Source organism: Bradyrhizobium sp. F1.13.3, from assembly GCF_040548265.1.
In the GTDB taxonomy this organism is placed as follows: Bacteria; Pseudomonadota; Alphaproteobacteria; order Rhizobiales; family Xanthobacteraceae; genus Bradyrhizobium.
Window position 1 is genome coordinate 1 of sequence record NZ_JBEPRI010000001.1, and the last position, 112,562, is coordinate 112,562.

General features: G+C 59.9%; 106 protein-coding genes and 8 pseudogenes (1 of these 114 running past the window's edge). 54 read left to right on the plus strand and 60 right to left on the minus strand.

Annotated features, from left to right (window positions below):
- Window positions 1-392 precede the first annotated feature (392 nt).
- Window positions 393-473 carry a hypothetical protein gene (locus tag ABIB66_RS00010; RefSeq protein ID WP_354214047.1) on the plus strand — a complete coding sequence of 27 codons (81 nt, stop codon included), beginning with the start codon at window positions 393-395 and terminating at the stop codon, window positions 471-473.
- A gap of 322 nt (window positions 474-795) precedes the next feature.
- Here ABIB66_RS00010 and ABIB66_RS00015 read toward each other — a convergent pair whose 3' ends face one another.
- A complete protein-coding gene (locus ABIB66_RS00015; protein WP_354210910.1) occupies window positions 796-4,203 on the minus strand; it encodes a S53 family peptidase in 3,408 nt (1,135 codons plus the stop codon).
- A 445-nt stretch (window positions 4,204-4,648) separates the two neighbouring features.
- Between ABIB66_RS00015 and ABIB66_RS00020 the strand changes: the two genes are divergently transcribed.
- Window positions 4,649-4,996 carry a diguanylate cyclase gene (locus ABIB66_RS00020; protein ID WP_354253964.1) on the plus strand — a complete coding sequence of 116 codons (348 nt, stop codon included), beginning with the start codon at window positions 4,649-4,651 and terminating at the stop codon, window positions 4,994-4,996.
- Here the strand turns inward: ABIB66_RS00020 and ABIB66_RS00025 are convergent.
- A pseudogene (locus ABIB66_RS00025) lies at window positions 4,926-5,762 on the minus strand (IS5 family transposase). The gene ABIB66_RS00020 and the pseudogene ABIB66_RS00025 sit on opposite strands and share 71 nt — an antisense overlap.
- Before the next feature lie 148 nt (window positions 5,763-5,910).
- On the opposite strand from ABIB66_RS00025, the gene ABIB66_RS00030 reads away from it, so the two are divergent.
- Window positions 5,911-6,714, plus strand: coding sequence for a class I SAM-dependent methyltransferase (locus ABIB66_RS00030; protein WP_354210909.1), 804 nt, complete (start codon window positions 5,911-5,913; stop codon window positions 6,712-6,714).
- Window positions 6,715-6,889: 175 nt separating this feature from the next.
- The gene (locus ABIB66_RS00035) at window positions 6,890-7,315 is read left to right on the plus strand and encodes a cupin domain-containing protein (RefSeq protein ID WP_354210908.1); all 426 of its coding nucleotides are present in this window, start codon (window positions 6,890-6,892) and stop codon (window positions 7,313-7,315) included.
- Between the two features lie 505 nt (window positions 7,316-7,820).
- Here ABIB66_RS00035 and ABIB66_RS00040 read toward each other — a convergent pair.
- Window positions 7,821-8,403 (minus strand): annotated as a pseudogene (locus tag ABIB66_RS00040) (tyrosine-type recombinase/integrase).
- Window positions 8,404-9,232: 829 nt separating this feature from the next.
- Here ABIB66_RS00040 and ABIB66_RS00045 point away from each other — a divergent pair.
- Together ABIB66_RS00045 and ABIB66_RS00050 are read left to right on the plus strand one after the other, a co-directional pair.
- The gene (locus ABIB66_RS00045; protein ID WP_354253966.1) at window positions 9,233-10,231 is read left to right on the plus strand and encodes an ABC transporter substrate-binding protein; all 999 of its coding nucleotides are present in this window, start codon (window positions 9,233-9,235) and stop codon (window positions 10,229-10,231) included.
- Window positions 10,232-11,601: 1,370 nt separating this feature from the next.
- The gene (locus ABIB66_RS00050) at window positions 11,602-12,003 is read left to right on the plus strand and encodes a hypothetical protein (protein ID WP_354210906.1); all 402 of its coding nucleotides are present in this window, start codon (window positions 11,602-11,604) and stop codon (window positions 12,001-12,003) included.
- Window positions 12,004-12,904: 901 nt separating this feature from the next.
- Here the strand turns inward: ABIB66_RS00050 and ABIB66_RS00055 are convergent.
- The gene (locus ABIB66_RS00055; RefSeq protein WP_354210905.1) at window positions 12,905-13,069 is read right to left on the minus strand and encodes a hypothetical protein; all 165 of its coding nucleotides are present in this window, start codon (window positions 13,067-13,069) and stop codon (window positions 12,905-12,907) included.
- Between the two features lie 585 nt (window positions 13,070-13,654).
- Window positions 13,655-14,937 (minus strand): annotated as a pseudogene (nhaD, locus tag ABIB66_RS00060) (sodium:proton antiporter NhaD).
- A 110-nt stretch (window positions 14,938-15,047) separates the two neighbouring features.
- Here nhaD (ABIB66_RS00060) and ABIB66_RS00065 point away from each other — a divergent pair.
- The gene (locus ABIB66_RS00065; RefSeq protein WP_354210903.1) at window positions 15,048-15,179 is read left to right on the plus strand and encodes a hypothetical protein; all 132 of its coding nucleotides are present in this window, start codon (window positions 15,048-15,050) and stop codon (window positions 15,177-15,179) included.
- 1,088 nt (window positions 15,180-16,267) lie between these two features.
- On the opposite strand, the gene ABIB66_RS00070 is transcribed toward ABIB66_RS00065, so the two are convergent.
- Window positions 16,268-18,001 carry a vanadium-dependent haloperoxidase gene (locus tag ABIB66_RS00070; RefSeq protein WP_354253968.1) on the minus strand — a complete coding sequence of 578 codons (1,734 nt, stop codon included), beginning with the start codon at window positions 17,999-18,001 and terminating at the stop codon, window positions 16,268-16,270.
- A 404-nt stretch (window positions 18,002-18,405) separates the two neighbouring features.
- Here ABIB66_RS00070 and ABIB66_RS00075 point away from each other — a divergent pair, with 404 nt between their 5' ends.
- A complete protein-coding gene (locus ABIB66_RS00075) occupies window positions 18,406-18,609 on the plus strand; it encodes a hypothetical protein (RefSeq protein ID WP_354210901.1) in 204 nt (67 codons plus the stop codon).
- 136 nt (window positions 18,610-18,745) lie between these two features.
- Window positions 18,746-19,986, plus strand: a pseudogene (locus tag ABIB66_RS00080) (3'-5' exonuclease).
- A gap of 58 nt (window positions 19,987-20,044) precedes the next feature.
- Here ABIB66_RS00080 and ABIB66_RS00085 read toward each other — a convergent pair.
- The 3 genes and pseudogenes from ABIB66_RS00085 to ABIB66_RS00095 all read right to left on the minus strand — a co-directional run.
- A complete protein-coding gene (locus ABIB66_RS00085; protein ID WP_354210900.1) occupies window positions 20,045-21,085 on the minus strand; it encodes a Gfo/Idh/MocA family protein in 1,041 nt (346 codons plus the stop codon).
- A 575-nt stretch (window positions 21,086-21,660) separates the two neighbouring features.
- A complete protein-coding gene (locus ABIB66_RS00090; RefSeq protein ID WP_354210899.1) occupies window positions 21,661-21,876 on the minus strand; it encodes a hypothetical protein in 216 nt (71 codons plus the stop codon).
- Window positions 21,877-22,312: 436 nt separating this feature from the next.
- A pseudogene (locus tag ABIB66_RS00095) lies at window positions 22,313-22,566 on the minus strand (transposase domain-containing protein); the annotation flags it as partial.
- A gap of 1,291 nt (window positions 22,567-23,857) precedes the next feature.
- On the opposite strand from ABIB66_RS00095, the gene ABIB66_RS00100 reads away from it, so the two are divergent.
- On the plus strand, window positions 23,858-24,070 hold the full coding sequence (locus tag ABIB66_RS00100) for a hypothetical protein (protein WP_354210898.1): 213 nt from the start codon (window positions 23,858-23,860) through the stop codon (window positions 24,068-24,070).
- A gap of 6 nt (window positions 24,071-24,076) precedes the next feature.
- Here ABIB66_RS00100 and ABIB66_RS43530 read toward each other — a convergent pair whose 3' ends face one another.
- The 3 genes and pseudogenes from ABIB66_RS43530 to ABIB66_RS00110 form a co-directional block, all read right to left on the minus strand.
- Entirely contained in the window at window positions 24,077-24,511 is a 435-nt protein-coding gene (locus ABIB66_RS43530; RefSeq protein ID WP_502917415.1) for a PAS domain-containing protein, read from the minus strand.
- A 30-nt stretch (window positions 24,512-24,541) separates the two neighbouring features.
- Window positions 24,542-24,826: pseudogene (locus ABIB66_RS43535) on the minus strand (PAS domain S-box protein); the annotation flags it as partial.
- Window positions 24,827-25,064: 238 nt separating this feature from the next.
- Window positions 25,065-26,027, minus strand: coding sequence for an AraC family transcriptional regulator (locus ABIB66_RS00110; protein ID WP_354210897.1), 963 nt, complete (start codon window positions 26,025-26,027; stop codon window positions 25,065-25,067).
- 421 nt (window positions 26,028-26,448) lie between these two features.
- Here ABIB66_RS00110 and ABIB66_RS00115 point away from each other — a divergent pair, with 421 nt between their 5' ends.
- The 4 genes from ABIB66_RS00115 to ABIB66_RS00130 all read left to right on the plus strand — a co-directional run bounded on the left by ABIB66_RS00115 (window position 26,449) and on the right by ABIB66_RS00130 (window position 28,980).
- Entirely contained in the window at window positions 26,449-27,111 is a 663-nt protein-coding gene (locus ABIB66_RS00115; RefSeq protein WP_354253970.1) for a hypothetical protein, read from the plus strand.
- Window positions 27,112-27,150: 39 nt separating this feature from the next.
- A complete protein-coding gene (locus ABIB66_RS00120; protein ID WP_354210895.1) occupies window positions 27,151-27,723 on the plus strand; it encodes an OsmC family protein in 573 nt (190 codons plus the stop codon).
- A 110-nt stretch (window positions 27,724-27,833) separates the two neighbouring features.
- Complete coding sequence (locus tag ABIB66_RS00125) at window positions 27,834-28,388, plus strand: hypothetical protein (RefSeq protein ID WP_354237407.1); 555 nt, start codon at window positions 27,834-27,836, stop codon at window positions 28,386-28,388.
- A 205-nt stretch (window positions 28,389-28,593) separates the two neighbouring features.
- Window positions 28,594-28,980, plus strand: a complete 387-nt coding sequence (locus ABIB66_RS00130) for a hypothetical protein (RefSeq protein WP_354253972.1) — start codon at window positions 28,594-28,596, stop codon at window positions 28,978-28,980.
- A gap of 163 nt (window positions 28,981-29,143) precedes the next feature.
- On the opposite strand, the pseudogene ABIB66_RS00135 reads toward ABIB66_RS00130, so the two are convergent.
- From ABIB66_RS00135 to ABIB66_RS00145, 3 genes and pseudogenes are all read right to left on the minus strand, one after another.
- Window positions 29,144-29,749: pseudogene (locus tag ABIB66_RS00135) on the minus strand (tyrosine-type recombinase/integrase).
- A 207-nt stretch (window positions 29,750-29,956) separates the two neighbouring features.
- Window positions 29,957-31,363, minus strand: a complete 1,407-nt coding sequence (locus tag ABIB66_RS00140) for an FAD-dependent oxidoreductase (RefSeq protein ID WP_354210892.1) — start codon at window positions 31,361-31,363, stop codon at window positions 29,957-29,959.
- Window positions 31,364-31,465: 102 nt separating this feature from the next.
- The gene (locus tag ABIB66_RS00145; RefSeq protein ID WP_354210891.1) at window positions 31,466-32,665 is read right to left on the minus strand and encodes an ABC transporter substrate-binding protein; all 1,200 of its coding nucleotides are present in this window, start codon (window positions 32,663-32,665) and stop codon (window positions 31,466-31,468) included.
- A 16-nt stretch (window positions 32,666-32,681) separates the two neighbouring features.
- Here ABIB66_RS00145 and ABIB66_RS00150 point away from each other — a divergent pair, with 16 nt between their 5' ends.
- Window positions 32,682-34,424 (plus strand): winged helix-turn-helix domain-containing protein, encoded by a 1,743-nt coding sequence (locus tag ABIB66_RS00150; RefSeq protein ID WP_354253974.1) that lies wholly within the window; start codon window positions 32,682-32,684, stop codon window positions 34,422-34,424.
- Window positions 34,425-35,499: 1,075 nt separating this feature from the next.
- Here ABIB66_RS00150 and ABIB66_RS00155 read toward each other — a convergent pair.
- A complete protein-coding gene (locus tag ABIB66_RS00155) occupies window positions 35,500-36,456 on the minus strand; it encodes an MBL fold metallo-hydrolase (RefSeq protein WP_354210889.1) in 957 nt (318 codons plus the stop codon).
- Window positions 36,457-36,545: 89 nt separating this feature from the next.
- Between ABIB66_RS00155 and ABIB66_RS00160 the strand changes: the two genes are divergently transcribed.
- Complete coding sequence (locus ABIB66_RS00160) at window positions 36,546-36,959, plus strand: lipocalin-like domain-containing protein (RefSeq protein ID WP_354210888.1); 414 nt, start codon at window positions 36,546-36,548, stop codon at window positions 36,957-36,959.
- Between the two features lie 148 nt (window positions 36,960-37,107).
- Here the strand turns inward: ABIB66_RS00160 and ABIB66_RS00165 are convergent, their stop codons facing one another.
- From ABIB66_RS00165 to ABIB66_RS00175, 3 genes are all read right to left on the minus strand, one after another.
- Entirely contained in the window at window positions 37,108-37,566 is a 459-nt protein-coding gene (locus ABIB66_RS00165; RefSeq protein ID WP_354210887.1) for a cupin domain-containing protein, read from the minus strand.
- Between the two features lie 306 nt (window positions 37,567-37,872).
- On the minus strand, window positions 37,873-38,487 hold the full coding sequence (locus ABIB66_RS00170) for a glutathione S-transferase family protein (RefSeq protein WP_354210886.1): 615 nt from the start codon (window positions 38,485-38,487) through the stop codon (window positions 37,873-37,875).
- A gap of 51 nt (window positions 38,488-38,538) precedes the next feature.
- Window positions 38,539-39,147, minus strand: a complete 609-nt coding sequence (locus ABIB66_RS00175) for a hypothetical protein (RefSeq protein WP_354253975.1) — start codon at window positions 39,145-39,147, stop codon at window positions 38,539-38,541.
- Window positions 39,148-39,441: 294 nt separating this feature from the next.
- Between ABIB66_RS00175 and ABIB66_RS00180 the strand changes: the two are divergent.
- Window positions 39,442-39,997 (plus strand): annotated as a pseudogene (locus ABIB66_RS00180) (transposase); the annotation flags it as partial.
- Between the two features lie 707 nt (window positions 39,998-40,704).
- Here the strand turns inward: ABIB66_RS00180 and ABIB66_RS00185 are convergent.
- Genes ABIB66_RS00185 through ABIB66_RS00195 form a run of 3 tightly spaced genes read right to left on the minus strand, consistent with a single transcriptional unit; the run spans window position 40,705 to window position 43,626 of the window.
- The gene (locus tag ABIB66_RS00185; RefSeq protein WP_354210884.1) at window positions 40,705-41,703 is read right to left on the minus strand and encodes an SIS domain-containing protein; all 999 of its coding nucleotides are present in this window, start codon (window positions 41,701-41,703) and stop codon (window positions 40,705-40,707) included.
- A gap of 11 nt (window positions 41,704-41,714) precedes the next feature.
- Window positions 41,715-42,668: an N-acetylmuramic acid 6-phosphate etherase gene (locus ABIB66_RS00190; RefSeq protein ID WP_354210883.1), complete on the minus strand. Its 954-nt coding sequence runs from the start codon at window positions 42,666-42,668 to the stop codon at window positions 41,715-41,717.
- Window positions 42,669-42,687: 19 nt separating this feature from the next.
- On the minus strand, window positions 42,688-43,626 hold the full coding sequence (locus tag ABIB66_RS00195; protein WP_354253977.1) for a glucosamine kinase nucleotide-binding domain-containing protein: 939 nt from the start codon (window positions 43,624-43,626) through the stop codon (window positions 42,688-42,690).
- 116 nt (window positions 43,627-43,742) lie between these two features.
- Between ABIB66_RS00195 and nagA the strand changes: the two genes are divergently transcribed.
- The 4 genes from nagA to ABIB66_RS00215 all read left to right on the plus strand — a co-directional run bounded on the left by nagA (window position 43,743) and on the right by ABIB66_RS00215 (window position 46,486).
- Entirely contained in the window at window positions 43,743-44,918 is a 1,176-nt protein-coding gene (nagA, locus tag ABIB66_RS00200; RefSeq protein ID WP_354210881.1) for an N-acetylglucosamine-6-phosphate deacetylase, read from the plus strand.
- 208 nt (window positions 44,919-45,126) lie between these two features.
- Window positions 45,127-45,390 carry a hypothetical protein gene (locus ABIB66_RS00205; RefSeq protein WP_354210880.1) on the plus strand — a complete coding sequence of 88 codons (264 nt, stop codon included), beginning with the start codon at window positions 45,127-45,129 and terminating at the stop codon, window positions 45,388-45,390.
- 584 nt (window positions 45,391-45,974) lie between these two features.
- Complete coding sequence (locus ABIB66_RS00210; protein WP_354210879.1) at window positions 45,975-46,304, plus strand: HAD hydrolase-like protein; 330 nt, start codon at window positions 45,975-45,977, stop codon at window positions 46,302-46,304.
- Complete coding sequence (locus ABIB66_RS00215) at window positions 46,298-46,486, plus strand: class I tRNA ligase family protein (protein ID WP_354254216.1); 189 nt, start codon at window positions 46,298-46,300, stop codon at window positions 46,484-46,486. Before ABIB66_RS00210 ends, ABIB66_RS00215 begins: the two co-directional genes overlap by 7 nt.
- A 710-nt stretch (window positions 46,487-47,196) precedes the next feature.
- On the opposite strand, the gene ABIB66_RS00220 is transcribed toward ABIB66_RS00215, so the two are convergent.
- The 5 genes from ABIB66_RS00220 to ABIB66_RS00240 form a co-directional block, all read right to left on the minus strand.
- Entirely contained in the window at window positions 47,197-47,457 is a 261-nt protein-coding gene (locus ABIB66_RS00220) for a hypothetical protein (RefSeq protein WP_354210877.1), read from the minus strand.
- A 182-nt stretch (window positions 47,458-47,639) separates the two neighbouring features.
- Entirely contained in the window at window positions 47,640-47,888 is a 249-nt protein-coding gene (locus tag ABIB66_RS00225; protein ID WP_354210876.1) for an SGNH/GDSL hydrolase family protein, read from the minus strand.
- Between the two features lie 318 nt (window positions 47,889-48,206).
- The gene (locus tag ABIB66_RS00230) at window positions 48,207-49,235 is read right to left on the minus strand and encodes a plasmid recombination protein (protein WP_354210875.1); all 1,029 of its coding nucleotides are present in this window, start codon (window positions 49,233-49,235) and stop codon (window positions 48,207-48,209) included.
- Between the two features lie 259 nt (window positions 49,236-49,494).
- A complete protein-coding gene (locus ABIB66_RS00235; RefSeq protein ID WP_354210874.1) occupies window positions 49,495-49,836 on the minus strand; it encodes a hypothetical protein in 342 nt (113 codons plus the stop codon).
- A complete protein-coding gene (locus ABIB66_RS00240; RefSeq protein ID WP_354210873.1) occupies window positions 49,836-50,456 on the minus strand; it encodes a nucleotide-binding protein in 621 nt (206 codons plus the stop codon). Before ABIB66_RS00240 ends, ABIB66_RS00235 begins: the two co-directional genes overlap by 1 nt.
- 605 nt (window positions 50,457-51,061) lie before the next feature.
- Here ABIB66_RS00240 and ABIB66_RS00245 point away from each other — a divergent pair.
- Window positions 51,062-51,253, plus strand: a complete 192-nt coding sequence (locus ABIB66_RS00245; protein ID WP_354210872.1) for a hypothetical protein — start codon at window positions 51,062-51,064, stop codon at window positions 51,251-51,253.
- A gap of 206 nt (window positions 51,254-51,459) precedes the next feature.
- Here ABIB66_RS00245 and ABIB66_RS00250 read toward each other — a convergent pair whose 3' ends face one another.
- The 6 genes from ABIB66_RS00250 to ABIB66_RS00275 form a co-directional block, all read right to left on the minus strand.
- Window positions 51,460-52,734 carry a DUF2130 domain-containing protein gene (locus ABIB66_RS00250; RefSeq protein WP_354210871.1) on the minus strand — a complete coding sequence of 425 codons (1,275 nt, stop codon included), beginning with the start codon at window positions 52,732-52,734 and terminating at the stop codon, window positions 51,460-51,462.
- 161 nt (window positions 52,735-52,895) lie between these two features.
- Entirely contained in the window at window positions 52,896-54,461 is a 1,566-nt protein-coding gene (locus tag ABIB66_RS00255) for an AAA family ATPase (protein WP_354253979.1), read from the minus strand.
- A complete protein-coding gene (locus tag ABIB66_RS00260; RefSeq protein WP_354210869.1) occupies window positions 54,458-55,246 on the minus strand; it encodes a metallophosphoesterase in 789 nt (262 codons plus the stop codon). The genes ABIB66_RS00255 and ABIB66_RS00260 overlap by 4 nt, the downstream gene beginning before the upstream one ends.
- Window positions 55,243-55,812: a hypothetical protein gene (locus tag ABIB66_RS00265; RefSeq protein ID WP_354210868.1), complete on the minus strand. Its 570-nt coding sequence runs from the start codon at window positions 55,810-55,812 to the stop codon at window positions 55,243-55,245. Before ABIB66_RS00265 ends, ABIB66_RS00260 begins: the two co-directional genes overlap by 4 nt.
- 162 nt (window positions 55,813-55,974) lie before the next feature.
- Window positions 55,975-56,547 (minus strand): hypothetical protein, encoded by a 573-nt coding sequence (locus tag ABIB66_RS00270; RefSeq protein WP_354210867.1) that lies wholly within the window; start codon window positions 56,545-56,547, stop codon window positions 55,975-55,977.
- Window positions 56,547-56,966: a hypothetical protein gene (locus ABIB66_RS00275; protein WP_354210866.1), complete on the minus strand. Its 420-nt coding sequence runs from the start codon at window positions 56,964-56,966 to the stop codon at window positions 56,547-56,549. The genes ABIB66_RS00270 and ABIB66_RS00275 overlap by 1 nt, the downstream gene beginning before the upstream one ends.
- Between ABIB66_RS00275 and ABIB66_RS00280 the strand changes: the two genes are divergently transcribed.
- Window positions 56,965-57,243 carry a hypothetical protein gene (locus ABIB66_RS00280; protein ID WP_354210865.1) on the plus strand — a complete coding sequence of 93 codons (279 nt, stop codon included), beginning with the start codon at window positions 56,965-56,967 and terminating at the stop codon, window positions 57,241-57,243. The genes ABIB66_RS00275 and ABIB66_RS00280 overlap by 2 nt on opposite strands.
- 78 nt (window positions 57,244-57,321) lie before the next feature.
- On the opposite strand, the gene ABIB66_RS00285 is transcribed toward ABIB66_RS00280, so the two are convergent.
- Window positions 57,322-59,670 (minus strand): membrane-bound PQQ-dependent dehydrogenase, glucose/quinate/shikimate family, encoded by a 2,349-nt coding sequence (locus ABIB66_RS00285; RefSeq protein WP_354210864.1) that lies wholly within the window; start codon window positions 59,668-59,670, stop codon window positions 57,322-57,324.
- Window positions 59,671-59,998: 328 nt separating this feature from the next.
- Between ABIB66_RS00285 and ABIB66_RS00290 the strand changes: the two genes are divergently transcribed.
- Window positions 59,999-60,085 carry a hypothetical protein gene (locus ABIB66_RS00290; RefSeq protein ID WP_354210927.1) on the plus strand — a complete coding sequence of 29 codons (87 nt, stop codon included), beginning with the start codon at window positions 59,999-60,001 and terminating at the stop codon, window positions 60,083-60,085.
- Here the strand turns inward: ABIB66_RS00290 and ABIB66_RS00295 are convergent.
- From ABIB66_RS00295 to ABIB66_RS00305, 3 genes are all read right to left on the minus strand, one after another.
- A complete protein-coding gene (locus tag ABIB66_RS00295) occupies window positions 60,048-61,430 on the minus strand; it encodes a DUF2254 domain-containing protein (RefSeq protein ID WP_354210863.1) in 1,383 nt (460 codons plus the stop codon). The two genes, ABIB66_RS00290 and ABIB66_RS00295, sit on opposite strands and share 38 nt — an antisense overlap.
- 84 nt (window positions 61,431-61,514) lie before the next feature.
- Window positions 61,515-62,267, minus strand: a complete 753-nt coding sequence (locus ABIB66_RS00300) for a PRC-barrel domain-containing protein (RefSeq protein ID WP_354210862.1) — start codon at window positions 62,265-62,267, stop codon at window positions 61,515-61,517.
- A gap of 75 nt (window positions 62,268-62,342) precedes the next feature.
- Window positions 62,343-62,726: a BA14K family protein gene (locus ABIB66_RS00305; protein WP_354253981.1), complete on the minus strand. Its 384-nt coding sequence runs from the start codon at window positions 62,724-62,726 to the stop codon at window positions 62,343-62,345.
- A 265-nt stretch (window positions 62,727-62,991) separates the two neighbouring features.
- On the opposite strand from ABIB66_RS00305, the gene ABIB66_RS00310 reads away from it, so the two are divergent.
- Complete coding sequence (locus tag ABIB66_RS00310) at window positions 62,992-63,387, plus strand: response regulator (RefSeq protein ID WP_354210860.1); 396 nt, start codon at window positions 62,992-62,994, stop codon at window positions 63,385-63,387.
- A gap of 17 nt (window positions 63,388-63,404) precedes the next feature.
- Here ABIB66_RS00310 and ABIB66_RS00315 read toward each other — a convergent pair whose 3' ends face one another.
- Window positions 63,405-63,746 (minus strand): hypothetical protein, encoded by a 342-nt coding sequence (locus tag ABIB66_RS00315; RefSeq protein WP_354210859.1) that lies wholly within the window; start codon window positions 63,744-63,746, stop codon window positions 63,405-63,407.
- A gap of 296 nt (window positions 63,747-64,042) precedes the next feature.
- Between ABIB66_RS00315 and ABIB66_RS00320 the strand changes: the two genes are divergently transcribed.
- On the plus strand, window positions 64,043-64,216 hold the full coding sequence (locus ABIB66_RS00320; RefSeq protein WP_354210858.1) for a DUF1328 domain-containing protein: 174 nt from the start codon (window positions 64,043-64,045) through the stop codon (window positions 64,214-64,216).
- 172 nt (window positions 64,217-64,388) lie between these two features.
- Here the strand turns inward: ABIB66_RS00320 and cax are convergent, their stop codons facing one another.
- Together cax and ABIB66_RS00330 are read right to left on the minus strand one after the other, a co-directional pair.
- Window positions 64,389-65,504 (minus strand): calcium/proton exchanger, encoded by a 1,116-nt coding sequence (cax, locus tag ABIB66_RS00325; protein ID WP_354210857.1) that lies wholly within the window; start codon window positions 65,502-65,504, stop codon window positions 64,389-64,391.
- A 245-nt stretch (window positions 65,505-65,749) separates the two neighbouring features.
- A complete protein-coding gene (locus tag ABIB66_RS00330; RefSeq protein WP_354210856.1) occupies window positions 65,750-66,562 on the minus strand; it encodes a Crp/Fnr family transcriptional regulator in 813 nt (270 codons plus the stop codon).
- A 365-nt stretch (window positions 66,563-66,927) separates the two neighbouring features.
- Here ABIB66_RS00330 and ABIB66_RS00335 point away from each other — a divergent pair, with 365 nt between their 5' ends.
- The gene (locus tag ABIB66_RS00335) at window positions 66,928-67,641 is read left to right on the plus strand and encodes a PRC-barrel domain-containing protein (RefSeq protein WP_354210855.1); all 714 of its coding nucleotides are present in this window, start codon (window positions 66,928-66,930) and stop codon (window positions 67,639-67,641) included.
- A 194-nt stretch (window positions 67,642-67,835) separates the two neighbouring features.
- Here the strand turns inward: ABIB66_RS00335 and ABIB66_RS00340 are convergent, their stop codons facing one another.
- A complete protein-coding gene (locus ABIB66_RS00340; protein WP_354214043.1) occupies window positions 67,836-68,447 on the minus strand; it encodes a cytochrome C oxidase subunit IV family protein in 612 nt (203 codons plus the stop codon).
- Between ABIB66_RS00340 and ABIB66_RS00345 the strand changes: the two genes are divergently transcribed.
- From ABIB66_RS00345 to ABIB66_RS00355, 3 genes are all read left to right on the plus strand, one after another.
- Window positions 68,350-69,126, plus strand: a complete 777-nt coding sequence (locus tag ABIB66_RS00345) for a Crp/Fnr family transcriptional regulator (protein WP_354210854.1) — start codon at window positions 68,350-68,352, stop codon at window positions 69,124-69,126. The genes ABIB66_RS00340 and ABIB66_RS00345 overlap by 98 nt on opposite strands.
- 125 nt (window positions 69,127-69,251) lie before the next feature.
- Window positions 69,252-69,974 (plus strand): DUF4396 domain-containing protein, encoded by a 723-nt coding sequence (locus tag ABIB66_RS00350; RefSeq protein WP_354253983.1) that lies wholly within the window; start codon window positions 69,252-69,254, stop codon window positions 69,972-69,974.
- Between the two features lie 103 nt (window positions 69,975-70,077).
- Window positions 70,078-70,230, plus strand: coding sequence for a zinc ribbon-containing protein (locus ABIB66_RS00355; RefSeq protein WP_083843319.1), 153 nt, complete (start codon window positions 70,078-70,080; stop codon window positions 70,228-70,230).
- A gap of 199 nt (window positions 70,231-70,429) precedes the next feature.
- Here the strand turns inward: ABIB66_RS00355 and ABIB66_RS00360 are convergent, their stop codons facing one another.
- Both ABIB66_RS00360 and ABIB66_RS00365 read right to left on the minus strand, forming a co-directional pair.
- Window positions 70,430-70,939, minus strand: coding sequence for a hypothetical protein (locus ABIB66_RS00360; protein ID WP_354214045.1), 510 nt, complete (start codon window positions 70,937-70,939; stop codon window positions 70,430-70,432).
- A gap of 169 nt (window positions 70,940-71,108) precedes the next feature.
- On the minus strand, window positions 71,109-72,149 hold the full coding sequence (locus tag ABIB66_RS00365; protein WP_354210852.1) for an AI-2E family transporter: 1,041 nt from the start codon (window positions 72,147-72,149) through the stop codon (window positions 71,109-71,111).
- A 230-nt stretch (window positions 72,150-72,379) separates the two neighbouring features.
- On the opposite strand from ABIB66_RS00365, the gene ABIB66_RS00370 reads away from it, so the two are divergent.
- Entirely contained in the window at window positions 72,380-73,606 is a 1,227-nt protein-coding gene (locus ABIB66_RS00370; protein ID WP_354210851.1) for an FAD-binding domain, read from the plus strand.
- 136 nt (window positions 73,607-73,742) lie between these two features.
- On the plus strand, window positions 73,743-75,524 hold the full coding sequence (locus ABIB66_RS00375; RefSeq protein WP_354253985.1) for a chloride channel protein: 1,782 nt from the start codon (window positions 73,743-73,745) through the stop codon (window positions 75,522-75,524).
- A 57-nt stretch (window positions 75,525-75,581) separates the two neighbouring features.
- On the opposite strand, the gene ABIB66_RS00380 is transcribed toward ABIB66_RS00375, so the two are convergent.
- Window positions 75,582-76,832, minus strand: a complete 1,251-nt coding sequence (locus tag ABIB66_RS00380; RefSeq protein ID WP_354211230.1) for a cation:proton antiporter — start codon at window positions 76,830-76,832, stop codon at window positions 75,582-75,584.
- Between the two features lie 325 nt (window positions 76,833-77,157).
- On the opposite strand from ABIB66_RS00380, the gene ABIB66_RS00385 reads away from it, so the two are divergent.
- Window positions 77,158-77,388, plus strand: coding sequence for a hypothetical protein (locus ABIB66_RS00385; protein ID WP_354211228.1), 231 nt, complete (start codon window positions 77,158-77,160; stop codon window positions 77,386-77,388).
- 692 nt (window positions 77,389-78,080) lie between these two features.
- On the opposite strand, the gene ABIB66_RS00390 is transcribed toward ABIB66_RS00385, so the two are convergent.
- Both ABIB66_RS00390 and ABIB66_RS00395 read right to left on the minus strand, forming a co-directional pair.
- Window positions 78,081-78,755, minus strand: a complete 675-nt coding sequence (locus tag ABIB66_RS00390) for a response regulator (RefSeq protein WP_354098735.1) — start codon at window positions 78,753-78,755, stop codon at window positions 78,081-78,083.
- On the minus strand, window positions 78,727-80,739 hold the full coding sequence (locus ABIB66_RS00395) for a sensor histidine kinase (protein ID WP_354211225.1): 2,013 nt from the start codon (window positions 80,737-80,739) through the stop codon (window positions 78,727-78,729). The genes ABIB66_RS00390 and ABIB66_RS00395 overlap by 29 nt, the downstream gene beginning before the upstream one ends.
- A gap of 218 nt (window positions 80,740-80,957) precedes the next feature.
- Between ABIB66_RS00395 and ABIB66_RS00400 the strand changes: the two genes are divergently transcribed.
- The 8 genes from ABIB66_RS00400 to ABIB66_RS00435 all read left to right on the plus strand — a co-directional run bounded on the left by ABIB66_RS00400 (window position 80,958) and on the right by ABIB66_RS00435 (window position 86,996).
- Window positions 80,958-81,755: a Crp/Fnr family transcriptional regulator gene (locus ABIB66_RS00400; protein ID WP_354211224.1), complete on the plus strand. Its 798-nt coding sequence runs from the start codon at window positions 80,958-80,960 to the stop codon at window positions 81,753-81,755.
- Window positions 81,756-82,145: 390 nt separating this feature from the next.
- On the plus strand, window positions 82,146-82,655 hold the full coding sequence (locus ABIB66_RS00405; RefSeq protein WP_354211223.1) for a PRC-barrel domain-containing protein: 510 nt from the start codon (window positions 82,146-82,148) through the stop codon (window positions 82,653-82,655).
- A gap of 169 nt (window positions 82,656-82,824) precedes the next feature.
- Window positions 82,825-83,196: an SMC-Scp complex subunit ScpB gene (locus tag ABIB66_RS00410; RefSeq protein ID WP_354211221.1), complete on the plus strand. Its 372-nt coding sequence runs from the start codon at window positions 82,825-82,827 to the stop codon at window positions 83,194-83,196.
- A 2-nt stretch (window positions 83,197-83,198) separates the two neighbouring features.
- A complete protein-coding gene (locus ABIB66_RS00415) occupies window positions 83,199-83,456 on the plus strand; it encodes a DUF5985 family protein (RefSeq protein ID WP_085361826.1) in 258 nt (85 codons plus the stop codon).
- Window positions 83,456-83,731, plus strand: a complete 276-nt coding sequence (locus ABIB66_RS00420; RefSeq protein ID WP_007607495.1) for a DUF5985 family protein — start codon at window positions 83,456-83,458, stop codon at window positions 83,729-83,731. Before ABIB66_RS00415 ends, ABIB66_RS00420 begins: the two co-directional genes overlap by 1 nt.
- Before the next feature lie 360 nt (window positions 83,732-84,091).
- Entirely contained in the window at window positions 84,092-84,286 is a 195-nt protein-coding gene (locus ABIB66_RS00425) for a hypothetical protein (protein ID WP_007607496.1), read from the plus strand.
- A 105-nt stretch (window positions 84,287-84,391) separates the two neighbouring features.
- Window positions 84,392-86,656, plus strand: a complete 2,265-nt coding sequence (locus ABIB66_RS00430) for an alpha,alpha-trehalose-phosphate synthase (UDP-forming) (protein ID WP_354211219.1) — start codon at window positions 84,392-84,394, stop codon at window positions 86,654-86,656.
- Between the two features lie 148 nt (window positions 86,657-86,804).
- On the plus strand, window positions 86,805-86,996 hold the full coding sequence (locus tag ABIB66_RS00435; protein ID WP_007607498.1) for a hypothetical protein: 192 nt from the start codon (window positions 86,805-86,807) through the stop codon (window positions 86,994-86,996).
- Between the two features lie 145 nt (window positions 86,997-87,141).
- On the opposite strand, the gene ABIB66_RS00440 is transcribed toward ABIB66_RS00435, so the two are convergent.
- Together ABIB66_RS00440 and ABIB66_RS00445 are read right to left on the minus strand one after the other, a co-directional pair.
- Window positions 87,142-87,636, minus strand: coding sequence for a MarR family winged helix-turn-helix transcriptional regulator (locus ABIB66_RS00440; RefSeq protein ID WP_354211216.1), 495 nt, complete (start codon window positions 87,634-87,636; stop codon window positions 87,142-87,144).
- A gap of 113 nt (window positions 87,637-87,749) precedes the next feature.
- Entirely contained in the window at window positions 87,750-88,160 is a 411-nt protein-coding gene (locus ABIB66_RS00445; protein ID WP_354211215.1) for a hypothetical protein, read from the minus strand.
- 457 nt (window positions 88,161-88,617) lie between these two features.
- Here ABIB66_RS00445 and ABIB66_RS00450 point away from each other — a divergent pair, with 457 nt between their 5' ends.
- The 8 genes from ABIB66_RS00450 (at window position 88,618) to ABIB66_RS00490 (ending at window position 97,180) form a co-directional block, all read left to right on the plus strand.
- Window positions 88,618-89,952 (plus strand): substrate-binding protein, encoded by a 1,335-nt coding sequence (locus ABIB66_RS00450; protein WP_354211214.1) that lies wholly within the window; start codon window positions 88,618-88,620, stop codon window positions 89,950-89,952.
- A 99-nt stretch (window positions 89,953-90,051) separates the two neighbouring features.
- Window positions 90,052-90,927 (plus strand): branched-chain amino acid ABC transporter permease, encoded by an 876-nt coding sequence (locus ABIB66_RS00455; protein WP_007607509.1) that lies wholly within the window; start codon window positions 90,052-90,054, stop codon window positions 90,925-90,927.
- 11 nt (window positions 90,928-90,938) lie between these two features.
- Window positions 90,939-92,786 (plus strand): branched-chain amino acid ABC transporter ATP-binding protein/permease, encoded by a 1,848-nt coding sequence (locus ABIB66_RS00460; protein ID WP_354253988.1) that lies wholly within the window; start codon window positions 90,939-90,941, stop codon window positions 92,784-92,786.
- The gene (locus ABIB66_RS00465; protein ID WP_354211210.1) at window positions 92,783-93,481 is read left to right on the plus strand and encodes an ABC transporter ATP-binding protein; all 699 of its coding nucleotides are present in this window, start codon (window positions 92,783-92,785) and stop codon (window positions 93,479-93,481) included. The genes ABIB66_RS00460 and ABIB66_RS00465 overlap by 4 nt, the downstream gene beginning before the upstream one ends.
- 78 nt (window positions 93,482-93,559) lie before the next feature.
- Window positions 93,560-94,765, plus strand: a complete 1,206-nt coding sequence (locus ABIB66_RS00470) for an ABC transporter substrate-binding protein (protein WP_502918312.1) — start codon at window positions 93,560-93,562, stop codon at window positions 94,763-94,765.
- 511 nt (window positions 94,766-95,276) lie between these two features.
- A complete protein-coding gene (nhaA, locus tag ABIB66_RS00480; RefSeq protein WP_354253992.1) occupies window positions 95,277-96,650 on the plus strand; it encodes a Na+/H+ antiporter NhaA in 1,374 nt (457 codons plus the stop codon).
- Window positions 96,651-96,733: 83 nt separating this feature from the next.
- Window positions 96,734-96,895: a hypothetical protein gene (locus tag ABIB66_RS00485; protein ID WP_245313423.1), complete on the plus strand. Its 162-nt coding sequence runs from the start codon at window positions 96,734-96,736 to the stop codon at window positions 96,893-96,895.
- Between the two features lie 120 nt (window positions 96,896-97,015).
- Window positions 97,016-97,180 (plus strand): hypothetical protein, encoded by a 165-nt coding sequence (locus ABIB66_RS00490; protein ID WP_007607515.1) that lies wholly within the window; start codon window positions 97,016-97,018, stop codon window positions 97,178-97,180.
- 54 nt (window positions 97,181-97,234) lie between these two features.
- On the opposite strand, the gene ABIB66_RS00495 is transcribed toward ABIB66_RS00490, so the two are convergent.
- The 4 genes from ABIB66_RS00495 to ABIB66_RS00510 form a co-directional block, all read right to left on the minus strand.
- Window positions 97,235-98,032 (minus strand): cytochrome P450, encoded by a 798-nt coding sequence (locus tag ABIB66_RS00495; RefSeq protein ID WP_354253995.1) that lies wholly within the window; start codon window positions 98,030-98,032, stop codon window positions 97,235-97,237.
- Between the two features lie 190 nt (window positions 98,033-98,222).
- A complete protein-coding gene (locus ABIB66_RS00500) occupies window positions 98,223-98,453 on the minus strand; it encodes a hypothetical protein (RefSeq protein WP_354253997.1) in 231 nt (76 codons plus the stop codon).
- Between the two features lie 138 nt (window positions 98,454-98,591).
- A complete protein-coding gene (gene nhaD / locus ABIB66_RS00505) occupies window positions 98,592-99,872 on the minus strand; it encodes a sodium:proton antiporter NhaD (RefSeq protein WP_354253999.1) in 1,281 nt (426 codons plus the stop codon).
- Between the two features lie 404 nt (window positions 99,873-100,276).
- Entirely contained in the window at window positions 100,277-100,411 is a 135-nt protein-coding gene (locus ABIB66_RS00510) for a hypothetical protein (protein WP_354254001.1), read from the minus strand.
- Between the two features lie 569 nt (window positions 100,412-100,980).
- Here ABIB66_RS00510 and ABIB66_RS00515 point away from each other — a divergent pair.
- Window positions 100,981-101,151 carry a hypothetical protein gene (locus ABIB66_RS00515; protein WP_247409967.1) on the plus strand — a complete coding sequence of 57 codons (171 nt, stop codon included), beginning with the start codon at window positions 100,981-100,983 and terminating at the stop codon, window positions 101,149-101,151.
- Window positions 101,152-102,080: 929 nt separating this feature from the next.
- Here ABIB66_RS00515 and ABIB66_RS00520 read toward each other — a convergent pair.
- The 3 genes from ABIB66_RS00520 to ABIB66_RS00530 all read right to left on the minus strand — a co-directional run bounded on the left by ABIB66_RS00520 (window position 102,081) and on the right by ABIB66_RS00530 (window position 103,819).
- Complete coding sequence (locus ABIB66_RS00520; RefSeq protein WP_354254003.1) at window positions 102,081-102,269, minus strand: hypothetical protein; 189 nt, start codon at window positions 102,267-102,269, stop codon at window positions 102,081-102,083.
- 330 nt (window positions 102,270-102,599) lie between these two features.
- Window positions 102,600-102,953 carry a putative quinol monooxygenase gene (locus ABIB66_RS00525; protein ID WP_354211201.1) on the minus strand — a complete coding sequence of 118 codons (354 nt, stop codon included), beginning with the start codon at window positions 102,951-102,953 and terminating at the stop codon, window positions 102,600-102,602.
- 56 nt (window positions 102,954-103,009) lie between these two features.
- Complete coding sequence (locus tag ABIB66_RS00530) at window positions 103,010-103,819, minus strand: glutathione S-transferase family protein (RefSeq protein ID WP_354211200.1); 810 nt, start codon at window positions 103,817-103,819, stop codon at window positions 103,010-103,012.
- A 9-nt stretch (window positions 103,820-103,828) separates the two neighbouring features.
- On the opposite strand from ABIB66_RS00530, the gene ABIB66_RS00535 reads away from it, so the two are divergent.
- Complete coding sequence (locus ABIB66_RS00535; RefSeq protein WP_354254005.1) at window positions 103,829-104,629, plus strand: helix-turn-helix domain-containing protein; 801 nt, start codon at window positions 103,829-103,831, stop codon at window positions 104,627-104,629.
- 100 nt (window positions 104,630-104,729) lie between these two features.
- On the opposite strand, the gene ABIB66_RS00540 is transcribed toward ABIB66_RS00535, so the two are convergent.
- A complete protein-coding gene (locus tag ABIB66_RS00540; protein WP_354056779.1) occupies window positions 104,730-105,617 on the minus strand; it encodes a VOC family protein in 888 nt (295 codons plus the stop codon).
- A gap of 166 nt (window positions 105,618-105,783) precedes the next feature.
- Between ABIB66_RS00540 and ABIB66_RS00545 the strand changes: the two genes are divergently transcribed.
- Window positions 105,784-106,971 (plus strand): CaiB/BaiF CoA transferase family protein, encoded by a 1,188-nt coding sequence (locus ABIB66_RS00545; RefSeq protein WP_354211198.1) that lies wholly within the window; start codon window positions 105,784-105,786, stop codon window positions 106,969-106,971.
- A 59-nt stretch (window positions 106,972-107,030) separates the two neighbouring features.
- Here ABIB66_RS00545 and ABIB66_RS00550 read toward each other — a convergent pair whose 3' ends face one another.
- Window positions 107,031-107,753 carry a DUF72 domain-containing protein gene (locus ABIB66_RS00550; RefSeq protein WP_354211197.1) on the minus strand — a complete coding sequence of 241 codons (723 nt, stop codon included), beginning with the start codon at window positions 107,751-107,753 and terminating at the stop codon, window positions 107,031-107,033.
- Between ABIB66_RS00550 and ABIB66_RS00555 the strand changes: the two genes are divergently transcribed.
- Together ABIB66_RS00555 and ABIB66_RS00560 are read left to right on the plus strand one after the other, a co-directional pair.
- Window positions 107,752-108,063, plus strand: a complete 312-nt coding sequence (locus tag ABIB66_RS00555; protein ID WP_354056773.1) for a hypothetical protein — start codon at window positions 107,752-107,754, stop codon at window positions 108,061-108,063. The two genes, ABIB66_RS00550 and ABIB66_RS00555, sit on opposite strands and share 2 nt — an antisense overlap.
- A 320-nt stretch (window positions 108,064-108,383) precedes the next feature.
- Entirely contained in the window at window positions 108,384-108,968 is a 585-nt protein-coding gene (locus tag ABIB66_RS00560) for a DUF1349 domain-containing protein (RefSeq protein WP_354211235.1), read from the plus strand.
- A 183-nt stretch (window positions 108,969-109,151) separates the two neighbouring features.
- Here the strand turns inward: ABIB66_RS00560 and ABIB66_RS00565 are convergent, their stop codons facing one another.
- The 3 genes from ABIB66_RS00565 to ABIB66_RS00575 all read right to left on the minus strand — a co-directional run.
- The gene (locus tag ABIB66_RS00565) at window positions 109,152-110,300 is read right to left on the minus strand and encodes an amidohydrolase (RefSeq protein ID WP_354211195.1); all 1,149 of its coding nucleotides are present in this window, start codon (window positions 110,298-110,300) and stop codon (window positions 109,152-109,154) included.
- Window positions 110,301-110,403: 103 nt separating this feature from the next.
- The gene (locus ABIB66_RS00570; RefSeq protein ID WP_354211194.1) at window positions 110,404-111,492 is read right to left on the minus strand and encodes a mandelate racemase/muconate lactonizing enzyme family protein; all 1,089 of its coding nucleotides are present in this window, start codon (window positions 111,490-111,492) and stop codon (window positions 110,404-110,406) included.
- A 129-nt stretch (window positions 111,493-111,621) separates the two neighbouring features.
- Window positions 111,622-112,562 carry the 3' portion of a Bug family tripartite tricarboxylate transporter substrate binding protein gene (locus ABIB66_RS00575; protein ID WP_354211193.1) on the minus strand. Its footprint extends 34 nt past the window's final position, so 941 of the gene's 975 nt are visible here — the last part of the coding sequence; the start codon falls outside the window, past its right edge; the stop codon is at window positions 111,622-111,624.

A 112,562-nucleotide genomic window follows, 5' to 3' on the forward strand; every position in this document is an offset into this window, starting at 1 on the left:
AGCTCCGACGAGACGAGCGCTACCAGCAAACCCCGCCGCCCGAAGGGGTCAAAATTGGACGCCGATGAGGGGTCAAATTTGCAAGCCGATTGACAACCTGACCCAACTCCTCATGCCGGCAACGACACCCCGGCCGCCTTCGTCGGAACAGGTGGCCGCCTTCGATCGGAATGCATCGTCGCGTTCAATCGGAATCTCTGGCCGCAATCCCCGGAATCCGCAGCAGCCGAAGGACCGCGGGATTCGGGTGAATATCATCACGCCCGGACCAACCGATACGCCGCTGATCGATGCCCAGGTCAGTTCGCCGGAAGAAGCAGCCGCCGTGCGAGCCACATGCGGCGAACATTCGCTTGGGGCGCATGGCTCGTCCCGACGAGATTGCCGCTGCGATGCTTTTTTTCTCGTCAGACGACAGCAGCTTCGTAGCGGGATCCGAATTGCTAGTCGACGGCGGAATGTGCTCCGTCTGAGGTCATATGTGGTTTGTTGCAGCGAAGGGCCGTTACCTGACGCGGGTGAGGCTATCGGCCGTCGTTCGCGTTGACAGGAGCCTTGCCGCGCTAGGCCAACCCGACTGCGTTGCCCGCAATGGCGTCGAAGATTACGTCGAGCTCGGCTGCAAGCGTCTGGAGGCCGAGCGAGCACCCCCGCGCTGTTCGTCCGTCCTGCCGCAACTGCCCGCCGGAGTTAATCGTCTGGCGCACGATACGTGCGGGACCGAGTGATACCTGCTGGCTCGGACGATGCCCAGCCGCCCCCACATAGGCGAGCCCGATGTGCTCGCCTATTAACCTATTGGAGCGTGATCGTCTTGCAGTCCTGAGTATTCGGCCACGACGTTCGAGAAGCATCGGACTTTGTGAGTGTCACTGTTGGGTCCGTTGGTGTGCCCTTGTATTTGAGGAAGTATGCTGTCTGATTGGCCTCGGTAGAGCCGTCCGCATTCGTTGTCGAAACGACAAGAGCTCCCTGGGCCACAGGGCTGAATGGCATGCTCGTTCCCTTTGCAACGCTCGTCGGAACGGCGGCAAATGGCCCAAAGATCTCAGAATAGATCGAGAGACCTGGGTCGATGAATTCTTGGATTGACTGTTGGACGTAAAGTTTGCTCGGATCAAATGCGAACGATGCGCTTCCGCCAGTGTTGTCGAGCTTTTCCAGGCCGAACATGACGAAAGCAGCATTGGGACCGGCGCTCACAATTCCGCCGCCGCTTTTGGCGAAGCCATTACACGCTCCAGTCTGATGGTAGGTAATGTTGACCGGAGAGGAGGGTAACGCACTCGTGGAACCTGTCGCCAGTTCGTTCAGCAGAGCGCATTTCGGCGTGCCCAAACCTGTCGCTAGATCATAGCCTGTCACGGCGGAGAAGCTGCCGGCGCTCTGCGTCCAAGTGTTTTGCACTATTGGCGGCAATCCTGGGATGGGGTTTGGCACACTGCCCACGCAGACGCCGGAGGATACCCGAGTCGAGCCAGGGCAGGATCCATTGTTGTTGCCTGTCGAGATGTCGTTGAAGCTCAGGCCGTACGCAGCTGTGTTCTTAGAGATGGAATAGAGGAAGGCGTTCGCATTGCCGACGCGCCCCGCGCCAGTCGGGGTCGAGGCGGATATTTGATTAGCAATGGCAATGAGGCCTGCCCATATAGGGGCGGCAGCACTGGTACCTAGGGCACGTCGATTCGCTTGAGTCCCGGTCGTTGGATTGGTGAAAACAATCCCGAGATTGGCCGCGACTGCTGCCACGTCAGGCAAATTGCGCTTCGTAGTTGATCCCCCGTTCTGGGTCATATTAATCCCTGTCTGGTAGGCGGGAATGTTCGTATTCGCGGCGATGCCGCCACCGCTCGCACCTTGCCCATTAGTATTCCAGGTCGTTTCGGACCCGTATGATGTTGGCAGACCTGCCGGGGTGTTCAGGGTGAGAGCGGTTCCCCCGACGACTGTCACAGCATCCAGCGATCGGATGTCACTAGGATCTGTAGACCAGGATACGGCCCCTTGATCTCCAGAGGATTGGAGAAACGTTTGGCCTTGCAGAGCAAGTTCATACAAGGCCTGTTGCGTGTTCGCGTCCGTTCGAAAATTCCACGAACTGCTAATTTGATTGATCAGCGGCAACGTGGTCGCCATCGAGGCGAGTATGTCGTTATGAAATGCAACATTGCCCGTATTGGGTGCCTCGAACACTTGAACTGACGCGAGACCCGGAGCGACCGCAATCGCCATCTGAATATCGAGCGTCACCTCGGTGCTGCCGATGACCGTAGCTGGCGCTCCAGTCGCTCCGTCAAGCAAAGTCGTCACGACATTCGGCACCGCCGAAGTCGGAAGGCCTGCGCCATTGCAAGTGGCGCCTCCGAACCGGCATTCGTAGGCAGGGATATCGGCTGCCGTAAATCCATCAAGCTCGAACAACCCGACGCTCTGTCCCGTGCCCGTAGAACTTGTGCAGGCAGCGTAGGCCGCGCGCAAATCGCTCGAGTTGAAACTGCCGCCGGGTCCTGTGCCCTGTCCGGGAGTGGCGATGACACGATTGTCGAGCCCGCTGATCCATAGGAGCTTTGAGGCTAGATCGAGCGATGGATCACGATCGGTCGCATAGAATGACGTGCCATCAGGCCTGCGACGAAGGTTCAGACCGATATAGAGCGCCTCTTCGACCTGCGCCGCTGTACCACTCACGCTAACGAGCAAGCGGTTAGGGTATGTTTTCGTAACAGTGAGGCCATGAGCATTCGCCCAATTCACCACCGCCTGATAGTCGGGCTGAGTAGCACCATAGGTGGTCGCGAATTGGCTGGGCGTCAGGTGCTTGCGAAATGAGGCGTTTGCGGGATCGGAGACGTCGTGCGCCCCTTGGCGCAAGGCCGTAGTGTCGCGCGACGGCAGGCCAACCGCGAGAGAGATTATTTGCGTTCGTGGCACCGGTCCTACCAGCTCGGCGTCGCGAATTGCCGGAATGAAGTAACCCGTCAACTGCTGCGTACCGTGTTGAGGATCACTATAACGGAAGCCGTCCTCGAACGTCACCTGGACATGTTCGCCCGCAGCTACGTCGAAGGCGGCAAATGCGCCTCTAGCCTTCACGCGATCAGCGAAGTTCAAGGAGCCGTGGGGAGCAACAATCAGTGCCCGCACGGAGCTCGCGTCGCCGAAGGAAGCGGCGGGCGTTCCTCCTTCGTCTTCACCCGCGACGTTGATTTCCATATGCCGGGCGGAGAGGTCAAAATCGGATCGGATCTCGGCGCGGCGTCCCACCCTCAGCGAGCCGCGGATATCAAGGCGAACGGCGCCCACGATTGCTAGGAGGCGTGCGCCTTCCCCCATTCGGACCGCGCTGACACGATAGTGGCCCGGGTTGAGTACAAGCACTCCGTCTACGCTGAGCACCCCGTATTCGCCTGGCGCTAGAGCTAAGGCCTCGTTCTGCTTGACCTCGATGTCAGGCTTCGAGCCACCCCCATTCGCGAGAGGCAACGGTGGCATCCCCGCCGCCGGGAATGCCGCCGGAGGGGCAAGGACTATTCCGTTTTCTTGAAAGTGCACGGCGGCAACGAGACCGAAGGTCACACCCTCACCAAGCGTCACCGAATGTGCGGAAAGTATTCGATGCGGATCAATCCAGGCCTTTCTTCCGATCCTGAGCTGAGCTTCCGCGGTTTCGGCATGTGATCTCACACCAAGGTCGCCGCCTTCAACACGGCTACATTCCCCGAGCTTGAGGCTTCGATCAGCATAGAGCGCGAAGTCTTCGAGTTTCAGCTTTCCGTCGGACGGCAGCGCCCCGGCCTTGCTGTCGCCACCCGGCTGTTCATCGCGACAGTCCTTCTTGCCAGGTTTGCAGCCGTACCCCTTATCGCATTCACGGCAGGTTTGAGGCGCACATTCAATTTCGCAGCGGTTAGGCCGGCAATGACTTCCACACTCGCACCCCACGCGTACGGTTTCGCACTTGTCCGCTTGTGGGTCGTGGCCCGCGCAACCTTGCTCGCGTTGTGGCGGGATTTCTTGTGGCTTTGGGACATCGATTGGATACGTAGTCGGTCCTGGCTTCGGCGTGGTCGGCCGGTCGTTTTGCTCCACGGCAGCAAGCGCAAGATCGGGTAGCTGCACAACCCCAAAAAGTCCGACAAACATACCGACAACGAGCAACGCGGCCACATGCAACATGGGTAGATCCTCCCAAGTCGAGCTCATTCAGTGCGTGCGCTGTCGCTAGGGAGGATACAGGCAGAGCAGCGGAAATGCAATCGAAGCTTGAGGTTGGGCGGGTTCAACTTGCAGCAGCTCCTTCTTGTCATAAGTCAAAGCGCCGTGGCTCTTCGTCGAAAACGCTGGGCCACCTTCGGGGTTTGATGCGTACAACCCTTTGTTCTTTTCGTTTCTACGTGGCAAATGGGTTGAAGCAAGTGGAGGCAACTCTGCAGGCCAGGGACCCTGGCTTGGCGTTAACGCAGCTCCGGCAGGAGCTAACGTCCGCGACAGACAGGGCGCGCTCGCTTGAAGGGACACTTGCGGAAACGTCGACCGGCTGGAAAGGGACCTTGAGAAGCAGAGCTCAAATCCAAAACCGATGCCTTGACGGGTCTTGCAAACCGCCGCGCTCTAGAAACCTTGCTTCCTGCAGGGCAAAATACGAGTTATGGAAGTAGGAGAGCCCCTCAGCGTTTTTCTGATCGATGTAGACCACTTCAAGAAATTCAACGACAAATATGGTCATCAATTCGGAGACCAAGTGCTTCGGCTTGTCGCGCAATGCGTTCAGGAAAGCGGGCGTCATGTGCGTGCTCTTCAGCGCTCCCATTTCCATCTGCGTGGAGGTGGCCGAGAGAGTTCGAAGGCGCATTGCAGACGCAAAGCTGACAAAGCTGGACAGTGGAGAGCACGTGGGGCAAACCACCGTTTCGATAGCCCGCCCTCTAACGGCTGCCGCTGGGCACACGAACATCGAAGACTCCTTCGGCGGCTTTCTCGGCCGTGGACTCATTAACGCGAAGCCATGGTCTGGTTGAGGCGAGCTGAGCGAACGCAAGGTAACTCGCTGCCAGCTCGTCGCAGCGAGTTGGCACCCGACGGCATTGCTTGATTCTGTTGAAGAGCCGCTCGACCTGGTTGCGGGCGCGATAGAGGTACGTGCTGAAGCAGATCGAATCGCTGCGGTTGCTCTTCGGCGGAATGTTCGCCCAGGCATCCTACTTCATTGCAAGCTCTCTGATGCAGTCGGCGTCATAACCACGGTCGCGAGCAACATTGACCCAGATTTCAGACGAGACAGCAGTTTTCCGGCAAGTCGCACGTCATGGGCTTCACCGGGGCTCAGAGCCAGCCGTACCGGCAGACCATTGCTATCGACCAACGCATGGATTTTGCTCGTCAAGCCGCGCGGGACCTTCCCATCGATTGGCGCTGGTTTTTCGTGACGCAGAATCCATGCTGATGGACTCGGACAATCGAGGTGTCGATCATCTGGACAGCGGCATCGTGGGCAGCCGCAAGCGCGTCTATGATGCGGCTCCAGACACCAGCCCGCCGCCAGAAGCGGTCACAGCAAGTCGTATACGGGCCGAACGCATCCGGCAGATCGCGCAAGGCGCGTCCGATCTCAGGACCCAGAAAATACCGTTGATGACACGACGGTCGTTTACCCTAGGGACGCCGCGCGGCTTGTTGGCCAGCATTGGCTTGATGGCAGTCCATTCATGGTCCGCAAGTTCGTAGCGCACGATTCCGCCCTGACGACGCGGGGCTTGAATCATGTTCGCGCCCTGGCTCAAGTGGTCGCTACGCACCCGAAAGCGGATCTACTTTGCTCAGAGTGAGTTTTGTCCGTCATGACCAAAGGCAGACATTGCGCGATTTTTGGCATATCTTCTATGGTCATGTCACAAGGTCGAGGGCGCGGCCATGCCGGAGCAACGGAGGGACGTATGGGCCGGTGGCGATGCCTATGAGCCCTATGTCGCGCGATGGAGCCGCTTGGTAGCGGGGGATTTTCTCGATTGGCTAGATGTCGGGGCCGGAAAACGCTGGCTCGACGTTGGGTGTGGCACCGGCGCTTTGAGCGCCACTATTCTGGAGCGCACCAACCCACAGGCCGTGCTGGGTGTCGATCCCTCGGATGGCTTTATCGCCTACGCTCAACGCGCTATCACCGACTGCAGAGCGACGTTTCGAGTTGGCGACGCCCAACAACTTCCGGTGAGTGATGCCACATTCGACGTCGCTGTCGCTGGTCTTGTCATAAACTTTGTGCCTAACATGGCAAAGGCCGTTTCCGAGACGCGGCGGGCGCTGTGCCCAGGAAGAATCGCCGCGGCCTATGTCTGGGACTATGCAGGCGAGATGCAGATGATGCGACGTCTCTGGGACGCGGCCGTTGCGCTAAATCCGGCAGCGCTTGAGAAAGACGAAGGCCGTCGCTTTCCGGTCTGCAGTCCCGAACCCCTTGCGACGCTGTTCAAGCAGGCCGGGCTTACCAAGATCGATGTGCAGGCAATCGATGCACCAACGGTGTTCCGGGATTTCGACGATTATTGGAAGCCATTCCTCGGAGGTCAGGCACCGGCGCCCGGTTACTGCATGTCACTATCAGATGATCGCCGCGCTGCGCTGCGCGAACACATTCGCTTGGCGTTGCCGTTCCAGAAGGATGGCAGCATCCATCTAATTGCGCGGGCATGGGCGGTGCGCGGCTCTGTCGCTAGTTAGACCGCTTGTGGCCCTTAGCCGAACCACGCCGTCTCTGCTTTGATGTCGGCCATCGTGGACATGATTTCCCTCAATAGACATCGCCAAGGCCCGGTCATAAGCTCAGCCGATAGTTCGGTTCGGATGAGTTGCAGCCGTCCGGCGATGTTATCTCCAGCCGACGGAAGGCGCGACGATGGCTGAACTCATCAATGTAGGCGCGATGCAATTGCGGTTTTCGCGCACCAAGTATGACACCAGCGGGGCACTTGATATGTTTGAGGTGATGATCCCGCCAAACTCTCGTATGCCGGTCCCGCACCATCACCGTGACTGGGAAGAAACAATCTACGGTCTCGAGGGCGTCATCACTTGGACGGTCTCTGGCGAACGGATCGAGATCAAACCAGGCGACGATCTCTTCATCCCGCGAGGTGTTGTCCACGGATTCGTCAACGAGACACAGGCGATCGCGAAAATGCTTTGCGTTCTAACACCGGGGGTTCTCGGGCCCGAATTCTTCCGCGATTGGCGGCAGCGATCGGCGTCCCTTGGGCCTCCTGATCCTGTTCGGATGGGCGAGATCATGAAACGTCACGGCTTGATACCTGCGTCACTTTAAGGGGGTGTATTCGCCCTCTGCTTGCGGCCGCTTTATTTCTGAATGTCGGCCTGTTGGCCCAAGCAGACGCGCGCCGATTCCGTCAATCAGCCGCCGCCAAACTTGGATGGATCATCGTAGCGGGAGGATTGTCGTGATCGGTCCGCAGACCTCCCGGAACGGAATCGTCGCGATAGACGCGCCCGCCGCCCGGAGTGATATAGCCCGGGGTGACAGCCTGGCCAGGACGCGTGATGGCTGGTCGCGAGTTGTGATGCCACGTTGGGGCTGCGCTCGCAGAAGCACACGACGCGATCACAAGGAGTAATTCCAAAACAAACGCCATTGCATTTTCTCCAAGCAGCAAGCCCCGTTGTGTGTGGTGCCCGCGCCGCACCTTGCTTTCACGTTCGAACGACGCTTTTGGCCCAAGCCGGCTGCAAGAAAGGGCAAAGCATGTCCGCTCTGCCCAGTTAGTTCAGACGTCGACTTGCTCTGCTATTGCAAGCGCATCGTCGACTTCAATTCAAAGGTAGCGGACGGTGCTCTCGATTTTTGTGCGCCTCAAAGCCACTGCACGGCTCGCAGGTTGCCCGTGCGCCGACAGATAAGCGTCGCTTTTGTTCGACTGAGCGAATGCGTTCCGAACAGGTGACGATCCAATCTACATCGGACAGCCAGTCCGATAATAGACGCGCATGTTCCTGAGTGGTCAGGCCGCACTCGGGGCCTCTACGGCGGGTGAACAGACGATCGCCAGGCTTCTTGCCGGGTTGCCCTCAGGTAGTCATCGATCGCTGGGGTAGACTCTATAAGCTCGAACTTGACCGGCCGTCGAGTTTTCTTCTGGCGGACGCTTGCGCGATCGGCCGCATACCCGCTTGGAGCCACGTCATCGACTTTCAAGCCCACCACGTCGCAGCCACGAAGCTTACTCTCGACCGCGATGTTGAACAACGCCAGATCACGGATTCGTCCCTCAACCGGAGCTTGGTCCGGATAGACCAAACATGCTTCGGCCGAAGTGGCGGATTAGCGCCAACGATTTTACTCTTGTTCCACGGGACGCGCTTTTGGACGTCCTCTGCGGCGTTTGAGATACCGGTCATAATGACCTCCTCAGTTGATGAGGCCGGTCACTTCGAACGTGTCACCTTCTGAACCTAAGTCGGCCTTCGGGCGATTGGAGGCGTACTTAGGTCCAATTCGATGGATTAGAGTCGCAATCGCGAGCGGACACTCAGTCCTCTGGCAGCCCTGACCTGAAGCAGACATTTCTCGTTAGGCGTTGAACCAAGGACGCAGCCTAAGATGGTGGCAGACTGTGAAGCATTTTACATTCCGTCTTCTTGGCCTAGGCTAAGATTGGCTCACAGCTTCTTGCTTTGAAGGAGGCATCCGATGCTCGCGGCAATCAAATGGAACTCACGATATAGCACTCGCGAATGGATGATGACGGCTGGAGCTCTCGTCGTCCAACTCAACGCACTGAATGCGTTACGGCACAGGGCTGAAAGCACACCAAAGCAGCCACTCTGGAAACACTTCGACGACACCCATCATTGGGACTCGAGCGCGGAGGATTGGGTTCCCAACGATCATTGACGGCGCAATGTTTCCCGCAGCCAGATTCCGGAAATTTCAAAGCCCTCTCGTTGACGGGTCGCTCGAGCGCTGCGGTTGCGTGCACGTAGCTGGATCGGGATGTGAGTTCGTGTCGGCCGCTTGATATAGGTCGATCGATAGCCCTTGCGCCGTTTGCCGACTGCTTCGGTAGACCAGCTGGATGGCGGGTTCCTGGCCATCGCGAAGTTGGAGGAGTGCTGCACATGTCCGGAGCCGGGGGTAGACCGGAAATCCTGAACTCAGGTGCAGACTGGCGCGTTTGACACCCAACAGACATCGCGCTTGGCAGCGTCCCTGGCGGAGGCATCAGACATGAAGCGGCGCGAGTTCATAATAACGGCACTCGGCGGCGCGGTGTGGCCGCTGGCGGCTCAGGCGCAGCAATCTAAAAAGACTTACCGAATTGGATATCTGACGGCTAATTTGAGCAGCTATCCTTGGGTAAAGGGCTTCGTTCGAGAATTAAGTAATCGCGGCTATTCGGAGGGCGATAATCTCACAATCCAATGGCGGGAGGCAAAAGGACATCCGGAAGTTTTGCCCGAGATGGCTGCCGATCTCGTCCGACAGAATGTGGACCTGATCGTGGCTGTGGGAAATTACCCCGGACTTTTGGTACAGAAGATTACTGCGACGATTCCTATTGTCGTGCTCTCGAGCCGCGGCGGCGTTGAAACCAAATTATACTCGTCTCTCTCACATCCTGGCGGGAACGTTACGGGTATCGACAATCTCTCGCCTGATCGCGATGTCAAACGTCTCGAGTTTTTGAAAGACATTGTTCCAAAACTTTCGCGGTTGGCAGTTCTTTACAATCCGCTTCCCTCCTACGCCAGCAATCATCTCAACAGTATTTCTTCGGCATTTGAAAAATTGGGGATTGAAGCGCAGCCGTTTGAGGTTCGTTCACCGCCGGAATTTGAGGTCGCGTTTGCTTCAATCCTGCGCAAAAGGCAAGATACGATGATTGATGCGATGACTACCGTCACCGATCCGATGTTCGTCTTTGATCGCAAGAGGATTGTCGACTTCGGAATAGAAAACAAAATTCCGAACGCCCATGAATATCGAGAATGGGTGCAGAGCGGCGGACTGCTTGCCTTTGGTCCGACAGTTGATGGAATATGGCGTCGGGGCGCATATTTCGTCGAGAAGATCCTCAACGGGGCAAAGCCAAGTGATTTGCCCGTCGAAGGGCCGAGCGAATTCCATCTTGCGATCAACCTCAAAGCTGCCAAAGATATGGGCCTATCTGTTCCTCAGCATTTGGTCGCGAGGGCTGACGAGTTGATTAAAGCGGACGCGCGCTAAGCACTCAGCGATGTCCCCAAATGACCGCCCATCGCAGACCTCGAAAACCAGTCGAATTTTCCGCCGATTTCCGGGGGCAAAAAAAGTGAGGGGTCTCGAGGAATGGGCCCGGGCCAAGCGCGATGGAGAGCCGCTTTCCTTGCTGATATGAATCGTTTGGCGAGCGAGTTCGAGGCGGCGGTCGGCGAGATAGTCGAAACCGTGTCCTCGGCAATCGACGGCAAGCATCATTCAGTTCTGTCAAGACCCGGCGCCACTGGGCCGCAAGATCGCCGATCTCAGGTGCTCGACATTGCTATCGCCGGCCATGACTGAGAACCGGTTGATCCAGTTATGGCCGTTGCGGGTGAACGCCTTACGGTCGTCGGCGCACCATCAAAGTCACGCCGAGCTCCTGTTCGAGGTCTCCACGGATGGGGAAGAGCACGGCTGGGCGAAGGAACCCGCCCGATTGGAATGCGCGGGAGCGCGGTTGATATCTGGGCAGTGCGAAGTGCTTACTAGGCGCTCATGGGGCGGGGCCGCCGCTTGCGACGGCGGCGACCCCTTGCCGCAAACGCACCGTTTACGCGATACATCGGCACCTCCGCGACTAAAGGTAGCTTCAACCTACGGATAGCATTCTGCAACCTGGTCTACTCGTTAGCCTTACCGGGCGGCGCGCAGTGGCCGTCTCCTGTGATGCTCTCTACATCGCTCATGGTTCGGGCGAACGCTTCGCTTAACTGCTCCGCGTGAGCAGGGCTCCCCGGCTCAACGAGATAGGCAATCTTGATCAGCAGTCGGTTCAGGAGGTACGTGACCCGGAGATTATCAGAGTGACGGCTTCGCAGAGAGACGATCTGTCGACGCATCTCGACGAGATCGAGTGGTTCATGGTGCGGCTGCTTTGCCAATCTAGAGCTCGCATCGTTGGCGGAAAGTCAAATCTTCATGTAGATGAAGCGGAGTCAGCGGGTCTTTGAGTGCTGAGCCGCGACACTCTGCGCGCGGCGCTCTTTCGCATCGGCGCCAAGGCGTACGATCGTTGTGACGATCGCCGCCAGCAAGGCGATCCAAAAACAGACGCCGAACATGACCAAAAGCACTCTGCGCATGAGGCGGCCTCGCGTCGATAAAACGAGAGCCGCCGCGTCGAATATGATGGCGCGACGGCTCCGCCTGGGTGTTCCCGGACGGGGCAATGTCCGGTGTACAAAAGCTATCCCGCCTACGCGTCGCCGCAACCAAAGCTTCAAGTTAAGCTTGATATCCGCGCTGGAAGTTAATTCGGGAACGAGAAGGGACACCGGAATGTTTTAACCGGTGAATGCCGAGGACCGTCTAGGCCCGCGTCCAAATTCCTGCCTGAACACCAGCTGCGAAGTTCGATGCGCTGCTACATCTTCACGGTCGACGACGACGGCCGGACACTGAACGCGCAAGAGATCGACTGCAACAACGCCGATGAGGCTCTACAGCTAGGCTCCGCCGCCGTGGCGGACGACCATGTCGAGGTTTGGTGTGGCTCACGCCGTCTCGCTCGCTTCGAACCTGAGCGGAGGCAGGAGCGGCCGCTTTGGCGGCTGGCCCAGCGTTTGACCCTAGCTGAGCGCCGTCTCCGGGAAGGCGAGCAACATATCAGGCAGCAGGAGAGGGTCATCGCCCAGCGCAAGCGTCAGGGACGCGATCTAACTCTTGCGTTCTCCATTCTCATCCTGATTGAGAACCAAAAGGCTTATCTACAGGAGAGGAATTTGTTCGTGGCCGAATGGGCAAAGCGATCTGGCTAGGGAGGCTCGAGCAGTCACAGCTCGCGATGGGGCGCCAAATGCTTCCGTTTTTGACCGGCACCGCTGTGACGCGTTTTGGCGTTCGAGACGTTCGTCGTTCTCACCAGTTCGCGGGCTATCGGGGGCGGCTAAGTTCTGTCAGGCCGGCTTCGGTCATACGATATTCGACACCTTCGCCCGTTGAGCGTTGCTCCGTCCATCCGTTTCGCAAAAGAGCGAACGTTGTTCCTGGTTGATCGGGAAGCTTCGAAACAAACACCCAATCGCGTCACGAAGGGGATCGAGCATTGCGGGTGATACTGATCAAACATCGCCCTGCGCTTTTCCTGCTGACCGATGTCTTGACTTGCCGTTTCAAGCGGGCGTTCGGCTTCCATGGCCGTTGTTGCCACCGCATCATCCGGGTGGTTCGTTCCCGCGCTTAGGCGAAGCTATGCTCGCTTAGCGGCGTGGATGGTGCGCGATAATCGATTGCCGGAGCCCAGCCGCTTGCCGGCACCTACGCGGCTCGAACGGCCAAGCCGAATTCCTGACCAGCCGCGGCAGGCAGCGCCGCCGCGCCTTTGAGCGTTGCAGGCTCGCGAATGACGAACAATCGTTCGGTGACGCGCTCATGGTTGCCCGCCGAAGAAGCGGAGTTACTCTCGCTGTTCGAAGCAGGGGCGACAGCTGATTTGGCTGCCCAGCGGCTGGGCCGAACTCGGCAAGCGGTTTACGCACGCTTGCAGCGGTTTCGAAGGCAGCAGGGTCGAGCGAGTAGAAGGAGTGGGCAGATCTTCGCTCAATTGTTGAAGTAAAGCAGCTCATTCTGCCGATCCGACTGCGCAGCCTCTGGCCAGCATTCCGGTGCATCGCGCGATAGAGCCAGAGCGAAATGTAAGTCGTTGACGCAGCGTGTCCGTCAATACGTCCGCATCTTGGCTTTTAACGCCTCTGCGCCCTTGGAGGTGATCTGGTACTTCCGTAGACCCTTGCCGGCCTTCGTCTCGACCCAACCTTTGCGTATCAGCTTCAGAATGGTCACCGGACTAGCCTGATAGTTTGGATCGCCGCGGATCGCGTCCATGGCGGCTCGTTCACAATTACTGGGAACGTTGGTGGGCGGTGGTGGCATTCTAGAAAAGGGTGAGATGTTCGCCGAGACTTCTACAGTGGCCCTGCCGGCCTAAAGCCTAGTAAACTTTGGACGTCCTGACCGGTCGGGAGTGACGGAGTTTGATTGCTCTTCGCAGTCGCCCGCTCCCTTCTGTAGCGAACGCGCGTGCGCGGTCAGCAGGCGTATATAGTCCCACTATGATGCAGCTCTAGCCAGCCTTCTAGATTGCGGATTTGAGGCCCGCGACGAACTCGCTGCGTTTGCGCCTAAGGTGAACAGAATTGGCGCATTGATCATCTAGATGCAAATGCGGTCCTGAACCGACTCGATGCTGGCGGCGAGCTGGCGGTCCATCGCTAAGACCCGGTGATGACGACGAAGCACTGCTAGTGATCATGATTGTCATTCTTTTCGCCGAGGACGTCAGCGAAATGCTTCTTCACCCACTTGTTGCAAGATGTCGAACCGTCGCTCGTCGGGCATGTCTGTTTCCGCGCTTCTGCCTGTTGCGGGTGAATTGAGCGGTGCTCCTTCGGCGCGTGCGCATCGCTGCGTTCAGTGAAAGTACCGGAACTGCAGAATGTAGACGGCCGCTCCGACGAAATATCCGAGGAGCGCGAGTACGCTGATGTTTCGCATGTACCAGATGAACTGAATCTTCTCGATCCCCATCGCGGCAACTCCCGCAGCGGAGCCGATGATCAGTATCGATCCGCCCGTGCCGGCGCAGTAGGCGATGAATTCCCAAAGAAAACTGTCCGGTGGATACTGGCTCATTCCATACATCCCCATTGACGCTGCGACCAAAGGAACGTTGTCGACGATGGCGCTGAGCAGCCCCAACGCAAGTACGATTGCGTCGGTGCGGCCGATGCTTTGATCCAGCCAGGCGGCAAGGGCAGCGAGGACATGGGTATGCTCCAGCGTGGCAACGGCCAGCAGAATGCCCAGGAAGAAGACGATTGAGCTGAGGTCAATCTGCGTGAGGGCGTGCGCCACGGTCAGCCGCCTTCTCTCCTGCGGTTGCTTCCGGCGATGAATGACCTCTCCGACAAGCCACAATGTGCCTAGACCGAAGAGGATGCCCATGAAGGGCGGCAGATGGGTGACTGTTTTGAACGCTGGCACCAACACCAGGATGGCCACACCGAGAGTGAACATGACGTTTCGTTCGAAGGCGGGCGTGAAGGAATCATCGCTGCCATCGACCTTGGGAGCCGCGAAAGTTCTGCCGCGCAGCTGATAATTCACGATGAGCAGTGGGATCAGCATGTTCGTCAGGGACGCGAGGAATAGCGTCTTGACTATGGCGAGAGCGGTGATCTGGCCGCCGATCCACAGCATGGTCGTGGTGACGTCGCCAATGGGGGACCACGCGCCGCCTGCGTTCGCGGCGATCACGATCATCGCGACGAACAACAGCCGATCACTTTGCTTGTCCAGCAGCTTTCTGATCAGCGAAACCATGACGATCGTGGTGGTGAGATTCTCCAACACTGCGCTCAGAAAGAACGTGACGACGCAGATGAGCCACAGCAGGGTCGTCAACTTCTTTGTGTTGATCTGCGAGGTGATGATCTCGAATCCGTCGTGAGCGTCGATGACCTCGACAATGGTCATCGCGCCCATCAGGAAAAAAATATGATTCCTGCCGTCGAACCGATCGTCTCACGGAGCTGATCGACGATAACGTCGTGGTCAGTCGCCCCCACTGCATAGATCGTCCAGAGCAGGCCGGCGCCAAAAAGGGCGGAAGCGGACTTCTCTATCTGGATCGGATGCTCAAGCGCTATAGCGGCATAAACCACGACGAAAACGACGACGAGTGCAACCAGCAAAACGAGCCTCCGATCCGAATCTCCCCGCGATCATGCCCGAACCGGACTGCGCTAAGAAGCCTCATGTGCTGAAAGGCCGCGCTCTGGTACTCTCCGTTGAAGGAGAGAGAATGACACCCCCAAAGGAAGAAAAGGGGCCGACATTGTGGGGCTCCCGCGCAAACGGGCCTGTGGGGTGGATCGTCAGCGTCGTCTCGATACTCATGCTGGTCGCGGCGCTGTACTTGTACGCGGTCAGCTAGGCCCACCAAGCCATGCCACGCAAGGCGCTATTTGCCGAATAATCCTGAGATGACGGCCGCAGCGCCGAGCGCCACAAACGTTAGGATCAAGGGCGGATATAGAACGAGCGCCGCTCCAAATCGCAGAAACCGTGGGGGCTCGCCCGCTCTATTCGGACGACCTATGACGATCAGGATCGCACCGATCGCGAGCATCGCAGCTCCAGTCCAAACGTTCATGTCCGCTTCCTCGGTGTGCCGCGAGCAGACAGCTTCGTTTCTCGAAACGCAAGCGAGCCGTTCGTCGTACGGCTAAGCAGGAAGCCGGCGACGGGGGCGGGCGGTGAAAAACAGCCATCAGCCGGGCCGCTGCGGAAATCCGCAATGGTCACCACCGGACAGCGTTGCCAAGTGCGAAATCGCTTCACCGAAGGAGGTTTCGAAGTCGTTTGATGATCTCGGCCAAATCTTTCGCGTACTCCTCGACAATCCGGCGCGCTTCCTCCGAGCGCGGCGCTGGCCTGCTTTCAACCTTGTCGTCGCTATCGGAAGGTGGTCCATCTTGCGTCTTCATGAGCGGACTTTCAGGGGCCGGCCGAGGGAGCCCTTGATACAGATCAATTTCCTCGCAGTTCGGAAGGGGCGGTCCTCGATACATGAACTTATGACCCCGAAGGCGGCGCGGTAACCGCGATGGAGTTCGCCCGGGTTGCGGACTGGCTAAGCGGCAACTCCTGATCCGATGGCAACGGCTTGGCAGGCGCTAACGCGCATCTGTCCGAGCTCTGGCAGCAGCGGCTGAGTCGCCTAGGCCTAGGACGTGAATTCATAAAGGTCAGCTTGCCGAGGCAAAGCGGCAGCTTCACCTTTCGGTGTGATCGGCGGCTTGTGACCCGATGTATGGACCGGCTGCTTTTCGCAACAGAGATTGTGCGTGGGTTTCGACCAATCGTTTGATCGTATCGACCCAGACGTGCTTGGGACGGACTGACGGCTTCGCTCCGCTACCGAAAACGGATGGGAGGAGACAGACATCCCGCTGCGGCAGTAACTAGCGATTGATGGTTACTGCCGCAGCAAAAGAATGCAAATCAGTTGCCTCCAAACGACTACACGATGACCGAAAGCTTTGCCGCCTCAAGAGCAGGATCAAGATCGTCGTCTCCGTCGAGGACGGTGGCGCCGTCGTAAGTGACACTGTCCTGCTCAACTTCAACCACCTTTCTACCAAAGCTCAGGTAGCTGAGCTTCCATGGACGCTCGTGGTGGTCCCGCCGGAGGTGATACAGAACGCTCGTGGCGATCCGCTGCCCGAGAAGGACGGACGCGCTATAGTCTGTGTGCCAGTGAACGCCCGCCATATTGCGTCCGATCGCGATATTCGACGCGACCTTATCCAGTTCGCCTCCGATCGTTAGCTGGTCAGCATCGGGAACTCCGACGGTTGTCAGCTGTGTTCCGTTTGGTGTTGGGATAACGGGCGTGATCCCGACATCTTTGAGCTTTTGCGTTCCTGCGAAGTACGCCTTGAGCACAGTGACGCACGCGCCGGCAACTGTGGCATGGCCCGCGCCATATGAGCCGTGCGCTGGCGAACCATCCGCAAAGCACATGGGCAGCAGGTAGGTGTCGGCGCCGTGAGCGGCATTCGCTTGTCTGATCTTCGCCACCGCGCCCCCCGAGGCATTAGACGCCTGCAACACCGCAACCCCGTTTGAAAGTGCCAATTTTGCCTCGGCTGCCTTCAGGCCGGTGGGGTGCAGCGCACGATGGACCAAACCGCCGTAGGCTTCCGGCCGCAGGCGCAGGTTTCCGATAAATTTCTGGTACCACACCGCCTTCAACGCACATGTTGCCACTTCGCAGACTAGGGAGAGAATAAACGGCGAGCCAAAGGTACCGAAGCCTTCTTCATGCGGGAAGACTGGCGCATCCCGGTTGTAGGGATTTCCCGCATCCAGCTTAACGCCAGGGCTACTGAGCAAGATCAGGGCAGCGTTCAGGTAGGCTTCGTAAAGTGCGTCAAGATGGACATATCGCGCGATGTCGCCCGCGTTCTGAATGTACCGCGGAGTGACTGGGAGTTCGATCGACGACGGAAAGGCTTTTCCTCTCTGTACGTCGAGCCAATCGGCCCATGAGATCATGTGGGGGACGCCTCCTGACTGATAGTCCGTGTTTACAACCCGTCCTTCAGTTTGCTTGATCCGCAGAGATCCGTACGGCACGTCGAGCCAGAGAAATTGTGAGACGAGCGGCCCAAGGTGCTCGTGGTTCGTCTGTGCCGCCGGCGTCCAATCGCCGCCGCGAAAAAGCGTAGCCGGCGTGATGGGCCGGGAAGCATAGCTAGGGTGGATACTCGAATCAGGGTGGGGATAGAGCTTTAGGCCGCTCAGTTCGCTGGCTGCGGCCTGTGCCAAAGCACTGCCCGGATAATCCAAAAAATTGACGTCGCGTAGCAATGCCATCCAATAGAGCTCGATCATCTCTGCGGCTGTGGTCTCGTGCTTTCCGTCCTGCTCGGGTGCTTTCGGTATGCGGAAGTGCCAGCCGGTCGCGGTGAGCCGATCGGCGGCCAGACCTGCTTGTGGATTCACGAGTGGACGGAGGCCAGCCGATTCGATGTTCTGAAAGTCCTGCGGGCGATGCTTGTCGAGAGCTTGCAAGAAGGATTTGAAAGAACTCGGCACCACGCGCCCGTCATCGTCATGCTTGAGTGACTTGTGAAAGTGCAACTCCGATTCTTGAACGAGATCATTGGGGGGGGTGTGAACCAACTTATTTACAGCAGTACCGGCTGGAGCAGGTGATGGTGGATGGGGCTTGGGATAAGAAATTGCCATTGCACGCCTCCGAACAGCTTTCCCGCCACAATTTGCGAGGCTGGGCATCATTGCCCAGCGGAGTCGTATCGCGGCTGGAACGCAACCTATGTGCGATGCTTCACAAAAAAGGTGATTCCGATCGGGTCACAATGTCGCGCCTTTGGGGATCGCCACGGCGGCCCAACGTCTACGGAAGTCCACCCGCCGGAGAAGGCGAGGCCGACGGCCGGGCGAGTCCTGAAATCTGCGCATTGACTTGGTTGCGAGGGAGGCAGGATCGGGGTGACCTGTTGGTTGGTTGAAACCGTCCGGTTGAAATATTCGCCTTCGGCTCGATTTTCGTCCGAGGTCAGTCCGGCGGCGAGGGAGAGGTCATTCGGGATGCCGCGTTTACCTGCTTTCCGCAATTCCGGATCTTCTCCGTGCGCGACGGGCAGTTCATCGAGTTCGACCGCGAGACCCAGGACTGGGGTTTGGTCTCGTACGATACGATCCTGAACGCGACAGCCCGCCCCTCCCAGCAATTGGCGAAAGGCTCTGCGCTTCCGACGCCGGCTATCGAGCCGCTAGAGCCCAGCCGGGATTATCGGCACGTCCGGATCGTGCGGGCCGGGGACGTGGCCTGACGGCACGACTCCGGATGCGCTGAGGACGTGTTTATCTGGTCATTAAAGAAAATGTGCGTGCCCAGCGCCTCCAGTATCGGTCCGTCTGCTTTACAATACGGGGGATCGCACCGGAGCCGAAGACCTGCTGCAGCGGATGATCGATGATCCCGCCAGCGACGGGGAGCACGTTTTCGCAACTGACTTTTACGCTCGCAAGTTCGGAGGGAGGCGCACAGGCGTTTACACCGCACTGCTGCGGTCCGGGCGAACGATCACCGTCGACGATACCCATCGCGGCAATCCAGAAGCAGGCGTCGCCGGCGTTCTGCGGCGCGAGGGCACCAAGGTTTTCTTCACCGAGAATGTGCTGTGGCACACCCTGTTCGGCCTTCTCTTCTGGGACGAGCTCTTCGAGAGCACCCGAAGGCCCAGCGGGTTCGACTGGCTACCCCATTGCCTGAAGGACCGCAGCTTCCGGCGGCTCTTCGCCGTGACGATCGACGAGAAGCTGGCCGCCGTGGCGTCCGGAGCTTCTCTTCCGTTGATCCTCCGCACCGTCGCAGCAAAATGGGGCCGCCCGAATGGGATCTTCAGCTGGGATCACCTGCAAGTGGAGGCGCTCCGTGCGCTCCTCGAAGGATGCGATCCAACGGCCATAGCCAGCGTCATCCGCAGCATGTGCGACGATTTTCGCGCCATGCGGGACGGTTTCCCCGATCTGATGCTGGTGCAGGACGGCAAATCCTCCTTCATGGAGGTCAAAGCCGAGGGGGACGTGATCCGCCGCAACCAGCTGACCCGCCTCCGCCACCTAGGCGCCGCTGGCATCATCGCCGAGATCGGCCGCGTGGATTATCGTTTCGACCCCGAGCAGGACTACGTGGTGGTCGATATCGAGACGACCGGCTCCTGGTCGAATGGCGATCGCATCACCGAGATCGGCGCGGTGAAGGTTCGCAATCACTGCGTCGTCGACGAGTGGCAATCTCTCATCAATCCTCAGCGTTTCATTCCCGCAAAGATCGTTCAGCTGACTGGCATCACGAACGAAATGGTTCGGGACGCACCTGTGTTCGCGGAGGTAGCGGACCGGTTCATGGACTTCATGGGGACGGAATTTTCGTGGCCCATAATGTCAGCTTCGACTACGGTTTCATGGTCTACGAATTCAATAGGATCGCGCGGCGCTTCAGATTTCCGAAGCTCTGTACGTGCGCCGGAATGCGGCGGCGCTATCCGGGACACAAGTCCTACGGACTTGGGAAGCTTTGCGAGATATATGGCATCTCGCTCGACAATCATCATCGAGCCTTATGCGATGCGCGGGCCTCGGCGCAGTTGTTGAACCTCATCAACATGAAGCGGAACGAAGAGGGGGGCCGCGAAGCAGCGTAGCCATTCATCATCCAGCAGGTGCCTGGAAGGGCCGAGCTACGCGGCCGCATCTGAGAATTCAGTCGATCCTGACAAGGCTTCGTTTATCCGCTGACTTGTAGATCGCTTCCATGAGCTTCATGTCGCGCAGACCTTCCTCGCCGGGCGTCCTTGGCGACCTGTCGGTGAGAACGCATTCCGCCATGTGATCCAATTCCAGAGCGAACTGATCTTTTGCAGGGATGTCGATCAACGTCTCGGTCTCGCGGCTCTCTGTTGCGCGACGCACTGTCAGCCGCTGCCCTTTATACGGATAGGCATTGTCCAACAGGAGATTACCGCCGTCCGAGTGGACCGCCAGGCGCGATGCCCTATGGATGCCGTAGCTGGTCGAAAGGTTGGCCATAGCGCCCGAAGGGAAACGCATGATCCAGGCGACGCTCTCTTCCACTTCCCGAAAGCGCGGATCGCCTTTGGTCGAGTGGATGCGAGCCTCGATCTCGACGGGCTCCTCGCCGGTGACGGCCCGCGCGGCGTTAAGACAATAGATGCCGACGTCCGGCAGGGATCCGCCGCCGGCCAATGCCTTGCGGAGCCGCCATTGCTCGGGATCTCCTTGATTCTGACCGTTGACCGATTCGATCAGCTTGATCGGCCCGAACTCTCCGCTTTGCGCACGACGAATGACCTCCAAATGATGAGGCTGGTAGCGGCAGCGATAGGCGATCATCAGCTTGACGCGGCCCGATGAGCACGCCTCGATCATCGATCGAGCATCCTCTGAACTCGTCGCCATTGGCTTCTCGCAGAGCACGTGCTTACCGATCGCCGCCGATCGAAGAACGTATTCCTTGTGCATCGAGTTCGGCAGAACGATGTACACGACCTTGACGTCTTCCATTTCGCGGAGCCGCTCGAGTTCCTCATAACCGAGCAGAGCTTCCTGTCGAACCCCATACTGGCGTCCAAGCATGGTCAGCTTGTCCGGCGATCCCGAAACCAGCGCGCTCAGGCGGCTTTTCTTCGCTTGCCCGAAGGCAGGCAGTATTTGCTCGACGGAGAGACGACCCAAAGCGACGATGGCGAAGCCTTCGGTCTCGTGGAACCTTTTGGATGCCACCGCTTTCCAGTCTTAGTGAGCACACCGACAGCATTTAGTTCAGCAGCCGCGTCACGCGCCGACAAAGCCGCAAGCTCATAAGGGTCGCAAGCCTTCGGCTTCGAGCCGTCGCCGCTTGACGCGTTGCAATGCCACCGGCGTTCAGGTCACGGCGCTTAAACCCTGCATTTTCTTGGCAGCTAAAGGCGCCCTGATGCGATCCGGAAGGAGCCGACGCAAGAGCCTGGGGCAGGTCGGGATGGGGGCGTTGCCGGCTTATCGAGAAACTCGAGTGCTGTGTTGATCTGCTCCAGCTGCTGTTCGATTTGCGACTGACCATCTGGATTCGCGGGAGTGTTGAGCTGCAGCAACAGTTTTTTTCTGCGCGATCGCAAGTTCTTTACTGCAGTCGACATTGCCATCCCGCTCTCCCTCAGACGTCTGGATTTGTGAGTTTTGGAGTTCGCCGGTTTGGTCGACTTTGATCTATATCAACAGAGCCCTCGTGGAGCACAAAAAGCTTGAAGTGCTGTCATTCTGGCCACTTACGACGGTGGTGAACGGCGACCAGGCGGCCCTGACGGTGCTAATCAAGATCATTGATCGATCAACGAAGCGACCTGCAAGTTTCCTTGAACCTCGGACAGCGCCTCTAACACCTCCGAACGCCCGCGACGCCTTCCAAGGTATGGAAACACATCGGTCGGGCCATGGCTAAGAAAATCAATTCTTTCGTCCAAAACCGATGAGAGCCGCTCCAGCCGCGCGTTCAGCATGTCGTCGTAAATTTCGCGAACTCGATCTGCGTCCATCTAAGCAATACCTCGGTGGCCGGACCTAACTAGCATGATACCGCTTGAAAAAGCATCCCGTTGTTCTCAGAGACAATGGCCTCAAGGTCAATTAGAAAATGCCGATGTAAGTGGTGGCGGATGGTGAACAGCAGGGGGGCAGCAGGCCGCTATGATTGCAGAACCGCACTACCTCCGTTCTAACATCCAGTGCGATCTAAATTCAGGGATCGCCCGAAGGAGTGTCGGAAGCTGGCTGCCATGACCGACGGCCGAGCCGGAGCGGCTTCCTGAGGTCGCCCGCACCTATGATGCTATCGCCGTAGAAGACGAACGGGCAAAGAGGACGGAGCACAATCGAAACCGGAAGGTCAGCTATCATTTTGCAAGTGGGAGCGCGATTTTGACCGCGACAGCGCGATCAGGGCCGCCCGTTCGTAGGCTTCCTTGTCTTGATTCATCCTGTTCTTCCAAGGTGTCGGCCAAAGCGCCAGTGTTCTTGAGTAGCGAGATAGGCCCAGGGTAGCAGGTCGTCGATCTGGCTATTCGGGTGATCGTTGACGATGCGGGTGATGACGTCGGCGAGATAGGCGTGGGGTTCGTCGCCCATGAGCTTGCACGTTTCGATCAGTGAGGCGATGTAACCCAGTGTTCGCCGCCGCCGTCCGACCCTGCGAACAGGGCGTTCTTGCGGTTGAGCGCGACTGGGCGTGTGAAAAAGCACCGAAGTGGGACCCCGCTACGTGAGAGCCAACCTGTTGATCTAGTTCGTGATCTGACATGAACGGGGTCCCGATCGGCGCCGATCCGGACCCCACCCCGAGCGAATTTCCTTGTGCTACATCAAAGCATTACGGTCGTTTCAGTGGGGGTCCCACTTCGGTGCTTAGTCACAGCCCACCGCCTTATTTTGGATCCCACGTCAGGTGCCCGTTGCGACATTCCGCAATTGTGAACCTCCGACCCGTCCTCGGATCGGCAATCTCTGTGATCCTAACGATCTCACCGTCGCATGAGTGCACTTACCATGCTTCGTTGCATGATCCAGATCCGGTGTCATTGTGGCTCCGCCAGATTAACGAACAATCCGTACCGGAGAGCTGCGCAAACAGATTAAGGCGATACACGTCGGCCGCGAGCCGCCAAGCCCACTCTTCGAGATGTAGATGTTCCACCGTCAGCGTCCCAGAGGTTCGCGGCGGAAGGGAAAGCTGAAGGCCGCGCCAATCAGCTAACCCATACAGGTCAGTGAAAAAACCAACCCACACTAGAAGGGCGCACCGCTCACAAAGCCCGGTGGAAACCGGCTAAGAATGTCCAGGGAGGTGCCGGCGACTCGGTGCAGTTGGGGCCTGGCGCTTTGGCCCGGTCGAGCCACACGGGGTTGCGCGCTTTGCTCGGAATGGACGGCTTCATGCGCCGCCTTCGGTCAGCGGTCAGCTCCGCGCGGTGGACTGGCGTGAAGTCCCGCCGAATAAGTTCTCTTATTCCGGTCGAACGATTGAGTGAGAACAAGTCGTTACAAGCAGCAACGTTCGGCTGCATTGCCAATCTTTTCCCAAAGCCGGCTCAGTCACTTTGAGAGGAGTGCCGATCGCCATAGTGGCACCAGCCGCCACTAGAACAACGGCTGTCAGTGCGAACATTCGAGAGGTCGTCCAGCTAGGATTCATGGTGCTTCCCTCCACCTGAAGCGCGCACACTATGGTTGGCGATATCTGCCGCTTGTGAACTACTTCACACAATGCGCATCACACCCGCGTGCAGGAGGTCCAGCAGCGTGAACAGGCGGGCCGCTTTCCCCTTAGACTATTCGTGTTTCTGTCATCTAAGTCGGACAGAATAGAGCGCCGGGATTTAAAGACCCGACCAGGGAAATATCAGTGCCGCCGGGGCGAGGATACTCCGCTCTAGCGGCGCTGTGGAATGCTGCCTCGGGGCCGTTCCATCCCCGTGAAGCAATAAACGGAATAAATTTTGTGCCCGTCAAAGGATGATGATGATGCTTGATGAGCAGTTGGCTCGCGTGCGAACGCATCGAAACAACATTCAACGCTATCGCCACTTATTGCAAACCAGCCTGACAGACTTTGAGCGCCAATTCGTCGACAAGCGCTTGAGCGAAGAGAAATCGAAGCTCGAGAGATTGACCAGCTCGTTTTCAAACGAAGCAAACCGCGACCGATCACCAGGCCCGGACAGCCGCTTGACTTAGCTCGATTCAAGCGGTTGAACTGTTGGCCCGCCAGACGCGGGCCGTCGAGCCGACGTTTGGTGTTAACTCTCGCATTTTCGTCGCCTCGGCAAAACCGCCCCGGTGGGCACCTCTAGCAACGAGCGAGCCTATCACCTCGTACTCAAAGACCACGCCGTTGTGACGACTTGTACTCACTCGAACGTTCGGCCCACTGGGGGACGTCCCCTCGAGAAAGGAGTGGAAGGCCGCCCGCATCTCGGATCGCCTTCCCTCAGGGATAAAAACATCGATCCAATTTTTGCCAAGGAGGTCCTCGGGCCCGGAATAACCGAGGACGCTGCAGCCCATTCGGTTGATTAGCGATATGGTTTCGTCGACTGAAAACACCATGAGCATGACGCCAGCCACATCGAGATATCGCTGCGCAATGTTCCGCTCACGCTGGGCATGCTGAGCCACAGCTGCATGCCTTTCGATCTCCTCTTTGGCGCGGCGAATCTCAGTGACATCGACAAAGGAGGTGGCGAGCGCCGCGTTGCCGCCGATGTCCATAATTGTGCCGCGCACCTCCAGCTCGATGGTGGAACCATCCTTACGGACTGCGTGCACGTAATATTCCGAAGTGAACGTCTCTCCGCGCAGCCGTTGCTCCATGCGCTCGCGAACCGCATCGCGCTGCCCTTCGATGACCAACTCCAATGGGCTGAGCCGCAGGAACTCAGACCGGGGGTAACCAAACAGTTCGCAGCATTTCCGGTTGGCGTAGACGATCCCCCGTCGACGGCTACTGTCACACCAACGAGGGTGTGTTCTGCCAGCTCCTCAAATATCGCAGGAGAGTGAGCGCGGTTGGCCGCCGTCGCTCGTCCAGCACCTGATAGCTTCTGCAACCCTTCGCGTGTGGCCAGGGCGACGAACAGCGCTAAGCAGGCAGTGTGTCGGTCATGGCGCATCGGAACCTATCTTAGCAATGCCAGCGGACGAAAGGTCGAACATATGGATCCGACGTGATCTATTTGGTTGACCGTCGCCACGTAGCCGGCGCAGTCCCAAACGCCTTCTTGAAGGCGCGGGAAAAAGCGGCGTCGGAACTGTAGCCGACCATATCAGCAACTTGTGCAAGAGATGCGTTGGTATTGCGCAGCTTCTGGGTCGCAACCTGCATGCGCCAACTGGCGACGTAGTGCATTGGCGGCATGCCGATCAAGCCAATGAAGCGGTCGGCCAGCGCCGACCGGGAGAGGCCGACCTCGCGGCTAAGATCATCCACGCTCCAGGGCCGCGCGATGTCTCGGTGCAGCAACGCCAGTGCCCGCGCAACGTGCGGGTCGCGTAGACCGGCGAGCCAACCGGTTTGGCCGTGGGGCAGGCTTTCTGCGTAACGCTGCACCGCTTCAACGAACAGGAGCTCCGAGAGCTTCGCCAGCACGGTCTCCGAACCTGGGCGGCCGGCGGCGACCTCATCGGCGGCATATTGAAAGGTCGAGCGGATCCATTCTGCTGCCCCGCCTTGCTCGGCATCGAGCTTCAGCAGCGACGGCAAGGTGGAGATCACCGGATTGTCTTCGGTACTGTCGCAGCCGAGGTACCCGCATATCATCCGTGTGCGTTGTCCACCACCGCCGTGATGGATCGTGAACAGCCCGCCTTCTTTTGGCGGCTGGATAATATCACTGCCAGCTACCGGCGGCAGGTTCAGGTCGCTACCCACCAGATGCAAGTCGTTTCGCGGCAACAGAACGACGTCGCCAACTCCAAGTACGAGTTCTTTTCCGTCTTCGCCGTCAACACGGATGTGGAGCTCGCCCTCGACGACGTAGTGATAAAGAATCATGTGCGACGTTGGCCCGAGTGCCGGAGCGCAGTGCTCTGGTGCGACGCGCGCAGCCATACACCATGGCGCGGAGAAATCGGCGTGCAAGAATACGCCGCCGGTCAAATGCGCCACTCTCAGAACGTCGGATAATGCATCCATGCCGACCTAACTATCAGAAGCCGGTGTTCCAGTCATGTCTCAAGGTAGCCCGATCATAGACCTTGGCGCGTCTGGCGACCTATAGATCGCTGCATCAGCCGATCACTGGCATGTGCCATCGGCGCGCCACTTCGCGAAGGGAGATCGAAATGAACGTGATAAGCAGCATCTCTGACAGCAACGAACGATACGCACGCTGTATTCAAGCGTCCAAGCGAGTGCGCTGGGACATCGACAAGGATGTGATCCGAGGGCGCAACTTCGATAGGGCCCACAAGTTTCTGCCGGACGGCCTTTCCTGGCGGATGCGTTCTCGACCCTGTCGGCAGATGAAAAGCGTTACGTCAGCCAGATCCAGGGCCGCACCTACGCCAATATCTTCGGGCTGGTCGAGCGCTTCATCAATGCCAAAGTCCTGGAGTTGAGCGAGGACCACTGGTTCGGCGATCAGGTCGCGCTCGAGGCGCTCGTGCGGTTCAGCGACGAAGAGTTGAAGCACCAGGCGCTGTTCCGTCTTGTCGACGCGATGGTCGGTGACATCCTGCCCGACGGCTATCGCTTCGACGTCGATCACAACGCCGTCGCCCATGCCGTGCTTGGCAAGAGTACCTGGGCGGTGTTGGCACTGACGCTGGATATCGAGCTGTTCACCCAGCTTCATTATCGCCAGAGCATCGACGCCGATCCGCACCTCTCCGAGTTGTTCCGGGACGTGTTCCTGTTTCACTGGAAAGAGGAAAGCCAGCACGCGATCCTCGACGAACTCGAATGGGTGCACCACGACACCGGGTTGACGGTGGAGGAGCGTGATATCGCTGTCGACGAGTTCATCGAATTGGTCGCCGCGGTCGACGGCATCCTGCAGGCCCAGGCCAAGGCCGACGCCAGCTATTTCACCGCAACCTGCGGCCGCGCGGTCCGGCACGCGGAGGCGCGGGCGATCGAGGCCGCATTCCTCAAGGCGTACCGCTGGCAATACATCCACTCGGGCGCACAGCACCCGCATTTCGGCAAGGTGCTCTCGAGCCTGATCACCGAAGCACAAGGCCGGCGCATCCAGTCGGCACTTGCGACGCTGAACTAATCCAAATCTCAAATCCGATTCCAGCAGAGGAGTTCCACGATGAACACACAAACCAAGGCTGTCCAACCCACCGTCGTCAACGGCATCAATGTCGACGACCTGCTTGCCCTGATCGAGGGCGTGAGGCGCGACCCGGCCAAGGGCAAGACGAACTGGCGCGTAACCACGACCTGGCAGGGCCAGGCGCGCAGCCGCGCGGAAATAGAGAGTTTCGAGATCGGCGCAGACAAAGTGCCGCGCCGGTTCTCGATTGACATCGACGAGCCGCTTCAACTGGGCGGATCGAACGGCTTCGCCAATCCGCAAGAACATCTGATTGCGGCGCTCAACGCCTGCATGACGGTCCGATACGCGGCGCAGTGCGCGGTGCGCGGAATCACCCTCGAACGCCTGGCGATCCAGACCGACGGCGAGATGGATCTGCGCGGTTTCCTCGGGATCGATCCTGCCGTGCCACAGGGCTACGAGAATCTGAACTACACGGTCCGCATCAAGGGTAATGGCACCACCGAGCAGTTCGCGGAAATCCACCAGGCGGTCATGGCAACCTCGCCGAACTTCTACAACATGTCGAGACCGGTGACCCTGAAACCCGAACTCGTGGTGGAGTAAACGAACGAAGTGCGCTGCGTGCGTTCGAGCCGCCCTACGATTGCGCCGAAGAGAAATTTATCGGTGATCTGACTTTTCCCAATGCACTTGCAATGAACAGGAGTTTTACAATGCGAACGATAAAGGCAATTCCCACGGTGATGCTTGCTGTGTCGCTTGGGACCGGGGTAATCCTGGCGTCAGAGGCTGCGTGTGCCCGCGACGGCGGTCATCAAGGACATAACGACCGTCAAGACCATTATGACAGGCGAGGCGGCAACGCCGAACGTGTCGCAACTCCTCAGTCCGCGCATTTCGGCGATACCGGCAAAAGGGACAGGGGCAAGGTGACCGTGACCAAGGCCGGCGCCGGCGATCAACCCGCCGATCCATGGTGGCAATCCCCGAGAGGCCCGGTGGTTAGACAATCGAGCCAAACCAAACGCAGAACACCAGGGAGCATCATCATGAAATGTCTTTGTAACGTTCAGGACAAGAAGACAGGCGGTATCCCGCAACAGGAATTCACCGAGGACCAGTTCTTCGAGCAATTCGCGGCGCTCGAGGAGGGACTTGCCCTCATTCAAATTCAGCTGCGCGATTTGTCCGACAACGCCAAACTCTTCGGCAGTCTCGTCAGGCATATGCGGCGATCGGCTTGTCCCGTGACGCTCTCGCCAAAATAGGGCGTGAAAAGCCTTGAGCGCAATCCGAACCGAACGGCTCTCCGGCGAAGACATCGTTGAGCCTGCTTTCGAAAGTAAATCGGAAGTTGGATCGCGGGCCTGCCAAGGGCAGCTTTTGGCGCAAAGCAGCCGGTCGCTATCGTCAATGCATGAGCGCTGGAGGCGCCCCGACGCCGCCCATCAACGAAGGGATGGGAAGGGCGCTATGTCGCAATCCGAGGAATCGACTGACACCGGTGCTACGGGCGACCCGATCAACGACCGAACACAAAAAACTGGACCCATGTGCATCAGCCGTAGGCTTCTTGAGCCGTGTGCACATGGGGCCGGTCTGATTGTCGCCGCGTTTTCGGCCAGAAACATCCTGCGATGCGTCAAGCCCACCAGCGATGGTGGTCGCGATACCGCGGCGGCTTTCGCTTGCGGGAAACCGCGCTTACTTCTTCATCTTCTTGGTCTTCTTGGCGACTTTCTTGGTCGCCTTGGCAGTCTTCTTTGCTTTCTTCGCTTTTTTTGCCATGTCTTCCTCGTGGGGTTGGTTGGCTTCGAATGTGCGGACGCTGCGAACCAGCGCAGCGCGCCATCAAGCTAACACGAAACTAGCAAAAACTATACCACGTTAGATTAACGCGCGTCCTTGAGCGTTCCAGTCTTACGATCATGAGTGGTGCAGACCTCCCGCCGACGCGCGGGCTACGCGATAACAGCGATGGTGGCAATGACGCTCCACGATGCGTCGAAGCCGCCGGTGGCCGTTAGAGTTCGATCTGCTCGGCGATATTTAGAGCGTCATCTACGTCAATCCCGAGATATCGGACGGTGCTCTCCAACTTTGTATGGCCGAGGAGAAGTTGCACGGCGCGGAGGTTTCCGGTTTGCGGTAAATCTGGGCGGCCTTCGTCCGCCTCATGAGATGCGTGCCATAAAAGGCTCGCTCCAAGCCGATGCTTTCGACCCAACGGTGCACCAGCCGGGCATATTGTCTAATTGATATGTGAGGGCTCGCATGGAGCCGACTTGGGAACAGGTATCGAGAACCGGCGGCTCGGAGCGATGGTAGCCAGGCTTCGACGGAATTCCTCGACTGCTCCGTGATCTCGAATTGGACTGGCCGACCAGTCTTCTTTTGTACGATCGTTGCTCGTTGCCGCACTCTTAACCCAGAGCAAATGTCGTCCAGCCGTAATTTGAAGATCGCAAGCGCGCAGCTTGCTGTCGATTGCTAGATTAAAGATTGCAAGATCGCGCTTTGATCTTGCGATTTCTAACCGAACTCGAATCGACCATACATGCTTCGGTTCGAGAGGCTTCTTCTGGCCGACGAGCAATCCTTTGTTAAGGTTGACGCCTGGAGCTGACACGAAGTACAGGCATGGGGATCCTCCGCCATCCCGCCCACCGCGTCGCTCTCTTGTGAGCGGTTCATTCAATGACAGCGACCATTTTTGCGCGTTTATGTGAAGGCGCGGCAGGTCACTTCTGGCGCAAAGCAGCCGTTCCGAATGGGCAACAAGGTATGCCCAACCGTGCCATAGCAGAGGTTTAGCACCTTGGACGGGGCAAAGTGATCAGCAGCTCAGCAGGGTCGCCATCCGATGCCGGTCGATGATGTTCGTGTCGGGCGGCAACGGATGGCCATCCAATTCGGCCAGCTTTGCTGCAACATGCGGTCGAGCGATGACGTCCTGAGGCAGCGCAACGCACATTGCGATCTCAAGCATGCCACGGAACACGTCGGCGTCCTGTGATGCAGCAACAAGAAGCCTGGCCATCATCGGGTTGGGTGCGGGCACCGGTGTACCCTCTTCTAAAGCGTTCATCTCGGTGATCCGCGCGCGATCCGCAGCGATCTGATTTCGATAGAATGGGCCGACCTCGCGCTCGGTTTCCACATCGTAGTCCCGGGCGAACGCTTCGGGATCGGTGATTTGTCGGCGCACCACATCGCGGAGCACCTGAGCGTGCAGAAGACCTACGCTCAAGCCCCGTCCGCCGGACGGGTTGGTGCACGCCCATGCGTCACCGACGGCGGCGAATCCAGTGATGACGGGCTGACCGTCGATGACAAACCGCCGGTGCCTATCGAGAACGCCTGCGAGCAGGTGAACGGGTGAGATCGGCTCACCATCAAGCCAATGCGCCTGCTGCGGGCAGGCGGAGACGACGCGATGGAACGTGGTCGCATCACGCAAGGCGCGCATCGCCTTGTTCTTCGAGGAGGTAAACAAAGTGACCGACCAGGTATCATTGTCACCGTCCAGTGTAAGAACCGAGAACAGGCCCATCGATGTGAGCGTGCGGCCCATCCTGCGAGGCCGCTGACGTCCCGAATAGTATCGCGTAAAATAGACGAAATTGCAGTCTGCGGCTTCCTCGACCGGACTGCGGCCACCCGCGCCGACGATCCAGTCGTCGGCCGGGCTTTGTCGTCCCATGGCGTCGACCACCATGTCGGCATGGATATGTTCACCAGATGTCGTGCGCACCCCCACGACGTGCGGCACGCCGGGCACGGCCGATGCACCCGTGATCAATTCGCGAACTTTAGTTCCCCGACGAATGGTTACGTTCGGCGCGGTTTGCGCCACCGCAGCCACCGCCCATTCGACGATCGGCCTCCGACCGGCGACGCAACGCATCATTTTATCGCCGGCGCGTGGCGCCCTGTCCGCTATGGTTGGGGGCAGAGATTGACTGTCGAGATTATCCACCCAAACGCACCCCGCGCCAAGCAGGTGATCGGTCAGCGCAGGCAATTCGCTATCGCTGATCATCCGAAATCGCGAAAGGAGACTGTGGGGTTGCCTGAATTGCGCAACCCCGGGGCGTTCCCACAAATTCCACCCCTCGATGGCGGCAGCAGGTTGACCTGCCGGGTCCGCCTCCAGGACCGTCACGCGATGACCGTCGCGACCAAGCATGGTCGCTGCGCATAATCCAATCACGCCGCCGCCGCAAATAAGGACTTTGCTCATCCGTTCTAGCCTGCTTATTGAGTTTTGGCGGACCACGGGGTGCGACGCTATTCCGTCGTCATCTCCGGTGAAACGAGGGTGCCGTCAGGCGATTCAAGGGCGTCAGTTGCCACCGATCTCATCAAGCAATAGCCATCTCGAACCGTCGAAGCGTGCCATCCTGGCTTTTCTCCACCCAATCCGCGCCGATGGAGACACGTTGATGGTCACGCCGGGCAAGAACATTGGAAGTTGCAAACCCCGAATGTTGGTTGCCTGACGGATGAGATTCTCGCGAGTGAGATCGTCACCGCAGTTCTTTAGTACCTCGACGATCATCTGAGCGGTCGCGTATTCGAAGACCGTGTTCTCCAGTGCTTCATTGGGTGCCCATTCCTTCATGAAGGCCCGATACTCCTTCATGCCTTCATCGTCGTCCCAGATCGGGTTTTCCGGCGATTTGAGCCAGAGCGCCGTCACCGCCCCCGTAGACGCAGCAAGACCCGCCGGACGCAGGACCGTGGCGATGCCGCTGGCGCCGGCCAGCAACACGTGTTGGACCTTCCAGCCGAGTTCGTGGGCTTTGCGGATTGCTTGCGCGGCAAACCGCGCGTTGGATGCATGAAACAAGGTATCGGCACCGGAGGCCTTGAGCGCCACGATATGTGAATCGATGGTCGGCTCCGTGATGTCATAGGCAGCCTCTCCAACGATCATGGCCGACGCCTTTGGCCCGAGTGCTGCCTTGAAGCCGGCAAGCTGCCCTTTTCCCAGGTCGCCATTTTCATAGATGACGGCGACCTTTGCGTCGGGCCCCGCTCGCAGAATATACTCCGCGTAGATCCTGGCTTCGACGGGTTGAGGCATCATGAACGTTGTCGTCCATGGCAGGTTTTCCGGATCATCCAGCTTGGGTGTACTTGCAAGAAGGAGGATTTGCGGGACCTTCGCACTGTTCAGATACTTGGCGACCGCAAGGTTGGTCGGGCCGCCCATGGACCCGACGATCGCCAGGACACCATCGCTTTCGACGAGCCTACGAACCTGCTCCGCCGTCTTCTGTGGAGCGTACGCGTCGTCGAGCGATATCAGCGTCACCTTGCGGCCATTGATTCCGCCAGACGCGTTGATCTTTCTCAAATACGCCGCTTCCACCCGGCCGAAACTGCTCAGATTGGAGAGCGGGCCGGTGTAAGGCAGAGTTTGGCCGATCTTGATCTCGGTATCAGTGACGCCGGGGCCATATCGCTTATCCGCACCCGCGACTGAGGAAACGCTGAAAATTGAAACACTTAGCGCGACGAGAAGAGCCGGACGAATCATCGGAGCCTGCTTTGCGTTGACCGCCCTTCGGATCGCTGGTGGAAAGGTTTGCTATCCCGGGCCGCATGATGATGCTGTACAATTGCCGTTGCGTCCCGAAACCTGGCCGATATTCGGCCGATATTGTTCCGAATGGCTCCGCGAGGCTTTTTTGCTCAAGTCATCTCAGCCATCGATCGTTCTCGGCGACCGGACCGTGGATTTGGCTCGCGAACTGCTGCTTGACGGACGCGGCGACATCGTGCCGTTGCGTCCTCAAGCTTGGGCGGTGCTGCGGTTCCTTGCGCAGCACGTTGGGCGCCTGGTGCGTAAGGAAGAGATTCTGGATGAAGTGTGGTTGAACTGCGAGGTCACGGAAGACTCTCTGATCCAAGCGATAGGTGACATCAGGCAAGCCTTGGGAGAGGCAGGCCGATCGGCCGTGAAAACTTTGCCCCGCCGGGGCTACATGCTGATCGTAGATGGTGCTTCGATCGACGGCACACTCTCTTCGAACGTTGCGAGATCGTCGATGCCGGACCACGTTGAAGAGCCGCCGGCTTCATCTTCTATCCCACACCTATCGATTGTTGTTCTACCTTTCGTCAATATCGGCGGCCACCTCGAGCAAGAGTATTTCGTCGACGGCGTGACCGACAGTCTGACGACTGACTTGTCCCGCATCGCCGACGCGTTCGTCATCGGCCGCAACACTGCCTTTACGTTCAAGGGAAAAGCGGTGGACGCGAGAGCGATCGGCCGTGAATTAAATGTGCGTTATGTTCTGGAGGGGTCGGTGCAGCGCGGCGGCAACCGTTTTCGCCTGAACGTCCAGTTGACCGACACGGAAACTGGAGCACAAGTGTGGGCGGAGCGCTTCGACAAGGCGGCCGCTGACCTGCTGGACATGCAGGATGAGATCGTATCACGGCTCGCCAATACGTTGAACGCCGAGCTCATCAAGGCCGAGGCGCGACGCGCGGAACGGTCGCTCCGGCCGGACGCTATGGATCTATATTTTCAGGGGAGGGCTTTTTTTAGCAAAGGAATAACGCCTGCGGTGATGGCGCGAGCAAGAGAGTTCTTCGTGCGCGCCCTGACACTGGACCCCGACAATGTTGAAGCAGCGGTTGCCGCGGCTCATGTCAATTTGTCGATAGGTTCTTCCTCCATGGCCGACGACGGACCGGCACATTTCAGAGTCGCGGAGAAGGCACTGAACGATGTGTTGTTGCGGGTGCCGAACCATCCTCGAGCTCATATGCTTCTTGGCGCGGTTCAAATCCGGACAAACCGCGCTGCCAAGGGTATCGCTGAATGTCAGCGGGCGTTGGCGCTCGGTCGAAATTTGGCCGATGCGCATGGGTTCATCGGGCTTGGAAAACACGCGCTGGGGCGTGGCGAGGAGGTCGAGGGGCATATTCAAGAAGCGTTGCGATTGTCCCCGCGCGATTCGCGTGCCTTTCTTTGGTTCATGATTGTCGGGATGGCCAAGTTGGTGACCAACGCAGACCTTGAGGCGCTCTACTGGCTTCGCCGGAGCGTTGAGGCCAACCCCAATTTCGCGCTGTCTCAGTTTCATCTGGCTGGCGCGTCGGCCATGATGGGAGATCTCGCGGACGCGCAATCCTGTGCCGAGACCGGACGGGCTCTTGATCCCAGCTTCACTATTCGTCGATACGACATCAGCGCCAACTTCCTTTCCGACAATCCGGCATGGATCGCCATGCGCCAGCGCCTCTATGAGGGTATGCGCCTAGCCGGCGTACCGGAGGAATGATGTAAGATAGGGCTGAGTAAAAAGCCAAACCTGGAGGGAATGACCGCTTTTGGCGGATTTTGTTGCAATACTCGATAGACAGTCACGCATTAGCCGAAAATCCCGTGCGCGATCAATAGTTTCCTGCGGTTTTTCGGGATGATTGTCACGGAGGAAAATACGTCCCAATCTACGGGCCAATCTACGAGGCGCACAACTCTTCCACACATCGCAACAAACCCCTGTCTCGCAGGGCTTCTGGCTCTGGTTGCAACCTCCCGATCTTCAAGCACTGATCCCTTCTCGATGCGCGCTCAGACGCGTCAGGGACGCGCGCTGATGCGTCGGAAGGGCTGGGCGCGTCATTCGATGCGCGACGGGACAGACGCGCACCACGGGGCATCCCTGCGCAGTCAAGACGTTCGAAGGGACCGTAGCGCTATCGCGCTTGCGCACGGTCTGGCGGATCATCCGGGCGCTGTTCTGGATTTAGCTCGGTCTCCAAATCATCGCTTTCATCGCAAATCGCTTCTGGGACCTCGCGCTTCTTTGGCGATATCAGAAGTTGCTTCCGCATCTGGGCGAGGCGGGCACGGCAGAACTCTCCGTAGAGGTGATCAAATAAGGCGGGCATGTTATCTAGCCTCAGGCCATTTGAGCTGAACTGCAATGAGCCCTCTTTATCATTTTTCTTCGGCTGAAGATGTGAACTGGATCACGGTCATGTTGCCGCTTTTGGCGGCAAACGCTCAAATGAAGCTGGGGTCCTCTGAGAGGGAAACAAATGGGGGGACCGCGCGACGGCACTCTTTCAATATATTTAATCCGGACGTTTTCCGGGTTGCGTTGCGGATTGGTACAAAATTCGATGCGCTGATAGTGGATGACCGCGACGCGTGGCCTCCTGTGCGCTGGCGTGGCGGGCTTCTGTGCGGGCTTCCTGCGGCCTCGACGCTGGCGCGATGGTGGCGCGCTCGACGCTGGCGCTGCCGTCGCGCGTGACGATGACGCGATGCCGCGATGCCGTCCGCTGCCGGGGCGCCGAGACGCTGGCGCGCTCGGCGTGGCGATGCCGTGATGCCCGTTCGTTATGCCCTTACGGTTTACGTTGGCTCACGATGACAGTATCGCCGATTTCGAAGGACATCAGGTCTTCGCCAACCTGCAGCGGACCGTCATAGGTTTCGCGCGTTCCCGCCACGATATCATCAACGGTTGCCCGAGGAACCTTGTCGCTTGAGAGAAAGACCAGATGCGAGTAGACGGCCAGCTTTGGCTTGGCCAACGAAAAAACCTGTCCAGCTTCCCGAGGGCTCGTATGGTGGTCGACGACGCGCTGGATGAAGAGATTTGCCAGCAGTTCAGGTCTGACGATGCAGACCTCGTGAATCAGCAAGTCGACGCCGGTGCCATATTTTATGACGTTTTGGTCATACCGGGTGTCGCCCGAAATCACCACTGCGTGACCTTTGTATTCGATACGATAACCCACGGCGGGCTTAATGGCCGCTCCGTGATCAACTGTGAAAGCAATTACTTTCACACCGTCCTTGTCGTAGACGATGCCATCCTTCTCGAACTCCTCCACGACCGTTGCGATGCCCCCGGGCGGCAGCTTTTCGTCCTCCAGCCGGATTTTGATGTCGAGAGCGTAAGCACTTTCCAAGTTGGCCATCAGCGACTTTGCGCCAATCGGGCCAATCAATCGGAATGGCTGCTGCCGGGTGTTCCCCAACCATCCCGTGAGCCAGATGTCAGGGATGCCCGCCGTGTGGTCTGAATGATAGTGGGTAAGAAAGAGCACATCGATCTTTCCCTCGCGGAAGCCGAGTTGCCGCACCCGGATCGGAACGCCCCGTCCAGCGTCAAAAAGCAGCTTCTGATTTCCGGCTTCTACGAGCGTGCTGGGACCGAACCGATCCGGATCGGGGATCGGTGTGCCGGTGCCGAGTAACGTGACCCTAAAATCGCTCTCAGCTTTGACCTGTGTACTGACTGTCGCGCCAAGAAGGAGGGCCAACAAACCGACGAATGAGGCTAACGCCTTGGACATGATCGCAACCTTTCGTTGGTGATCAAAGCAAGAGCCTCATCTTTAATTGTGGGGCAGTCAATGCGTCATAAGCGGACACCCCATCGTGGATGGCTCCCCCTGATAATGCGATTCCCGCTGCCGGTGAGCGGGATGCCTCTCACGGCGCGACGACACTGAGCCATGCGGGGACCGCAGCCTTTCGGTGGATCATCATGACGCCCGAACACACAATGGCGGCTTACATCGCCAAGGAGGATCGCAAGGCTTCGCCTACTAACGACGCAGAGGCGGCGGCGCTCCTTTCTTCGATGAACGCATACACCGGTCGATACCGCATCGAGCGCGACAAATTCATCACGACAGTGGATGGCGCGTGGAACGAGATCTTCAAGGCGCGTGAGCAAGTTCGCTATTTCGCCTTAGACGGCGACGAGCTAACGATCAGAACACCCGAACAACCGAGCGCCACGCTGCCCGGCAAGCGGGTGATCAGTACGCTTCAGTGGAAGCGCGAGAAGTAGGTTAGATGGCTCGCACCGGGTCGCGGTGATGACGCGATGCGCGCGAGCGCTTGCGATGGTGACGCGGTGGCGTGACGCCTCGCCTGTCGTGATGCTGGCGCGCTCGCCGTGGTCATGGCCCGTTCCATCTCCTCCGCCAAGGGTCGCATCAAATCAAACCAGAGCGGGCGCACAATCCAGCGACGCTGTCGGTGTCAATATCCAGTTCATATTTCTGACGAAGTAGCGCGGCCATTGGTCTTGTCGGGAAAATTGCGTGCAGTTCGCGAAAGTAATCTTCGAAACCGGCGGGTGAAATTACTTCGATGATTTCGCACGGGGCGTCGCCCGCGTTCCAGAACGTGTGCCACTGCCCTCGTGGCTTAAACACCCATGTTCCCGGTTCGGCTGTGACAACGTCGTCGCCGAGCAACGCCCCGAAGGTGCCGGTCAAAACATACGAATGCTCTTCTTCGCGGTGGTGACGATGCAAGGGCGCTGCCAACGTGCGGGGTGGTAACTGATGATGAACTACGGAGAAGCGGCCACCGGTTTGAGGACCATCGATCTTCCACTGCGTACCGAGGCGGCCGGTGTGGAATTTCTCACCGGCCTCCAGCGGGATCAACAGTGGACCGGACCAAAGAGGTGATCGACCCTAAAATTCGCGTTCCATGTCGTCGAGCTCCCTTAATGTGCGCGAACGCCCTCACAATAAGGCCTTTCCTGAGAAATGTCAGTTGGATGCGCGACGGCTGGCGGTGACCGTCTGACGATGGCGTCCCTCCGCAAGATGGCGTCCCTCCGCAATCGGTCGGGCTGCAGGTACTGTGAAGCTCGTGGGAGGGGGCGGGGACCGCGCGACCGCACCCATTGAGAATATCTGGTTCGAGAAAATCCGTTGTTGCAGTTGCAGTTGCCTGGGGTGCCGCCGCTATACCTCGATCTTCTCTTTCGCAAGAACGCGCTGAACGGCAGGACGCTGCAACAAGCTGTCTTTGAGTGCCGTAAAGTTCTTCAGTTCCTGCATCGGGTACCCCCTGCGCAGTCCCCACACGTAGAACACCAGCAAGTAGGGATCGGCGACGGAATATTGATCCCAGAACCAGCGTCGTCCCGCCAGCCTGCCGTCGATCTGCTCGAGATACCCGTCGAAGGTCTTGCGACCCGCATCTTGTATCAATGGATGCACGGAGGGCTCTGCTGCGTACCGTTCCGGACGCCACATGTGGGCCACCGAGGGATGAACGCTGGTCGCCAAGAAGCCAATGAGTGAGAGAACCCTCGCTTCGGTGATCGGGTCCGTTGGCCATAGGCCAAATCGCTTGCCGAGATACGGCAGGATCGCTGTGTTCTCGGCCAGAGGCTCGCCGTCGTCGAGAAGCAACGTTGGCACCCGCCCTTGCGGGTTTAGCTTCAGGTAGGCTTCGGATCGCTGCTCGGCATCGGCAAAGTTGACCCGTTGCGCCTGATATTTCTCGCCACTCTCCTCAAGTACGATATGTGCTGCTATCGAGCACGCGCCCGGAGAGAAATATAACGTCAGCATGAGCTTGCCTCCCCAACCTGCCTGCGCCCTACAGGGGTGCGGGCTATCAAATCATGACAAACCGAGGCCGGGTAGTCCCGATGTTTGCTCGCGGGCCGTTCGCGACCGGTGTTGAGCCAGCAGCACGGTCGGGAATGGTCCGCTATGCCGCCAAAGGGTAAATAAGCTAATTACCGCGACGCAACAGGAACAAACACGATTACTGCGACCGTCCCGATTGATCGCCCGTCCGTCGCCAAGCCTTTCTCTCGACCGCGATCCAGAAAGCCCTCGACCGTCAGCGCGTCGGCACTGGCGCATCTCGATTGCAGCCGGACCTACATCGGCAAGCTCGAAGCCGAAGGCGTGATCCAGCGGCAAGGTGGTGGCTTCCCGCTCGACCAGAGCCGCGTTGCCTACCTGCGATACTTGCGGCGCGAGCGGCAGCAATCGCCGCGCGGTGAAGCCGATGCTGCTCACGTTGCGGCCAAGACCGAGATGTTGACACTGCGTTTGATGGAGAGGCGGCGCGAACTCGTGAGCCGCGAGGCGCATGAAGCCATGATCGACCAGATGGCTGGTCTTGTGTTGACGAAGCTCGGCGGTTGGCCTGCCCGCATTGCGGGTGCAGACCTTGGCCTGCGACGGAGAGCCGAAAGACGTGCTGCGCGAGTTGCGCACCGAGATTGCAGAAGCCTGTACCAAGCTGGCGGAATGAAGAGAGTGAGCCGCCGCTCAATGAGCAGGACTGACCGGCGCGTCCCCGCCGTTGTGCCCGGCGCGCCGTAAACCGCTATCCGTAGCGGCTTGCCTGTCGATCGTGGCCCGGCGATCCTCTCCGTCAAACCGCTTAAAATCGGCAGTGAAGAAGGCGCAGTCTGTGTTTCGGCATGGAATAAGACCCCGTATTCGGGGTAATCGGCATCCAATCGGCTTTGGACGCCGATCGGGGGTCCCAGTCCAACGCCGATTGACAATACCGCTTACGGAGCGGCTCCGATGCTGAACTGGCTGGTCGAGGAGAAGGGCATCGCGCCGCTTATCCCTGTGTTCGATAAGTCGAAGCGGGATGATGGCACCTTCTCGCGGAGCGACTTTCGATATGATCCGACCGGGGACATTTACCACTGCCCGGGTGGTAAGCGGCTTGGAACGAGCGGTACCGTGCACGAGGGCAAGACCCTTCTGTATCGTGCAAGCAAGCTCGACTGCGATGTATGCCCGCTCAAACCGCAGTGCTGCCCAAAGGAACCATCACGCAAGATCCCGCGCGATATCCATGAGCATGCCCGAGACGTTGCCCGGTCGTTCGCTGGCACCGAGGGCTTCGAGCTCTCTCGGCGTCAGCGCAAGAAGATCGAGATGAGGTTCGCACACTTGAAGCGCATCCTGAAAACTTGGTCGGCTCCGATTGCGCGGCCCGCAAGGTGCCCAGGATGAGTTTGTTCTAGCCGCCATCGCCCAGAATCTGAGGCGGTTTGCATCGCTGGTCGCACGACCGCCACCGGCTCAGGTTCTGCGCATCGCGTAGCGTAGCGTCAAGTTGCGTAAAATGCGTCAGGGCCAGCGCTTCAAAGCGCGGCTCAACGAAAGGCCCAGCGGCCAAATCCATTGCAGCCTACTTTTGCACAAAATCGGCGCAAAGCTGCCATTCACACAAAGGGATATCGTGGTCGATTGGAATGAGTGGAAAACGTCGTTTCCAACGGGCAGGGAGATTCTAAGGCCGACCCGTGCTGCTCTTTCTCACTCCTTTCTGCGCCATCCAGCGCCCGAGACTTGAACCTCAGGGGACGCACGGACCAGAACCAATTACTTGTAGCGAGAACCGTAGGTGTCGATGTGCTGGGATGAAAAACGGCTTATACATCAATGGGGATTGACTGACACTCTCTCCGCCACAGCTCGTTCTGGATTTCGGCCCGTCGTCGCTGGCCTCGGCCCAGTGGCGTGTGTGGACCGGGTATTCTTTCCACAACAGAAGAGCCGTCCGCCAAGTCCCGCGGCGTGTGAGCTCGGACGAAAGCAGAGCTCATGCTTTAACCTCCGGTATTGACGCGCAACGCGTTCAAGTGAACCTGATCCACACACCGTTTAACCCGACCGGGGTAGGGCTGTTCAGTCCAGAGCTGATCTGTGAAATGGACTTCCTGGACATTGGCCAGCCGCAGGCACATCCACTTGCTTTGTTGCGCCTCCGCCGGTTTGCTGAACCCGTCCACGACAAACGCAAACGCGTCAGAACGTCTCGGTAATCTTGCTCAGGCGAGGTGGACGATCCGGGTCAAATCCGCAGGCCCGGGCTGTCTGCTCGATCATCCGATAGGCCGGAATCAGCATGGTCATCGGGTCGGTGGCGGGATCATCCGCGGCCAGCCAGGGCAGCGAGCCACGCGGTCCGCCGCATAGATGAAGCGCGATTTTTTGCCCGCGCAATTCTTCTGCCAGCGCGTCCACCATGGCCGCCGTTTCATCCATCAGGCGCATCACGATGACCGGCGTGCGCGAGGATAACGCGGCGCGCGGCCCATGCTGCAGCTCGGCGGCGCTCAGACCAATGGAAGGCAGGCGCAGGATTTCCGAAAGTTTGAGCGCGATCTCCCGCGCCGAGCCCAGGCCTAGGCCTCGCGCCGCCACAAACACCGCTGACGCTTTGGTGAGATCGTCAGCAATTCCGGACCAGTCGAGCGGTAGCGCGCAGTGCAGGCGCTCGGGCAGCCTGTCGAGGGCTGATCGCAGCGCATGATCTCCCGCCAGCTCGGCAACAAGTCCGGCGCCGGCGGCCATCGAGCCGATCACGGTCTTGGTCGCCGCTACGGAGTGCTCCTGGCCGGCTTCGATCGGAAGAACGAATTCCGCTTCGTCAGCCACCGGCGACGACGTCGCATTGACGATGGCGATGGTGCGAGCGCCCGCGGCGCGCGCCGACCTGGTCGCCGCGACAAGATCCGGGCTGCGCCCGGATTGCGAGATCACGATGAACAGCGCATGGCGCAGCATCAACGGCGTGCGAAAAGCCGTGATCACCGAAGGAGCGCTGGCTGAAACGGGAAGGCGGAGCCGCGTTTCGACAAGGTATCTCAAGTAAACCCCGGCATGCCCCGAGCTGCCCCGGCCGCACACGACGCACAGGGGCGCACAGCCAATCCCAATTCGCTGTGCGATGTCGCGCGTGGCCGGGCGATTGCCAAGGCTTTTGGCGACAACATCCGCGCTTTCTCCGATTTCGCTCGCCATCGCGGATGTCGTCACGGCTCGACCGCTCCGCCTTGCTTGCGCGCCGCTGCCTTGGGATGCTGATCACGATGCGAGTCACGATCCCCGGCGAGCTCGGCAAACACGCGCCGAAGATTGCCGTCACAGTTTTCCAGGATGGTCTCGGCATCGACGCTGTCGACACCCAACGCCAGCAGGCCTGCCGTCTTGATGTCTCCCTCGGCCTGCTCAAGCCAGTGTGCCGCGTGCGACGGATCACAGTGCGCGATTTGCGCCACCATGGCCTCGGCGCGCCGCTTCAGCTTGGCATTGGTCGGCTGCATGTTCACCATCATGCCGCGGTACACCCGGCCAAGGCGCAGCATGATTCCTGAGGAGATCAGATTCAGCACGACCTTTTGCGCGGTGCCCGCCTTCATCCGCGTGGAGCCGGCGATCAGTTCGCGGCCGGTCTCGATCAGCACCGGAAACTTTGCCGACGCCAGCAGTACGGTGCCGGGATTGTTGGCAACGCCGATCGTCACTGTACCAAAAGAGCCTGCCTGCTGCAGCGCCGCGACCGTGAATGGCGTTGTTCCGCTGGCGGCAACGGCGATCACAACGTCGTGCGGCGTGAGCCGCGCGGCATTGATCTGTGTGACCGCGTCATCGATATCATCCTCAGCACCTTCGATGCTGGTGACGAACGCGCTGTCTCCGCCGGCGACGATGAAGTGAACGCGCTCGCTGGGCCATGCGAAGGTTGGCATCAACTCGGCGCCGTCCTGGACCGCCACGCGGGCCGAGGTGCCAGCGCCGACATACACAATGCGTCCATGATCACCCAGCGCCGCTTGGGCCGCCTCGGTCGCCGCAGTAATCGCGGGAAGGGCATGGCCGATCGCCGCGACTGCCGCAAGCTGGCCCTCCCACATCGCTTCCATCGCTGACGCGAGCTGCCATGCATCGAGATCGGCAAAGCGGGGATCGACTTCTTCGGTGGCCATATAGTTGATCCATGCTCCATCAAACGCGGAACTTTGAAGCCTGCTCATGATCAGCTTCTCTCTTGGGCAGGTCTTTGTTGGGCAACTCAAGCCGCCCTCGCGCCACCAGCAATGCGCCGGCCGCCGCGTCGGCATCAGGACACCTCAGGCGCGCGCGCAGGTCTGGCGTCAGCCACGGCGTAATGGCATCCGCGAGGCCGCCTACCAGCGAGAGCCGGTCAATTCCTCTCGCCAGAAAAAGATCAAGCAGATCGCCAATGGCATCGGCCGCGCGTTCGACAATGCGACGGCCGACCGGATCGCCCTGATTGGCGTGCCGCATCACGATCGGCGCGAACGCTGCGTAGTCTGCGGCCTTGGCTTCTTCAGACCAGGCCACCGCCTGATAAGGATCATGATCGAAGGCGCCCAGCACCTCTGAAAGCAATGGGGTCAGCTCGCCGCGGCGATCCGCGGCCCGCAGCGCCAGTCGAACAACCTGCAGGCCGATGTCGGCACCGCTGCCTTTGTCCGACACGGGAAAGCCGTAACCGGCGAGACGGACTTCGCGGCCGTCGATCAGGCCGACACCCACCGAGCCCGTGCCGGCTACCACGATGGCCCCGTCCGCACCGCTATGGGCGCCGAGACAGGCCGCCAGGCCGTCGCTAATGAAGATGATCGACGCAAAGGGATGCGCGATCTTGTTGAGCGCCGCTTCCGCACCGCGGCGACCGAGACCGGCAAGGCCGATTCCGGCGTGCATCCGCGCGAAATCCTCGCGCGTCAGTCCGGCCTGTGCGGCTGCCGCTTCAGTGGCTTCCATGATGGACCGCCAAGCATTGTCAAAGCCAATCCGCGTCGTGGCGGGCCCGGCGCTTGCTCCACCGAGTACCCTGCTGCTTTCGTCCTCGATCCGGGCGCGGCAGCGGGTTCCGCCGCCATCAATGCCGAGATACGTGGTACCTTTTGTTCCCATGGATAGTTAACGCGGAGGTTTCTTTCGGGGTCCCGCCGAAGCTGCCTGGTGTACATTTGAGGGCCTTATGGGACTCGCCTCACGAGTCCGTGACTGCCATTCTCGGATCAATACAGATGGGCAACGCTGGTTATTCCGCTCCCACGATTTCCGCGCAGCACATCTTTGATGGTGCCGACATGCGCGGGCCGGGGTCGGTCAGGATCTCGCAGGGGCGGATCGAAAGCATCACCTTCGGCGAGCCGGAGGCGCGCGCCTCAATCCATCTTCCTGCGGACGCGATTATTGCGCCCGGATTCATCGATATCCAGGTGAACGGAGGCGGCGGCCTTCTTCTCAACGACCAGCCAACGGAGGCTGGCGTTCGACGCATCGTGGAGGCGCACCGCCAGGCGGGGACCACGGGCTGCTTGCCGACCCTCATCACAGATCGCAGCGAGGTCATCGAGCGATTGGCTGTGGCCGCGGAGGCTTGTCTCAAGATTCCCGGCGTTCTCGGCTTTCATCTGGAAGGACCGGCCCTCAACAGGTCTCGCAAAGGCATTCATCCGGAAGCCGAGATACGCGTGCCCGATCAGCGCGATCTCGCTGCGATCAAGAGTTTTGGGGGGTGCGGCCGCTCCATGGTGACCTTGGCTCCGGAATGCGTGCCCGCATCCATGATCGATGAATTGATCGGCGCCGGATTGCGTATCGCGGCCGGCCACAGCGACGCCACCGCAGCCGAAATCGGGCAGGCGGTCGATCGCGGTGTCTTGGGGGTGACTCATCTGTTCAATGCCATGTCGCAGTTGAACGCCCGGGAGCCGGGCCTGGTGGGCGCCGCGCTTTGGGATGACCGGCTGTTTGCAGGGATCATCTGCGACGGCATCCACGTTGACCGTGCCTGCTTGCGCGTTGCCTTCCGTTGCAAGGGACGCGATCGATTGATGCTGGTCACCGATGCCATGCCATTGGCGGGCACCGACGACCGGCAATTCATGCTGCACGGAAGGCCGATCACGTTGCACGAAAACCGCCTGACGGGCCCCGATGGCACACTCGCCGGCGCTCACCTCACCATAATCGAGGCGGTGCGCAACGCTGTTGCGCTGCTCGAAATCTCCCTTGTCGATGCCCTCATCATGGCTTCTCGGACGCCCGCGGCATTTCTGGGCCTTGAGTCCGAGCTTGGACGGATCGCGCCGGGATACCGTGCGGATTTGGTCGCCTTCAATCGGAACTTTCAAATCGTCGGCACGTGGGTAGGCGGTGTCGGTTCGATGGGCAGAGAACTCCAGGCTGAAGACTGAAGGAGAGGACACAAGTCGGCGATCGGGTTCATAGCGGACGATCGACTCGCAACCACGACACTGAAGCGGGCGATGTTGGCCATCTCGTCCCGCTGGTGCTTGGGAAAGCCTCCAAGAGACCGGGCAAGCAACAGTGGCTGCCGTTCTCTCTCAGAACTCCGCAACGAAATCGCAACGAATTGGGTGAAACAACCGGGAACAAAACGAGATGGAAACGCCTGCCATCTCAATAAAAATCAATAACTTAGGAGATGTTCACTGCGTTCGGGACGCAGCGTCGTCCTCGGTCGAATCGCAACTTGAACCGAATGTCGGAATCGTTGGTTGCGCCTCCGCGATTTGCACTGCCAAGAAGACGAAGAAAGCTGCCGCGGCTCAAAAGGAGATGCTGATGCCGATCGCCGGTAAGATGCCGGCTAAGGAAGCGGCGGCGAAGAAGCCGACATCAGGGACGCGGCGCAAGTCGGCGTGAGGTTGCGAAACATCCGGTGGTGCCCGATGGCAGTTACGGACTGACATGGAAGAGGCCGCGCATATCAAGGCTGAGCTGCGGCTCGGCACAGTGGGATGGAATGTTCCGCGAGTCTGCAAGGAAAGAGTTGGCGGGTGCTACGCGCGGGTGTTGAACGCCAGCGAGATCAACATCATTCCATAAGCCGCACCGATGTTCGAACTATTCGAAGTGGGCGAACGCGATGCCGGATTATTTCCGCTTTTCGGTAAGATGCCGAAGTCCGTTACTCGTTCGTCACAGCTTGCGCGGGGTGAACTCGATCGGTTCATCGAAGAGAGCGCCGGACCTGGTGCGGAGCTCGGGGTTTTGCTCGTTCAGTTTGCGCCTCGCAAAATGTTCGTTAAGTCCGGTGCGGAGTTTCTGTTCCGCGTACTGCGGGAAAGAACCTCAGCCGCTCTCGGTTGCGAGGGTTCAGAATTTGGAGAGCGAAGCGGCGCTCGAGGTGTCCAGCAAGATCGAGATTCTCGAGTTTCTCGCGAAGGAGAACGCTACGGCTTACTCGCCCAAAATGTTCGAGAATGCCTTAAGAGGGGTGGCATGACATGGATTTGTTGGAGTTCATCAGTCAGTCTGAGCTGATCATATTCGATCTGGACGGTGTCATTCTGGATAGCAACGGCGCCAAGCTCGAGATCATGCGAGAGGTGCTGCGGCCTCACGACGTCGCGGCTGCAGACCAATTCATAGAAGAGTTCAAAGCGAATTTCGGGCGCTCGCGTCGAGAGCACTTTCTCTCTTTTTACGAGATTTATCTGCGGCACACTACAGGGTTCGAGGCCTTTTTCGAGCGAGCGGCTGCTCGGTACGCGGAAGTTCTCCGTGAGCGCTATCTTTCGGTTCCTTTGCCCGCGCCATGTCCAATCTCATGGTGAAGGATGGCTTGCCGGAAATTTGCGTCTCGCATCCGACGGATATTGGCATTCCGATTCCCATCAAAGGATACGAAGATCAAAGAATCTACGTTTGGTTCGAGATGGCAGCCGGCTACTCGTCCCTTAGCGCTGCAATCGAAAACGTTTTCAAGTGGCGTCAGCGAGAGGGCTCAGTAAGATAGATCAGTGATTTAGACTTACATGCTCAAACATTCGCCCGGACCCAACCGAGGCGAAGATAAGTGTGTGCTGGTGGGGCGATCACTCTGTCCAAAGCTGAAGCAATTCGCATTATTTCTGCTCGCTTCGAAAATTGTCTTTGGCGCGAAAATTGCGTGACCTAGTTGCGTCCGCGAGACCGTGATGCTTTTCCTGTGGGCGTCAAATGATGTGCCCGAGGTAAGTGAATGGAGCGACAGTTGGTCTGCGCGTGGTCCTCGGCCGGCGCAGTCAATTTTGCGGCTATGGAAAGACGGAGAGGTACGTCAGGGTCAAGTCGATGACCTCCATGCCAATGGCAACAGCTCTAACGTCCTAGTACTCGCCGGACGCAAAGCATTCTGATTTCATTAGTTTGGCGTAGTTGCTCAGCGCTCGGGGGATCAATGGAGCCGAGAGTCTCGGTACTAAATTTCGCTTCCAATTCTGAGGCCATGCAGTTGCAAATCTGCAAGCAAGCGTCCCTCGAAAAGCCACCATGCTGCGCGCAACCGTTTTGGCACGCTGAGAGAAACTGCGGTCGCCATTCTGCGGCCGTGGCGATTGTTATCAAATTGATAGCAGCTATCGTCAGAGCTGGAAGAAACGCGGACATTGCTTCGCTTCCCTTTTTTTGTTTGCTGAGGGGCTGCTCTAATTCGACTCCATCTTTTTGGCCTCTAGCAATATCGCGCTACTTGCGTAGTTGTCCCCTGAAGCGGAACCACAAATGACCGATCAATGATAGGGCTATGGCGGTCAGAATTATCGGGAGCCAGATCGACGTGGTTATGAAGAACAAGGATATGATGACCACGCGTCCAAAGACCGATTCGCTGACCGGATTCTTAAGGCGAGCGAAATAGGCGTAGATAATAAAAACGGTGGCCGGGACCATCCACGCGGCGAAAAGCACCAGTAACAGCTCAACAAGTTGGCTGGCATAATGGTGCATAAGCGCACCTCCTGACAGCGTCGGCGCGAATTGCTGTCACCGCCGCGAGAGATGCGGTGATTGTCGACGATATTTGGTCTTTGTTCGCGTTGGTGGGCATCTGCACGCTCGGCATCGCTGTCACGGTCGGTGCCCAGAGTCATGCGAACTCGCAGCCGTCGACTCGCCTGAGCTAGGGCCTCTCAACGCGCACTCGTTGAGATGGCTCGGGCAAGGCCTCGTCCAATGCAATCATAACCATCGGCGGTGTTGTGCAATCCGTCCCACGTTACAAGCGCGCTTTGCGCAACCCCGGCACTGACCGAGTTTCGCATCAGCGCAAAACGAGAGAACAGCCCGACCCGTTCCTGTTTTGCGACTTCGATTATGATGTCCTCCATTGTCGAATAGCCAACTGAGGCGAGCACCTGCGGCGCATATTGCAGATCCATTAACACGACATCGGCAGACCCCGCCTTAAGTGCCCTTACCCCTTCAAGAACGCTTCTTTTGAGCCCTTGGTCCGGCCGGCCACCCCAGGCGACGTCATTAGTACCTAGGCGCGATAGCCCCCGCTGTGTGCATCTATCCATTCCGTCGCGTAGGCTATCGCTTCCGCGATGGGCGAATTGCGCGTGGTCGGTGCCGCCGCGGAAATTCGCGAAGCGCTATCGACGAAGGGATCCTGTGATCCTGTGATCCTGTGATGCCATTGTTTTGTTGAGATGCCGTTGAAGGCAGGACCGTAGAGTAGTAGGTTGGCTTCGATCCTACCGTCCAGCCGCCGGTCCAACGCCTTCATAAATTGCCAAGCGCTCGAGTGCGCGGGCGAGCTGCTCCGCCTGCGAGTTGATGAGCGCGTCCTTGTCCTCGAGCTCATCCCGCAGGATCTGCTCGCGGTCCAGCAAAATCGCCATGCGCTTATTTGCTTCCTGCTTCAGCGTCGTGACGTCGTGATGCGACTGCATCATCACGTCGTCGACCTTGGACTGCGCGGCCGCGTTGACTGCGGCGACCCTCTCGGCCACGAATTCGCGCGCCTTCTGCTTGATCATGACCAAATGGGCGTCGACGCGCGCATGCTCGCGAGCGAGGATTTCCGCCTGGCGCTTCCGCTCGCTCCATTCCTCGCGCGTCAAGCGCTGCAGCCGCGGTCCGATCCGTATGAGCCCGAAGCGGACGCCGACATCTTCGTAGTAGCGGTCCTGAAAGGTCGTCATCGCCGCCTTGTAGGCCTTGCTCTGCTCGCGGGGCTTCCCGCCGGCATCCTCGCAATTCGCGGCAGCGCGGAAACCGGCGTGGACGCTCGCGATGCGGAGGCGGTTGTCCGGCTCCAGTTCGGGGATCACGATGTAGTGCACGTGCGGACGGAGTTCGTCCATGTGCTCGACCACGGTGACCAGCAGATTGCCCCACTGCGACTGCAGCCAGGCGATGGTCGCATCGCGCCACTGCACATACAGTTCGCGTGCTTCAGCGTCTTGTTGAAGATTGGCCGTGAGATCGGGCCACGTGGCGACGCCGACCAGGACTGCGAGCGCCTCCGGCCGCAACCTTCGCCCGATCTTATCGACCGCTTGCCCGGCGCGGCCCGCGGCCATGTCGAATGCCTCGCCCGGCGGCAATCCAAAGATCAGGTTCGGCGGTTGCGGATCCGTCACGTGCCCGCAGGCATGCGGCGCGCGGATCATCTCGTCCCGGATGTCGAACATCGAGCACTTGCGCTTAGTCGAATTCTTCCGATGCGCCCCCTTGCGGCTATAGGCCTCGACGTGGTTGAACTGATATGACGCAATCAAAGTAGTGCCTCCTCGATCTGGAGGCAGTCTCGGCGACGCCATGGCAAGCCGGAAGCACTTTCCGCATGAAAGTTGATCCGGCCCCTCTGGACGCTGATTTGAGATACACCTAGTCGGTTCTCTAGGTGTATCTCGAGGCTTTCACTGGAGGTCCCTCAAAGGCCTTAACGGTGCAATCCGAGAGAAGAACTCACTTCTGAGGATAGACGGCTGATCGACGGCGGTGCCGCCCTGTGCGAGCACGCCTGCACCGCCGCCTCTAACCGTCAGGCATGGCGCCGGGCGAGGGCGGCGCACTTTCGGAGACCGCGAGGCCGAGCCGGCGGCGGAGGTCGAGCCGGCTGGGACCGCCGGGCAGAGCCTCCTTCTTCAGAAGGGCGTCCTCGATCGCGATGACCACGATGTCGTTAAACTTACAATGGACGTCAGCTGCAAGACTACGGACGGCGCGATGGAGGTCCTCGCTGACAGTCAACGTCGTGCGGCAGCTCTCTTGGATATTGCCGGTGACTTGCTTTCCGGGAGCGCTGTCGCGTAGCACCTTTCGCAAATTCTGCGAAGAGGCGGCAAAGGCCATTGCAGGGTCGGCACGCTTGCTCACTAGACCAACTCCAACTTCGTGAGAATCCAATCCGTCGCGGCACAGACCTCGCGGGCCGCCGGCCCATCGGGCTCGTACTCGACCACGCCGAGCCCTAGCGCGATGGCGTCTTGATAGGCGACACGATAGGCAAGATGCGCATCTACTACCGTTCCGAGTTCCCGATGGAGGGCGAGCCAATGATTGAGGCGCCGGTTCAATTGGGAAGGCGTACGCGTCAAAAGGATCGCGTACTCGATATTTTCCTGGACAAACGCTGCCTGGATGCGGGCCGCCACGGCGTTCGCCAGGTAGGTTGGTTCGGTAACAATGATGGTTAGGTCAGCGAGCCTTGCCGCGTCTGCTAGGGTGTCAGTGTCATGGGCCGGGGTGTCGACCAGAATCAGGTCGAAGGCAGGCCGGTTTTCCGTAAGCCAGTCAGGCAATTGACGTGCGGTCATCGAGGTGACGAAGGGGGCCGCCGCGCCGCGGGCCGCCGCCCACATCGCGCTGGATGCCTGGGGATCGGTATCGGCGATCGCCACGGAAAGTCCCCGCGTCCCTGCGGCCACGGCGGCGTTCACAACCGCCGTGCTCTTCCCGGTCCCGCCCTTCAACTGCACCGCCGTGGCGACGCGCATGCATGCACCTCCTGCTGGGTCCAGCATGAACGGGCGCGTCGCAACGATCAAATCCGCCGGATTCTTTCGAAAAGTGGGGTGAACACCGATGGCATGGGCACTGAGGCGAGGTTCGCCGAGCGGCGGCCAAAAGTTCTCCACCGGGAAATTTGTCAACCAGTCCGGCCCATTGTGGGTCCATGATGATGCCGCAACGCTGCCGCATCGGTGCGTCACTGCATCACAACATACCTGCATCACTGCATCTTGCCCCATATGGCGTTGGAGCCATCATGGTTAACAGGCGCCGAAGCACATTGTCGCGTAAATGCGCAGCAACGTCGTTGCATCACGGCGCGGCAGTCTTGTGACGCCATTGCGCGTGGCTTCACCGCATCGCTCCGTGCGTTCGCGGCCGGGATGGAGATCAACAAGCGGATCGTCGAACTGCACAAAGATGGACCGGAGCCGCATCCAGCCCGAGCTCCGCGCACTCCTCACCGAAGCCAAGCACCAGACCCAGTTGATACAGCAGTCCATCGCCGGCCGGACCGGCTACAGCTTCGACGGGCCACCCGATTCGGACGGGTGACCTTTTTACCTTCTACGGTGACGTGATCGCGCGAGTGATGCGCGAGAACTCAGCCGACCCGCAGAGCGTCATGCAGGCGCTCGCCGAGAAGCTGCCGGAGGTGCGGTTTACCGTTCACTGGTATGACGCGGTGGCGATGGTGGCGACGATGTTCCGGGAGTACCGGATCGGCTGCATCATCGAGGGGCTGGAAATGGCGGGAATGTGGGAAAGCGACCGACGTTGAAGAACAGGCCCGCGTCTGCTATTTGACTTCCGCTGCACACACAGCAGATGCCAACGGGATGCCGAACGAATTTCGGAGTTCGGCTAACACGTTGAAAACAAATAGCGGTCCCGTAGCTCAGCCGGATAGAGCGACGGTTTCCTAAACCGTCGGCCTTAGCGCAGCAACGTATTCCATAATTCGATGCAGCAATTTCGCCTGCGACGCTACTCAGCCGCTTCACCCTTCACGTCGATCATCGGCACATCCAGGCTCTTGATCTCCTGCATGGCCTGGCCCGCGATACCCTGGAGGTCGCCGTAAAGACCGGCGGTGGAATCGAGCACGCCGTTGAGCTGCTCCTCGCGTTTGGCCCACAACCGCGTCATCGCGTTGCGTTCGCGCTTGAGATCGGCCTGCATTTCGGTGAATTTTTCGACGATGGCCTCGATGCGGTGACGGAAGCGCGGGCCGGTGAGGTACGCATACATCACCTCAGTCTTCGTCTGCTGACCTTCCTGCGCCTTTCGGCTGGTGGCGACGTCGATCAGCGACTGCCGGAGTGCGACAGCGAGCGGAATAGCGAAGCGCGGCTCCGCGACCCAGACGTTCTCAATGAGATCGAAGCTCTGGATCTCCTTCGGTACTGCACTCGAGACGATCAGCGCGACGTCCGCTTTCGCGGCGCGCTGATCGTCGCGCAGTTTGGCCAGCCACGCGTGATTCCAGGCCTTCGTTCGCTTTGACTCCCAGAGGATCGTGCCGCAGCGCTGTCCATTGGCGGCCAGCACCCCGTGCACCACGTCGCCGCCGAACTCGCCCTTGGCCACCGGCTCGATCAGATCGCGCGGGAAGCGGCTGCGGAGCAGGGCTTCAAGTTCGACTTCGAGCGCTTCGCCCTGCAACTGTTGCGAACCTTGATCGGCCTTACGACGCAGTTCCTCGATCTGCCGCTGCATGCCGGCGAGCTGCGCCTCCTTTTCGGTGACCTTGGACTTGAATACGTCCTCCGCCTCAAGTCTGGCCTTGTCGCGGATGGTGCCGAGATTCTCCTGCACCTTCTTCTCGACCGTCAACTCGACCTCGCGCTTGGCGTCTTCGAGTTCACGCTGCTTACGCAACATATCGGTCTGGGCCTGCTGGGCTTCGGCGAGCTTCGCGTTGTTGATAGCGAGAATTTGCTGCAGATCGGCAAGCTGCCGGTCCCGCTCGCCCAAATCATCCGCCAGCGCCAGACGGGCCTTCTTTGCCTCGGATTCGGCGATAGCCGCACGTTCGGCGCGCAGCATCGTGGCCACCCGGTCGTCAAGGCTGTCGCGGGCCTTGGCGAGCTCATCCTGCGTTTGCCGGAGCTGGGCTTCGCGACGACCAAAATCGGCTTCCTTGGCCGCAAGCTGTGCATCGAACTGCTTGCGCGCCGCGGCGATGAGCGGGGCCGCCAACGATTCGGTCAGCTTGATCTCGGTGCCGCAGTTCGTGCAGATGATCTGTGGGTCGCTCACGGTATTGGTCCTGTGATGATGGGATATGATTGTAGTCGGATTACCGGCGCCGACCGTGCCGGGTCGCGGCGTTATCCCCGGCAATCGTGCCGGTCGTGGCAATGGCGAGGCCCTGTGCGGTGCCGTTGGCTTCGGCTTCTCGGTGGGCTCGTGCGTCATGATCAGTTCCTCGTGGCGCGCAAGTCGCGTTGGCGCATGATGGCTTCGATGACCGGGCGCAGGCGGCGCACCGAACCGCCGCGCCAGTTCCGCGCGACAGCGGCATATTCGGCGCCGTCAAGCGGCGGCATCCAGATCTCGTCTAGACCGCGTTCTTTAGCCAAGTCCGCAATCAGGGTCGGCAGCAGTGCACCGAGGTCGTTCGCGCGCGGCTTCGGAAACAGGACCACGCGAAAGCGATCTCGAATCGCGCTTGGTAGCGGATCCAAGCTGTTTGCCGTGGCGACATATGAGACGTGCGACAAATCGAGGTTCGTCTGTAGTGCTGGATCTGGATAGCGCGTACTGGTTTCTGTCTCCAGGAAGCCGAGCAGGCAGTCCCATAGCCGCCCATAATCGGAGCGGGTGGCAGCACGCTCCAATTCATCGAGGAGGACCATCGGATTGGCGGTCTTGCCTTGCGCCACCGCGAGAAAGGGATGGCACGGCTCGGCCGAATACCAGCGGCGGTCCGTACCGCCGAACGCGGCGCCGTCAGCTCGTGACGCATTCTCCCGCCAGACGTTCAGGCCAAGAACCTCTCCGAGGCGGCGACTAAACCGAGATTTGCCTGCACCGGGGTCGCCAACCAGCAGGAGCGGCCGCAGCCGGACCGTGGTGCGGCCGACGAGATCGGCGAGGGCGAAATCGATGACCTCCATGGCATAGGGGAACTCGAATAGCAGTGTGCTGCGCATTTGATGCAGCGGGGGCACCTCGACCAACGGCAAGGCAACGTTGATGACGTTCTTCAACGGCCCCAGTATCTCCTTAAGCTTGACGCTCTTCATGGCGTCGTCACTCATACGAGCTACGACGAGGTGATGTTCAGGCATCACTTCGCGCGGAGTGGCGACCTGATGCAGGATCTGGGCCGCTTCCTTCTTCGCCTTCTTGCGGGCCGCTTCCTCCTCTTCCTCTTGTTTCCGGTTCACGGCCTTCTTCGCGGCCGCGATACGGTGCTTCGCCGTGCTCGAGCCGATGACCACCGCGTTCATCGCGGAAGATTGGTGTCGTACGATCATGTGACCGCAGGCCGGCAATGCCGCCCAGCCGAATACGAACCGTTCTACGTCGCAGCGGAGCTGTTCGTCGATCTTGTGGACGGTCGTGCTGAAAGCGAGCAATAGAGCCTTTGCTACACGGTGGTGATTTCTAAAGAACGCGCCGTCGCCCGACGCCGGAAGAGACAGCAACCGAACACTATCGGCGAGACCGCGCAATTTGGGATCGTCCTCTGTGACGGCACGGCGGTCGAGTTCGGTGGCAAGTGCGAGACCCACGTCGGCATTGAACGCCGTCGCCCAAGCCGCGTTGAGTGGCAAATTCGGGCAGAGCTGGTCGATCTCGGCAATCAGTCGCTGTTCGACATGATTGGCGTTGTCGTTGACCAGCATGGCGTAGCGCAAAAGCCGGGGCAGACCTTCATGACGCGCGTCCCAGTCAGCCGAATCGGCAGCCGCACCCGTAACCACGGCATCCCGCTCGACCGCGGGTAGATCGACCTCATCTGGGTCGTCCGCACTCATGCCTCGAGCTCCACCACCATAGCGTCCTTGAAATGAGGGTTCTCGGACCCGTAGCCGTGCGGGTTGCACAGTATCCGCGTCTGGCCGACCCAATAATCGGAAGAGTTGTGGACATGGCCATGGACCCACAGTGTCGGCTGGTAACGCTCGATCAGCACGGACTGGTCTGAAACGAACGAACCGGTCACAGGATCGCTCCGGTACTTGGGATGCACAGAGTTCCAATGTACGGCGGTGTGACTGACGACGACGGTGGGGCCTTCGAACGGCGCCGCCAGAACGCCTTCCAGATACGCCGTGGACTGGTGATGCAAAAGCGCTGCTTCCTGCGGCCTGAACCGCAGCCACGGTTTCTTCTGCCATCCGATCAGGCGGTGATCGTTCATCGCCTTGGCGCAGGCGTTCATCACCGCGGCCTGGTTGGCCTCACCAAAAATCCGATAGTCAGTCCAGAGCGTTGCCCCCAGAAAGCGGACGCCGCCGGACGCGCCTACACCACTCAGCGTGATGCTGTCGTTCTCGAGCACGTGGATATTGAAGGAGCGACCATGGGAGCGAGCCAACGCCAGTTCATCGGGAACGAAGCGCCGGTAAAATTCGTGGTTGCCCATCGTCATCACGATGGGAATGTGCAGCGGCACAATCCTGCGCAGGTGCCCGAAGGCAAGCAGCGCACCTTCGCAAGTGTCGCCGGGAACGATAACCACATCGACGTCATCCGCGATAGTGATCTTCTTCACTGGAGCGACGTCAGCATGGAGATCTGAAAAGGGCTGCAACTTCATGCGTCACCATCATAACAGTGACGTTCCAGGAAAGCGGTCAGCAGCACGGTTTCAGCCTCGCCGAACTTGCGGGGATTGTCCGAGGAACACCTTCCGTGAACGAGCCATGACCCGGCGATCTCGGTGGCGTAGGGGTGTCCAAGATCGGTCAACCCCGTGACCTGCGCGAGCACCAGCGCCGCCGCCGCATTGCGCTCAAGTGCGCAACGCAGCAGGGCCGTCATGGCGAGGTCGACCTGGAGCGTCATGTTCTTGATCGGCATCAAGGAGAATGCAAAGCCGATAGCCGCGGCCGGGTCCCCTTTCATCGCGGCTGCGCCGTCATCACCGCCGTGGACGACATCGATCTTTTCGAGGGTCGCCAGCAGGAGGCGGCGCTCGGCGTCGCCAAACGTGTCCGACGGGAGCGTCCGCCACCACGCCAACAGCGAGGTGGCATCTGCCTTGAAGGGCCACAAGCGGTCACCTCCGAGAGTCAGCCATCGTGGGGCGTTGGCCGCCAAGCTGTACACTCTTACAGACGCCGGCAACGCGGCCTCTGTGGCGCCCATCTCCTTCTTGCGCATGCAATGTTCTCCCGGTCGCGCGGGGCCAGCCGCACGTCAATCCCTACTGAGTTGAGACGAAGATTAGATGGAGCAGCCCCTGTTACGGGGCTCTCGCCTTGCCTTGCCGGGCCACGCCATGCCTCACCGGGCCACGCCCCGCCGCGCCACGCCGCGGCGAACCTATTCGATCTTGGTGACCGAGAACTTGCCGAACTTGGGACGCCAGTCGCCAAACCCCTCGCGCAGACCCGCGATCTCGAGGATCTCAATCACCTCGTTCGGATTGAGCAGGCTCGGCAGGAAGTCGACGTCGACGTCGACGTGCCAGGTGGGGAAGCGCGGACGCGTACGCATCACCTTCGAGTCGTTGACGTTCACGGGAAACCGGAGCCGGAAATCCTTGTCCTCCCACAACGAGGGCAGATCCGTCGGTCCCTCATACTGAAGCAGCGGCGACGTCCCGCAGGAGAACCCGGCCTTGGCCTGATTGCCCTTGCGCTTGGTCTTCGCGGCCTTGATGAACGCCGATTCGACAGCTTCGCTAGGAATGCACGGCTTGTCGTCCTGCAACCAGAGACCGCCATACCATTCCATCTTGGCGATCTGCTGATGATCGGCGATTGTCTTGTCGCGCTTCTTCGCCAGCCGGTCGATATCGATCTTGATCTCCTCGAGTGGGTCCGCCAAGCGCGAGCTGTGCATCAGGAGCGGTCGTTCGCCCGTTAGGCGAAGCCTAAGTTTCTCGACTGACATCAGCTAGTCTCCTTGAACGTGAAGTCGAAAAGCGGCGAGGGGCTTTGCAGCGCCGGGCGAATGTTGGCGTGCGCCGGCACCCATTGCGTATAGCGCAGGCGGCGCAGGTGGTCGGTCACGACGCGATGGCAATTCCGGCACAGCGCCGTCAAATCGCCCGGCTGTTCGCGACCGAGATTTTCATATGTGCGGTGATGCACCTCGATCGGGTTATGGCTGCCGTCGTGGTTGCAAACCCGGCAGCGAAAGCCCGCGGCTTCGAGTTCGGCAAGCCGGGTCGGATTTCTACGCCAGCTGCGACTCGCCATGTATTCGTGGTAGTTCATAGGTCGTGTTCCGTTGTTCGCTGGAATAGTGTCGGCGATCTCGACCAGAAAGTCAATCGGTTCGCTGGAAAAATTCCAGTGAAGAGAGCTCATGGTTAATAAGGCTTTATCCGCTCAAGATGTCTGGCCGCCGCCTCGCCTTATTCGCGCGGGCCGCGCATTGGCGGGAGTGGATCAGGCGACGCTGGCTTTACAGGCGGGAGTCACACGCCAGGCGGTGAGCGTCGTTGAGACTGACGAGAGCGAGAAAATGGATCCGCGTCGTCGAAAAGTTCTAAAGGCAATGCAACGCGTCCTGGAAGACCAGTACGGTATTGAATTCTTCGGAGCCTCGAAGAACTCAGGCGAAGGTGTTCGTTTCCGAAAATAGTCGATTCGGATTCCGCTAGGGACCTATCGGTGCCGCGCTTTCCAGCGTGCGATTAGACGTGGCGCGGAACTAATACAGTCACTTGTTTGGCAGCGAGTACGCCACCAAGGAATCGCCGATCGGCGTCTCCATGAAATGATGACCGCCGGCCATGATGACGAGATACTGGCGGCCGCCGGCCTCATAGGTGATCGGCGTGGCTTGGCCGCCGGCAGGAAGCTCGTCCTTCCAGACGGTCTTTCCGGTCTTGATGTCGATGGCACGGATCAGATTGTCGGTCGTCGCTGCGACGAAGATAAGCCCGCCGGCGGTCACGACGGCACCGCCATTATTTGGCGTCCCGATTCTGATCGGCAGCATCGACGGGATCCCGAACGGGCCGTTCGTGCGGGCTTCACCCAACGGACGATCCCACAGCGTCCTGCCGGTCTTCAGATCGATAGCGCGAATTCCGCCATAGGGCGGCTGCTTGCACAACAATCCGGTGCCGGGCAGCCGCCAGCCGGCGTTGACGTTGATCGCATAGGGGGAACCGAGCTGCGGATCGCCCGCGCCTTCCTGCCCGCCGATTTCGCCGCGCGCCTGGTCCCGCGGCGCCCAACCAAGACGATTGGCCTCGTCGCGCGGCACCAGCCGATTATAGTTCGGCATGTCGTTGTAATTGGCAACGATGATGTCGCGTACGGGATCGATGGCGATGCCGCCCCAATCGGAGCCGCCATTATAGCCTGGATATTCAATCCAGTGCGGGCTGGCGGTGGGGGGCGTGAAGATGCCTTTGTAGCTCGCCTGACGAAACTGGATACGGCAGATCATCTGGTCGATCGGCGACATACCCCACATATCCTGCTCTGTGAGATCGGCCTTTCGCAAGGTGTGATAAAGTGAGAATGGCTGCGTCTTTGCGCGCTGCGCAGGCTCTACGCCGCCTTGCGGTACCGGCCGCTCTTCGACGCCGACGAGCGGCTTGCCAGTGCGGCGGTCGAGCACGAAAATGTCGCCGCGCTTGCTCGGCAGCACCAGCGCCGGCACCGGCGCGCCATTGTCCGTCGGGAAGTCGACCAGCGTCGCTTGAGAGCCGAGATCGTAGTCCCAGACATCATTGTGCACGGTCTGGAAATGCCAGGCAGGCTTGCCGGTCGTAACATCGAGCGCGACCAGCGATGTCGCGAACTCCTTCTCGCGGTCCGAGCGGCTGCTGCTCCAGTAGTCCACGGCCGAAAGCCCAAGCGGCAGATAGACGAGTCCCAGCTCCTCGTCGCCGGAGGCGGTCGTCCACATGTTGGGCGTGCCCCTGGTATAGGTTTGTCCAACCTGCGGCGGTGCGCTTGCATCCGGCTTGCCCATGTCCCAGGCCCAACGCAACGCGCCCGTTTGCGCGTCGTATCCCTGGATCACCCCCGAGGGGGCGTCCCGCTTTTGTCCGTCGAGCACTTCGTGCCCGACGACGATGACGCCGCGTACGATCGTCGGCGCCGAGGTGATCGCGAACATGCCCGGATCGTGCCGGCCAACTCGCGCCGCGGTGTCGACCTGTCCGTCATGTCCGAATGCCTCGCAGCGCTTGCCGGTCTTCGTATCGATTGCGATCAGGCGTGCGTCGAGCGTGCCTTCGATGATGCGGCTGGCACAGGCCCCGCCCTGATCGGCATTGGACAGTTCGTAATATGCAAGGCCTCTGCAAGCCGCGGTGTACGGAATGAACTCGTCCGGGACGCGCGGGTCAAATCGCCAGATCTGCTTGCCGGTCTTGGCGTCGACCGCGATAACGATGTTCTTGGGCGTGCAGACGTAGAGGTTATCTCCCACCTTGAGCGGGGTGTTCTCTGCGCCGTATGTGCCCTTTGTGTTCTTGGTAGGCAAGTCGCCGGTATGAAAAGTCCAGACCTTGGTGAGCTTGGCGACGTTCGTCGAGTTGATCTCGTCGAGCGGCGAATAGCGGCGCGCACTGTAGCTGCCGCCATAGGCAGGCCAATCTGTGCCTGCCTTGAGAGACGAAGGGTCGGCCATTGCGCCGGTCGGAGACGGCATGACGCGAGGAGCGGCGGTTGCCGGCCGAAAAGCCCCGGTCATCAACACAGTTGTGGCTACCAGCAGGACCAGCCCCGCAGCGATTGTAGCCGCGGCTTCATACTGGTGGCGAATGGGCCGAAGCTTCGGCGTGAGTGCCAGAACTGCGATCAGCAAAATGGCCGGTCCGACAGTCCGCGGCACCAGCGCCCAACCGTTGGCGCCAACTTCCCAGAACGCCCAGGCGAGGGTGAGCAGGAAGAGAACAAGGTAAAGCCATGCGCCTTCAACGCGCCGGCGGGCCAACAGGAGACCCGAGAGGATCAGGACGATTCCGCTGGGCAGATAGTAGAAGGAACCTCCCAGCCAAAGCAGCCATGCTCCGCCGGCTCCGAGCACGAGGCCGATGAGAACCATGACTCCCCGAGAGTGAATGCCGCCCAATCTGCTGCGCGATACCTCTGAGCCATGCCGGTTACTCGTCATCTGTTGATTACTTTGCTCCAGATCCAAGAGTGCGTCCGTCCCCTTGGTTCCCACATTTGCGGGTACGCTTCCGGACCACGGAGCGCCGTTGGCTCGGGGAGGCGATGAGCTCAAGCGACCCTCAGCAGCGCGACGAGATGGGCAATTCGTTTCTGCTCGGCTATCTTGATTTCGGGTTCATACGCATTCTCAACGTATGTGAATACGTTCGCTGCCTATCATAAAGGCCTGCGGCTCGCTCGGCGCAGTTGCCGTGTTGATGATATGGCTCTGGGTCGCCGCCTATTCCGTCCTGGCGGGCGCCGAACTTAACGCTGAGATCGGAAGGCGAGTGTCTCAGCGATAGCCTTTGGCGGCTCCTCGTCACCCGGCAGAGGCAAGATCTGTTCGGTGAATTGCCCCATCGGACCTGCCCGGACCATCAGAGTAAACAGCTGATGTCGACGTTCGACATCCTCCCTGTCGCTGCGAGCGGCAATCAGGCGACGAGCGTCCGCAAGGACGAGGTCGGCGTGGTGGGAGAGCACCGAGAGCCGGGTGGCATCGCGCTCGGAGCTTGCGACCTGGGTCATAACCTCGATCATTCGGGTCGATATTGCAGGCTGGGCGCCTGCGCTTTGCCGGATCATATGAAACATCGTCCCGAGCAGTTGATCGTATTGCACATGCGGCACCACCAGCACCGGCTGACTTCCTCTGATCGACACTCCTGATGGCAGATGCAGGGGTACGAGATCGCAGAGCGCCGCACCCAACCGATCCAGGACCGAGAGCGCGGTGTGTGGATCGTTGATGCCAGGCGAAAGCGCCCTCACCGCGACTTCGACGAGTTGCCGAACGGCAAAGCGCAGATCGGAAGCGATGCTGCTTGTTGCGCCCAGCGCCGTCGCATTCCGGATAGCCGCTTCGGCACCGTCGACGGGAGGATTAACCAGAGCGACGGTCGCCCCCGGAAAAACATAGTCGCCGGGGCCGATCAACAGCCGAATGGTGGCTCTATGCTTGGCCGCCCAGGTGGCCAGGCCCTCTTCGTCCAGATGCTGCAGATAACCGCGCCGCGAGTCCTTCAGAGGCAGGGAGCCGATCCAGTACTCGCCCGGCGGAGGCTTCGGCTGCGGATCCTGGACCGTTAGCTGGCGCATAGCGCTGCGGAGGTCTTCACTGACGAGTTCGACGACAGTTTCAACGTTGATCCGGCCGGCGACGTGACCGACGAAGTAGACGAGCGTCGCCACACAAGCCAATGCGAGCAGAATTCCCACGCTTAGTGATAGATGAGGGACGAATCCCCCCTCGGGCTCTGTCCGGATGCTTCTCAGCACGACGAGAGCGTAACAGAAGGTGCCGAGCAACATCCCCAGCGTGAGTTGATTGCCGCGATCGCGAGTGAAATTGCGCAGCAGTCGCGGCCCCATCTGACCTGCAGCGAGAGACAACGCGGCAATGGTGATCGAGAACACGGTTCCCGCGACACCGATCGTCGCGCCGGCTACGGTGCCGAGCAGGGTGCGAGCGCCGGTCGCGCCGCCGTCGTACATCCAACTCTGTAGATTTGAGAGGTAGACCGTGTTGCTCTGGTCAATATGAACGAGGGTGAAGGCGCCGATCAGGCTGCAAAGCACCATGACCATAGGCACCAGCCAGAATGTCTCGCCAAGGTCAGCCAGCAGTTTTTCAGCGCGGGCGAGCATATTTTGAGCCGCATAACCACATCGAACCTGGAACCAACAGCCGGGAGGTGGAGCGGTTCCGCCCAACCGCTCCACCTCAGAAGATTACCCGTTGCTGGGGTACTTGAATTCAGGCGCCGACTTCAACTGGTCGGCCGTCGTGTCCATGGTCGCGGTCCACTTGTTGGCCGCATGATCGAACTTCAGATTGATTGCCGAAGGCCGCACTGCAACGTAGTGGTCGCCAATGCCCAGGAACCCTCCCACCGAGAGGATATAGCCGTCGATGCCGTTCTCGTTTAGCGCGACGTCCTTGATCGTGCCAATGTCCTGTTTGGCGTTGTTGTACACCTGCAGACCCATCAACTGCGAGCTCAGGCCGTCCTTCGGCGGCACCGACGTGAAGGCTCCGCCCGGGCGATCCGAGGTTGCGTTAGCGCTGTTGCTGGATGAGTTTGAATTCGAAGACGACTTCTGCGCGTTAGCGCCGACCGTTTTCACCTCGGCGAACGTATTTGGACCAACGAACATTGTCACCGGATTTCCTGATCGATCCCTGGCCTCCACCAGGAACGACTGCGGCCGTACCTTGACGTCGGTGAAACCTGCCTGTTGCAGGTCGTTGACCATCTGTTGCCGAGTGCTCGCCTGACCAGGGTCGGACTGGACCGCGTCCGCCTTGTTGCCCCCCTTGTTTGCCACGCTGTTTTCAGCGCGTTGGTCAGCCGACTGATTGCGGCTCGAGTTCTGCACGGCGCTGTGGTCCCCACCACCGGTAGCTTGCGGGGCGCTTTGTGCCATCGCAAGCGATGATGCGCCGACAAGAACTGCCGCCGCTAAGAATGAGGTCGCTTTCATGTGTGGATCTCCTTGCTCGAGTTCAAAAGTTGATGGCGTTCGGGAATGGCCGGCGCCGGCAGAACGCCGTGTTGCTCAGGGACATGAATGCCGTATGCCGTCGTAACCCATGTAAGTCCCGGAGCTCGGGTCGTACGACTTGTATCGCTGGGAGCAGTAGGCGTTGTTCTCGGCAGCTTGCGCCCGGCTGTTGGCGACGGCGCTTCCAATCGCCGCACCTGCCACGAAGCCGCCTAACGCTGGACCCCAGCCGCCGCCATAACTGTGCCTGTAGCCTTCGCGCCAGTTATGACGATGCCAAGCATGGTGACGGTCATGCCTCCATTGAACTTCCACCAGGCTCGGGTCATTTTTGGCTATCCCGCTCGCAGCCAACATCGGTGCGGCTTGCGCAGTAGTTCCGACCGGAATCGCGAGCGTCAATACGGCCACGGCGACGTGCCATCCGCTTGCTTTCATAAACTCATCTCCTCGTTTTCATTGCCTGAAGGAAATGCGCGAGCTGCGGTGCCGTTGCAGAGGCAGTTGGTACATAAGTGTACCCCGGCCGGGAGCACCTGTTTACTGCAGCAGGAGAAACGCTGCGGCCAAGCACTACTGGCCCCGTGCGGCAGCGGACCAACTTATGCGTCTACGATCCGGGTCCGGGTTGATCACGGCGGCATCACTGATAGGTTAAGCGAAAAATCTCGCAGAGGCTTGCCGCTACGTCATTGGAGTCCCAATGCGAATAGCCATAATCGAAGACGAATACTTCATCGCCGACGATCTCGCGATCGAGATCCGGCGCAGCGGTCATGAAACAATTGGCCCATTTGCCGAGCTAAGCCCTGCTTTCCATGCAGCGGGTAGCGCAGCTCTCGAGGCCGCGCTTCTCGACGTCGACCTGCACGGGCGGGCGTCCTTCGAATTCGCAGATCTCCTTTTGAAGAGAAGCATCCCGTTTCTGATTTACACGGGATACAGCCGCGAAGTCATACCCGGTCGATTTGCCTCGTACGTGGTTGAAAAGCCGATTCCAGCTCGCGATGTGGTTAATAGACTATGTCGCCATGTGCTTTTGCACGGCTCGCTGCGGGACCGGTACGTCGTCCGTGATTGCCCAGACATCAGCCGGTAGGGTTGTGCGCAGCAACTCTACGGCGAGACTTGCTTCATGAGTTCAGCTGAAAAGGACTTGAGGCGCGCTCGCTTCTGATCCTCGGACAAAGCTGCGTTGTGTCGCACCAGAGGGCAGTAGAGGGCTAATACAAAATTGGTGATCTGTGCTGCCGACGCATTCGGATGAGCCATGCCCACGCTGCTGACAATGCTGCGTGTTGCACGATCGCCGCGCGCTGCAAGCATAGCTTCGAAGGTCTTCGTTTGTGCTCTTGTTTCCTTGATCGCGGCGTCGGTATCGCTCGGATGGTAAACGGGGCATTCGAGTGCGGAAGCTGGGGTTGGGTAGCCGAGCAGGAGTACGGTGGCGAGGGCCAACCAGGAAGAACGCAATCAGAACGAAACTGCATTTGGGACTGCCTCGCTCGCTGAAGCTAAGAAGATAATTCGCATTCACTGATCAAAAAAGGCGTCGAGACCCCGATGACTGTCCGGTCGTACGCAGGCGTGCCGACTTTCTGTCCGGCATAAAACGTTCTGATCGGAACGCCGAATGCCTAGAACGATTGTCGGCAGAACGATTGTCGCTAGGCAAGTCCGAGAGCACCTTCGAAGTGGGTGGGATTGCAGATTTGTGCGTACCTCAACTGTAGATAAGGCCGCAGGAGCTTGGCATGCTGAAGTGGGCGTTGATCTTCTTTGTGATATCAATCGTAGCGGGATTTCTCGGATTCAGCGGAGTCGCCGCCGGTGCGTCCACTATCGCCAAGTGGCTATTTTTCGCAGCTGTTGCGATTTTTCTGGTGTTCGTGGTCCTCGCCTTCGTTGCGGGAGAGGTGATCTTTTAGCGCTGATCAAGCGCGCGATCGGCGCGCCCGGCTAACCGCGAGGGTCTGCTCCGAAAGCGGTCCCACTTCGATGTTGGAGACGCGCCGGGGCGATGGCCGGCGCCTCCGATCAAGACGCAACTACTTTGGAGCTCGCACGGTTGCCGCTGTTGAGCCTGCCTGGCGTTGCATTTCAAGAAAAGAAGTATGCAAGGGCCAACACGACGTAAACTCCAATGAGCATTACGCCCTCGAACCAAGTGGTCTCAGCGTCTCTCGTGATGGCATTCACGATGAACGCAGTGCCGGCGATTGAAAAGAGGTCGACGGGATTCTGGAAGACGAGGGTCATCGGCTTCCCGATCACCCATGAGAAAATGACGAGAAGCGGGGCAGCAACCAGCGCAATCTGAATGGCGGACCCGATGCAGAGCGTCATCACAAGCCCCATCCTGTCGCGCCGAGCGAACCAAACGGCCGCAAAGATGTCCGAGCTGGTGCCCACAAGAGCGAGTACGACGACGCCAAGGAAGAGTGGTGTCACGCCCGTTGATCTGGCCGCTTCGGTCAGAGCGCCGGAGACAAATTCGCTCTGAAGGGCCGCCGCGCCGGTGCATGCCAATAGCACGATCAAGCATGTGGTTGTCGACCACGCCGATTTAGCCGAAGCCTCCTCATTGGTTGCGAAGACATTCCGGTGAGTGATGAGGGTGAAGACAAGATTCCCGGAGTAGAGAACTAGCAGCACCATTGACACAGCCAGGCTAAGCAATTCGTCGGAGGCATTCACATTATTGACATGACGGATGCTGCGACCCGCGTAGTCGAACACTGCGGGCAGAATGAGGGCGATCACCGACAGAACGAGCATGCTCGACAACAACCCAGCGCGCGCTTGCGTGAAGCTCTGGCGCTGGCGATTGAACCCGCCGGCGACGATGGCTAGACCCAGCCCCAGCAGGCAGGTCGCGGCTATGGACCCGGTGATCTGGGCGTGGACCACCTCGACATGGCCGCGCGCGAGAACAAATAGCGCGAGAATGAGTTCGGCCAAACTTCCAAGACTGACGGTCAGGAGACCGCCTATGGCAGGACCGGTGTGGGAGGATAGCTGGTCGGTTGCTACGCGAATCCATTCAGCGAGTACAGCTATCGCGAGAACGCCGGATCCGAATATCCAGATCGGGGAAAGGTGAAAAACGTACTCGCCCATCGGGGTGAGCAGAACGAACAGCAGCGGCGCAACGCGCGCGATGGTACCGTACTGCCCGAAAATAGTCGTTGCTCTGGAGACGTTGGACTTCGGCAAGCTGGCGACTGGCTCCTGGCGATACCGCAAGGCTCGCTACTTCGATTTTAGCGGCACTTCGGGCCATTCCGCCGCCGACGGAGCGTGGCTTCTGCACCCAAAGCGCCTCGCATTGATTCCCGGGCAGCTTGCGATGATTAACGAGGTGAGACCCTTAGCGTTCGCTGCTCCGGCCCGAACTCGGTACGCAACCGAACAAGGGAAGCGCTTGCGACGCCCAGGCCCTCATTCCCTTGAGCCATCATTCACGAATCGCTGGTGTAGCGGGCATGGACTGCACTAAGAGAGTTCTCATGTGCCGATAAAATCACGCGATAGCAGTTGCAGGACACTTGCTCGAGCTGCGACTGATCTAGAATCTCGACTTGAGCGCGGCCTTGCTTGATGATGCCTCGCGCTTCCATTTCGCCCATTGTCGACGTGATACCTGCGCGGCGAACTCCGAGGGCCTGTGCAATGCATCGGTGCGTGAGCGGGATTTCGCGGGAGAACAACTTATCCGCTGCAACGAGAAGCCACCGAGCCAATCGTTGCTGCAAGCTGTGACGGGAGTTACATGCAGCCAGCTGCGAGCTTTGGATCAGGGTGGCCTGCACGTACCGCAGCAACAGCTTCTGGATCTCGACATCCCCCCTCACCAGCTCGATCAAAGCATCGACCTCGATGCGCAAGGCTCTCCCGGCAACCTGAACCATGCAACGATGAGGGGAAACCCGCATGCCTAGGATCAGGGGGATCCCGATGAAGTCCTTCACTCCAACAGTCTGTATCTCGACGGGGAGGCAGTCTCCGGCCCTGGCGGTCAGCGAGGCCGCGCCATGTTCTAGAAAATAGGCATACTGGAGTGGTTGATTGCGCTCCTGCAGCATTTGTCTCGGTCTCAGTGTTACCTGCTCGCAGAGCTCGACTAGCCGGCGGCGGGATGATTCTGAGAGGCGGCGGACCAGATCGTTGTTTGCGTGATGCGCGTGCGGCGGTTGATCGCGCGCTCGTGACCGTTGCAGAGATGGCGTCGGACTATGCGTCCGCACGACGTTTTCGAGTTCGTTGCTGAACATTTCGCGTCTCCTTGGAACGGCTATTCACCAAGATGTGGGGCGCGCGCGGGCCTCCTCACAGTCGGGCTTAGGTGAAGACTCGTCAGGAGAAGCCTGACCAGGTCCTCAAGGCCTGGATCGTGAGCTTGCCTCTGATGCGCGAGCAACGAACGAAGTACGTCGGCCGAGGCATGCAATAGCGTTGCCAGCATGTGCACGCGTGGATCTGCGGTGCGTTTTCCAAGGGCGTGGTACCCGATTGATCGCTGCACCTTCTCGTTGGCACGGCAGCGGACCATTCGCTTGACGGCCGGCCAGAACTTCGAGCTTCGGAAATGATTATACGAGCAATGAGAATGTTGGCACGTGGATCGTAGGAGCGCTGAATGGGCCTAAAGAGCAGGATCACCCTTGCAATTGTCGTGGGTACAATCTCGACCTCCGTTCCATTGGATCCCTCATGGGCAGAGACGGCGACGCAGACTGCCACGGAACAGTCGGCGCAGTCCGAGCAGTTCGTCAACACGGTTTATGATGGATACCGTGCTTCGCGACTGCTTGGGAGCGCGGTGTTCTCGTTGAAAGGTGAGTATTTGGGGGCTGTCCGGAACGTCACCTTGGCAGACGACGGGCAGATTGATTCTTTGCTCGTCGAAGGCTTCAGAACGAAGGATGAGCCGGAGTTCATCTCCCGAATTCCCTTCAACCGGGTGCTGCGCCCGCTTCACGAAGGAGCTATCGTGGCCGACTTTTTCGATTTGAGGTCGCGAGAATACGGCCTCTTTGTTGACCCTGATCAGGCGCAAGCAGAGCCGCACGAATTCTCGGTCTCCAAGGTCATCGGAGATTATGCGCGGCTGCAGGCAGGCCAAGGCTATGGCTATGTCTCCGACCTCGTTTTCGACAGTGGCGGAAAGCTCGCGGCGGTTGTGATATCCCGCGAGGCGTCCTCTGGCGGGGGCACCTATGCCTTCCCTTACCCAGGCCAAACGGGACGATGGAGCCCGAACCTAAGCTATTATGGTCTGCCTTACGTCACAGCAGAGCAAGCAAACAAAGCCGGTCTGCGGCTCGATATGAAACAGTTTCAGAACTCGTGAGCCACCAACGTCCGCCTAATGGTCCCCGGCGGTGTGCCTCACCGAGAGGCTTCACGAGCGAACTGGTGCAGTCACCTTTTTGAGCGCAGCGAAAGTTCTCCTCTCCCAAGCTTGCGTTCGAAGGTGGCTGCATCAGAGCGCTTCAATGCATGCGGGGTAGCAAACGGTACCCAAAAAGTGAGTGCTCCCGTGCGTTAGATGCGTGCGAGAACATCAGCGAAGGTCAATGCGAACATCGCGATCACGAAAATAAGCCCCGAGATCGCCGCGATCCGGATCAGCGGCTTCGCTGAGGCGAGTTGCATGAAGAGCAAGACGACGAGGGTCGATTTCACCCCCGCAATGATGATGCCGCTGGCTGTTGTCATTCGGTCCATGGGAACATAGGCGACGACGAGGCTGAGCACGAGGAGTGCGAGGAGCGCTGCCCAGATTAAGAGGTTCGCGCACCGGCGCGAGCAAGTGTGCCTTCGTTCGGTCTCGTACCGACATCGCATCACTCCAACTGTTTGGGTCAGAACGTCCGAAGCCTTCCGGCGCGTTGGTCCGAGCCGCCCTTCGGTTCGAGGAGAAGGCCTCAAATCGGGGTGATGGACACGGAGAACAGGAGTAGTCCTGAAAAAGGAACCGCCGATGGCCCGAGTGCGTACTCTCCGCAGACCCGCGGACCGTTCCGATCGATCCTCGGAGATTGCGGGGAGCGCAGCAATGCAGGACGGCCAGGCGACAGGCCTAGTTCCGACATCAATTGCGCCTGGAGGCCGCGTTGGCCCCTTGGCTGCACGGAACAAGCTGCTGCGTTGCATCCCAAAAACCGAGCTCACAGTACTCCAGTCGATCGGGACGCATGTCGAGCTCAAGCCGCGTCAGGTCCTTCATCATTGGCGCTTGCCGATGGAATATGTCTACTTTCTTGGCAGTGGTCTCGTATCGGTCTCAGCCAAGGTCGAGGCCGGGCGCTTCGTGGAGGCTTGGCTGGTTGGCTCCGAGGGAATGATCGGCGCCCCCTGCGTATTGGCGCCGGAGGATCCGATGCCGCCGCACCGTCGGGTCGTTCAGGTGGGCGGAACGGCACTGCGAATTCCGACGCCGGCTTTTCTCGCCGCGCTTGACGATCTTGGGGCCCTCCGTGGAGTGATCCTCTCCTACATCAATCTTGTCTTGTTTCAAACGTCACAGGTGGGAGCCTGCAACTCGCTCCATTCCGTCAAGCAACGACTTGCCCGCTGGCTTCTGGTCGCGGCAAACGCAATGGACTCTGGAGAACTGCCGATCACGCATGCTGTTTTAGCTCAATTACTCGGGATCCGTCGGGCCAGTGTCAGCGAATGTCTCGAGACGTTCGAACAGGCCGCCATCATCCGCAACACCCGAGCAGCGATAACTCTGGTCGACCGGGCCCAGCTGGAGCATTCCGCCTGTTCGTGCTCTGGATTGATACAGCGCGAGTACGATCGGCAGATCGGCCGTCGCTTGCGTGCGTGAGAATTGAATGTGGAATAGCCAATTCTCCAAGCGCTCCGCCCCGAGATGATCGTGGGAAACCACAAAGCTCGATTTGAACGAAGGCGATCTTCACAACGTTTCTTCTCCGAGAAAACGGAGGAGCCATGATACCAATTTGGCTAAGAGATATCGCGCTGGCTTGTCTGGGTGTCGGATTTGTCTGCGCGGTCATCATCGCGATCGACCTCACCCGCCATCCACAGCGTATGTGGATCATGAATGTCGTCTGGCCAGTGAACGGTCTGTTCGGCACCGTACTGACGTTGTGGCTGTACTACCGGTTCGGCCGGCTTGCGGCCCGGGATGCGACTGAGCAGAACAAGCACTCCGACAGCAAGAGGGAGACACCGTTTCCCGTCATGGTCGCGAAAGGTGCCATGCACTGTGGCGCCGGATGTACACTCGGGGACATCATCGCCGAGAGCCTTGCGCTCGCGTTTCCGGTGATGGCGATCTGGGCGGGATGGAAGAGCCTGTTTTCAGAGAAGATGTTCGCGATCTGGGTGGTGGATTACCTATTCGCCTTCGTGCTCGGCGTCGCGTTCCAGTACTTCACGATCAAGCCGATGCGCGACTTGTCGCCAGGCGCGGGCGTTGTTCGGGCCGTGAAGGCAGACACTCTCTCGCTGACTGCGTGGCAAATCGGTATGTACGGATTTATGGCGATCGCGCAGTTCGCGATCTTCAGGAATCTCTTCGGGGTGAGGCTGGAGCCGTCGATGCCGGAGTTTTGGTTCATGATGCAGATCGCGATGCTTGGGGGCTTTTTCACGAGCTACCCAGTGAATTGGTGGCTTATAGAGGCCGGCGTGAAAGAACGCATGTAGGCAAGAGGGTGCTGCTTTGGCGACCCCGAACACAATTAGCAACTCTCTTCGCTCGCGACGCTTGGATCAAATGGGGCGCCCGCGCTGAACAGGGAGAAGTATCATGGCGGCGCATGCAGGTGAGACAGCCCAAGAGACTGGAGACTTCAGGTGTGAGCGATGTCATCAGGCCACTCACGTCACAAAAGGACACAAGATTCCGAAATGCCCGCATTGTGGAAGCACGAGCTTCGACACCCGGCGGAACGAGCCGTAGGTGCAACCTTCACTCGGAAGCAGGACGTCAACACAGCCAATCTTGCACCGTGATCGCCTCTCGAAGTCTTTCGAACGGCTGACGTACGTCCTGCAGAAATTCCGCCATCTAGCGGCTTCTCCAACGAAATATTCGTCGTCGCCCGGCGCGGTTCTCCAATGACTGAATGCGCCGGGCACTTTTCTACACGCGCAGCGCGTCACCACCGATGGTGCGCACGGATCACGCCGTGATGGTGGTGCCGATAGTGCCGCGGCGCCCAGCCGTAGCTATGACGCCAAGGTTGCGCGCGCCGGACCGTATATCCCCACGGTCTCGGCGCGGACCAGCCGTAGCTATAGCGCCAGGGGCGCGGGCCCCAGGCGTATGGCCGCGGTCTCCAACCATAGCCACCCCAGTAAGGTGTGTAGGTGTAAGCCGGATAGTACCCACCGTAGCCGTAGGGGTATCTGTAGCCATAGTACGGCGGATATTCCTCATAATACGGGGTCGCAAAGGCTGAGCCAATCAAGGCTCCTGCCAGCAGGCCGGCGCCGATTCCCCAGCCGCCACGCCATCGAACCTGGGTCAGATTATCCTGCACTGCCGACGTGTGCTGCGTGGAGCTCGCGGCTGCCGAGAGCGGTGTCAGAGGCGCAGCCTGGGTATTGCTGGTAGGAGATATCGCGATCAGGCCGGTGAGAGAAAGGGCAAGTGTGAGTCTCCGCATCTGTGGCTCCTGTAATTCCAGAATGCGGTCTCAACATCAGCCTGCAATCTTGGTTTCTAGAGTCAAGCGTTCGGGACACTATGTCGCGCCAATTTCAAGGTCAGACACGCGAGTGTACGACACCGTACCAACTCCAGGGCCTGCGTACCTTTTCAGTAGTATTCCTGAACTAGGCAGCCTGTTTACTTTCGCGCTCCAGGAAGCCTTCGACATAGATCATGCGGACAGCAACGAGCAGAACGGCGATCAAGGGCGTGGCAACGATCAGTCCGATCAAACCAAAGAGAGTGCCAAGGATCGTTTGGGAAAGTATCGTCAGTGCGGGTGGCAGCGAGACAGTTCGTTTCTGAATCCATGGTGCGATGACATTTCCCTCCAACAGCTGGATCGTCAAAAACAAGAGAGCGACCCAAGCGGCAAGGGTAGGAGACTGTGCCAGAGCCACGAGGATCGCCGGCACTGCGCCTGCAAGTGCCCCGATGTATGGCACGAAGTTCAGAAGGGCGGCCAACAGGGCCAGTGATAGTGGCAAGGGCGAACCGATGAGGAGAAGGCCCAGTCCGAGGAGCAGACCAACGATCAGCATGTCGACGAGTTGACCAAGAAACCAGAGCCTAAGCGTAGCGCCGAGCTCTCCGGCAACTTCTCGGCCGCGAGGTCGCCAGGCCATTGGAAGCAAACGAAGCGAGCCTTCGAGATACAATTGGGGCGACGCAGCGAGGAATATCGCTGTCGCCGCCGTCACGACGAGAGTGCCACCTATGCCGAGAACGGAGCCAACGACGCCGGTGACGTAGCCTGTCAGGCCAGTGCGCAGAGACTTTCCGGCGATCTGCAACTGTTGAGCCAAAATCGAACCCCACGAGCTGTTTTGCAGTTCGCTCCAGATCCGTGCCAGTTGGGTTCTCAGTTGCTGGCTGATCTCGTCGGCCTGGATGAAAATGGCGCTGCCGCGCCACCACAGCAGCGCACCGAGTGCGAGCCCTGTCACAAGAATGACGGATATCAAAGACGTGTATGGCCCGAGGCGCGTGACCCGACGGACCGCGTTGCTGGCGCCCCGCAAAACGCAAGCGATGACCACGGCGCTGAACAAGAGCAACAGTATGTCGCGAAGCAGCCAGACCGAGAGCGCGAGAAATAGAGCGATTGCGCTTACACGAAGGGTGCGCTCGATATGCCTCACATGAACAGTCAACTTGTCTTCCAATTCGTCTCCTTTGTCGGAACAGTCCAGATTCCGAAGCTCGACATTGAAGTTGCGCAGGCGAAACTACTCGGAACATCATCGCGGCGATCGCGTCGCGAGGTATGTAATACTCTGTTGCGGCCTCAAATGTTCTTGTACGCAAGCGACTAATTCTCGTCCGAAGACCGCCGAAGCACCAGAGCGAGTCGGGCATCGTGTTGCTGATCGTCGTTCGTTTCTGAGGAGATGGCATGAACAGCGTTCTAATCTCCGGGGTTGGAATTGCCGGACCCACGCTTGCCTATTGGTTGAAAGCAGCCGGCTTCCAGCCGACGCTCCTCGAGCGCGCCTCCGCTCTACGGAGCGGAGGCTATGTCATCGATTTTTGGGGGCTCGGCTACACCATCGCTGAACGGATGGGATTGATGCCGGAGATCAATCGCGACGGCTACTACGCCCGAGAGTTTCGGATCGTAGATGAAGCTGGCCGTCGGCTGGCCGGCTTCGGTACCGACGTCTTCTCCGAGTTGACGAATGGACGATACGTTACTCTTCAGCGCAGTGACCTCTCGCGCATGCTGTTCGAACGGGCCAGCGGCGTCGAAGCCATTTTCGGAGACGAGATCATTCTCGTCGAAGAGAAACCAGATTGCGTCGAAGTCCAACTGAAGCACGGCGGCAGGCGCAGGTTCGACCTTCTCGTCGGGGCAGACGGCCTGCATTCAGCCGTGCGCAATCTGGTCTTTGGACCACAGGCTCAATTCGAGCGGCGTCTGGGGTATATCGTGGCTGCCTTCGAAGCTCACGGCTATCGACCGCGCGACGAGGATGTGTACCTGATCTACGGTCAACCGGGCCGCATGGTAGGCCGCTTCACGCTGCGTGATGATCGTACCTTGTTTCTCTTGGTATTTGCCGAGCATCACTCAGTTTTGCCGGAAACGCCGGCCTCGCAAAAGGCGCTCCTTCGTGAAATCTATGGCGGAGATGGCTGGGAATGCGATCAGATGCTCGCCAAATTGGATCGCGCCGGTGAACTCTATTTCGACGTCGTCAGTCAGATCAGGATGCCGAGCTGGTCACGAGGTCGGGTGGCGCTCATTGGTGATGCCGCCTTCTGCGTCTCGCTCCTGGCAGGGCAGGGATCGGCGCTGGCGATGATTTCAGCTTATGTCTTGGCCGGTGAACTCGCCATGGCCGGCGGAGGATGTTTGGAGGCATTTGCCGGATACGAGGCGCGGCTGAAGAGCTATATAGGCCGGAAACAGCGGGGTGCGGAGCGCTTTGCCGGGGCGCTGGCGCCGAGAACGCGTGTGGGAATGCTCTTCCGCAACGTCGTGGTCAGAAGTTTCTCGATACCGGGACTGGCGAGGCTCGCAATTGGGCGGGACATCGCTGACGAACTGGACCTTCCTGACTACCGCTGGGCGGGCACCATGAATCGACGGACAACCACTACGGGCGTCCAATGGCGGTGACGTGGAGGCTCGGTGGGCGCGGATTGTCGCCATGCCTCCTGGCAGGAACCGCCTTTCGGAAACAAAGTTCATATCGGTGTCTGTGCGCAATAGTGGTCAAATGCCCCCGGTCCTGACTTACGGCACGCGAAAAGCCTTGATCGGCAGCAGCATCAAACCGTTTGCTGAAGAGCGGAAGGTCAGCCTTCTCGTACTTTGCGCGCTCGCCTTGGTGATTGGCGTCATGACCGGACTTGGCGCCGTCGGCTTTCGCGCGCTGATCGGCCTCGTGCACAATTTGTCTTACAATGGCAGGCTGAGCGTCGTTTACGACGCAAACGTCAGTGAGGGCCCCAGTCCTTTCGGCGACTTTGTTCTTCTTGCGCCTGTGATCGGCGGCCTCATCGTCGTCTTTCTCGTCCGGCGGTTCGCTCCAGAAGCAAAGGGACATGGCGTACCCGAAGTGATGGACGCCATATTCTACAAGCGCGGCAAAATTCGGGGTTCGGTAGCTTTGATAAAGGCGCTGGCGTCCGCAATATCGATCGGAAGCGGCGCGGCCGTCGGGCGGGAGGGGCCCATCATTCAGATTGGCTCAGCCCTGGGCTCAGCGTTTGCCCAATTCATCGGGCTTTCCACCCGGCAGAGGATCACCCTGCTGTCCGCGGGCGCGGGCGCGGGCATTGCCGCAACCTTCAATACTCCGCTGGGTGGCGTGCTGTTTGCTCTGGAAATTCTTCTGCCGGAAGTTTCAAACCGGACATTCCTCCCAGTCGTCGTGGCCACGGGGGCTGCGACGACGATCGGGCGCATCCTGATCGGTCCGGACCCGGCCTTTTCGGTTCCGGATGTGCAATTCAGCATGGTCGCATCCTTCAATGCGCAGGAAGCTCTCGCATTCATCCTGCTCGGCCTGTTGTCTGGAGCGGCAGCCTGGGCGTTTATCCGTCTGCTCGTCTTCATGGAAGACGGGTTTCCGAAGCTGTCTGGAAACGAGTACGTTCAGAACATCATTGGCATGTCGTCGATCGGCTTGATGATGGTGGTGCTCACCCACGCCTTTGGTCACTCCTACGTCGATGGCGTTGGCTATTCCGTCGTCCAGGAGATACTGGACCACAAGATGACGGAGGCGGGGTTACTGGCGCTGCTGTTCGTGCTGAAGTTGGCGGCAACGACGGTCAGTCTCGGCTGCGGGGCGTCGGGCGGGATCTTCTCGCCATCGCTTTACCTTGGCGCCACGCTGGGGGCCGCCTTTGCCGCTGCAACCAATCCAATCCTGCCTCATTCAGGGCTAACGCCATCTTCGGCCGCGATCATTGGAATGGCGGCCATTGTCGGTGCAGGTACGGGCGGCGTCATGACGGCGATCGTGATGGTCTTCGAGATGACCCGCGATTACGCAATCATCGTTCCGGTGATCGTTGCGGTGGCGTTGGCTGCAGGCGTGAGGCGTGCACTCGTCAACGAGACGATCTACACGATCAAGCTGCGCCACCGCGGGCACCGCATTCCGAAGGAGCGGCATATCAACCTCTATCTGGTGAAGCAGGCCCAGGACATCATGGAGAGGCGCTTTATCGTCGCCGGAGTAGGAACGACACTAAAACAGGCTATGGCTGCGGAAGATATCGATGATGCACTTCCTATCGTGGTTGAGCGCGAAGGCCGGATTGTCGGGCTGATCCCACCACGTTCCGGCTTATGGGCGGAGTCGCAATCGAACCCGGCTCTCATGGTCGAGCAATTCGTCGAGCGGCGAATGGTCATTTGCCGCGATCAGGACCTTTTGAGCTTGGTGTTTGCCAGGTTGAAGCGCCATCGGGCCGGCGCGGCAATTGTTGTCCGCTCTGCCTCGCGCCCGCGCGTGAACGATATCGTTGGCGTCCTCACCAAACGCGTGATCGCCGATGCCGTCATCGACAGCTATGAGGATTGATCAGTGCAAAAATGAGACGCTTGTCGCTTGGGCTTGAAGGGTCATTGGAGACGAGACCTATTGTCCGACAGTCCGCTTTGCCACCCAGCCTAGAGTCGAGCTTTGAATGATGATGCTGAACAGGACGACCGCATAGGTTGAGGCGAGCATGGCGGCCTTGGCCGGGCTATCCGGGATTGATAGGGCGAGTGCAACTGAAATCCCGCCTCGAACGCCCGCCCAGGTGAGAAAGGGCGCGTTGCGCAGGGAAAGCAGCTGAGTCCATCCGAACAAAAACGGTTGGACTGAAACGGAGACAAACCGGGCGAAGAGAACGACTGGAATTGACGCTGCTGCCAGGCCAAGGCTGCGAAGATCAAAGCGCAGTATCAAGGTCTCGAGCCCGATAAGCAGAAAAAGGACGGAATTGAGGATTTCGTCGATGAGAGTCCAGAGCGCGAAGAGATATCCTTGTGTCCGCTCGCTCATCGCATATCGCGGTCCTCGGTCGCCGATGAGGAGGCCTGCGGCGACCATGGAGAGCGGCCCGCTGACGTGCAGATGTAACGCAAGTGCGTATGTTCCGGTGACGAGCGCGAGGGAGATCAGTACCTCTATGGCGTAGTCGTCGATGAGCCGCATCGCGCGATACGCAACATAGCCAGTCAACAAGCCCAGCACTATTCCGCCACCAGCTTCGCGAACAAGTAACTCAGCGACATCGGCAGCCGAAACCTGAGCGCCGTCTCCGGTGCTCGCAAAGCGAAGCATGATCGTGAACAGAACAATCCCGACGCCGTCGTTGAACAATGCCTCGCCTTCCGTCTCGATCTGCAGCTCTTTCGGCACTTTGGTGTTGCGAAGCGTACTCAGGACAGCAACGGGGTCAGTCGGGCTGATCAATGCGCCGAACACGAATGCCCAAGCCAACGATACGGGTAGGTTCATAAGGCCGCAGATGAACCAGAATATCAGGCCTACGAGGACGGTTGAGATCGAGGTGCCGAGAACGGCCAGAATAAATACCGGAATGGCGCGGCTTCTGAGTGTGTCCAGATCTACGTGCAACGCGCCGGCGAACAGCAGAAACGCAAGCATTCCGTTGACGACGACTTCGGTAAAGTCGATCTGTCGGAGTCCGTCGGCAAGTTGGTTTAGCAGATGAGCTGTCGGAACCGCTGCATCCAGACCGATCATCAGCAGCGACGTCAGGACACTCATCAAAAGAAGACCTACGCTGCGGGAGAGCGGCAGGAACTTGTGATTGAGCCAGCCGAAGGCGGCAGACAATGTGAGCAGAACGGCAGCAATATCCATTAGCGAAAGCACGGCAGGCTCCCTTGTGCTCTGGCGAGAGTGCCTGTTCACTCCCTTCCGTTAAGGCCGCTGTTCGCTCTAGCCGGTGAGGGTAGTGCGTTCGAGATAGCGACTTTTGAGACGTGAATAAGCAAAAAGCAACTTCGGCAGTTCCTGCGGGACATCTAAGCGGATTGGGATAAGCCTCAATTCCAAGCACCTCGCAGCGGCGGGGGCAGCTATCCATTTTCTGCATCTGCGGCGAAAGATCGCGATGACGATTGTCAGTATCGCCGTTCACTCCGCATTCATTGGACCGACCTAGAAGTGCGGAGGGGGCGTACGACAAGGAAAAACTATGAAGAAAATCGCCTATGGATTTGCGGCCGCTGCTTTGCTTGCGGGCACTCAGTTCTTGGTTCCTGCCAATGCGATGATGGCGCCACCGGCCGGCGCCGCGGCAACATCCGAGACGATGCAGGCTGGCTATCACTATCATCATCATCGGAGGGTCTGCACCGTGCGGACCGTAGTCAAGCGCGGCTATCATGGTCGGCGTATCGTCAAGCACGTGCGCGTCTGCCGATAAACGTGAACTTGGAGGGCCGTCGATCGAGGCGGCCCTCACCTTGCATAACCGCAATCTTCATCGCGCAGTGAGATGGGTGCGCGGCACACTACATCGGAAGCTGACGCTTGAGAGTCCGGGAAAATCGACGTGCCGCGATCTCCAGCGCTGCGACACAAAGAGCCGTGAACAACATACCGAGGATCAGGAGCACCACGACTGTATCCATGATCAAACGAGTTCCTGCAAAGGATCGGGACGATGAATCCGACCCCGTCATTCCTCAATGTCGGTTGCCACACACCTATTGCCGTCAAGCAATCGCGTATGCCGAGAACAGGAGACAGGTGAGGTAGATGCAAGCGAGGCAAATGCCCACGGTTCTCGCCGAGCGGGCATCTAGCCGCGAGCTCGTCCGAGTGGCGAGCCCGGGCAGTTTCTCATACTGTGCAAAGAGCTGGCGACCGGGACGTCCTCGGAAAAGTACATTTCTCATGTATGCCTCCAAACAACCATGATCCGTCCAATACGTGCGGAATGCAGAAGCCGGAAAGAACGGTGTTCCGGCCGGCGATTCGCGTTGCTTCTCTCGTCCGCTTCATGGAAGATAATGGACGGCGTCCCATCGGGCAGTCAGGAGATGAGCGGGGCTTGTCGGGGTAATCCTGACGTCCGCACGCCACGCAGGGCCGTTTGGCCCACCTACTTCCCGCTCAAACTTGATCCGCACTCTTTCCCGAATGGCTCAACCAGCCAAGGGCCACGCCGTAGCGCACTATGTCGGCACGCGTGAACAGTCCGAGCTTTTCGACCGCCCTGGCCTTGTAAGTTTCGACGGTCTTGATGCTGATGCTTAGCTGATTGGCAATTTCCTTGTTGCTGAAGCCTTGTGCGATGAATCTGAGGACCTCACTCTCGCGCGGTGTCAGCTCGCCGGCTGTGGAAGCGCCGGAAGACGAGTGGGCGCCCTGCGCGGATGGAAGTGCTTTCTCCGCTATTGCTGGATCCAGATACAAACCACCTCCAGCGATCGCGCGAACTGCGCGCTCGAGCTCGTCGGCCGCAGAGCGCTTCAGCAGATAGCCGCGAGCTCCCGCTTGCAGCATCGGCTGAACGTAGGCGTGATCCTCGTGCACGGTCAGCGCCAGAAGACGAACTTGAGGAAGCTGCGTCGCTAGGGTGCGAGCAACTTCGAGGCCACTGATACCGGGAAGTGAAATGTCCAGGATGGCAATGTCTGGTGTGGCCTGGCGAATGATGTCTAGGGCGGCCTGTCCATCCGTTGCTTCCCCGACGATCTCAATGTCATGCACGTCCTGAAGCAACGCCTTCATTCCGGCCAGAACAAGCGGATGATCGTCAGTCAACGTGATCCGGATCGGGCACATAGCCCATCTCCTCTATTGGCACCGGTATTCTCATGAAAAGAGAGGTGCCGTGGCCGGGTTCAGATTCAATCGCCAAAGATCCACCGAGCAGCGTGAGGCGCTCCTCGATGACGGACAGGCCCAATTTTGCGTGGCGGCTCTCACCCTGCGAGAATTCCTGAAAGTCGAAGCCGTTCCCGTCGTCTTCGACGACGATCCTAAGCTCAGCTGTGCGTCGGTCGATCACCACGCTGACGTTTCGAGCTTGCGCGTGTTTGACCACGTTGTTCACGGCCTCCTGGACGGCGCGGTAAACCGCGATTTCGACGTCCTGGCCGAGACGATCTCTTCTTCCCAGAGGCTGAAAATCAACGCTGATCCCGAACCGGCGCCGGATCTCCGCGCAGAATGCCTCCAGCGCCTTGTAAAGTCCCAGGTCATCAAGGGCAGTCGGGCGCAGGTCAGAGGCGATTTGATGGATATCGCGCCCAATCCCTCTCGCGAGTCCTTGCAGCCAATTGAGCCTCTCCAATCCGAGCTTGCGTTTGGGGCTCGTGCCCAGAAGCGGCTCCAGGTTCTTCAGACCGAGAAGTAGGCCTGTGACCGTCTGGCCGATCTGATCGTGAAGCTCTCTTGCGATTCTACGGCGTTCATTTTCTTCCGCTTCGGAAAGACGTCGAAGCAGTTGCTGTCGCTCCAGCTCGGCTCGCTTGGTCTCGTCGATATCCAGAATGACGCCATATACGACGTCCAAGTTCTTATCATCGATGCGAGACAGCCGCCCGCTGGCCCGCAGCCACCGGCTGTGAGGGGGAGCGGTCCGGAAATCAGCAATCGCCACGTTTCCCGAACGGCAACTCAGCAAGGAAGCCTCAAAGTTCCGCTGGTCTGCGGGATCAATACAACTCAGTATCCGATCTATCGGAAGGATCGTATCTCCTTCGGAGCGCGAACTGTCCATCCGGAGCATCTCCCGGGCGCGGGGCGACAGGATCGCTTCTCTGCTCGCAAAATCACAGCTGAACACGCCGAGATCTGCGGCATCGATCGTCAGCCTCCGTCGCTCTTCACTTGCGCTGAGTGCCAATGCTGCCTGCGCCTCTTGCTCGCGCCGGCGAAGCGAAATGTCGCGTATGGTGTACCAGGCCAAAGTCAGAGCCAAGACGAAGCTCAATACCCCACCCCCGGCAAGGAAAATGGCTGAGCGCTGGACGGGACCATTCAGTTCCTGCGTCGGTATTCCGAAATGGACCGACCATCCGCTGGTTCCGGGGATGACTTTATAGATCGAGTCGACTTGTTCGCCGGCAGGCGTGGTTTTGACGTAGCTTCCTTCTGGCGCTGAGGCTATCGCCTGGCGGACCGTAGCGCTGGCAGATTGTCCGAGTTCGGATTGTTCACCGAAGGTGCGGGCGACGATGTTCCCCTTGGCATCGACCACGAAACCCACCCAGCCGGCCGGGGCTCCTGCGCTCTTCAAAATCTGGCTTATTGCATCAGGCACCAGGGCCGCCGTGAGTACAAACTTCAATTGCCCATCGCGCTCTACGGGGGCCCTGACGGCCACCACGCGTTTGCCGGTGATGGGACCACGTGGCCCAATTCCGCCGATTGCTGGCTTTCTCGTTTTCAGAATTTGTTCGAAGTTCTCTCGGTCGGCGGTGGCGCGCATCCCATCTCCGAGCGGACGGCTAACATCCAGAACCTGATTTCCGTCGGGATCGACGAGCTGAATCGTCTGCCAAAGAGGACGTGCTTCGTTGACACGCGTCGCTTCGCGATAGAACGCGTCAAGGTCCGGCTTGTCGAGTGTTGCGGAAGCCGCGACGGTCTCGGCGATCTCGAGCTGGAGGCTGATCTCGGAGGCAAGCCGGTTGACGACGCTATCGAGCGTCTCCACGGCGGCAGCCTGAGAGCCCCTGCGCTGCTGCTGCGCGTTCAGGAAAACGACCCAACCCGCAAAAAGCGCAAGAGGCATTGCTGCCGCGATGAAGACGAGGATCAAGGGGCGGCGGGCTGCGCGCCGGGAGATTGAGGTGGGCGCCTCCTTGCGGGTGGGTATCAAATGAGACAGCAAAACGCCCACGTGCTGGCACTTCCTCGATATTTCTGGTTCTTGTCAGGTTTTTCCCGACACTTCTATCGGTCACCCTGACTCCCAGGATCGCTCGATCCATCCCATCGTACAGGCAATCATTGTAGCGGTCTAGAATTGGGCTTGACATGGAACATTCTTCATCGCCGCTGCGGTTGATCGAAAACGAATTCAACCCGAAGCGGCTTGGTTTGGACGAGCCCTTCTGCGGTACTAGCTGCAACGAACTCGTCTCCCGACTGTCGGCTTCATCGCAGTGCCGTTTGCTCGAAAGCTGCGAGACGGTGTCTCTGAACAAAGGACAAATTCTCTACGATCGCGGCACGCCTCTTCGCCATGCCTACTTCATCGAGTCCGGCGGGTGTTCTGTCACGACCCGTGCGGGCGACTGCCTGCCGGTCGAGATCCATACGCTCGGGATGAAGGATTTCGTCGGCGTGCCGTTGGTCCTGGGCATGTACGTTTCGCCGCACCGCTGCAGCGTGAGAGTGCCGGGCCAAGCGCTTCGGATCCAGTCCGATCAGCTGATTTCTTTGATCAAGAGGGACGTCGAGCTTGAAAAGATGCTTTTAGGCTATGTTCAGGCGATCCTCATTCACAGTTCGCAACTATCAGCTTGCAATTCCAGGCACACGCTGCACCAGCGCCTCGCGCGGTGGCTCCTGGTTGCCAGCGACAGGCTCGGGTCTCACGAGGTACCTTTCACGCATAGTCACATAGCCAATGCTCTCGCGGTCCGGCGCGCCGGCGTTACGGTCGCTCTCGGGAGTATGATGCGCGACGGAGTGATTGGATGTCGCAGGGCGGGGATCGTCGTCATGGACGAGGCCAGGTTGAAGACGATGTCTTGCGATTGTCATGGGATCATCCTGTCGGCGCACAACCGTCCTTGTGCGGTGCCGCCCCTCCGCATTGCATATTCGTGAACGCGATTCCCTGCTGCCGTTAAGGCGACTGTACGGCAGCCAACAGAGTCCAGATATTCTTGAAGCGATAGAGGCGGAGATGTCATCGCAAGAAAGCCGGATGCGAAGCGATACCGAAGTTCTGGTGGGAGCCTTGGAGGAGGCCCAAAGGCTTCTTGCCGTTTACGAGAACCCCTGCTGCAATCGCACCAGGGACGACATTATCGCTATGGTCGAGTTCGTCATATGCAACCCTTCCGTGACACGTGCAATGCTTCATCAAAAGATGCGCAGCCGCCTCAAGCTGGTCGGATAAGTCTCGTGCGGCAGCGTACCTTCGCATGCAGGCAAACGAAACTTGCGAGCGTGCGATGAGTTGACGATGATCCAACACAACTAGGAGCAATCGTCATGAAGACATCACTTTGCATTCTTGCCTCCGCGATGCTGCTGGCTACGCCTGCCATGGCGCAGTCGTCGTCCCAGAACAACGCGACGACCGCGGCGCCCAATATGCAGCCGGCTGCCTCGACCGCCTCCATGCACAAGGAAGGTGAATGGCGTGCATCGAAACTCGTTGGTGTGAACGTCTATAACAACAGCAACGAGAAGATCGGCGACATCAATGATCTGATCCTGGATTCCAGCGGGCGGGTTGCAAACGTGGTGATCGGGGTGGGAGGATTCCTTGGAATGGGCGAGCACAACGTCGCCGTAACATTCGATCAGCTCAAATTCGCCAAGGAACCGGTGAAGACTGCGTCCAGCGATGGCGCTGGAAAGACCGGCAATGCCGGTTCGACGAGCACGACGGGAAGCGCATCAACGTCGGCCCACCGAAGCGACAATTGGTATCCGGACCACGTGGTGCTGAACGCCAACAAGGATCAGCTGAAGAAGATGCCTGAATTCAAGTACTGAGCCGATTTCGGTCGGTATTTCCAACATGCTTATCGGCGGTGTCATCTGAGATGGCGCCGCCTTTTCCAGTTGTCTTTGATCCGGTCGGCTAGATTTGTGTAGCAGGAAAAGCAGTCTTGAATTTCCGCATTGAATCGATCAGCTTGCGTGCCGCTGGCTGAGGTCGACGATGTCTGATGAAGCACTGCCGGAAGAGGTAGAGGAGCTTGTCCGACGCTACATTCGCTCTGTGGCGCAGCTCGAAGCCCTTTTGTTCTTCCACAAGCGGCCCGGCGAGCGCTTCGACGTGGAATCGCTCGCTGCACGTCTTTACGCGGGCAAGATCGAGATGGCCGATGCTCTAGCGTCCCTGAGGAAGGATGGCTTCCTCGACGGCGAAGCGGGGACCTATGCCTTTGCGCCGCGGCCCGAATTGCGGCCAGTGGTCGATAGCTTGGCCTTGGCGTATTCGCGGCATTTGATCCCAATCACACACATCATCCACAACAGCCCACACCGCATCCAGGCATTTTCAGATGCCTTCAGGATTCGAAAGGATTAGTCATGGCTGCGGTGATTTACACGCTTTGCGCGATCACGAGCGGCTTTTGTGCATGGCTGCTCGTTCGGGCATATATCGGTAACAGGTCGAAGTTGCTCCTATGGAGCGCCGTCTGCTTCGCGGGTCTAACTTTCGAAAATGCTGCTCTGTGGATCGATAAGATCGTATTTCCTCAAGTTGATCTTTCCGCCGTGCGGCTATCGATCGGCCTGTTCGCCATGACGGTCCTGCTTATCGGCATGATCTGGGAGGCCGACTGATGGACCATTTGAATCCCGTTCTTTCAGGTGCGACGGCATTCGCATCGCTCCTGGCGAGCATATATTTCCTGAAGTTTTGGCGTAAGACGGGCGACACCTTTTTCCTGCTCTTTGCGGCTGCGTTTGTGATCGACGCCGTCGCAAGATTTGTCCTGGCTGTGGTGCAAGTGACGAATGCGAGCGAGCCGGTGTACTTCATCCCGCGCCTGATCACATTCGGTCTGATTGCGCTTTCGATCGTAGGGAAGAACGCGCTGCCGAAGAAGCGCAAGTGAAGCGCGAATTCAAGAGGCGCTGACTTGCAAGATTACTCGGGGTGCAACCGTACAACCGGTTTCGCGCTTTGAACGACGGGCAGGGGAATCGACCACCGACCTTGCCCGGGACGGATGGACAGGTCATGCGGTCAGGAGAGGCGGACCCCAGCCGAGGAGCGCTGGGATTCCAACTCCCGCCGCGCGCTAATTCACCCGCACGTTGGCGGGCTGCTGTGTGGGACAGGAGTGATCTTCGGCAGAGCGCGCACAGCTTGCTACGTGACGAAACACGGTACAGTTCTGTACAATAGCAGCCGATCTGCCCCGCTGCCGCTTGCCCGCGGGCGACCTCCGAAGGATATTGCGCAGGGGGCTTTCATGATCAGCAAATCGAATCAAACGGCACTCAATGTCTTTCCGCAAGCGTACTGCCTGTCTTGCGAGGAAAAGACGCCGCATCGGCATGAACGGCTGGCAATCCACGGTACGCAAATGGCACGTGCGACTTGTCTCACCTGCAACAACGAGCGTACGGGCTTTGAGGAGGGGAAGCGGCTCGCCAATCCGAGCTAACAGCAGCCGTCCTTTGGTCTGGTATATGTTCGCTCACTACTGCTTAGCGCAATCGGCAGTGCCCAATGCGCCGCGAGAGCTGCGCCTGCTAGACGGCTCGAGCAAATGCCTGCGGACAGTCGGGGTAGCTCCGGAGTGACCCCGATATCGTACAAGGAGTTCTTCCGCTATGGCATTTTCGGCTTGGCGGTAGCCGCAGTCGTGGCGTTCGGTATCTCGCCATTTACCAGAGGAATCGTACAGCAGTGGTCGCGAAGCGATGTTGAAGCCAGATCCAAGCTGGTCTTCAACGCCATCCAGCCGTTGCTTAGTCGTGATGTGGAAGACCAGGCGTGGGACCGGCTCTCGGACCTTTTCAAGAGAGTGGCGCTCGACAAAAAGATTCTCGCGGTTGGATTTTGTGATCCGGAAGGCTCGTTGCTCGCGCCAACACCGGAGATGCCGGCGAGCTTCTCCTGCGAAAAGTCGGCCAAATCCGAGAACGAGAGTTTCGCAAGCATCGCCAGCGGCGGGCGACGAATTCTCGTAGCTGCGTTTCCGATCTCGAGTAGCCGAGGTCGTTCCTACCTCGTCATTCTAACCGACCTCAGCTTCGCGGCGGCCAGGTCCAGCCAAGTGCTGGCGTATCTGCTTGCCGCGCTTGCCAGCGTCGTTCTGGTCCTGACCGTTGGCACGATCATTTTCGCCGTCCTCATGATGCGCGGCTGGATGAAGGCATTGCGACGCGCGGTCGAGGAAGTCCGTCGAGGTGCTCAGGGAGTGCCACTCCAACTCGGTGGCTCGTCTATTGATCGAGAAATTCACAAGCTGTTGCGTAGCGCCGAACAAGTTACGTTTACAAGCCAGATCGATTGGACGCCGAAATCGCTTCAGGAGGTGCTGCAAAGCGTCCTCCCGGGGGCCGAAGTTCTCGTCCTTTCCAATCGGGAGCCCTACATTCACAACACTTCGGAAGCGGGGACTGTGGTGCAGCGGCCGGCGAGTGGATTGGTCTCGGCCCTGGAGCCGATCATGCGTGCCTGCGGTGGCACTTGGATCGCACACGGCAGCGGCAGCGCCGATCGGGAGACCGTCGACGACCACGATAGGCTCCGCGTCCCCGAGGCAGCCCCGGCCTACACGCTTCGGCGCATCTGGATCTCTGAGAAAGAACAGGACGGATATTACTACGGTTTTGCCAATGAAGGGCTCTGGCCATTGTGCCATATCGCTTTCGTGCGCCCTACGTTCAGGTCCAGCGACTGGCAAATGTATCGGCAGATCAACCAGCGCTTTGCCGATGCAGTCGTTGCCGAGGCGCGCGCCGAGGACCCCATTGTGCTGGTCCAGGACTATCACTTCGCGCTTGCTCCAAGATTGATCCGTGAGCGCCTGCCCAGGGCGACGATCATAACCTTCTGGCACATTCCGTGGCCGAATGCGGAAACCTTCAGCATCTGCCCATGGAAGGCGGAGATTATCGAAGGATTGCTCGGCAGCACCATTGTTGGATTTCATACCCAATTTCACTGCAATAACTTCATCGAGGGTGTGGATCGCTTCTTGGAGAGCAGGATCGATCGCGAAGTGCAGGCAGTCAGCCTTGGAGGACATGAGACTAGAATACGTGCTTATCCAATCTCGATCGAATGGCCGCCAAGGGAACTGGAAAAGCTACCACCTCCCACGGAATGCCGATCCAGTATCATCTCGCAGTTCGAGTTGGCGGAAGGAACGAGACTGATTGTCGGTGTCGAACGCTTCGACTACACCAAAGGCATCCTTGATCGTATGCAGGCGGTCGACGCGCTCTTGTTGCGCAATCCGGCCTGGAGGGACAGGGTTGCGTTCATCCAGGTCGCAGCACCCACGCGCAGCAAACTCAGCGCGTACTCGAAGCTCCAGGCTGAAGCGGAGGCGCTCGCTGCCGAAATAAACGAGCGGCACCGCGGTCGCCAACCCTTGATGCATTTGGTCGCGCGGCACTACGAGCCGTCAGACGTGTTCCGGCTGTTCAGAGCGGCCGATGCCTGCGTCGTCAGCAGCCTGCATGACGGAATGAACCTCGTCGCGAAGGAGTTCGTTAGCTCGCGAGAAGACAACGCTGGGGTCCTTATCTTGTCGAGCTTCACCGGGGCGTCACGAGAATTATCCGAGGCTCTCATCGTCAATCCCTATGACACCGAAGAAATGGCATCGGCTATCGAGCTTGCACTTACAATGCCAATCGAGGAGCAGGCCGAGCGCATGAAGCTCATGCGACAGCAGGTCAAGGAGCATAACGTCTATCGCTGGGCAGGCACGATGCTGGTGGACGCAGCGAGAAGTCGCACCCGCGAGCGGGTTCTTGGCCTGGCCACCAAGGCCGGTCATGGCGTGAAGCAGATCTGAGCGAACTCTCCAAATGCCGATTTTTCAACAAACACCGTACTGAAGCGTACCGTTCCCTCTTTCCACGGCGAATAGCTCGCTGGCACTCTTGTCGTTCGCGAGCTGTTGCCTTGGGCATGTGGACTGGCATGTGGAAAGGAAGGCGGAAATGGACATACTGATCGGAGCTGTCATGATCGCAGCTGCAGGCGTCCTGATTTTCATTGGGCTCCCGAGTCGCGCTGGCGATCATCCAAAATTCCTGCGCTTCGAAGCCGCTCTGGTTCTGTACCCTCCAGTCATTCTGTCGTTTCTGGGCCTTGGCGCCGCGGCGCTGATTTCAGGCCTGCTCACCAGATAGTCGCCTTTCGAACCATGAGACGGTTCTCAAAATCCGCCGGAAAATGCGATCCGTCAGCCGCGGAGGTGGAAACCAATCGTCCAGGAGGCTGATGCGTAGCCGGCGCCGATAGCGCAAGCCTGAGTAGACGTGGCCTCCTTGGGGCTTAGCGCGCTGGTCTCGGCCCGCCAGATTCCCGAAACGAACTCAGCAGGCGATCCAGCGCCGGGCTCGCGGCACGGCGGAGCTCCTGAAGATTTCTCTGCGATAGTGCCCGCAGTTTCTGTTCACCTCTCCCGGTCAGCTTGAGGCGCACACGTCTGGCATCCTGCGGGTCGGCAACCCGGCTTACTAGCCCAAGCTTGGCCAAACGATTGATCAATTCAACCGCCGAGTGAGGTCGGATCAGCAGAAAGCGCGCAACATCACCGACTGTCGCAGGACCCGGGCGCACGAAGCCCTTGATGCCAAGCAGCGCCTGATGCTGCGTAGGCGTCAATCCCTGCTTTGCTGCGGCTGCCTCGCTGAAGGCCAGAAAGCTCCGGATTTGGTACCGGAACTGCGCCAGCGCAGCATAGTCGGAGTCATGCATCGTGTGGGTGGCTGCGGATGGCGCAGACCTGACCGCAGTCGCCCGTTGCGCCTTCTTCACCTGAACCATGCCATGCCGTCTCCGTGCTTCCCACCCGGCGACGCGGGCCGTTAGCCAAAAGTAGCAAGCAGGAGCGCCCGCACCAAGCAGCGGGAACTCCGGATACACAGCTATCCGGTGCTCTACTCGAAGCTCGAGAGTAGGATCTTCACCAAGATGACCTGAAAGGCGATCGGGATCCGGGCGCTCCTCCGCCTGATCGAGCGCTGCAGCGCACCGGCGATCTCGGCGCCGGTCAGGTTGCCTGCCGAGGCATTGGCGATCAGCTCACTCCACATCTGCGACAGCGAACCGCCGGGCGGGATTACCGGCTTGATGGTCACGCCGCAGGCCTGCGCCCAGTCCACGATCTCCCGCATCGTATGCGGCCCGCAATTGCGCGCCGTCGCGAGACGTTCGGCCGTGAGCGCCCGCAGCAATTCGCGCGACGGCGACCAATTCCCTTTCGGCGGTTGCTCGCCGTTGAGCTCGACTGCGAGCTCCTTCAGGACGTTCTGGGCACGCACGCTCAGCCGCTTCATCGGCCCGGGCACACGCTTCGCCTGAACAGAGCCGACTGCTGGTCCCCGCTCACCGGTCGTTCGATTGCGAGGGTCGGGCATGCGCGAGGCATCGCCGGACTGTGGTGTCGCCCCCTGTCCGTTCACCTCTTCCGCCGACCACGCCGCCTCCTGCCGCTCCGCACCTTGCGGCCACGACCGTCGCTTCCGGGTACCCGCCACTGTCGTTCGCCGCGCCATTTCACTCGCCAAGCTCGCCAGCCTCGTACTCACAAAGGCTAATATATATCGTTATCCGATATGTTTTCACGTGATAATTTTTGTCGTTCGACCAAAGGCGAAATTGACAGCGGGGCTTTACACGCAATGCTAAGCGCCAAGAGCTACACGCGGATGTGACGTGCCGGCGCAGCAGGCCTTTGCGGTCGGCTGGCGCCGGACAGGTAGTGCTGGCGCCTGCAAACAAGAGTGATATTCGGAGGAAACGATCATGACTGACGATCTCATTCGCCGCGGCATCTCGCGCCGTGGTCTGCTCCAGACCACCGCCGGCCTCATCGGCGGCTCCATGCTGCCGGCGATGCCGGCCTTTGCCGACGACAAGCCGGCGATTGGCACTTATCCGGTTGGCGTGTCGGGTTCCACCGCCTTCATCGGCATCTCGGTGCCGCGCACCGGCACCTACGCGGTGCAGGGTGAGGACGAGCTCAAGGGCTACCAGCTCGCGATCGAGCACATCAACGAAGGCCACCAGCTGATCAAGAAGATCTCGCCCAAGACCAGCAAGGGCGTGCTCGGCAAGGAGCTGAAGTTCGGCGTCGCCGATTCGGCGGCCAAGCCGAACGAGGCGGTGCAAGCGCAGCAGCGCTTCATCAGCGAGAACAAGGCGATCATGATCACCGGCGGCACGTCGAGCGCCGTTGCGGTGGCGCTGAACAAGCTCGCTCAGCGCGAGCATGTGATCTTCGTGTGCGGCATTTCCGGCTCGAACGACACGACCGGCAAGGACTGCGTTCGCTACGGCTTCCGCCAGAACTTCTACGGACAGACTGCGGCTGCAGCGATCGGCCCGGTGATGGTGCGGGAGTTCGGCAAGGGCAAGAAAGCCGCGTATCTCACGCCGGACTACACCTACGGCCACACCGTCACGAAGTCGATGCAGGACTTCCTGGCGACCGCTGGCTGGACCACCGTGACCAACCAGGTCGCCCCGCTCGGCGCGCCGGACTATTCCTCTTACCTGCTGAACGTCGCGAACTCTGGCGCCGACGTGCTCATCAACGTGAACTGGGGCCATGATGCGGTGCTGTCGACCCAGCAGGCCAAGCAGTTCGGCGTGCTCGACAAGATGAAGCTGGTCGTCCCCTACCAGGTGCCTTTCATCGCGCGCGAGACCGGCGGCCTGATGCAGGGCGTCTATGCCGCCACCGACTATTGGTGGACGATCGAGGACAAGTTCCCGCTGGCCAAGATGTTCAACGAAGCCTTCGAGAAGAAGTACGGTTACAAGCCCGAATGGGGCGCCGAGAACGCCTATGTCAGCTTCGCGCATTGGGCGCACATGTGCGAGCAGGCCGGCAGCTTCAGTCCTCCCGACGTGATCAAGGCCTACGAGAAGGGCGAAACAATCCCGTCGCTGGTCGGCGACGTGCATTACCGCCCCGAGGATCATCAGTGCGTTCGCCCGGTGATCATCGTCAAGGGCAAGCAGCAGAAGGACATGAAGAACAAGGAAGACTGGTACGACGTCGTCGAGATCGTCCCGGGCGAAGGCCTGATGCAGAAGCCCGACGCCTTCGGCTGCCATCTCGGCGACTACAGCTGAGATCTCGCAAACCCATGTGACGCCGCGGACTGCACTCCGGTCCCGCGGCGTCACCTTTTTCTGACGCGCACCCTCGCGCGCCACAACAGCGATTGTCGCATGATAAGTTGGCCTAACCTCGTTTCACAGCTCTTCAACGGGCTCGCATTGGGTGCCTTGCTCGCGCTGATCAGCTCCGGCCTGACCATCATCTACGGCACGCTCGGCGTGCTGAACCTCGCGCACGGCGCGATGTTCATGATCGGCGGCTATGCCGGCTTCGTGGCCTACCAGTACACGGAATCGTTCATCCTCGCCGTGATCGCAGGCTCGCTGTTCGTGATGCTGCTCGGCGTTGTCATGGAACGCGTCATTATCCGCCACTTCTATGATCGCCCGCACGAGGATCAACTGCTCGTGACCTTCGGGCTCGGCATCTGCTTCGTCGAGCTCGTGCGCCTGATCTTCTCGAGCCAGTCGCAGCTGGTGCCGCCGCCGGCGCTATTCCAGGGCATCACCAACCTCGGCTTCATGTTCTATCCGACCTACCGCCTCGCCGTGGTCGGCATCGTCGCGATCGCCCTCGGCGCGCTGTTCATCATCCTTTACCGGACCCGGCTCGGCCTAATCGTGCGGGCCGGCATCGAGGATTCGGTGATGGTGGATTCGCTCGGCATCAACGTCTATCGCGTCTTCATGGTGGTGTTCGGCATCGGCGCGATGGCCGCCGGCTTTGCCGGCATCGTCAACGCGCCGGTGGTGTCGCTGACGCCGGGCATCGGAGACGACATCCTGGTCCAGACCTTCGTGGTGGTGGTGATCGGCGGCGTCGGCTCGTTTCCAGGCGCGATCCTCGGCGGTCTGATCGCCGGCGAGATCATCAGCGTCACCTCCATGTTCAACCCCGGCTATGCCTATGTGATGCTGTTTGCGGTGATGACGCTCGTGCTCGTGGTGCGACCGCATGGCTTGCTCGGCGTCCAGGGCCGCGAGTAAGCGATTTTCCCATGCTCAAGCAACGCCCATTCCTGATCGAGACACTGACGGCCATCGGCCTGATCGTGGCTCCCTTCGTGCTGCCCCATCTCGGCTTCGCGCCGAACACCGTCAACCGGATCCTGGTCTGGGGCCTGTTCGGCCTCGGCTTCGACGTCCTGTTCGGCTTCACCGGGCTATTGTCGTTCGGCCAATCCGCCTTCTACGGCACCGGCGGCTTCGTCGCCGCCTACCTCCTGACGCGCGCCGGCTTCGGCAACGTGCTGGGTGCGCTGATCATCGGCATGATCGCGGCCGCGGCGACCGGATACCTCGTCGGCCTGATTGCGCTGCGCCGGACCGGCATCTATTTCGCCATGATCACCGTGGCGATCGCGCAGGTGTTCTTCTTCGTCGAGTTCAATCCTTTGTCGGATTTCACCGGCGGCGAGAACGGTCTGCCGGGGGTGCCGACGCCGACCTTCAATCTCGGCTTCACCACGCTCCACTTCACCAATGGCTGGTCGCTCTACCAGTTCATCGCGCTTTGCTACTTCGTCGGCGTCATCATCGCGCTCAGGATCGTGCGCTCGCCGGTCGGCGCTATTTTCAGCGCGATCCGAGACAATCCGCTGCGCGCCACCGCGGTCGGGCACAACATCCACGGCTACAAGCTGACGGCCTTCGTGATCGCGGCGGCTTACGCCGGTTTCGCCGGCGGCCTGCTCGGCGTGCTCCAGGCCTTCATGCCGCCTGATGCCTTCACTTTCGACACCTCGGGCCAGCTCGTGATGCAGACGGCCATCGGCGGCAGGGGCACGTTGTTCGGACCGCTGGTCGGCGCAACCGTGTGGCTGTTCCTGCAGGATTTCCTGCAGTCCGCGCTCGGCCTGGGAGCGGCCTGGAAGCTGGTGCTGGGCGTCGTGTTCGTGCTGCTGGTCTGCTTCCTGCGCGGCGGCATCATCGGCGGTCTTGCCGATCTGTATCGCCTTGTCTCGGACGGGCGGAAGCGGAGGGAAGCGGAAGTGGGGCAAGAGGCCGCTGACGTCGAGGCCGCGCAGCATCTCCCGCCCGCGCCGATGCAGGCGAAGGAGGTCGCGCATCCCGTCTATTCCGGGCCGATCCTCAAAGCCACCGGCCTCACCAAGCGCTATGGCGGGCTCATCGCCAACAGCGACATCGATTTCAGCGTCAACCAGGGCGAATTGCGCGGCATCATCGGCCCCAATGGTGCCGGCAAGTCGACCTTCTTCAAGATGCTGACCTGCGAGATCGCGCCGAGCTCTGGTCAGATCGTGTTCGAGGGGCGCGACATCACGGGATTGAAGGTCACCGAGGTTTGCCAGCTCGGACTGACCAAAAGCTATCAGGTCAACCAGCTCTTCACCGGGCTGACGGTGCGGGAGAACCTGACGATCGCCGCACTCGCAGAGCTGCGCGGAAAATTCCGGCTCGACCTGTTCCGCACGCTCGCCGGCGTCAAGGGCCTGACGGAGCAGGTGGCGCACACGCTCGCTTTGGTGAACCTGACTCGTCGTGCCGACACGCCGGTGTCCGAGCTTGCGTATGGCGAGAAGCGCAGGCTGGAAATCGGGCTTGCGCTCGCCACGTCGCCGCGCCTGCTGCTGCTTGACGAGCCGCTCGCCGGCATGAGCCCGCGAGAGCGTGTCGAGACCGTCAAGCTGCTCAAGTCGATCGCGCGCGGCCGTACCATGATCATCATCGACCACGACATGGATTCGCTGTTCGAGCTGGTCGAGCGCGTCACCGTGCTCCAGGAAGGCCGGGTGCTGGTCTCCGGCACGCCGGAGGAAATCAAGGCCAACGCCGCCGTCCAGGAAGCCTATCTCGGCGGGGTGCACGGAGAAATCGCGGCATGAGCCTGATCGAGGTCAACGGCCTGAACAGCTATTACGGGGACTCCCACATCCTGTTCGACGTCGCCATGCACGTCGAGCGTCACGAGGTGGTGGCGCTGCTCGGCCGCAACGGCGCCGGCAAGAGCACGACGCTGAAGAGCCTGATGGGCGTCGTGACGCCGCGTAGCGGCAGCCTGAAGTTCGACGGCATCGATATCGCCGGCCGAAAGAGCCACAGAATCGCGCAGGCCGGCATGCAGCTCGTGCACGAGGAGCGCCGCATTTTCGGCAGCCTGTCGGTGGAAGAGAATATCCTGCTCGCCGGGATCACGGCGCCCAAACGCTGGCCTCTCGACCGCATCTACGAGATGTTTCCGCGACTGAAGGAGCGGCGTAGCAACCGCGGCACCGAGCTGTCGGGCGGCGAACAGCAGATGCTCGCTATCGCGCGGGCGCTGGTGCGCGATCCCAAGATCATGCTGCTGGACGAGCCGTTCGAGGGGCTCGCGCCCGTCATCGTCCACGATCTCGTCAAGGCCTGCCGCGAGCTCGCCGCCGCCGGCCAGACCATCGTGCTGGTCGAGCAGAATTTGGCGGCGACTCTGGCGCTGGCGAGCCGGATCTACATCATCAACAACGGACACATCGTGCACGACGGGCCGGCTCGGGAGCTCAAGGCACAACCGGAGCTGCTCCAGCGCTATCTCGGCGTCTAGTTGATTTCACCGAGCGCGACATGACGACGCGAAGTCTTCCCGACCTCGCGCCGAAATCGAAATGGAGGTACACGTCAAATGAAATACATTGCGGTAAGAACGGTTCAACTGTTGCTGGCAGCGTCAATGGCGGTGACGACTGCACACGCGGCCGAAAACAAGGTCGTGATCGGCGATATCGACGACATGTCCGGCCTGTATGCCGACGTGATCGGCCCCGGCGGCGTCGAGGCGGCCAAGATGGCGATCGAGGATTTTGGCGGCAGCGTGCTCGGGAACAAGATCGAGTTCATGGTGTCCGATCACCAGAACAAGCCCGACGTTGGAGCCCAGAAATTCCGCGAATGGGCCGATCGGGATGGCGTTACGATGATTCTCGGCGGATCGAACACGGGAGTCAGCTTGGCGATGAACAATGTCGCCAAGGAGAAGAAAATTCCGTTCATCGCAATCGGCGCAGCGGGTGCATCGCTGACCGGCAAGGACTGCACACCCTATACGGTGCACTACGTCTACGACACGACGGCACTCGGCAACGGTACGGCCAAGACCATGGTGAAGCAGGGCGGTAAAAGCTGGTTCTTCCTCACGGCCGACTACGCCTTCGGCACCCAGTTGCAGGAGTCCGCCTCGAAGGTGGTCGATGCCAATGGCGGCAAGGTGATCGGCGCGGTGCGCGTTCCGCTCTCCACGTCGGACTTCTCGAGCTATCTGCTCCAGGCGCAAAACGCAGGTGCGCAGGTGCTTGGACTGGCCAATGCCGGCAACGACTTCACTAACTCGATCAAGGCTGCCGACGAGTTCGGCATCGCGAGGACAATGAAGCCGGCCGCATTGCTCGCCTTCATCAGCGACATTCACAGCCTCGGCCTCAAGACCGCACAGGGCCTGTATCTCACCACCGGCTGGTATTGGGATCTCAACGAGAAGACCCGCGCTTTCGCCAAACGCTACTATGAGAAGACGAAGCGCGAGCCCACCATGAATCAGGCGGGCTACTATTCGGCGACCATGAGCTACCTCAACGCGGTCAAGGCTGCCGGCTCCACCAATTCAGAGAAGGTCATGGCGGAGCTCAAGAAGATGAAGATCGACGACATGTTCACCAGCAACGGCAAGATCCGTGCCGACGGCCTGATGGAGCATGAGATGTATATCATGCAGGTCAAGAAACCCGATGAGTCCAAACAACCTTGGGACTATTACAAACTGGTTCACACTATGTCGGGCGAAGAAGCATTCGGAAAGTTGTCCGACTCGGCGTGTCCGCTGGTTACACACTGATAGTCGTGTTCCGACCGCGTCGTCGCACAAGAGGAGCGCACCCGCAAGTGCGCTCCTCTTGGAGTACGTAACGGGCGGGCGTGCGCGGCGGCACATCCTCGGCGCTTCCTCTCTCGCTGCCGGACAGCCCGACCAAAACTTCGATCCTGGCGGCAACCTATGGTGTCGTGTTGTTCAGCGCTGCGCCAAGCCCCTGTAGAACTCCCCGCAACACCAACCAGAGGCGGATTTCAGTACGCAGGCGAGGTGCCGCCAAGCGCAAGGGCGGAGCCTGACAGGCGTTGTAGCGCGCCGGTACCGCTCCTGAGTCTGAAAGGATTCCGAGCGCCTGCGAGCACACACACCCGGAATGAGTGCCGCCCGAGAGGGGGATGATGCAGCTGCTGCCGCCTGATCCTCTCCACGGCCGACGTCCCGGACGCCGTGTTCCGTCGTGGAAGGTTGAAATGACGCCCATGCGATGTATAACCGGGGCTCGGGTGTTCGCTGTATCGGCAGCGACAGGAAAGCGATGGTCGGGCCGCCACGCGGAGATCCTGCGCCCGTGAACCACAATCCTCCGTTTGACGATCTGCCGAAAGCCCAGCGGCTGGCCGAACAGGCCCTCAACACCCTTCAGCGGTTCCTGCATGTCGAGGCTGTCAGCGGTGTGGTCCTGCTCGCTGCCGCCGCCGCTGCACTGATCTGGGCGAATTCTCCGGTGGCTCACAGCTATCACGATTTCTGGCACCTTCCGGTAACGGTTGGTCTGGGGGAATTCGTCTTTTCACGCTCGCTGCATTTCTGGGTCAACGACGTGTTGATGACCGTGTTCTTCCTCGTCGTGGGCATGGAGATTCGGCGGGAAGTCCACGAAGGCGCGCTGAGCAGGCTGGACCAGGCCATGCTGCCGCTGGTCGCGGCGATTGGTGGCGTCGTCCTCCCGGCACTCATCTATCTGAGCCTTAACGCCGGTCCGCATCGAGGGCAGGGCTGGGCCGTGCCTACGGCGACGGACATCGCCTTCGCAGTCGGAGTGCTCGCCCTACTCGGACGAAGAATCCCGGTCAATTTGCGGGTGTTCCTCCTTGCTCTGGCTATCATCGACGACATCATTGCAGTGCTGATCATCGCGCTCTTCTACACCGCAGGCCTTCAGCCTGGCGGTTTCCTCGTGTCGATGATCGGCGTTGTCGCCGTCCTGGGCTTTCGCCGGATCGGAGTCGGCTCTGCGCTTTTCTACCTCCTGCCTGGTTCTCTGGTTTGGATCGGGTTCATGGCGGCTGGGATCCATCCCACCCTAGCGGGTGTGCTGCTCGGGCTGATGACTCCCGCGCGCGCCATCCCCATGCGGGAGCCACCACTGGAGATGGTCTCTCGCGCTCTCAAGCAATTGCGAAGCAGCGATGCGGTTAGGGCGAAGGATCCGCACAGATTGGCGCAACCACTGCGGGACCTGCGGGTGGCCCAACGGGAGCTACTGCCGCCGGTCTCTCGGGTGCAGACGGCGCTGCATCCGTGGGTGGCATACCTCATCATGCCGATCTTCGCGCTGGCGAACGCCGGCGTCGGCCTGACGAGCGTCGATCTGTCCGCCGGTGGACGTTTGGTGATGCTGGGCACTGCGCTCGCCCTGGTTGCCGGCAAGCCTCTTGGCGTCGTCGGCGCGACTTGGGCGGCGGTAAGACTTGGCTGGTGTCGGTTGGCCCCGGGCGTTTCGTGGGCTGGGGTCTGCCTTGTCGGGCTGCTGGCCGGCATCGGTTTTACGATGTCGATCTTCATCTCGATGCTCGCCTTCTCTGATGAAGGACTGCTGACGGCGGCCAAACTGGGCGTCCTTCTCGGCTCGCTCATCGCGGCCATGCTCGGCCTCGGCTGGGGCTTCAGCCAAGTCCGGCGCTTGTGAAAGTCCAACCGATGCCCTTTAGAGCCCCGCATGTCTCGTTCGTGTCATTTGCCGTCGAGGTCCAATCCTCCGGAGTGACACAGGTGATGATCGTCGAGACGGACCTGCACCTGAATCCGCGGCATCCCGCCTACGACCGCTTGGCCGTCACACAACTGATTGCAGCGTCAGAGGCGTACACGAGCGCCAATGTGGAAGGTCCTTCGTCCATTCGGCTCATTTCCACCCGCAACGGGGAGATCTAGTGGGTATCATTCAGCCACGGCCCTGCTACGACTCGTAAACCGGAGGCGGGATGACCGAGGCGAGGTATTTGAGTGCGGAGGTATCATTGCTTCGGAGGCGGGAAGGATTGGTAGGCGACTATGAAACATGTGCCGTCGTTGCTGGGCGTCATCGCCCTGTTTTGCATCGTGTTCTTCCTGACGAGAGCGTCGCTTTCAACGCCTCAACTAGCGGCTGGCATTTGCATTGCTCTCCTCGTCTATGCCGCCACCATGGTCTGGCATATCCGCAACATCCTTCGGTAACCGAAAGAGGCGGCAAGGCGCGAGCAGCCGATGGCCCAGTTCTCGGACCGGCCCTTAGGCCGCCAGTCGCACCGGCAATCTCGCCAACGCGCGGATGCCAAGCCGCTTGTGCCACCTGATGTCTTCGGGCCCATGGGCGAGCCGTAAGGCGGGAAACCGATCCAGGATGCGCTGAATGCCTATCGACGCTTCTGCGCGCGCGAGCTGGAATCCGAGGCAAAAGTGTGCGCCGGTGCCGAACGAGAGGTGCGGATTGGGATGGCGGCCGATGTCGAACGTGTGGGGCTGCTCGAACCTTGCCGGGTCGCAGTTCGCTGCGGCAAGGAGTGCCGCAAACATCTCGCCGCGCCGGACCTGCCGTCCTTGCCAGATCAAATCCCGGGTTGCGAAACGGGGCTTGGTCATCTGCACGGGGGAGACGTAGCGAAGACATTCCTCGATGCATGTCGGCATCAGGCCCGGGTCTTGGCGCAACCGGCTCAACTGGTCCCTATTCGTGAGCAGCGCGTAGAGACCGCCCGATATCAGATGCGTGGTGGTTTCCTGTCCCGCACCGAAGAGGAGGAAGATCATGGAGACGATTTCGTCCTCGCTGAGCCTCTGGCCTTCGATCTCCGCCTCGCGCAGCGCAGCGATCAGCCCCTCCGGCCGCGCCCCGCCGTCGGGTCTCGAAACGCGCCGAAGGTACCGCACGACGCTGATCACACCGGGGATGGCGCGTATCACCGCAAAGACATTCGCAGTATCCTTCAACCGGCCCAACCAGTTCTTGAACCGGTCGTGATCCTTCTCCGGCAACCCTAGCATCGCGCAGATTACCGAAAGGGGCAGATATCGGCAGAACTCTGCCATGAGATCGGCCTCGGGCTTGCCGTCAAGCTTGTCGAGCAGCCGATCGGCCGTCTTAACGATCGTCGGCTTGAGAGCTGCGATCGTGCGCCCCTGGAAGACGTGGTCGACGAGGGCACGCAGGCGACGGTGCTCCGGTCGTCCTGGCCGAGCATGTTCGACGCAAGAAGCCCGAGCGTCCTCGGGAGAACTTTCAATATCCGCTCCTGCGTTCTGCTTCCGGCGTTGGCGGGATCGCGCGCGAAGTCCTCGCTTTTTTTAAGAGGTCTGCGCAGCTCTCATGGCTCGCCGCGAGCCAGGTGCGGCCGACGATCGGCAACCTCAAGCGCACCACCGGGCCTTCGGTTCGCATGCGGTCGAGCGTCGTAAAAGGGTTCGCGTGAAACTCCGGGGACAAGATGTCGAACCGTCGCTCGTCGAACATGTCTGCTTCCGCGCTTCTGTCTGTTGTGGTTGGAAATTGAGCGGTGCTCCGTCCTGAACGCCGCGCGTGCGGGCGGTGCGGTAGCCGCTCTGCCGAGGGGTTGAATCCTTGGACAGACACACTGAAAAGAATCTGCGTTCAGTGAAAGTACCGGAACTGCACAATGTAGACCGCCGCTCCGGCGAAGTATCCGAGAAGCGCGAGTACGCTGATTTTTCGCATGTACCAAATGAACTGGATCTTCTCGATTCCCATTGCGGCAACGCCCGCAGCGGAGCCGATGATCAGTATCGATCCGCCCGTGCCGGCGCAGTAGGCGATGAATTCCCAAAGGAAACTGTCCGGTGGATACTGGCCCATTCCATACATGCCCATCGATGCTGCGACCAATGGAACGTTGTCGACGATGGCGCTGAGCAGCCCCAACGCAAGCACGATTGCGTCGGTGCGGCCGATGCTTTGATCCAGCCAGGCTGCAAGGGCGGCTAGAATATGGGTGTGCTCCAGCGTGGCGACGGCCAGCAAGATACCAAGGAAGAAGACGATTGAGCTGAGGTCGATCTGGGTAAGAGCGTGCGCCACAGTCAACGGCCTTCTCTCCAGCGGTTGCTTCCGGCGATGAATGACCTCTCCGACGAGCCACAATGTTCCCAAGCCGAAGAGGATGCCCATGAAAGGCGGCAGGTGCGTAACGGTTTTGAACGCGGGCACCAGGACCAGGATGGCAACCCCGAGGGTGAACATGACGTTTCGTTCGAAGGCGGGCGTGAAGGCATCGTCGCTGCCATCGACCTTGGGAGAAGCGAAAGTTCGCCCCCGCAGCTGGTAATTCACGATGAGCAGCGGGATCAGCATGTTCGTGAGGGACGCGAGGAATAGCGTCTTGACTATGGCGAGAGCGGTGATCTGGCCGCCGATCCACAGCATGGTCGTGGTGACGTCCCCAATGGGGGACCACGCGCCGCCTGCGTTGGCAGCGATCACGATCATCGCGACGAACAACAGCCGATCACTTTGCTTGTCCAGCAGCTTCCTGATCAGCGAAACCATGACGATGGTGGTGGTGAGATTATCCAACACGGCGCTCAGAAAAAACGTCACGGAGCAGATGAGCCACAGCAGGGTCGTCAATTTCTTCGTGTTGATTTGCGAGGTGATGATCTCGAATCCGTCGTGGGCGTCTATGACCTCGACGATGGTCATGGCGCCCATCAGGAAAAATATGATCCCTGCCGTCGAACCGATGGTCTCGCGGAGCTGATCGACGATAGCGTCGTGGTCAGTTGCACCCACGGCATAGATCGTCCAGAGCAGGCCGGCCCCAAAGAGGGCGGAAGCTGATTTCTCTATTTGGATCGGGTGCTCAAGCGCTATAGCGGCATAAACCACGACGAAAACGACGACGAGTGCGACCAGCAAAACGAACCTCCGAATCCGAATTTCGGGCCGATCATGCCCGAACCGGACTGTGCTAAGAAGCCTCATGTGCGGAAAGGCCGCGGTCCAGTATGGTTGGCTTGGGAGAACAAAATGCCTCAACCAAATGGTAACGGGCCAAGCTTGTGGGGCTCCCGCGCGAACGGCCCCGTTGGCTGGATTGTCAGCATCGTATCCGTTCTGATGTTCGTCGTGGCCCTCTACCTGTATGCAATGAGTGGTGCACCGGGTTCGTCTCCAAATGCGACGGGCGGCTCGAGCGATCACTCGCCGGCTCGCCTCCCAGCACCGAGCAAATAAGGACAAGGACAGAGCGCCGCGATAGCCGCCGTTGCACGGCGGCTATCGACTGAGCAATCTCCAGCGAATGGACCGAGAAACGTGGATTATCTCAGCCGGCGCTTCGGCCTGGCCGCTTGAGGTTTACCTTCAGGCGATCGACGCGCCGCGACTTCCAAGGCCACGAGGCCGAAGACGGAGAGAGCGATCAGCATGACGAGTAGCAGCAGGGTGCCGTACATTCAGATGACTCCTACCCAGCTGCTCCTGTGAGCAGCCAGTGGTTCGACAACGTGCGGCGCCGAGATCGCGGGGGAGAGTGGAGTTGTCGATCACGCGATTGCACATGCGGACAGAAGGGGGCAGTGAGTGTGCGCACGCAAGGGCCGTGCCTGCAGCCCGAGCCTTGGCGGCACCTGCACGCGAGTTTCTCGGCTCTACGGCGAGTAGTTTTTGATGCTGCGCAAAAAGTTGTCGGCCGGGGCGTCCTCAAAAAATGCTTTCCTCACGGGACTGTCCACGAACGATCGCTTCAAGCCCAACGGAATGTAGCGATTGGCAGCTCGCCGGGCAGTCGGGAGATCGCTTGTCGCCCGTCAGGAAAATCCTGACTATCATGACCTCCGCTCGGGCGAGGAAGGTTCAGTCGTGAATGTGGCTCGGTTCGCTGCACGATAGTAATCGCCCGAGGAGTGGGAGTATGCTTCAACGTCTGCCAAAGATGGCGCTCGAACGCCGCACACAATTACGTCCAAGGATGGAAAGGCCGCCCTTCGGGGCGGCTTTTCTGTGAGCATTGGAGGGAGAGCGAATGCATCTGAAACCTCCCATCCACCTTGACACGGAAAGGTCGCGCAAGAGGGCCGTGTGGTTGCGTCAATTAGCCGAAGGGGCGGCACACCCGCAATTCGCTGAAAAGATCAAGGATCTGACTGAAGAATACAACGGACTTGCCGAACAGTTAGAGCATGAGGACCAGTAGGCCCGCGACATGCAACGTGATCAAGGAAAGAAGCGGCGTGGGCCCGGCGGCTTGATGTCCCCGTGTGTCGAGCGCCTCCCAGCCCAATCCGTGCCGCCGCTACCTTGTTTGCGGTGATGCCGCTCCGAACTACCGACCGCGTTTCGGCCGTGGGGGCCGGGTTTGGGCACCGGGTCCTTACAAGGCAGGGAAGTCGCGCGACGAGGTGGACGTGAGCCGTTGTGTTGCAAGCTGCGACCGCTCCGCCGACCCCGACCAATCCCAACACCCCGCACTGAAATGGAGGGGTCCGTTTCCGCCGACGAAGGCAGCTGCCGTTGCAAGGCCGCCTGGAAACGGTCGACCCTCCTTGTAGGCGGGCAGCCGTTTGTTGGCATCGGCTCCGTCGTCAGGAGGCTTAGAGGTCGTTGCTCGGTATTCCTCGCACCGGACGCCCTCGATCCTGCAGCCGGGGCCGAACGCAATGCTCCATCTTCGGTCAAGTTGTGCGGGAGGCGGAGCACTAGATCGCGCATAATGGCCATCTGCCGTGCACGTATTGAGCTCAGCAGCAGTCTCAAGGGGGGCGCAGGAGCTTGTACCGTGGCTTCGACGAGGTTCTCGGACGAGGCCCAATCGAATTCCTGCGGGCGAAGCGACTCTCGATGGTGCATCTGCAGCTATGCGCAGCGTTATCGAGAGGAACGGTGCCATCTGTTCGATTTCACAGGACATCGTAGGGAGTATTGTAGGAAGCGGAGTAGGCAGAATTATCCCGACGCCCCCCGTTACTTCCCCCAAAAGTAACGACTAATCCCGCAAAATGTAACGGCCAATCCTCGAAGAAGTAACGCGTGATCTGGGATCGCACAGAACTCGGAATGCCTGGCTGACTGAGCTTTTCAGCTTCATTGTGTCTGCGACACAGCCATTGTGCTGGACGCGAACTCTCAACCGGCTCCTTCCCCGAGCATCTTGACCTGCGCCTTCTTCGACTCCGCCGCGGCGCTGCTGCTGTCGCACACGTTGGCCGCACGCCGCTCAAGCCACACGACATGAACGGCTTCCAGCTTGGGGCGGTATGGTCGCTCATCCTGCGTTAGTATGGTGGCCAGTTGGTTCAGATGCGACGGTTTCAAGATTGCCGCCGCCGCTTCGTTTTTGGTGTTTCTTGATAGTGCGACACCAAGATGCTACACATTGCCAGTGTCGCCCGGATTTTCTCCAGTCTTTTCAGGTGCGTAGCTTCAGCGGCCACAGGTCGAAAACTGGCTGAGTACCCTCCCGCCCCAGCCACTTGATAACGCTCATCTATCCTGCCCTTCTTTGGCGTTCGATGAGGTCCCGCCGACCGCAGCTTGCAGTTGGTCGGCAATAGCCGGTGAACGTCCTCCCCATCGACGATACCGGCGTTGCAGATGAAAATGTCGAGTCTCCTTTGCTCCCATGGAGTGGATGCGTGTTCCCCCTCAACGATCGAAGACTTCTCGTATTTCAATGCGTGGAGGAGCCTCAAGCATATCCAGAAGAATTGTAAGATCACCCCTTTGTGTCCGCCACGCGATGTAACCCTGCTGCTGCGCGAGGCTTTCCCATTCCTGGATCAGGGTGAAACGGGCGGCGTTTTCCGGATCCTGGGACGACCAGCTGAACCGTTGCCCCGCGGCCTTCCGTGTCACTGGTATGACCGCCAGCAGGTGCTGCTTTAAGGCCTCCGCATTGCGAGCAGTCATGTCGATAGTCACAATGACGGGCCGTGCGTCTTTCGGAGCAGCAATGGCGGGCGATTGTTCCTGCTCTGATGGCATCATGGTATCGGTCATGGCGAACTCCATAGTTGATTTCAGGAGAGCCTTCCGACACGAGGCTGTCGGTGGGCTCAATGGTTCTTCGGCGGTCTGCGCAGCAGCGGCCGGATGCTTGGCATGGCCGCGCGACCCATTGTCGGCCAATCCTTGAAGGCGCCGGCCGCGAGAAAGGCGAAGCTGGCCTCCCACGAGGGACGAAGCTTCATGCGCTCGTACCAGGCCGCAAGATGAGGCCGGTCACAGTTCGTGATCAACGTCGTCAACCCCATCTGGTCGAGCCGGGCGATGTAAGGCAGCGCCGTCAAATCGAGCAGGGTCACGTCATCGTTGATCAGGTAGGAGGTGCGGCCCAGCATTTCCTCGAACGTGTCGAGCATCTGCTCTTGAGTGCGTACGGCATCGGCGAACTCCAGGGCCTTTAGGCCCTGGCTCACGGCCGCTCGGCGCAATTTCCGGTCTCGCTCGTTGGGCATCGCTGCCAGCAACGCCTCTAGCCGGTCGGAAGGCAAGTGGAGAAGAGCCGGCCGCGCGAGTATCGCATAGTGCATCATACCATTGGCCGGATGGTTGACTTCATTGAGCCGGCAGATGTGAGCGCGCATCCGCTGCCGCAGGACCGGGTCGGAAGGGCTCAACGGCGGAGATGGAAACGCCTCATCTAGATACTCGAGAATGGCGGCCGTTTCGAACATCCGGTCGCCCCTGTGCACCAGCGTCGGCATGACGCCGGCTGGGTTGACGGCACGGTAACCCGGCGCGTGCTGCTCGCCTCCCAGCGATATTTCCACGCTTTGAAAGTCCAGCTTCTTTTCCGCCAAAGTCAGGCGGACCTTCTGCGACGATGCGGAAGCGAGATTGTGATAGAGCGTCAAATCGATCATGGAGGTATGATGCCCGACATGGAGAACAGTCGCTTTCAAAAACCTGCTGCGTCCGGGCTGCTCTTTTCCTGGGGAGCACGTGCCTTCTACGTCGGCCCGAGTTTTCGGCTGAGCCCTCATCGGAACGCCGTAGCCGTGCTGGCAATTGGCGTCGATCGACCATTCGGCGTTGCCAGAAATCCGAAGATGCAAAACTCCGCTTATCGCAGTTGCCGGACTGCGTTGATCCCGCCAAATATGTTGCATCATTTCCAAATTGGGCGAGGCCGCGTTGCTTTCCTTTATGTGGATGGGCGCAGCCGCGACCTGGAGCACCTGCAGTCGCTTGCAGCCGAAGAAACACCAAGAGCCTCATTCGACCTGAGCATCGAAAATGAGCTGATCGAATTGTCCACTCGGCTATCGGATGGGGTGATCGATTGGAAGAAGGCGCGCGGCGAGCTCGTTGAGCACCTCAACGCCCCCGCGCCGGGCGGGATTGATTGTCGGATCGCAGAGTTGATTAAACAACTTCACGCCGAGCCTGCCGCCCGGACGCCCTTGGCGTCAATCGCAAAGAAACTCGAAATGTCCGAGTCACGTCTCATGCACGTCTTCAAGCGCGACGTCGGGATCCCATTTCGCCGATATCGCATGTGGGTTTCGATGGGGGCTGCCATACGAATGATGCAAGCTGGCGCAAGGCTTACGGATGCCGCGCTCGGAACAGGTTTTTCTTCCTCGGCTCACTTCAGTGCCAGCTTCCGCGAAATGTTTGGGATTGAGCCTTCGCGACTGAGCCAAGCCATCGCTTCAGCGCCCCCGCCTTGATGCACCAGTCCTCTAGTCAGGGGATGCACTTCGGGGCCAGGCGTTGTAGATGGCGACGGCCTTTAACCTATTGTTCCGGCTAGGGGCGATTTCCGGTCCCCTATCCCTCATACTGATCCGGTCCCATCGCCCAAAGCGATTGATCGTGGCCGGATGCGTAGTTGCGATTGTTCAGCGCCGGATTGCGATTGACCATCGGCCGCATGAACATCGGGTGGGTGGCGCTGCGCACCTCGTGCTCGACCGTGAACAGCGGCTTGCCGCTGTCGAGATCGACGATGTCGCAGAAGCGGTATTGGTACTGATTGTCCTCGCGCGAGATCAAATCGCGCGCCAGCAGCTTGCGATAAGGGCCGGAGAAATCGGTGATGTACATCTGCACGTGGTGGCCGTCATAGTCGCCTTGCGGTCGATCGGTCTCGCGGAATAACAAATGCTGGTCGCGCCCCGTCTTCACGGCGGCGACCGTGCCGTCGCCGTTCCACAGCTCCGATGGCATGCCCATGATCTCGGGGTAGAAGGCGCAGATGCGCGCGGCGGATCCTACCGGCACGTCGAACTCGACGTAGGGAATGCCGAGCGCGACGCGGCCGAAGCGCGCGGCGTCGGGCTCGTAGCATCGCAAACGGTTGCCCCACGGACAAATCGCCTCGACATGGTCGTTATGCTCGGCGAAGGCGAACGCGGTGCCCTCGAGCTTCTTGGCGACCGACGCCAATCGCGTCAGCAGCGCCTCGCGGCCCGCGATGACCAGTCCGATATGCCCGCGCAGCACCTGCGGCCGGCCGCTCGGCAAATGAAACTGGCTCCGTCCGGCGTTGATCCACATGTTGGTGTCGGACACCATCAGAAAGGGATCGCGGGTGAGCCCAAGGCCTGCGACATAGAACAGCGTGGCAAGCCGCTGGTCCGGGACCTGGATGTTGACGTGCTCGAAATGGATCGCGTTGCCGAGATCTTCTTTGGATCGATCGAATTGTTGCGGCATGGACGGGGCTCTGATGGGGCAGGGACAGGTCCATACTAGAGCACAATTTCCGCCAGTCGAAATGATTCGCGTACCACATCTCAGGGGCGGAGTATGGCGCCCGTTGCCGCCTTGCCGCAAACGCCAATCCCTGTAAGCTGACAAAAAGCACAAAGGAAAGAGATCGATGGGAGGGGTTCTGGACGGCGTCCGGGTTCTCGATTTCGGGCGCTATATCGCGGGGCCCTATTGCGCGACCTTGCTGGCCGAATTCGGCGCCGAGGTCATTCGCGTGGAGAAGCGCGACGGCAGCGAGGATCGCTTCGTGGCGCCGGTGGGTGAAAATGGCGAAGGGGCGTTGTTCCTTCAGGTCAACCGTAACAAGAAGTGCCTCACGCTCGATCCGATGAAGCCGGAAGGGCAGGAGGTGATGCGCCGGCTGATTGCGACTGCGGACGTGGTCGTCGCCAATCTACCGCCGCAGACCTTGCGCGCGATGAAGCTCGACTACGATTCGCTCAAGGCGATCAAGCCCGACATCATCCTGACGACGGCAACCGCGTTCGGCGGGCCGGGGCCATGGTCCGACCGCGTCGGCTTCGACGGTGTCGGCCAGGTGATGTCGGGCTCGGTGTACATGACGGGCGCCGGCGATCCGCCCTACCGGGCCGCGGTCAACTGGGTCGACTTCGGGACCGCGCTGCATTGCGCGTTCGGCACGCTCGCCGCGCTGATCGAGCGCGGCAAATCCGGGCGCGGGCAGATCGTGGAGGGTGCATTGCTCGCAACCGCCTTGTCCTTCACCAATGCCACGCTGATCGAGCAGGCCGTCATCAACGTCAATCGGGTGCCGACAGGCAATCTCGGCCAGACTGCGGCGCCAGCCGACATCTATCGCACCAGGGACGGCTGGGTGCTGTGTCAGGTCACGGGGCATCCGCTGTTCAAGCGCTGGGCGAAACTGATGGGCGAGGAGGAGGTCTGGCTGAAGGATCCGCGCTTTGCCGACGACATCAGCCGCGGCAACAACGGCCCTATCATCAGCGAGCGGATGGCGCGCTGGTGCGCCGAGCGCACCACGCAGGAGGCCGTCGACACCCTGGGCAAGGCCATGATTCCGACCGGCCCAGTGCTGAGCCCGCAGCAGGCGCTGGATCATCCGCACATCCGCGCCGCCGGCTTCATGCAGGACGTCGACTATCCCGGTCTGCCGAAGCCCGCGCCGGTGGCGCGCGCCGCCGTCCGCCTGTCGGAAACGCCCGGCGAAATCGCGACGCGCCCGCCCACGCTCGGCGAGCATACCGACCTTATCCTGAGCGAGCTCGGCTACGACAAGGCCGCGATCGCGGCGCTCCGGCAAAGCGGCATCGTCTAGCGATGAACGACGGCGCCTGCACGGCGGCGTGACGGCGCGTCGCCGGCCCTGTCCGTGCGCTACAGCAATTGCTTCAACGCCTGGGCATCGGCCGGCGCCGCGCTCTTCTGGTCGTTATCGAAATAGACAAAGACGTCGCAGCCCTGCCGCTTCCAGGACTTGATGCGCCGCGCCCATTGCGCCAGCGTGGGTTTGGTATAGTGCCCGTGATAGCGCCCGCTCGGCCCGTGTCCGCGCACATAGACGAAATCCGCCGTGCGCTTCCACGGCGCCGGCGCGTCGTGATGGTCGGACAGGCACAGCGAGATGTTCTCGTCGGCCAGCATCCGCAAGATGCGCGGCTGATACCAGCTCGGATGACGGAATTCAAAACTGTAACGCCGCTTCCGCGACAACAGCTTGAAGAAGCCGGCGAGGCGGTCCGCGTCGGCCTCGAATTGCGGCGGCAGCTGGAACAGGATCGGGCCGGCCTTGCCGCCGAGCCGTGAGATACGATCCTCGAGCAGCTCGAGGCTGTTCACCGAACGGTCCGACAGGCGCTTCCAATGCGTGATGAATTTCGAGGCCTTCCAGGCAAAGACGAAATCGCGGCCGGTCTGCTCGCGCCACCCCTTGACGGCCTCTGGCGTCGGGGTGCGGTAGAACACTCCGTTCAGCTCGGTGGTGTCGAACTGTCCGGCGTAATAGCTCAGCTGCTGCTTCAGCGTCACGCCCTCGGGAAAGAACGGGCCTCGCCAGGAGGCGTAATGCCAGCCGGAAGTTCCGATCAGAACGCGCGCCATGTTTGACGTGTCCATCCGTTGCGATTTTCCGGATGGGAACGTCCGTGCGGCCGATACGTTGCTCGTGAGCTTGATCAACGCAGGACCGGAACCGATGTACGCGCTGTTCGAAGGCAACAAGCAGATCGGCGACCCCTTTCCCTCCGAGAAGGAGGTGTGGGAAGCCGCCTTGATCGAGGGTCTGGTGACCGACGTGCCGGTCGCGGACGAGGAGGGCGGCAGGCTTCTGCCCGCCGGCTATCACGTCGCGCAGGTCGAGGAGACGTTCGAGCCGAAGCCGGGCTGGAAGCTGCCGCGCGAGATCTCTTGAGCGGGCGCGTGTTCGCAGGGCGGTGGGCTTACTACGCGCAGCCCGGCTTAGCCGGATGAATGCGCAAGACCCGGCGAGTTCGTTATCGCTTGAAGCACGGCAAGACGGTCGGGCCTCAAGATGATCCGCCGCGGCGGCTGATCGCCGACTTTCGAAATTGGTCCGTCGACGAAGTAAGTGGCGCACCTCGTTGAGGCCCGTTCAGCGAGGCATGACGGATTGGATTTGCTCAGGTTCAGTTCTTCGATGCCGCTATCGCGATGTCGGGCCGAAACCCGAAAGCTCGTCGAGACCATCACATGGTTTGCATCGAGGTTAAAATGATACTTGGCAGATCTGACGGCATTTGGCTGAATGAGCCGAAACAATGGACCGAGAAGGGCAACAGCCTTGAAGTGGTCACTGACAATGCCACCGACTTCTGGCGCGAGACTCACTACGGCTTTATGCGCGACAACGGACATTTTCTCGGGTTTAAGGCCGGGGATGCCTTCACGGCCGAGTTGCGGGTGCGCGGTAATTTCCAAGCGCTCTACGATCAAGCCGGCATCATGGTGCGCGTAGACGCTAATCGCTGGCTTAAGGCCGGAATCGAATTTGCCGACGGACGGGCCATGCTTTCGAGCGTATTGACGGATGGGCGGTCGGACTGGGCAACGGCACCCTATGAGCACGACGCACGTGATTTCCGATTGCGGGTAACCGTTGCTCATGGCGTTCTTCGTGTGCAAGCTTCGAACGATGGCAAGGTTTGGCCTCTCATGAGGCTTGCGCCGTTTGCCAAGAACCCTTCCTATCTTGTTGGACCGATGGCTTGCACGCCGGAGCGGGCCGGGTTGGAAGTGGCTTTTTCGGAGTTTCGGATGACGGCGCCGCTCGGCAAGGACCTTCACGATCTAGAATGAGGCTGCTGGCGCGGCCGGAGGCGGCGCTGAAGTCTGAAGTCGCCGATCGCCGTCGGTTGGCGCATTGCAGCGGCAGGAGTGGAGTCGGGGTAGGGCAGAAGTCATTGCCAGTGCAGACCGCCGCCTTTGACCCGTCGGAAGCATGGCGGGCATCAAGTGCAGTGTCATTCATGGATACACACTCTAGTTCGAGGCCAGCGCCGCCTTGGCGACTTCGGCCATCCAGCTCGCTGCCATTGGCAGGATCGCGTCGTTGAAATCATAGCGCGGGCCGTGCAGTTCGGCGCCGTCCCGCAATTCGCCATTGCCGATCCAGACGAAGGCGCCGGGGCGCCGCGAGAGAAAGTGGGCGAAATCCTCACCGGCCATGCTGGGCGCGAGGTCGCGCCGCAACTCGGCCCGCACCTTGTCCGCGGCGAGGCGCGCGAGATCTGCCTCGGCCGGCGTGTTGATCACGACGCCGACGCCAATGACGATCTCGGGCGTCACCTTGACGCCGAAGCTCGTGGCAATCCCGGCGCAGATCTGTTCGATCCGCGCCACGACGGTGTCCTTCACCGCATCGCGATGGTAACGCAACGTGCCGCCGATCGAGACGCGTCCGGCGATCTGGTTGCGTGCCGTGCCGCCTTCGAGCGTGCATAGCGACAGCACGGCGGTGTCGAGCGGATCAACGCTGCGCGATACGATCGATTGCAGCGCCACGATCAGATGGCCGGCCGCCATCACGGGATCGCGCGTCAGATGCGGCATGCCGGCGTGCCCGGCATGGCCGTCGATGGTGATGCTGACGCGCCCGCCGGAGGCCATGACGACGCCGTCATGGACCGCGATGGTGCCGGTGCTAAGTCCCGGCCAGTTGTGAAAGCCGAACACCCGTTGCATCGGAAAGCGCTCGAACAGCCCGGCCGCGACCATCGCGCGCGAGCCGCCATAACCTTCCTCGGCCGGCTGGAAGATGAAATCGACCGTCCCGCTCCAGCTGGTGTCGGCGGCGAGCAGCGCGGCGGCGCCGAGCAGCGAGGCGGTATGCCCGTCATGGCCGCAGGCATGCATCACACCGGGATTTTGCGAAACGTAGGGCAGGGACGTGTCTTCGGTGATCGGCAGCGCATCCATATCGGCGCGCAGGCCGACGCGGCCCTGGGCGTGGCCGCGCGTCAGGGTCGCGACGATGCCGTGGCCGCCAACGCCTGACACGAAGGGAATGCCGAGTTCGGTGAGCTTGTCCTGCACGAAGGCGGCGGTGGCTTTCTCCTGGAGGGACAGTTCGGGATGCGCATGCAAATGCCGGCGCCACGCGGTCAGTTTCTGGTGCAGCTCGGGGGTCAAGGCAAGAATCTCTGGATTGTGTGTCGGCCTCGACACCATAGCCGAATAACCGCAGCTTGCATCAAGCGTCAGCGAATGCCTCGCGTGCAGCAACGCGTTGCGTCTACGGCGACAGCTTCGCCAGCCCGTCCCAGTCGAAGCTGATGCCGTGGCCGATCCGGTCCGGCGCGAGCGCGAGCCCGTCCTGCAGCACCAGCGGATGCTCGATATATTTGTCGAGCCCAAAACCGTGCGCCTCCAGGTAGGAGCGGTTCGGGCAGGCCGCGAGCAGGTGCACGGTGATGTCGTGCGCGCCATGGCTGGTGACGGGCAGGTTGAACGCTTCCGCCAGCCGCGCGATCTTCATGAACGTACTGACGCCGCCGCAATTGGTGACGTCGGGCTCGGGATAGGACACCGCGCCGGCGACGATGTAGTTCTTGAACTCCCACAGCGAACGCAAATTCTCGCCCGCCGCGATCGGCACGCCGCCGGCCTGCATGACGCGGGTGTGGCCCGCGATATCGTCGGGAATGATCGGCTCCTCGAGCCAGGTGAGGTCATACGGTTGGAATGCGCGGGCGGCGCGGATCGCTTCCTCGACCGTCCATTTCATGTTGGCATCCACCATCAGCGGAAAGCCGTCGCCGAGATGCTGTCGCATCGCCGCGACCCGCGCGACATCCGATTTGAGATCGGGGCGGCCGGCCTTCATCTTGATGGCGCGAAAGCCCTTGGCGAGATTGCCGTCGGTCTGCTTCAGCAGCGCCTCGACCGAGAGATCGAGGTCGATGCCGCCGGCATAGCAGGGCACGCGCGGAGCGAAGCCGCCGAGCAATCGATACAGCGGCAATTTCGCGCGCCGCGCCTTCAAATCCCACAGCGCGATATCGAGCGCCGAGAGCGCCAGCACCGACGGCCCGCCGCGGCCGCCATAATGCAGGCCCCACCAGACCTGATGCCAGATCGCTTCGGTATCATCGGCCTCGCGTCCTTCGACCAGCGGCGGGATCTCGCGCTTGAGGATGCCGGCGACGGCGCCGCCATTGCGGCCCACCGTGTAGGTATAGCCGACGCCCTCGGCGCCATCGACATCGCGCACCCGGCAAGTGATCAGCTCGAATGCCGCCATGTCGCCATGCATCGAGTCCGACAGCGTGACGGGAAGGGGGATCCGGTAGAATCCGGTCTCGATGGTCGAAATGCGCGGCATGCAGCCTCCCTCTATTTTCTTCTTGTAGGATGAGTAGAGCGCAGCAAAACCCATCATCGTCATCTTCGCAAGTAGCGATGGGTTTCGCTGCGCTCGGGCCGACTACGGCAAGTCCGGCAAGTTGCGCCCCTACTCCGCCTTGATGTTCGCGGCCGCCACGACTTCGGCGAGTTCCCTGGTCTCCTTCGCGATCTTGGCGGCATACTCGGCCGGACTGAGCACGCTCACGACGCCCTGCGTTTCCAGCCGCTCCCGTAACGCCGGATCGTTGGCGGCGGCGACGATCTCCCGGTGCAGCATATCGAGCGTCGGCGCGGGCGTTGCCTTGGGCATGAAGAAGCCGACCCAGAACGAGATATCGAAACCGGGATAGCCGGCTTCCGCAACGGTCGGCACATCAGGCAGCGCCGGCAGCCGCTCGGCCGAGGATACCGCGAGCGCGCGCAGCTTGCCGGCCTTCACCAGCGGCACGGCGGACAAGGGATCGAACACCGCCAGGACCTCCTGCGCGAGAATGCCGACCTCGGAGGCAGCACCGCCGCGATAGGGCACGTGGATCATCTTGACGCCGGCCTTCTGGCTCAGCAGCTCCATGGCGAGATGGGCGAGGTTGCCGTTGCCGCCCGAGCCGTAGGCAAGCGCGCCGGGCGCAGCCTTCGCCGCGGCGACGAGATCGGCGACGGTGTTGATGTTCGCCGTCTTGGGATTCTCCGGGTTGACCACCAGCACGAGCGGCGCCGACACGACCGTGGTGAGTGGCGCGAAGTCTTTTTCCGGGTCGTAGCGGATATCCTTGAACAGCGTCTTGTTGAGTGTGATCGTGGAGGAGTTGCAGGCCAGCATCGTGTAGCCGTCGCCTTCCGCACGCGCCACGCCTTCGGCGGCGATCATGCCGTTGGCGCCGGCGCGGTTCTCGACCACGAAGGCTTGCCCGAGCTTGTTGCTCAGCCGATCGGCGACGATGCGCGCGACGACGTCGACCGGGCCGCCCGCGCTGAAGCCGACCATGATCTTGACCGGCCGCACCGGATATTTTTGCGCGAGGGCCCCGGTCGTCGCGCACAATCCGG

Bases quoted from the DNA above. Each gene is read 5' to 3' on its own strand.
- ABIB66_RS00010 (WP_354214047.1), top strand. From the start codon at position 393: ATGCTTTTTTTCTCGTCAGACGACAGCAGCTTCGTAGCGGGATCCGAA.
- ABIB66_RS00015 (WP_354210910.1), bottom strand. From the start codon at position 4,203: ATGAGCTCGACTTGGGAGGATCTACCCATGTTGCATGTGGCCGCGTTG.
- ABIB66_RS00020 (WP_354253964.1), top strand. From the start codon at position 4,649: ATGGAAGTAGGAGAGCCCCTCAGCGTTTTTCTGATCGATGTAGACCAC.
- ABIB66_RS00030 (WP_354210909.1), top strand. From the start codon at position 5,911: ATGCCGGAGCAACGGAGGGACGTATGGGCCGGTGGCGATGCCTATGAG.
- ABIB66_RS00035 (WP_354210908.1), top strand. From the start codon at position 6,890: ATGGCTGAACTCATCAATGTAGGCGCGATGCAATTGCGGTTTTCGCGC.
- ABIB66_RS00045 (WP_354253966.1), top strand. From the start codon at position 9,233: ATGAAGCGGCGCGAGTTCATAATAACGGCACTCGGCGGCGCGGTGTGG.
- ABIB66_RS00050 (WP_354210906.1), top strand. From the start codon at position 11,602: ATGCGCTGCTACATCTTCACGGTCGACGACGACGGCCGGACACTGAAC.
- ABIB66_RS00055 (WP_354210905.1), bottom strand. From the start codon at position 13,069: ATGGACGCGATCCGCGGCGATCCAAACTATCAGGCTAGTCCGGTGACC.
- ABIB66_RS00065 (WP_354210903.1), top strand. From the start codon at position 15,048: ATGACACCCCCAAAGGAAGAAAAGGGGCCGACATTGTGGGGCTCCCGC.
- ABIB66_RS00070 (WP_354253968.1), bottom strand. From the start codon at position 18,001: ATGGCAATTTCTTATCCCAAGCCCCATCCACCATCACCTGCTCCAGCC.
- ABIB66_RS00090 (WP_354210899.1), bottom strand. From the start codon at position 21,876: ATGGACGCAGATCGAGTTCGCGAAATTTACGACGACATGCTGAACGCG.
- ABIB66_RS00100 (WP_354210898.1), top strand. From the start codon at position 23,858: ATGCTTGATGAGCAGTTGGCTCGCGTGCGAACGCATCGAAACAACATT.
- ABIB66_RS00110 (WP_354210897.1), bottom strand. From the start codon at position 26,027: ATGGATGCATTATCCGACGTTCTGAGAGTGGCGCATTTGACCGGCGGC.
- ABIB66_RS00120 (WP_354210895.1), top strand. From the start codon at position 27,151: ATGAACACACAAACCAAGGCTGTCCAACCCACCGTCGTCAACGGCATC.
- ABIB66_RS00125 (WP_354237407.1), top strand. From the start codon at position 27,834: ATGCGAACGATAAAGGCAATTCCCACGGTGATGCTTGCTGTGTCGCTT.
- ABIB66_RS00130 (WP_354253972.1), top strand. From the start codon at position 28,594: ATGTCGCAATCCGAGGAATCGACTGACACCGGTGCTACGGGCGACCCG.
- ABIB66_RS00140 (WP_354210892.1), bottom strand. From the start codon at position 31,363: ATGAGCAAAGTCCTTATTTGCGGCGGCGGCGTGATTGGATTATGCGCA.
- ABIB66_RS00145 (WP_354210891.1), bottom strand. From the start codon at position 32,665: ATGATTCGTCCGGCTCTTCTCGTCGCGCTAAGTGTTTCAATTTTCAGC.
- ABIB66_RS00155 (WP_354210889.1), bottom strand. From the start codon at position 36,456: ATGTCCAAGGCGTTAGCCTCATTCGTCGGTTTGTTGGCCCTCCTTCTT.
- ABIB66_RS00160 (WP_354210888.1), top strand. From the start codon at position 36,546: ATGGCTCCCCCTGATAATGCGATTCCCGCTGCCGGTGAGCGGGATGCC.
- ABIB66_RS00170 (WP_354210886.1), bottom strand. From the start codon at position 38,487: ATGCTGACGTTATATTTCTCTCCGGGCGCGTGCTCGATAGCAGCACAT.
- ABIB66_RS00185 (WP_354210884.1), bottom strand. From the start codon at position 41,703: ATGGCGAGCGAAATCGGAGAAAGCGCGGATGTTGTCGCCAAAAGCCTT.
- ABIB66_RS00190 (WP_354210883.1), bottom strand. From the start codon at position 42,668: ATGGCCACCGAAGAAGTCGATCCCCGCTTTGCCGATCTCGATGCATGG.
- ABIB66_RS00195 (WP_354253977.1), bottom strand. From the start codon at position 43,626: ATGGGAACAAAAGGTACCACGTATCTCGGCATTGATGGCGGCGGAACC.
- nagA (WP_354210881.1), top strand. From the start codon at position 43,743: ATGGGCAACGCTGGTTATTCCGCTCCCACGATTTCCGCGCAGCACATC.
- ABIB66_RS00205 (WP_354210880.1), top strand. From the start codon at position 45,127: ATGGAAACGCCTGCCATCTCAATAAAAATCAATAACTTAGGAGATGTT.
- ABIB66_RS00210 (WP_354210879.1), top strand. From the start codon at position 45,975: ATGGATTTGTTGGAGTTCATCAGTCAGTCTGAGCTGATCATATTCGAT.
- ABIB66_RS00215 (WP_354254216.1), top strand. From the start codon at position 46,298: ATGGTGAAGGATGGCTTGCCGGAAATTTGCGTCTCGCATCCGACGGAT.
- ABIB66_RS00220 (WP_354210877.1), bottom strand. From the start codon at position 47,457: ATGCACCATTATGCCAGCCAACTTGTTGAGCTGTTACTGGTGCTTTTC.
- ABIB66_RS00225 (WP_354210876.1), bottom strand. From the start codon at position 47,888: ATGGATCTGCAATATGCGCCGCAGGTGCTCGCCTCAGTTGGCTATTCG.
- ABIB66_RS00240 (WP_354210873.1), bottom strand. From the start codon at position 50,456: ATGCGCGTCGCCACGGCGGTGCAGTTGAAGGGCGGGACCGGGAAGAGC.
- ABIB66_RS00255 (WP_354253979.1), bottom strand. From the start codon at position 54,461: ATGAGTGCGGACGACCCAGATGAGGTCGATCTACCCGCGGTCGAGCGG.
- ABIB66_RS00260 (WP_354210869.1), bottom strand. From the start codon at position 55,246: ATGAAGTTGCAGCCCTTTTCAGATCTCCATGCTGACGTCGCTCCAGTG.
- ABIB66_RS00265 (WP_354210868.1), bottom strand. From the start codon at position 55,812: ATGCGCAAGAAGGAGATGGGCGCCACAGAGGCCGCGTTGCCGGCGTCT.
- ABIB66_RS00270 (WP_354210867.1), bottom strand. From the start codon at position 56,547: ATGTCAGTCGAGAAACTTAGGCTTCGCCTAACGGGCGAACGACCGCTC.
- ABIB66_RS00280 (WP_354210865.1), top strand. From the start codon at position 56,965: ATGGTTAATAAGGCTTTATCCGCTCAAGATGTCTGGCCGCCGCCTCGC.
- ABIB66_RS00275 (WP_354210866.1), bottom strand. From the start codon at position 56,966: ATGAGCTCTCTTCACTGGAATTTTTCCAGCGAACCGATTGACTTTCTG.
- ABIB66_RS00285 (WP_354210864.1), bottom strand. From the start codon at position 59,670: ATGGTTCTCATCGGCCTCGTGCTCGGAGCCGGCGGAGCATGGCTGCTT.
- ABIB66_RS00290 (WP_354210927.1), top strand. From the start codon at position 59,999: ATGATATGGCTCTGGGTCGCCGCCTATTCCGTCCTGGCGGGCGCCGAA.
- ABIB66_RS00295 (WP_354210863.1), bottom strand. From the start codon at position 61,430: ATGCTCGCCCGCGCTGAAAAACTGCTGGCTGACCTTGGCGAGACATTC.
- ABIB66_RS00300 (WP_354210862.1), bottom strand. From the start codon at position 62,267: ATGAAAGCGACCTCATTCTTAGCGGCGGCAGTTCTTGTCGGCGCATCA.
- ABIB66_RS00305 (WP_354253981.1), bottom strand. From the start codon at position 62,726: ATGAAAGCAAGCGGATGGCACGTCGCCGTGGCCGTATTGACGCTCGCG.
- ABIB66_RS00310 (WP_354210860.1), top strand. From the start codon at position 62,992: ATGCGAATAGCCATAATCGAAGACGAATACTTCATCGCCGACGATCTC.
- ABIB66_RS00320 (WP_354210858.1), top strand. From the start codon at position 64,043: ATGCTGAAGTGGGCGTTGATCTTCTTTGTGATATCAATCGTAGCGGGA.
- ABIB66_RS00330 (WP_354210856.1), bottom strand. From the start codon at position 66,562: ATGTTCAGCAACGAACTCGAAAACGTCGTGCGGACGCATAGTCCGACG.
- ABIB66_RS00335 (WP_354210855.1), top strand. From the start codon at position 66,928: ATGGGCCTAAAGAGCAGGATCACCCTTGCAATTGTCGTGGGTACAATC.
- ABIB66_RS00345 (WP_354210854.1), top strand. From the start codon at position 68,350: ATGCAGGACGGCCAGGCGACAGGCCTAGTTCCGACATCAATTGCGCCT.
- ABIB66_RS00340 (WP_354214043.1), bottom strand. From the start codon at position 68,447: ATGCAACGCAGCAGCTTGTTCCGTGCAGCCAAGGGGCCAACGCGGCCT.
- ABIB66_RS00350 (WP_354253983.1), top strand. From the start codon at position 69,252: ATGATACCAATTTGGCTAAGAGATATCGCGCTGGCTTGTCTGGGTGTC.
- ABIB66_RS00355 (WP_083843319.1), top strand. From the start codon at position 70,078: ATGGCGGCGCATGCAGGTGAGACAGCCCAAGAGACTGGAGACTTCAGG.
- ABIB66_RS00360 (WP_354214045.1), bottom strand. From the start codon at position 70,939: ATGCGGAGACTCACACTTGCCCTTTCTCTCACCGGCCTGATCGCGATA.
- ABIB66_RS00370 (WP_354210851.1), top strand. From the start codon at position 72,380: ATGAACAGCGTTCTAATCTCCGGGGTTGGAATTGCCGGACCCACGCTT.
- ABIB66_RS00385 (WP_354211228.1), top strand. From the start codon at position 77,158: ATGAAGAAAATCGCCTATGGATTTGCGGCCGCTGCTTTGCTTGCGGGC.
- ABIB66_RS00390 (WP_354098735.1), bottom strand. From the start codon at position 78,755: ATGTGCCCGATCCGGATCACGTTGACTGACGATCATCCGCTTGTTCTG.
- ABIB66_RS00400 (WP_354211224.1), top strand. From the start codon at position 80,958: ATGGAACATTCTTCATCGCCGCTGCGGTTGATCGAAAACGAATTCAAC.
- ABIB66_RS00405 (WP_354211223.1), top strand. From the start codon at position 82,146: ATGAAGACATCACTTTGCATTCTTGCCTCCGCGATGCTGCTGGCTACG.
- ABIB66_RS00410 (WP_354211221.1), top strand. From the start codon at position 82,825: ATGTCTGATGAAGCACTGCCGGAAGAGGTAGAGGAGCTTGTCCGACGC.
- ABIB66_RS00415 (WP_085361826.1), top strand. From the start codon at position 83,199: ATGGCTGCGGTGATTTACACGCTTTGCGCGATCACGAGCGGCTTTTGT.
- ABIB66_RS00420 (WP_007607495.1), top strand. From the start codon at position 83,456: ATGGACCATTTGAATCCCGTTCTTTCAGGTGCGACGGCATTCGCATCG.
- ABIB66_RS00425 (WP_007607496.1), top strand. From the start codon at position 84,092: ATGATCAGCAAATCGAATCAAACGGCACTCAATGTCTTTCCGCAAGCG.
- ABIB66_RS00430 (WP_354211219.1), top strand. From the start codon at position 84,392: ATGCCTGCGGACAGTCGGGGTAGCTCCGGAGTGACCCCGATATCGTAC.
- ABIB66_RS00435 (WP_007607498.1), top strand. From the start codon at position 86,805: ATGGACATACTGATCGGAGCTGTCATGATCGCAGCTGCAGGCGTCCTG.
- ABIB66_RS00440 (WP_354211216.1), bottom strand. From the start codon at position 87,636: ATGGTTCAGGTGAAGAAGGCGCAACGGGCGACTGCGGTCAGGTCTGCG.
- ABIB66_RS00450 (WP_354211214.1), top strand. From the start codon at position 88,618: ATGACTGACGATCTCATTCGCCGCGGCATCTCGCGCCGTGGTCTGCTC.
- ABIB66_RS00455 (WP_007607509.1), top strand. From the start codon at position 90,052: ATGATAAGTTGGCCTAACCTCGTTTCACAGCTCTTCAACGGGCTCGCA.
- ABIB66_RS00460 (WP_354253988.1), top strand. From the start codon at position 90,939: ATGCTCAAGCAACGCCCATTCCTGATCGAGACACTGACGGCCATCGGC.
- ABIB66_RS00465 (WP_354211210.1), top strand. From the start codon at position 92,783: ATGAGCCTGATCGAGGTCAACGGCCTGAACAGCTATTACGGGGACTCC.
- ABIB66_RS00470 (WP_502918312.1), top strand. From the start codon at position 93,560: ATGAAATACATTGCGGTAAGAACGGTTCAACTGTTGCTGGCAGCGTCA.
- nhaA (WP_354253992.1), top strand. From the start codon at position 95,277: ATGGTCGGGCCGCCACGCGGAGATCCTGCGCCCGTGAACCACAATCCT.
- ABIB66_RS00490 (WP_007607515.1), top strand. From the start codon at position 97,016: ATGAAACATGTGCCGTCGTTGCTGGGCGTCATCGCCCTGTTTTGCATC.
- ABIB66_RS00495 (WP_354253995.1), bottom strand. From the start codon at position 98,032: ATGGCAGAGTTCTGCCGATATCTGCCCCTTTCGGTAATCTGCGCGATG.
- ABIB66_RS00500 (WP_354253997.1), bottom strand. From the start codon at position 98,453: ATGTTCGACGAGCGACGGTTCGACATCTTGTCCCCGGAGTTTCACGCG.
- ABIB66_RS00510 (WP_354254001.1), bottom strand. From the start codon at position 100,411: ATGTACGGCACCCTGCTGCTACTCGTCATGCTGATCGCTCTCTCCGTC.
- ABIB66_RS00515 (WP_247409967.1), top strand. From the start codon at position 100,981: ATGCATCTGAAACCTCCCATCCACCTTGACACGGAAAGGTCGCGCAAG.
- ABIB66_RS00525 (WP_354211201.1), bottom strand. From the start codon at position 102,953: ATGACCGATACCATGATGCCATCAGAGCAGGAACAATCGCCCGCCATT.
- ABIB66_RS00530 (WP_354211200.1), bottom strand. From the start codon at position 103,819: ATGATCGATTTGACGCTCTATCACAATCTCGCTTCCGCATCGTCGCAG.
- ABIB66_RS00535 (WP_354254005.1), top strand. From the start codon at position 103,829: ATGCCCGACATGGAGAACAGTCGCTTTCAAAAACCTGCTGCGTCCGGG.
- ABIB66_RS00540 (WP_354056779.1), bottom strand. From the start codon at position 105,617: ATGCCGCAACAATTCGATCGATCCAAAGAAGATCTCGGCAACGCGATC.
- ABIB66_RS00545 (WP_354211198.1), top strand. From the start codon at position 105,784: ATGGGAGGGGTTCTGGACGGCGTCCGGGTTCTCGATTTCGGGCGCTAT.
- ABIB66_RS00555 (WP_354056773.1), top strand. From the start codon at position 107,752: ATGTTTGACGTGTCCATCCGTTGCGATTTTCCGGATGGGAACGTCCGT.
- ABIB66_RS00550 (WP_354211197.1), bottom strand. From the start codon at position 107,753: ATGGCGCGCGTTCTGATCGGAACTTCCGGCTGGCATTACGCCTCCTGG.
- ABIB66_RS00560 (WP_354211235.1), top strand. From the start codon at position 108,384: ATGATACTTGGCAGATCTGACGGCATTTGGCTGAATGAGCCGAAACAA.
- ABIB66_RS00570 (WP_354211194.1), bottom strand. From the start codon at position 111,492: ATGCCGCGCATTTCGACCATCGAGACCGGATTCTACCGGATCCCCCTT.